At 36.6% G+C, this 115,343-nt stretch carries 99 protein-coding genes, 2 tRNA genes, 2 pseudogenes, 1 riboswitch and 1 other annotated feature (2 of these 105 only partly in view); of the genes and pseudogenes, 86 read left to right on the top strand and 17 right to left on the bottom strand.

From position 1 onward, the window contains the following. On the bottom strand, nt 1-379 hold the beginning of the coding sequence (locus BCR24_RS01575) for a DNA cytosine methyltransferase (RefSeq protein ID WP_069638795.1). It extends 1,166 nt beyond the left edge of the window; the window shows 379 of its 1,545 coding nt (coding positions 1-379); the start codon lies at nt 377-379; the stop codon falls past the left edge of the window. Nucleotides 380-641: 262 nt separating this feature from the next. Then, nucleotides 642-950 carry a hypothetical protein gene (locus BCR24_RS01565; RefSeq protein ID WP_069638793.1) on the bottom strand — a complete coding sequence of 103 codons (309 nt, stop codon included), beginning with the start codon at nt 948-950 and terminating at the stop codon, nt 642-644. A gap of 1,416 nt (nt 951-2,366) precedes the next feature. On the opposite strand from BCR24_RS01565, the pseudogene BCR24_RS01560 reads away from it, so the two are divergent. The 14 genes and pseudogenes from BCR24_RS01560 to BCR24_RS01500 all read left to right on the top strand — a co-directional run. Beyond that, nucleotides 2,367-8,861, top strand: a pseudogene (locus tag BCR24_RS01560) (isopeptide-forming domain-containing fimbrial protein); the annotation flags it as partial. A 592-nt stretch (nt 8,862-9,453) separates the two neighbouring features. Next, on the top strand, nt 9,454-10,317 hold the full coding sequence (locus BCR24_RS01555; RefSeq protein WP_069638792.1) for a helix-turn-helix domain-containing protein: 864 nt from the start codon (nt 9,454-9,456) through the stop codon (nt 10,315-10,317). Nucleotides 10,318-10,744: 427 nt separating this feature from the next. Beyond that, nucleotides 10,745-11,329, top strand: coding sequence for an ATP-binding cassette domain-containing protein (locus BCR24_RS01550; protein WP_157804612.1), 585 nt, complete (start codon nt 10,745-10,747; stop codon nt 11,327-11,329). A gap of 22 nt (nt 11,330-11,351) precedes the next feature. Beyond that, on the top strand, nt 11,352-12,608 hold the full coding sequence (locus BCR24_RS01545) for a hypothetical protein (protein ID WP_069638790.1): 1,257 nt from the start codon (nt 11,352-11,354) through the stop codon (nt 12,606-12,608). Beyond that, entirely contained in the window at nt 12,605-14,599 is a 1,995-nt protein-coding gene (locus BCR24_RS01540; RefSeq protein ID WP_069638789.1) for an ATP-binding cassette domain-containing protein, read from the top strand. Before BCR24_RS01545 ends, BCR24_RS01540 begins: the two co-directional genes overlap by 4 nt. Nucleotides 14,600-14,601: 2 nt before the next feature. After that, nucleotides 14,602-15,288 carry a hypothetical protein gene (locus BCR24_RS01535; protein WP_069638788.1) on the top strand — a complete coding sequence of 229 codons (687 nt, stop codon included), beginning with the start codon at nt 14,602-14,604 and terminating at the stop codon, nt 15,286-15,288. 230 nt (nt 15,289-15,518) lie between these two features. Then, a complete protein-coding gene (locus BCR24_RS01530; RefSeq protein ID WP_069638787.1) occupies nt 15,519-15,833 on the top strand; it encodes a TIGR04197 family type VII secretion effector in 315 nt (104 codons plus the stop codon). Next, nucleotides 15,830-16,204 carry a DUF3958 family protein gene (locus tag BCR24_RS01525; RefSeq protein ID WP_069638786.1) on the top strand — a complete coding sequence of 125 codons (375 nt, stop codon included), beginning with the start codon at nt 15,830-15,832 and terminating at the stop codon, nt 16,202-16,204. The genes BCR24_RS01530 and BCR24_RS01525 overlap by 4 nt, the downstream gene beginning before the upstream one ends. Next, complete coding sequence (locus BCR24_RS17000; protein ID WP_239574213.1) at nt 16,194-17,621, top strand: LXG domain-containing protein; 1,428 nt, start codon at nt 16,194-16,196, stop codon at nt 17,619-17,621. The genes BCR24_RS01525 and BCR24_RS17000 overlap by 11 nt, the downstream gene beginning before the upstream one ends. A 13-nt stretch (nt 17,622-17,634) precedes the next feature. After that, the gene (locus tag BCR24_RS01515; protein ID WP_083244272.1) at nt 17,635-18,060 is read left to right on the top strand and encodes a hypothetical protein; all 426 of its coding nucleotides are present in this window, start codon (nt 17,635-17,637) and stop codon (nt 18,058-18,060) included. Nucleotides 18,061-18,218: 158 nt separating this feature from the next. Next, on the top strand, nt 18,219-18,776 hold the full coding sequence (locus BCR24_RS01510; protein ID WP_069638785.1) for a hypothetical protein: 558 nt from the start codon (nt 18,219-18,221) through the stop codon (nt 18,774-18,776). Nucleotides 18,777-19,127: 351 nt separating this feature from the next. Then, nucleotides 19,128-19,277: a hypothetical protein gene (locus tag BCR24_RS16800; protein ID WP_157804614.1), complete on the top strand. Its 150-nt coding sequence runs from the start codon at nt 19,128-19,130 to the stop codon at nt 19,275-19,277. Between the two features lie 73 nt (nt 19,278-19,350). After that, complete coding sequence (locus BCR24_RS01505; RefSeq protein WP_141707023.1) at nt 19,351-19,776, top strand: hypothetical protein; 426 nt, start codon at nt 19,351-19,353, stop codon at nt 19,774-19,776. 417 nt (nt 19,777-20,193) lie between these two features. Continuing rightward, nucleotides 20,194-20,823 carry a hypothetical protein gene (locus tag BCR24_RS01500; RefSeq protein WP_141707022.1) on the top strand — a complete coding sequence of 210 codons (630 nt, stop codon included), beginning with the start codon at nt 20,194-20,196 and terminating at the stop codon, nt 20,821-20,823. Between the two features lie 224 nt (nt 20,824-21,047). Here BCR24_RS01500 and BCR24_RS01495 read toward each other — a convergent pair whose 3' ends face one another. Continuing rightward, the gene (locus BCR24_RS01495) at nt 21,048-22,076 is read right to left on the bottom strand and encodes a lactonase family protein (RefSeq protein WP_069638782.1); all 1,029 of its coding nucleotides are present in this window, start codon (nt 22,074-22,076) and stop codon (nt 21,048-21,050) included. A 189-nt stretch (nt 22,077-22,265) separates the two neighbouring features. Here BCR24_RS01495 and clpX point away from each other — a divergent pair, with 189 nt between their 5' ends. Both clpX and yihA read left to right on the top strand, forming a co-directional pair. Then, complete coding sequence (gene clpX / locus BCR24_RS01490; RefSeq protein ID WP_069638781.1) at nt 22,266-23,519, top strand: ATP-dependent Clp protease ATP-binding subunit ClpX; 1,254 nt, start codon at nt 22,266-22,268, stop codon at nt 23,517-23,519. A gap of 283 nt (nt 23,520-23,802) precedes the next feature. Beyond that, a complete protein-coding gene (gene yihA / locus BCR24_RS01485) occupies nt 23,803-24,384 on the top strand; it encodes a ribosome biogenesis GTP-binding protein YihA/YsxC (RefSeq protein WP_069638780.1) in 582 nt (193 codons plus the stop codon). 173 nt (nt 24,385-24,557) lie between these two features. On the opposite strand, the gene BCR24_RS16795 is transcribed toward yihA, so the two are convergent. Beyond that, nucleotides 24,558-24,707: an SPJ_0845 family protein gene (locus tag BCR24_RS16795; RefSeq protein ID WP_167351658.1), complete on the bottom strand. Its 150-nt coding sequence runs from the start codon at nt 24,705-24,707 to the stop codon at nt 24,558-24,560. A 207-nt stretch (nt 24,708-24,914) separates the two neighbouring features. On the opposite strand from BCR24_RS16795, the gene yidD reads away from it, so the two are divergent. The 17 genes from yidD (at nt 24,915) to BCR24_RS01400 (ending at nt 38,684) form a co-directional block, all read left to right on the top strand. Beyond that, nucleotides 24,915-25,205 carry a membrane protein insertion efficiency factor YidD gene (yidD, locus tag BCR24_RS01480; RefSeq protein ID WP_069638779.1) on the top strand — a complete coding sequence of 97 codons (291 nt, stop codon included), beginning with the start codon at nt 24,915-24,917 and terminating at the stop codon, nt 25,203-25,205. A gap of 19 nt (nt 25,206-25,224) precedes the next feature. After that, complete coding sequence (locus tag BCR24_RS01475) at nt 25,225-26,133, top strand: ROK family protein (RefSeq protein WP_069638778.1); 909 nt, start codon at nt 25,225-25,227, stop codon at nt 26,131-26,133. Between the two features lie 171 nt (nt 26,134-26,304). Beyond that, nucleotides 26,305-26,754: a DUF1307 domain-containing protein gene (locus BCR24_RS01470; RefSeq protein ID WP_069638777.1), complete on the top strand. Its 450-nt coding sequence runs from the start codon at nt 26,305-26,307 to the stop codon at nt 26,752-26,754. Nucleotides 26,755-26,769: 15 nt separating this feature from the next. Continuing rightward, nucleotides 26,770-29,604, top strand: a complete 2,835-nt coding sequence (locus BCR24_RS01465) for a BspA family leucine-rich repeat surface protein (protein WP_069638776.1) — start codon at nt 26,770-26,772, stop codon at nt 29,602-29,604. Between the two features lie 466 nt (nt 29,605-30,070). Beyond that, entirely contained in the window at nt 30,071-31,237 is a 1,167-nt protein-coding gene (locus tag BCR24_RS01460) for an ABC transporter substrate-binding protein (RefSeq protein ID WP_069638775.1), read from the top strand. A 117-nt stretch (nt 31,238-31,354) separates the two neighbouring features. Next, nucleotides 31,355-32,233 carry a branched-chain amino acid ABC transporter permease gene (locus BCR24_RS01455; protein WP_069638774.1) on the top strand — a complete coding sequence of 293 codons (879 nt, stop codon included), beginning with the start codon at nt 31,355-31,357 and terminating at the stop codon, nt 32,231-32,233. A gap of 9 nt (nt 32,234-32,242) precedes the next feature. Next, nucleotides 32,243-33,211 (top strand): branched-chain amino acid ABC transporter permease, encoded by a 969-nt coding sequence (locus BCR24_RS01450; protein ID WP_069638834.1) that lies wholly within the window; start codon nt 32,243-32,245, stop codon nt 33,209-33,211. Continuing rightward, nucleotides 33,192-33,968: an ABC transporter ATP-binding protein gene (locus tag BCR24_RS01445; protein WP_069638773.1), complete on the top strand. Its 777-nt coding sequence runs from the start codon at nt 33,192-33,194 to the stop codon at nt 33,966-33,968. The genes BCR24_RS01450 and BCR24_RS01445 overlap by 20 nt, the downstream gene beginning before the upstream one ends. Further along, nucleotides 33,968-34,669 carry an ABC transporter ATP-binding protein gene (locus BCR24_RS01440; protein WP_069638772.1) on the top strand — a complete coding sequence of 234 codons (702 nt, stop codon included), beginning with the start codon at nt 33,968-33,970 and terminating at the stop codon, nt 34,667-34,669. Before BCR24_RS01445 ends, BCR24_RS01440 begins: the two co-directional genes overlap by 1 nt. 4 nt (nt 34,670-34,673) lie before the next feature. Then, nucleotides 34,674-35,327, top strand: coding sequence for a CBS domain-containing protein (locus BCR24_RS01435; protein WP_069638771.1), 654 nt, complete (start codon nt 34,674-34,676; stop codon nt 35,325-35,327). 249 nt (nt 35,328-35,576) lie between these two features. Next, nucleotides 35,577-36,152 carry a hypothetical protein gene (locus BCR24_RS01430; protein WP_069638770.1) on the top strand — a complete coding sequence of 192 codons (576 nt, stop codon included), beginning with the start codon at nt 35,577-35,579 and terminating at the stop codon, nt 36,150-36,152. A 1-nt stretch (nt 36,153) separates the two neighbouring features. Next, nucleotides 36,154-36,912, top strand: a complete 759-nt coding sequence (locus BCR24_RS01425) for a class D sortase (protein ID WP_069638769.1) — start codon at nt 36,154-36,156, stop codon at nt 36,910-36,912. 18 nt (nt 36,913-36,930) lie between these two features. Beyond that, nucleotides 36,931-37,785, top strand: coding sequence for a hypothetical protein (locus BCR24_RS01420; protein WP_069638768.1), 855 nt, complete (start codon nt 36,931-36,933; stop codon nt 37,783-37,785). Between the two features lie 105 nt (nt 37,786-37,890). Next, nucleotides 37,891-38,124, top strand: coding sequence for a DUF2969 domain-containing protein (locus BCR24_RS01415; protein WP_069638767.1), 234 nt, complete (start codon nt 37,891-37,893; stop codon nt 38,122-38,124). A 90-nt stretch (nt 38,125-38,214) separates the two neighbouring features. After that, nucleotides 38,215-38,295: transfer RNA gene (locus BCR24_RS01410), tRNA-Tyr, on the top strand. A gap of 10 nt (nt 38,296-38,305) precedes the next feature. Beyond that, nucleotides 38,306-38,377: transfer RNA gene (locus BCR24_RS01405), tRNA-Gln, on the top strand. Between the two features lie 121 nt (nt 38,378-38,498). Beyond that, nucleotides 38,499-38,684 carry a hypothetical protein gene (locus BCR24_RS01400; protein WP_069638766.1) on the top strand — a complete coding sequence of 62 codons (186 nt, stop codon included), beginning with the start codon at nt 38,499-38,501 and terminating at the stop codon, nt 38,682-38,684. A 76-nt stretch (nt 38,685-38,760) separates the two neighbouring features. Here BCR24_RS01400 and BCR24_RS01395 read toward each other — a convergent pair whose 3' ends face one another. Further along, nucleotides 38,761-39,369, bottom strand: coding sequence for a TetR/AcrR family transcriptional regulator (locus BCR24_RS01395; protein WP_069638765.1), 609 nt, complete (start codon nt 39,367-39,369; stop codon nt 38,761-38,763). A 192-nt stretch (nt 39,370-39,561) separates the two neighbouring features. On the opposite strand from BCR24_RS01395, the gene BCR24_RS01390 reads away from it, so the two are divergent. Both BCR24_RS01390 and BCR24_RS01385 read left to right on the top strand, forming a co-directional pair. After that, nucleotides 39,562-43,809, top strand: a complete 4,248-nt coding sequence (locus BCR24_RS01390) for a 2-hydroxyacyl-CoA dehydratase (protein ID WP_069638764.1) — start codon at nt 39,562-39,564, stop codon at nt 43,807-43,809. 303 nt (nt 43,810-44,112) lie between these two features. Further along, complete coding sequence (locus tag BCR24_RS01385) at nt 44,113-44,820, top strand: GntR family transcriptional regulator (RefSeq protein WP_069638763.1); 708 nt, start codon at nt 44,113-44,115, stop codon at nt 44,818-44,820. 68 nt (nt 44,821-44,888) lie between these two features. Here BCR24_RS01385 and BCR24_RS01380 read toward each other — a convergent pair whose 3' ends face one another. From BCR24_RS01380 to BCR24_RS01365, 4 genes are all read right to left on the bottom strand, one after another. After that, nucleotides 44,889-45,395, bottom strand: a complete 507-nt coding sequence (locus tag BCR24_RS01380) for a QueT transporter family protein (RefSeq protein WP_069638762.1) — start codon at nt 45,393-45,395, stop codon at nt 44,889-44,891. Nucleotides 45,396-45,558: 163 nt separating this feature from the next. Further along, nucleotides 45,559-46,323, bottom strand: coding sequence for a 3-oxoacyl-ACP reductase (locus BCR24_RS01375; RefSeq protein ID WP_069638761.1), 765 nt, complete (start codon nt 46,321-46,323; stop codon nt 45,559-45,561). Between the two features lie 154 nt (nt 46,324-46,477). Next, nucleotides 46,478-46,714, bottom strand: coding sequence for a DUF2829 domain-containing protein (locus BCR24_RS01370; protein ID WP_069638760.1), 237 nt, complete (start codon nt 46,712-46,714; stop codon nt 46,478-46,480). After that, nucleotides 46,711-47,364, bottom strand: a complete 654-nt coding sequence (locus tag BCR24_RS01365) for a YigZ family protein (protein ID WP_069638759.1) — start codon at nt 47,362-47,364, stop codon at nt 46,711-46,713. Before BCR24_RS01365 ends, BCR24_RS01370 begins: the two co-directional genes overlap by 4 nt. A 170-nt stretch (nt 47,365-47,534) precedes the next feature. On the opposite strand from BCR24_RS01365, the gene BCR24_RS01360 reads away from it, so the two are divergent. From BCR24_RS01360 to BCR24_RS01235, 26 genes are all read left to right on the top strand, one after another. Beyond that, nucleotides 47,535-47,822, top strand: coding sequence for a DUF7662 domain-containing protein (locus BCR24_RS01360; RefSeq protein WP_069638758.1), 288 nt, complete (start codon nt 47,535-47,537; stop codon nt 47,820-47,822). A gap of 121 nt (nt 47,823-47,943) precedes the next feature. Beyond that, entirely contained in the window at nt 47,944-48,267 is a 324-nt protein-coding gene (locus tag BCR24_RS01355; protein WP_069638757.1) for a PTS sugar transporter subunit IIB, read from the top strand. A 117-nt stretch (nt 48,268-48,384) separates the two neighbouring features. Next, nucleotides 48,385-48,957: a hypothetical protein gene (locus BCR24_RS01350; protein WP_069638756.1), complete on the top strand. Its 573-nt coding sequence runs from the start codon at nt 48,385-48,387 to the stop codon at nt 48,955-48,957. An 8-nt stretch (nt 48,958-48,965) separates the two neighbouring features. Further along, nucleotides 48,966-49,799 carry a hypothetical protein gene (locus BCR24_RS01345; RefSeq protein ID WP_069638755.1) on the top strand — a complete coding sequence of 278 codons (834 nt, stop codon included), beginning with the start codon at nt 48,966-48,968 and terminating at the stop codon, nt 49,797-49,799. 136 nt (nt 49,800-49,935) lie between these two features. Continuing rightward, the gene (locus BCR24_RS01340; protein WP_069638754.1) at nt 49,936-51,264 is read left to right on the top strand and encodes an ATP-dependent helicase ComFA; all 1,329 of its coding nucleotides are present in this window, start codon (nt 49,936-49,938) and stop codon (nt 51,262-51,264) included. Next, nucleotides 51,254-51,943, top strand: coding sequence for a ComF family protein (locus BCR24_RS01335; RefSeq protein WP_069638753.1), 690 nt, complete (start codon nt 51,254-51,256; stop codon nt 51,941-51,943). The genes BCR24_RS01340 and BCR24_RS01335 overlap by 11 nt, the downstream gene beginning before the upstream one ends. Before the next feature lie 137 nt (nt 51,944-52,080). Beyond that, nucleotides 52,081-52,632, top strand: a complete 552-nt coding sequence (gene hpf / locus BCR24_RS01330) for a ribosome hibernation-promoting factor, HPF/YfiA family (protein ID WP_010760772.1) — start codon at nt 52,081-52,083, stop codon at nt 52,630-52,632. 329 nt (nt 52,633-52,961) lie between these two features. After that, nucleotides 52,962-55,493, top strand: a complete 2,532-nt coding sequence (gene secA, locus BCR24_RS01325) for a preprotein translocase subunit SecA (protein WP_069638752.1) — start codon at nt 52,962-52,964, stop codon at nt 55,491-55,493. Between the two features lie 80 nt (nt 55,494-55,573). After that, nucleotides 55,574-56,675 (top strand): peptide chain release factor 2 gene (prfB, locus tag BCR24_RS01320; RefSeq protein ID WP_100630335.1). Its coding sequence is split into 2 segments (ribosomal slippage): nt 55,574-55,645 and nt 55,647-56,675, totalling 1,101 coding nucleotides; the frame shifts between segments, so codons are not numbered across the junction. A 108-nt stretch (nt 56,676-56,783) separates the two neighbouring features. Further along, nucleotides 56,784-57,470 (top strand): cell division ATP-binding protein FtsE, encoded by a 687-nt coding sequence (gene ftsE, locus BCR24_RS01315; protein ID WP_069638750.1) that lies wholly within the window; start codon nt 56,784-56,786, stop codon nt 57,468-57,470. Next, the gene (gene ftsX / locus BCR24_RS01310; protein WP_069638749.1) at nt 57,463-58,347 is read left to right on the top strand and encodes a permease-like cell division protein FtsX; all 885 of its coding nucleotides are present in this window, start codon (nt 57,463-57,465) and stop codon (nt 58,345-58,347) included. The genes ftsE and ftsX overlap by 8 nt, the downstream gene beginning before the upstream one ends. A gap of 101 nt (nt 58,348-58,448) precedes the next feature. Then, entirely contained in the window at nt 58,449-59,897 is a 1,449-nt protein-coding gene (gene cls, locus BCR24_RS01305) for a cardiolipin synthase (protein WP_069638748.1), read from the top strand. A 172-nt stretch (nt 59,898-60,069) separates the two neighbouring features. Further along, the gene (locus BCR24_RS01300) at nt 60,070-60,924 is read left to right on the top strand and encodes a phosphate ABC transporter substrate-binding protein PstS (RefSeq protein WP_069638747.1); all 855 of its coding nucleotides are present in this window, start codon (nt 60,070-60,072) and stop codon (nt 60,922-60,924) included. A gap of 230 nt (nt 60,925-61,154) precedes the next feature. Further along, nucleotides 61,155-62,075: a phosphate ABC transporter permease subunit PstC gene (gene pstC, locus BCR24_RS01295; protein WP_069638746.1), complete on the top strand. Its 921-nt coding sequence runs from the start codon at nt 61,155-61,157 to the stop codon at nt 62,073-62,075. Next, on the top strand, nt 62,075-62,959 hold the full coding sequence (pstA, locus tag BCR24_RS01290; RefSeq protein WP_069638745.1) for a phosphate ABC transporter permease PstA: 885 nt from the start codon (nt 62,075-62,077) through the stop codon (nt 62,957-62,959). The genes pstC and pstA overlap by 1 nt, the downstream gene beginning before the upstream one ends. Before the next feature lie 16 nt (nt 62,960-62,975). Beyond that, complete coding sequence (gene pstB / locus BCR24_RS01285; protein WP_069638744.1) at nt 62,976-63,776, top strand: phosphate ABC transporter ATP-binding protein PstB; 801 nt, start codon at nt 62,976-62,978, stop codon at nt 63,774-63,776. 10 nt (nt 63,777-63,786) lie between these two features. Further along, complete coding sequence (gene pstB, locus BCR24_RS01280; protein ID WP_069638743.1) at nt 63,787-64,545, top strand: phosphate ABC transporter ATP-binding protein PstB; 759 nt, start codon at nt 63,787-63,789, stop codon at nt 64,543-64,545. A 20-nt stretch (nt 64,546-64,565) separates the two neighbouring features. Further along, nucleotides 64,566-65,237: a phosphate signaling complex protein PhoU gene (phoU, locus tag BCR24_RS01275; protein WP_069638742.1), complete on the top strand. Its 672-nt coding sequence runs from the start codon at nt 64,566-64,568 to the stop codon at nt 65,235-65,237. Nucleotides 65,238-65,447: 210 nt separating this feature from the next. Next, entirely contained in the window at nt 65,448-66,827 is a 1,380-nt protein-coding gene (gene uhpT / locus BCR24_RS01270; protein ID WP_069638741.1) for a hexose-6-phosphate:phosphate antiporter, read from the top strand. Nucleotides 66,828-66,842: 15 nt separating this feature from the next. Then, entirely contained in the window at nt 66,843-67,604 is a 762-nt protein-coding gene (locus BCR24_RS01265; protein WP_069638740.1) for a tyrosine-protein phosphatase, read from the top strand. Nucleotides 67,605-67,674: 70 nt separating this feature from the next. After that, nucleotides 67,675-68,613 carry a DNA-binding transcriptional repressor DeoR gene (locus BCR24_RS01260; RefSeq protein WP_069638833.1) on the top strand — a complete coding sequence of 313 codons (939 nt, stop codon included), beginning with the start codon at nt 67,675-67,677 and terminating at the stop codon, nt 68,611-68,613. 107 nt (nt 68,614-68,720) lie between these two features. Then, nucleotides 68,721-69,392, top strand: coding sequence for a deoxyribose-phosphate aldolase (gene deoC, locus BCR24_RS01255; RefSeq protein ID WP_069638739.1), 672 nt, complete (start codon nt 68,721-68,723; stop codon nt 69,390-69,392). 33 nt (nt 69,393-69,425) lie between these two features. Further along, on the top strand, nt 69,426-70,727 hold the full coding sequence (locus BCR24_RS01250) for a pyrimidine-nucleoside phosphorylase (protein ID WP_069638738.1): 1,302 nt from the start codon (nt 69,426-69,428) through the stop codon (nt 70,725-70,727). 319 nt (nt 70,728-71,046) lie between these two features. Continuing rightward, nucleotides 71,047-72,645 (top strand): daptomycin-sensing surface protein LiaX, encoded by a 1,599-nt coding sequence (gene liaX / locus BCR24_RS01245; RefSeq protein ID WP_069638737.1) that lies wholly within the window; start codon nt 71,047-71,049, stop codon nt 72,643-72,645. A 169-nt stretch (nt 72,646-72,814) separates the two neighbouring features. Beyond that, complete coding sequence (locus tag BCR24_RS01240; protein ID WP_069638736.1) at nt 72,815-73,135, top strand: PspC domain-containing protein; 321 nt, start codon at nt 72,815-72,817, stop codon at nt 73,133-73,135. Continuing rightward, on the top strand, nt 73,135-73,494 hold the full coding sequence (locus BCR24_RS01235) for a phage holin family protein (RefSeq protein ID WP_069638735.1): 360 nt from the start codon (nt 73,135-73,137) through the stop codon (nt 73,492-73,494). Before BCR24_RS01240 ends, BCR24_RS01235 begins: the two co-directional genes overlap by 1 nt. Nucleotides 73,495-73,530: 36 nt before the next feature. Here BCR24_RS01235 and BCR24_RS01230 read toward each other — a convergent pair whose 3' ends face one another. Further along, on the bottom strand, nt 73,531-74,505 hold the full coding sequence (locus tag BCR24_RS01230; RefSeq protein WP_069638734.1) for a GIY-YIG nuclease family protein: 975 nt from the start codon (nt 74,503-74,505) through the stop codon (nt 73,531-73,533). A 253-nt stretch (nt 74,506-74,758) separates the two neighbouring features. Here BCR24_RS01230 and hprK point away from each other — a divergent pair, with 253 nt between their 5' ends. The 6 genes from hprK to BCR24_RS01200 all read left to right on the top strand — a co-directional run bounded on the left by hprK (nt 74,759) and on the right by BCR24_RS01200 (nt 80,524). Next, a complete protein-coding gene (hprK, locus tag BCR24_RS01225; protein ID WP_069638733.1) occupies nt 74,759-75,697 on the top strand; it encodes an HPr(Ser) kinase/phosphatase in 939 nt (312 codons plus the stop codon). Between the two features lie 291 nt (nt 75,698-75,988). Then, the gene (gene lgt / locus BCR24_RS01220) at nt 75,989-76,819 is read left to right on the top strand and encodes a prolipoprotein diacylglyceryl transferase (protein WP_069638732.1); all 831 of its coding nucleotides are present in this window, start codon (nt 75,989-75,991) and stop codon (nt 76,817-76,819) included. A gap of 408 nt (nt 76,820-77,227) precedes the next feature. Beyond that, nucleotides 77,228-78,244: an NAD(P)H-dependent glycerol-3-phosphate dehydrogenase gene (locus BCR24_RS01215; protein WP_069638731.1), complete on the top strand. Its 1,017-nt coding sequence runs from the start codon at nt 77,228-77,230 to the stop codon at nt 78,242-78,244. Nucleotides 78,245-78,264: 20 nt separating this feature from the next. Further along, on the top strand, nt 78,265-79,161 hold the full coding sequence (gene galU / locus BCR24_RS01210) for a UTP--glucose-1-phosphate uridylyltransferase GalU (RefSeq protein WP_069638730.1): 897 nt from the start codon (nt 78,265-78,267) through the stop codon (nt 79,159-79,161). 305 nt (nt 79,162-79,466) lie between these two features. Next, nucleotides 79,467-79,910, top strand: a complete 444-nt coding sequence (locus BCR24_RS01205; RefSeq protein ID WP_069638729.1) for a DUF948 domain-containing protein — start codon at nt 79,467-79,469, stop codon at nt 79,908-79,910. A gap of 23 nt (nt 79,911-79,933) precedes the next feature. After that, nucleotides 79,934-80,524: a YtxH domain-containing protein gene (locus tag BCR24_RS01200; RefSeq protein WP_069638728.1), complete on the top strand. Its 591-nt coding sequence runs from the start codon at nt 79,934-79,936 to the stop codon at nt 80,522-80,524. Nucleotides 80,525-80,568: 44 nt separating this feature from the next. Here BCR24_RS01200 and BCR24_RS01195 read toward each other — a convergent pair whose 3' ends face one another. Further along, nucleotides 80,569-81,669: an aminopeptidase P family protein gene (locus BCR24_RS01195; RefSeq protein WP_069638727.1), complete on the bottom strand. Its 1,101-nt coding sequence runs from the start codon at nt 81,667-81,669 to the stop codon at nt 80,569-80,571. A 212-nt stretch (nt 81,670-81,881) separates the two neighbouring features. Between BCR24_RS01195 and ccpA the strand changes: the two genes are divergently transcribed. Further along, the gene (gene ccpA / locus BCR24_RS01190) at nt 81,882-82,883 is read left to right on the top strand and encodes a catabolite control protein A (RefSeq protein WP_069638726.1); all 1,002 of its coding nucleotides are present in this window, start codon (nt 81,882-81,884) and stop codon (nt 82,881-82,883) included. Between the two features lie 96 nt (nt 82,884-82,979). Here the strand turns inward: ccpA and BCR24_RS01185 are convergent, their stop codons facing one another. Continuing rightward, a complete protein-coding gene (locus BCR24_RS01185) occupies nt 82,980-85,457 on the bottom strand; it encodes a transglycosylase domain-containing protein (RefSeq protein WP_239574215.1) in 2,478 nt (825 codons plus the stop codon). A gap of 136 nt (nt 85,458-85,593) precedes the next feature. Beyond that, nucleotides 85,594-85,935: an iron chaperone gene (locus BCR24_RS01180; protein ID WP_069638724.1), complete on the bottom strand. Its 342-nt coding sequence runs from the start codon at nt 85,933-85,935 to the stop codon at nt 85,594-85,596. A 24-nt stretch (nt 85,936-85,959) separates the two neighbouring features. Between BCR24_RS01180 and BCR24_RS16325 the strand changes: the two genes are divergently transcribed. The 12 genes and pseudogenes from BCR24_RS16325 to lpdA all read left to right on the top strand — a co-directional run bounded on the left by BCR24_RS16325 (nt 85,960) and on the right by lpdA (nt 103,195). Then, nucleotides 85,960-86,196: a YdeI/OmpD-associated family protein gene (locus BCR24_RS16325; RefSeq protein WP_204638630.1), complete on the top strand. Its 237-nt coding sequence runs from the start codon at nt 85,960-85,962 to the stop codon at nt 86,194-86,196. A gap of 79 nt (nt 86,197-86,275) precedes the next feature. Further along, nucleotides 86,276-86,728: a DUF1801 domain-containing protein gene (locus tag BCR24_RS01175; protein ID WP_069638723.1), complete on the top strand. Its 453-nt coding sequence runs from the start codon at nt 86,276-86,278 to the stop codon at nt 86,726-86,728. A 402-nt stretch (nt 86,729-87,130) separates the two neighbouring features. Then, a complete protein-coding gene (locus BCR24_RS01170) occupies nt 87,131-88,024 on the top strand; it encodes a deoxyribonuclease IV (RefSeq protein ID WP_069638722.1) in 894 nt (297 codons plus the stop codon). Nucleotides 88,025-88,283: 259 nt separating this feature from the next. Further along, the gene (locus tag BCR24_RS01165) at nt 88,284-88,505 is read left to right on the top strand and encodes a YneF family protein (RefSeq protein ID WP_010764461.1); all 222 of its coding nucleotides are present in this window, start codon (nt 88,284-88,286) and stop codon (nt 88,503-88,505) included. Between the two features lie 163 nt (nt 88,506-88,668). Next, the gene (locus tag BCR24_RS01160) at nt 88,669-90,420 is read left to right on the top strand and encodes an ABC transporter ATP-binding protein (protein ID WP_069638721.1); all 1,752 of its coding nucleotides are present in this window, start codon (nt 88,669-88,671) and stop codon (nt 90,418-90,420) included. Continuing rightward, nucleotides 90,420-92,204: an ABC transporter ATP-binding protein gene (locus BCR24_RS01155; protein ID WP_069638720.1), complete on the top strand. Its 1,785-nt coding sequence runs from the start codon at nt 90,420-90,422 to the stop codon at nt 92,202-92,204. Before BCR24_RS01160 ends, BCR24_RS01155 begins: the two co-directional genes overlap by 1 nt. A gap of 214 nt (nt 92,205-92,418) precedes the next feature. Then, nucleotides 92,419-93,342, top strand: coding sequence for a thioredoxin-disulfide reductase (gene trxB, locus BCR24_RS01150; RefSeq protein WP_069638719.1), 924 nt, complete (start codon nt 92,419-92,421; stop codon nt 93,340-93,342). A gap of 460 nt (nt 93,343-93,802) precedes the next feature. Then, nucleotides 93,803-93,971: riboswitch (M-box (ykoK) riboswitch) on the top strand. A 745-nt stretch (nt 93,972-94,716) separates the two neighbouring features. Then, a pseudogene (gene mgtA / locus BCR24_RS01145) lies at nt 94,717-97,341 on the top strand (magnesium-translocating P-type ATPase); the annotation flags it as partial. 569 nt (nt 97,342-97,910) lie between these two features. After that, nucleotides 97,911-99,026 (top strand): pyruvate dehydrogenase (acetyl-transferring) E1 component subunit alpha, encoded by a 1,116-nt coding sequence (gene pdhA, locus BCR24_RS01140; protein WP_069638717.1) that lies wholly within the window; start codon nt 97,911-97,913, stop codon nt 99,024-99,026. Between the two features lie 2 nt (nt 99,027-99,028). Next, a complete protein-coding gene (locus BCR24_RS01135) occupies nt 99,029-100,006 on the top strand; it encodes an alpha-ketoacid dehydrogenase subunit beta (RefSeq protein WP_069638716.1) in 978 nt (325 codons plus the stop codon). A gap of 137 nt (nt 100,007-100,143) precedes the next feature. After that, nucleotides 100,144-101,781 carry a dihydrolipoyllysine-residue acetyltransferase gene (locus tag BCR24_RS01130; RefSeq protein ID WP_069638715.1) on the top strand — a complete coding sequence of 546 codons (1,638 nt, stop codon included), beginning with the start codon at nt 100,144-100,146 and terminating at the stop codon, nt 101,779-101,781. Between the two features lie 7 nt (nt 101,782-101,788). After that, complete coding sequence (gene lpdA, locus BCR24_RS01125) at nt 101,789-103,195, top strand: dihydrolipoyl dehydrogenase (RefSeq protein WP_069638714.1); 1,407 nt, start codon at nt 101,789-101,791, stop codon at nt 103,193-103,195. A gap of 146 nt (nt 103,196-103,341) precedes the next feature. Here the strand turns inward: lpdA and BCR24_RS01120 are convergent, their stop codons facing one another. Together BCR24_RS01120 and tyrS are read right to left on the bottom strand one after the other, a co-directional pair. Next, the gene (locus BCR24_RS01120) at nt 103,342-103,656 is read right to left on the bottom strand and encodes a YerC/YecD family TrpR-related protein (RefSeq protein ID WP_069638713.1); all 315 of its coding nucleotides are present in this window, start codon (nt 103,654-103,656) and stop codon (nt 103,342-103,344) included. Between the two features lie 546 nt (nt 103,657-104,202). After that, nucleotides 104,203-105,471, bottom strand: a complete 1,269-nt coding sequence (gene tyrS, locus BCR24_RS01115; protein WP_069638712.1) for a tyrosine--tRNA ligase — start codon at nt 105,469-105,471, stop codon at nt 104,203-104,205. 52 nt (nt 105,472-105,523) lie between these two features. Continuing rightward, nucleotides 105,524-105,726 (bottom strand) — a binding site (T-box leader). A 382-nt stretch (nt 105,727-106,108) separates the two neighbouring features. Between tyrS and tyrP the strand changes: the two genes are divergently transcribed. From tyrP to nhaC, 3 genes are all read left to right on the top strand, one after another. Further along, nucleotides 106,109-107,515, top strand: coding sequence for a tyrosine-tyramine antiporter (gene tyrP / locus BCR24_RS01110; protein WP_069638711.1), 1,407 nt, complete (start codon nt 106,109-106,111; stop codon nt 107,513-107,515). Nucleotides 107,516-107,566: 51 nt separating this feature from the next. Further along, complete coding sequence (gene tdc / locus BCR24_RS01105) at nt 107,567-109,420, top strand: tyrosine decarboxylase (protein WP_069638710.1); 1,854 nt, start codon at nt 107,567-107,569, stop codon at nt 109,418-109,420. A gap of 150 nt (nt 109,421-109,570) precedes the next feature. Next, nucleotides 109,571-110,944 (top strand): Na+/H+ antiporter NhaC, encoded by a 1,374-nt coding sequence (gene nhaC / locus BCR24_RS01100; protein WP_069638709.1) that lies wholly within the window; start codon nt 109,571-109,573, stop codon nt 110,942-110,944. Between the two features lie 60 nt (nt 110,945-111,004). On the opposite strand, the gene BCR24_RS01095 is transcribed toward nhaC, so the two are convergent. Beyond that, a complete protein-coding gene (locus BCR24_RS01095) occupies nt 111,005-111,433 on the bottom strand; it encodes a helix-turn-helix domain-containing protein (RefSeq protein ID WP_069638708.1) in 429 nt (142 codons plus the stop codon). Between the two features lie 130 nt (nt 111,434-111,563). On the opposite strand from BCR24_RS01095, the gene BCR24_RS01090 reads away from it, so the two are divergent. Further along, complete coding sequence (locus BCR24_RS01090) at nt 111,564-112,790, top strand: serine/threonine protein kinase (protein ID WP_069638707.1); 1,227 nt, start codon at nt 111,564-111,566, stop codon at nt 112,788-112,790. 150 nt (nt 112,791-112,940) lie between these two features. Beyond that, on the top strand, nt 112,941-113,456 hold the full coding sequence (locus BCR24_RS01085; protein ID WP_069638706.1) for a DUF5067 domain-containing protein: 516 nt from the start codon (nt 112,941-112,943) through the stop codon (nt 113,454-113,456). A 272-nt stretch (nt 113,457-113,728) separates the two neighbouring features. On the opposite strand, the gene BCR24_RS01080 is transcribed toward BCR24_RS01085, so the two are convergent. Further along, nucleotides 113,729-114,775 carry an AI-2E family transporter gene (locus BCR24_RS01080; RefSeq protein WP_069638705.1) on the bottom strand — a complete coding sequence of 349 codons (1,047 nt, stop codon included), beginning with the start codon at nt 114,773-114,775 and terminating at the stop codon, nt 113,729-113,731. A 196-nt stretch (nt 114,776-114,971) separates the two neighbouring features. Here BCR24_RS01080 and BCR24_RS01075 point away from each other — a divergent pair, with 196 nt between their 5' ends. Next, a protein-coding gene (locus tag BCR24_RS01075) for a Y-family DNA polymerase (RefSeq protein WP_069638704.1) crosses the window boundary here: on the top strand, nt 114,972-115,343 show its beginning. The gene runs 927 nt beyond the window's last position; 372 of the gene's 1,299 nt are visible here — the first part of the coding sequence; its start codon is at nt 114,972-114,974; its stop codon lies off the right edge, out of view.

Below are 115,343 nucleotides of genomic sequence, written 5' to 3'. Positions count from 1 at the left end.
CATCGTGAATAATTCTTAAGTACTCGTGAAATAGCATGTTTCTAGGATCACTAGAATCTCTTTTACCAGCTCTACTAAAACCTTGACATGGCGGACCTCCAAATGTTACATCAATATCACCACGTTTAAAGTTCATGTTTTTATATTTTTTCAGTTTGTTTATTTCTTTAAATATATTGTCACCAGTTAATTGTCTTATATCGGCTAACTCGAAATGAGTATTCTCACCTTCAATAAGACCAAGTTGTTGGTGTCGGTTTTTATATGTTGTCATGACTTCAGAACTTTTATCGCTAGAAAAAACAATATCAAAGCCAGCCTGAATGATTCCTTCGCTAAAACCCCCAGCACCACAAAATAAATCTATAACATACGGCATAATATCTCCCCTTATCATTTAAGTATTATAACTTATAATTATCAAAAAAGTAACTAGGTAGTCGGAATACGGAACGTACGTTCTAATTATAACTTTTTTCTTGTATAATTCAATAAATTTATTGTCAGCATTTTTAAAAGTATTATTCTTATGTATGGTTAGTAAGATGAAAGCTGTTCCATTAGAAACGTACAATTTCACAAAACAAAAATAACTTTTCAGAGGATGGATCATCTCCATCCTCTTTTATAACATACGCAATCTATTCCAAATCCATTTTCCTAATCTCAAACCCAGTCTCAACCTTCTCAGCCCTAACCATCTCCATCACCAATTCATCCCCCAACTCAATCAACCGATTATAATCCTCATAAAAAGCATGAAACATCTGCGCCCGCGCATAATACTCCTTCACAATCCGTTTCTTATTAATCGGCCCAGACCGAAACTGAAAAAAATGATCCAAAATCGCCAAAGGCTCCTGCCAAGAAGCCATCTTTTCCATAAAATCCCGCAACTCAATAATATCCTGATACGTAACCGCCTTTAAATTCTGTCCTTGTTTATCCATTCTCCTGATCTACTTCAAATAAGGCGGAGAAAAGCCGATAAGCGCCAAACGAAACCAAGCCCAAATCCAACTTCTCCCACCAATTTTTTCACTAAATTTCTGGATTCAGTGACCGTTCTATCTGCACATTGACGAGGCAAACCCATAACCCAGCGCTACAAACGACTTTCAAAGCCTTGCTGTATTCATAACGCCTTCTCCCAGAGTAAAACAAAAAACGATACCGAACCTGTCAATACCGTCATCAATCAGCCAAACCAACCCCACAATTCACTCCTAAACCACCCTTAATCCCAAGAAATTAACAAAACCAACTAGAATTTCAAAAGAAAATTAGGTACAATAAAGAAGCTAGTGCTTCGGTGCTAGCAAATTGGCAACTTGTATAGATTGGCTCTTAACTTTCTATGCAAGGCTTCATCGTTCGGTTGCCGCCAAACGGTGAAGTGCCTTTTTGTTTTATCCAGTTTTTCATCGATTCTTAAAACGTCCCTCCCTTCAAACGTACTCGTAGGACAGAAAAAAACGGCATTGAGCAGATGCCCAATACCGTCGACAATAGCCTAATTCCATATACACAACAACCAATCACACCCAGAAAAAGCAAAGATTCGCTAGAAATCTCACCCTATTTTAGGTACAATAAAGAAGCTAGTACATGTTGCTAGCACTATTGGCAACTTGTTTGGACTTGCTCTTAAAGTCTTAACAAGGCTTCGATCGTAAGGTTGCCGCCGAACGATTGAAGTGCCAATTTTTATTTATCTTTTTGAACAGAGGTTGGGGAGAAAACGTCTAGCTCCGAGAACCAAGTAGGTACTGTGCAACATCAACTTATTTTTCGTTGTGTTTTACAGCAATAAGAGGGAATTCACGAAAAATGTTCTTCAATTTTTTGTGAATTTCAGCTTATTTCCGAAGGAGCTGTTTTTGTACCACCGTTTATCCCAATCTCGATTCTTATTTCTATCCTACACATTTTATTATACCGAAAGACACCACCCACCGCAACGAAATTCGGCATTTCCACCCATTAAATAACACCAAAAACAGCGCCCTTATATATAAGATAAAATAACAAAAAAACTTTTTCCTCTTCAACCAATATTCACCCAAAAAAGCCCGAACTCCAGCTATGAGAAAAAACTAATGTTCCAACCCGATATCTTTGAATTATTTATTTAGCCATACTATAGTAAAAGTATAGGAGGTAAGATATAAATGAATAAAGTGTACAAAATTTCCCTGAATTATTTAGCCGTTTTGATGTTGGTAATTGCCAACTTGTTACCCGCCGCCATTGTGTTTGCCTAAGGACTGACCAAACCAGAAGAGAATATCTTCAACTCAGAATCCTTATATATCAAAGCTGACACCAAGAAAAATGAAACGAACAACAAATTAATCGACGTAAACTACGAAGTAACGAACAAAAGGGATCAACCAATCGATCACGTAGTTCTAAAACAAAAGAACCAAAAGGACACACCAGTAAAATTCGACGCAGCAACCTTAAAAAGCGAAGACAAACTGGTGGCGCCCGACGATCAATCGATCCAGTTTGACCAAAAAGAAAACCAAGATGAGGGGACAGAACTAACCATCACCACGATCCAACCTCATACCACGAAACATCTGACAATCAGTGCCGAGCAAACAGACGAATCAATCCAGCAGTTTGCTGTTGAAATAAATCAGGCAGATGAAAAAGTGGGAGTTATCACCCTAACACTGCCAGAAAGCGAACAAGAAACGAGCAGTACATCACTGCAAGAAAAAGAAGCTGACACAGAAGTAGCAGAATCTCAATCAGAAGAGCCAACAACTGCTGCACCAGAAGACTCAGCAGCAACGACCTCAAAAGAAAACAATCAAGCCGCACCGAGAGCCCAAGCAATCGGACCAAGAATTGCGCCAACGCCAGGCCGCGGCTTTGATAAACCAATTTATAAAAGCATCCACAAAGGAGAATTATTCTCTACAGGAAATACCAACTTAACCCCTGTAAACGAAGCGACAGCGAGCGCTTTTTTGAATACCAGAGCCCCAAGTAGTGGTCAAGCAATCAATAATTTTCAGTTGAAATTTGCGGATGTCGATGGCGATCCAACGACCTATAACTCAAGTAAAGCCTACATCGATTTAGATGGTGCCAAAGAAGTCGCATGGGCAGGCTTATTTTGGAGTGCATCCCGTTTTAAAGGCCCAGCTACAGCGACGAATATGACCGATGATGAAATCAGCGCCCCCGTTCAATTAACCACGCCAAATGGAACAGTAACCCGTGTTGCGCCACAAAAATATCATCGAATTGACCAAGACACTACCAATCCTGGGCAAGGTTTCGGGTTTAATAATACGGGCTTTTCTAACTTTGCAGATGTGACCTCGATTCTTCAAGGAGATAAAAGTGCGACTGGCGCGTACACATTAGCAGATATTCCGATGACCGATTTCCTACAAGGCAAATTTCAAAGTTTCAACTTCAGTGGTTGGAGTTTATTTATCGTGACCAAAGACCAAGCCAAACGATCCCGTGCCTTCAATGTCTATTATGGCGCTAGAGGGAACAAAGCTGGAACCAACAATGAATTTGTCATGAAAGACTTTTTAACCTCTAAACAAGGAAAATTAAACCCAATCGTGACGTGGTTTACCGTTCAAGGCGATAAATTTTTCACAGGTGACAATGCCCAAATCCAAAATAGTGCAGGAACTTGGGTCAATATCAGCAATACAATCAACCCAGTCGGTAATGTCATGAACGGAACCGTTTCAGATAACGATCAACACATGGTGGATAAATATCCGGGTCAATTTAATCCTGGCTTTCCAAACTTTTTAGATATCGATGTCGATCGTTTGACCTTACCAGAAGGGATTATCACTAACAGTCAGAAACAAATTAACTTTAAAACAACCAGTAGCGGTGATGATTATTCAACCAACGCGATCGGTTTTTCAATCAATGCGGAAACACCCGAACTTGAAGTCACCAAAGAAATTATAAATCCAAAAGAAACGTATAAAATCGGGGATACCGTAACCTATCGTGTCCATCTCAAAAATACCAAAGAAAACACAGAAGCGGTCAACAGTCTTTCTAAAGACCAATTAGATAGCCGTTTAGATTATGTACCCGACAGCTTATCCATCGTAAGTGGTCCAAATGCTGGCAATAAAACAGATGCCACAGGCGATGACCAAGGGGAATACACAGCAACCGATCGTGCAATCACGTTTCGTGTAGGAGAGGGCGCCAACGGCACACAAGGCGGTAGCTACAAAGGAACGATCGCGGAAACAGTCTACGAATTTCAAGCAAAAATCAATGATACAGCCAAAGGAGAAGAACTGATTCCAAATAGTGCCACATTCCAAGGGGTAGATTCTGCCACAAATACGATGATCGAGAACACATCCAATATCGTAGAGGTAAAAATCGCCCCAGAAGAACTGGTCGGCAAACTAGAAAGCTCAAAATCCGTCAACAATCAATCGCCAAAAATCGGCGACGAAATAGAATACACGATTCAATTCAAAAACACCGTACCAAAGGGTATTTTAAACCAAGTAACCGTGACCGATACCTTACCAAAAGGCTTAACGTATATTGAAGACAGCGTTACAAGTGCAGGGCCTGATCCAAAACCAACCACATTAACGGTTGTAAATGGTCAAGTAACCGCTGAATACCCAAAAATCGCCGATACCGAAACCCGTACCATTTCCTTTAAAGTTCGTGTCGATGAAGAAGCAGTAATCGAACAACCGATCATCAATAAAGCAACGATCGATGATCACACGAATCCGCCAGATGAACCAGAAGTCCCAGTGACACCAATAGAAACACCAGGAGAATTAGAAAGTACCAAATCCGTCAACAATCAATCGCCGAAAATTGGGGATGAAGTCGAATATCGTTTGTCTTTTCGTAATAAAATTTCGAATGGTGTCTTAAATCAAGTCACAGTGACGGATACTTTACCAAAAGGCATGACCTATGTAGAAGGCAGCTTAACCAGCGAAGGCGCTGACCCGAAACCGACAAGTCTAACCATGACTGACGGCAAAGTCGTTGCAGAGTACCCAAAAATTCAAGATACAACAGTACGAACCATTGTCTTTAAAGTCAAAGTCAATGAAGAAGCTATTGTTGGACAAAAAATCGTAAACAAGATAACTGTAGATGACCATGTCAATCCGCCCGATGAACCAGAAATTCCAGTAACACCTGTTGAAACACCTGGACGCTTAGATGTCACCAAATCCGTCAATGATCAAGCACCAAAAATTGGTGACGAAGTCGAATACCGTATCACATTCCGAAATAAAATCACGAACGGTGTTTTAAACCAAGTTACCGTAACGGATACTTTGCCAAAAGGCGTAACCTATGTAGAAGGTAGCTTGACCAGTGAAGGAGACGATCCAAAGCCAACAAGCTTAACCATGGAAAATGGTCAATTGACTGCTGAATACGGAAAGATCAGTGACACCAAAATTCGTTCGATCATTTTCAAAGTCAAGGTCAACGATGAAGCAAAAATTGGCGAAGCAATCGTCAATAAAGCCAAAATTGATGATCACACCAATCCGCCCGATGAACCCGAAGTGCCGATCGTGCCAGTCATCACACCAGGCGAATTGGAAAGTAGCAAATCAGTGAATAATCAAGCACCGAAAATCGGTGACGAAATCGAGTATCGCATCACGTTCCGTAATAAAATCACAAACGGTGTCCTAAACCAAGTCACCGTGACTGATACCTTACCAAAAGGCTTGACCTATGTAGACGGAAGTTTGACCAGTGAAGGCGCTGATCCACAACCTACAAGCTTAACGATGGAAAATGGCCAACTTGTCGCTGAATATCCTGAAATCAAGGATACAACCATACGAACGATTAGTTTCAAAGTCACCGTAAATGCGGAAGCGGTAGTCGGACAACCGATCGTCAATCAAGCGAAAATTGATGATCATACGAATCCGCCTGACGAACCAGAAGTGCCCGTCACACCCGTTGTCACACCGGGACAATTAGACGTAACGAAATCAGTCAATCATCAAGCACCAAAAATCGGAGATGAAATCGAATATCGTATTAGTTTCCGTAACAAAGTCACAAATGGTGTAATTGATCAAGTCACTGTGACCGACACCTTACCAAAAGGGTTGACCTATGTAGAAGGTAGCCTAACCAGTGAAGGCGCTGATCCGATGCCAACAAGCTTGATCATGGAAAATGGCAAAATGACCGCTGAATACCCAAAAATCGACGACAATACCGTCCGCTCTGTTGTGTTCAAAGTCCGCGTGAACGAAGAAGCGGTAGTCGGACAACCAATCGTCAATCAAGCGATCATCGATGATCACACCAATCCACCAGATGAACCAGAAGTGCCCGTCACACCAGTCGAAACGCCCGGTGAATTAGAAAGCACTAAATCGGTAAATAACCAATCACCGAAAATTGGGGACGAAGTGGAATATCGCTTGTCTTTCCGTAATAAAATCACCAATGGCGTCTTGAATCAAGTGACGGTTACAGATAATTTACCAAAAGGCATGACCTATGTAGAAGGCAGCTTAACCAGCGAAGGTGCTGATCCGCAGCCAACAAGTTTAACGATGGCGAATGGTAAAGTCATTGCGGAATACCCAAAAATCCAAGACACAACAGTACGTACGATTGTCTTTAAAGTCAAAGTCAACGAAGAAGCCATCGTCGGGCAAAAAATCGTGAATAAAATCACCGTAGATGATCATGTCAATCCGCCCGATGAGCCTGAAATCCCAGTTGTCCCAGTCGAAACACCTGGACAATTGGACGTGACAAAATCAGTAAACAATCAAGCACCAAAAATCGGTGATGAGATCGAATACCGCATTACCTTCCGCAACAACGTTACAAATGGTGTCATAAACCAAGTCACCGTGACCGACACGCTACCAAAAGGCGTAACGTACGTAGAAGGCAGTCTGACAAGCGAAGGCGATGAACCCAAACCGACAAGTTTAACGGTGGAAAATGGCAAACTAGTCGCTGAATACCCAAAAATCAGTGACAACAAAACCCGTTCGATAGTCTTTAAAGTCAAAGTAAACGAAGAAGCAAAAGTCGGTGAACCAATCGTAAACAAAGCCAAAATCGACGATCACACCAATCCACCGAACGAACCAGAAGTACCTGTAACACCAGTCGAAACACCAGGAGAACTAGAAAGTACGAAAACGGTGAATAATCAATCACCAAAAATCGGAGATGAAATCGAATATCGAATTCATTTCAACAATAAAATCCCTAATGGTGTTTTAAACCAAGTTACGGTCACAGATACTCTACCAAAAGGAGTAACATATGTAGAAGGCAGCTTGACCAGTGAAGGCGCTGATCCCAAACCAACAAGCTTAACCATAACAAATGGCCAGTTGGTCGCAGAATACCCGAAAATCACCGACACTAACATTCGTTCGATCGTATTCAAAGTGACGGTCAACGAAGAAGCCGTTATCGGACAGCCGATCATCAATAAAGCCAAAATCGATGACCACACAAATCCGCCAGATGAACCAGAAGTCCCAGTGACACCAGTAGAAACCCCTGGCGAATTAGAAAGTACGAAAACAGTTAATAACCAAGCACCGAAAATTGGGGAAGAAATCGAATATCGAATCAATTTCAATAACAAAATAGCGAAAGGTGTTTTAAACCAAGTCACCGTCACCGATGTGTTACCAAAAGGCTTAACGTATGTGGAAGGTAGTTTAACCAGTGAGGGCGATGAGCCAAAACCGACAAGCTTAACCATGACAAATGGCAAACTAGTCGCAGAATACCCAACAATCAGCGATACCAAAACACGTTCCATTGTGTTCAAAGTGACGGTCAACGAAGAAGCCGTAGTTGGACAACCAATCATCAACAAAGCGAAAATCGATGACCACACAAATCCACCCGATGAGCCAGAAGTTCCCGTGACACCAGCGGAAATACCAGGGGAATTAGAAAGTACGAAAACAGTCAATAACCAAGCACCAAAAATCGGTGAAGAAATCGAATACCGTATCACGTTCCGTAACAAAATCACTAATGGTATTTTAAACCAAGTCACCGTCACGGATGCCCTACCAAAAGGCGTGACCTATGTAGAAAACAGTGTGAAAAGTGAGGGCGATGAGCCAAAACCGACAAGCTTAACGGTAAAAGACGGCAAACTAACCGCTGAATACCCAACAATCAGTGATACAAAAACCCGTTCCATCGTGTTCAAAGTGACGGTCAACGAAGAAGCAGTAGTTGGCCAACCCATCATCAATAAAGCGAAAATCGATGATCACACGAACCCACCAGACGAACCCGAAGTACCCGTAACACCAGAACAACCGCTAGGGAAACTAGAAAGCGAGAAAACAGTCAATAAAAAGACCGTTAAAATCGATGAAGAGCTTGAATATCGCATCAGTTTCCGCAATACAGTAGAAAATAGCCTGTTGAATCAAGTCACAGTCACAGACAATCTACCAAAAGAATTGACCTATGTAGAAAATAGCATAAAAACGGAAGGCGACGATCCGAAACCAACAAATTTAACGGTAAAAGACGGCAAAGTAATCGCTGAATATCCAACAATCAGCGACACGAATACCCGTACAATTATCTTCAAAGTTAAAATCAATAAGGAAGCCATTGCAGGACAACAAATCAAGAATATAGCGGTAGTGGATGACCACATCAATCCGCCAGACAAACCAGAAGTTCCTGTGGTACCAGAAAAAGAAGTTCCGAAAAAACCAGATCTTCCAGAGGCGGGAGAAGTATTATCGAACGCCGCGGTATTTATTGGGTTGGCAATGTTAGCAACGGTAATCTTGGCAAATGTGGAGCAAAAAAAGAAGAATAAAAATTAACCATTATCATTAACTTGGTGAAAAAGAGCAAGGAAGAACTTACTTTTAAGTTTGTCCTTGTTTTTTTTAGTAAAAATGAAATAGCCTCTTTTAAAAGAGGTTACATGGAAATAAATTCATTCTTTTGCTACCTATTCAAATAAAAAGGAAAAAATAAATGGAGTTGGGAAGGGTGTATTCCATACATATCAGAGAGGAATCCTGTTGGGAATGTTCTTTATACTGCTAGTAGCATTGTGTTTTTAGATTGATTATGTTTAAAGATGTCGATTGATTTTACATAAATAGAGAAAGAGGTCACATAGTGTGATTCGTCTAAAAATGAAAACTGGTTCAATTTTTTGGAATTATTTTTGTACATATTGCATAAATAAAATTTTAGTGATAGGATTAAATGACAAAAAGTCTGAGCTATTTTTAATGGCTCAGACACGTAATCTGAATGTGTATACCAACACCAAACAATTACTTTCTAGAAAATAATTACGATCCAATTCATTATTTACTCTCCCTCCATTCTAATTTCTATCATACATAGGGGACTCAGATAAAGACGTGAGATGTTGTGTATACGAGACGAAAGGGGACACGAATGGATATAGGTAGTACGATCGAGTTGATCAGGCAAAAGAAAAATATTCCAATTAAATCTTTAATTGGAGGAATTGTGTCACGAGCACATTATTATCGAATTGCAAATGGTCAATCAGATATGACGGTAACAAATTTTTTTAAGATTTTAGAACATTTGAATGTTTCATTAGAAGAGTTTCTATTTATAAAAAATAACTTTAAAATAGAAAGATTCAAAGCACTATTTACCGAAGTCCATCAGAGTTTCATTAAACAAGACCTAGAAAAACTTTTGTCGTTAAAAGAAAAATCAACAATCATCTATAAAAAAACAAATTTAGAACGTTACCAACATATTGCCCTAGTGATTCAATTATTGATTGATCGTTTAAAGGAAGACGGATATGATTCATTTGCAAAAGAGTATTTACAGGACTATTTAATGAATTTAAACATGTTTACCCATTATGATTTAGTCCTATACTCGAATAGTTTCTTTGCATTTTCTAAAGAATTAAATGAAGCGATTAGCGTTAGAATTTTAGATAATATAAAAAAATATGAACAATTGAAAGCATTTGAGTCTGATACTGTGAAAGTACTATCTAACATGATTTTTTATGAAATTGAGTTGAATGATTTTAAAAAAGTGAAAGAATATATTGGCTATATGAAACAAGTAGAGTTGAGTGAGCATTTGATTCTCGAGAAGGTTCTAAAAAAATTTTTTATGGGAGTGGATTGTCTATTGACAAAGAATATCATGCAAGGAAAAAAGCAAATGAAGGAAAGTATGACAATATTGAACATACTAGATAATAATCACTACTTTTTTTTAGAAAAAATCGAGGACCATTTATTGAACTATTTTAAGTTGTATTAAAAAAACTAATGAACAATGTTGTCTCAAATAAGAGACCTTTTAACGATGAACCCTATTAACGCACTATACTCAGCCTTGTAAGTTTTAATCATGCATTATTTGTTAAGCATTGATTGGTAGAAAGGTGGGGTTGTTTATATGTGGAAGTGGATCTGGACGATTATTCGTTGGGTTTTGCAAAGAGCGATTTGGGGTTGGTTTAAAAAATGGTTGGGTTGGTAGACCTTACTTTTTATAAATAAACCAACAAAAGTTTGAGGAGTAAGGATGAGAAAGAGTTTAATGAAAATGATGAAAAAGTGTTGTTGAACAAATGAACTTAACAAATACGAATGAAACTTATATCTTTTTCTGATTTAGCATATCAACTTTTTCTATCCTTTCTATTTCTGGAGCATCTAATTAAAAATAGAGAGGACATGATTTGGTGAGAGTTGAAAACATCACATACTACATAAGTGCGCAGAAAAAAATTGAACAATTTACATATGATATGGCTTCACATTCACTGACACTGATTGTTGGTAATAATGGAGCAGGCAAGTCCACATTATTAAAACTAATGGCAGGTATTTTAACGCCAGAATGCGGACAAATTTTCCAAACTGAGAAGGTCTCTTATGTTCCAGATTCTTCTGAAAATTATTTTAAAGGCGTAACCCCTTTATTCTATTTTAATTTTTTAAGATCAGAATTTCGAATTGAAAAAAATTTCTTCAATAGTCGGTTAGTAGAGCTTATGAGAAATTTTAATTTCTCTGAAAGGCTGATGACAAGCGAAATGGGTTCTTTGTCTTTAGGAGAAAAGAAAAAAGTGATGTTGATTGGCGCTTTTCTAAATGATCCTCAACTGTATTTAATGGATGAACCAACTTCTGGATTAGACCAAGAGTCCTTGAGCAATCTACTGCAAGAAATAGAAAAAGAGCGGCAAAAAGACAAAAAATTTATCATCATTAGTCATGAACATGCGGAACTTTTTCAACAAGTGGATGAGATGATTCAGTTGTAAATGAAAAGGAGGGAGCATTTTAATGATGGAGCTAAAAGAAAATCGCATCTTTTTGGAGCTATTGACTGTATTTTTTATACGACAAGGAATCTGGGCAAAAGAAAAGACAATGAAACTTACTAATTTAGTGCAACTGACCTATAGCTATTTTTTTGGCTCTTTCTTGATTTTTTTAGGGATGGTTTTGTTCAAATATGACATGACATTATTTTTAAAAGAATCATCAGCATTTTCGTCGGTTCGGTATTATGATTTACTTGTAATTAGTTTAGTAGTGATTCTTTTGATAGGGATTAGCTATGAGAATTATTTCTTCATCAAAACAAATACGCATCAAACATTAGCTATTTTTTTTAGGATGAATAATAAAAAGATTTTTTTTATTAATGCACTCAAAACGATGATCATTGTTTTACCAGTCATCACTTTTTTGTGTTTTTACTATACTCTTTGGCCTCTACTATATAGTTTCGCTATCTATAGTTTTAGTTATTTTGTACTTGTTGTTTATAGCATCAAACAGCAAAGAAGCCGCTTGAAAAATCGTAAAATGATTGCAGAAAACTGGCTTGTTAATGGAATTGTAGTGAAGATAGTCTACATTTTCAGATTGTTCACGTTATCATTTTTCTTTAAGGCTTTATTTTTACCTATTATCTCAATTCTTCTATTTGCACTTCTATTAAGTTATGGTTTTAATATTGCGCAGATAGCAGGTAGTTTAGAGGCTTTTATTGTCAGTTTTTTCTTGAGCGCAATTATTTTTAATGATAAAGGACTGGTCTATGGCTTTTTGGCGCTAATGACGGATAGTCACTATCTGAAAGGATTTCAATATAGTAGTAAACGCTTTTTAATACGTGGTTCATTAGTACTATATCTTGTTCAAACCATCCCAGCACTTATCCTGTTCGTATGGGTGACAAAACAATGGTTGACCGATAATTGGAGTTGGTTATTTATGGCTGGACTGGGATTATTAACTGGAAGTATTTTGTTGACACTGATTCATGCGGTGAAAGGTTTAAAGTTAAATGGGAAGTTTGATTATTCTAGTCAGTTAGAAGGATACACCATTCCACTTAAAGAAAATTTATTCTACTTTATACAAACATTGCCATTACTTGCTAGTGTGGCTCTTTTCAAAATAGTAAACGAGATTAATGGGGGAGAAATTATATTTTTGATTCTCTTTCTAATGACTCTGATAATCTATGGAAGCTATCTTATTAAGCAAATTCAATTTATCTATTCAATAACTTTGGGGGAAAATCAATGAGTATTTTATCAGTAAAAAATATTAAAAAATCGTATTCAATCAACGAAAAAGAAGAAGAAAAAGTTTTAGATGGAATCAATTTAGACGTTCACGATGGTGAGTTTTTAGCATTACTTGGACCATCAGGTTGTGGGAAATCAACATTACTTAACATTATTAGTGGGTTAGATACTGATTACGAAGGAGAAGTTCTCTATAAGGGAATGTCTCTAAAATTTTTGAATGACCATGAACTGACAGATTTTCGTAAAAATAATATCGGCTTTGTATTTCAAAACTTCAATTTGATTTCGCATATGAGTGTTTTGGAAAATGTCATGATTCCGATGTATCTTAATGGGAAAAGTCATTCAGAAAATAAGACAAAAGCCTTAGAGCTTTTAGATTCCGTAGACTTAAAGAAATATGCTGATAAAAATGTCAAAAATTTATCCGGCGGTCAAAAGCAACGAGTAGCAATTGCTCGTGCTCTTACAAATAATCCAGAATTAATTATTGCAGATGAACCAACAGGATCACTAGATTCAAAGTCACAAAACCGCATATTAGAAATTTTAGAAGGATTGACCCAGCAAGGAAAAACAGTGATCGTAGTAACGCACAATGAAGAAATCACAGAGCGTGTGGATACGGTCGTTAAATTAAGAGATGGGAAAATTGTGGAAGTGGAACAAAAGAGTGACCGAAGTTTTACTGAACCGAAGATACCAAAAAAGATAAGAAAGAACAGATTTAACTTTATTAGCATGTTAAAAATTGCTTTTTCCAATTTTATGCAACGAAAATGGCGAAATGTTATGATTTCTATTGCAACATCAATTGGTTTAACAGGTATTTTATTGTCCTTAGGTTTAGGGAATGGAATTGTGAAAATTATTGAACAAGATATGGAGGGGGGGAAAATTCCGTCCCAAATTCAAATTTCCCTGAATAATCAACAAAGTAGCGGTATTATTAACAAAAATGATCTGACCTATATCAAAAATAAAGTAGGGCAAGAGAAGATTAAATACTTTGAGACGCCATTTGGTATGAGAATGATTGAAGTAGAAGTAGAAGATGTTGGCAACGCAGATTACACGGATACAACACCAAATTATTCTCAAGTTGTTAGCTTATATGATAATACATCAATCAAAGTTCCTTCTAACACAAAAGACTCTATTTTGGCTGGAAAAGAATACCAAGATCCTAAAGAAGAGGGCATTACTTTAACTGAAAGCTTTCTTAAAGATTTCAATAAAATGAACAAAAAGAATCTTACCGCTGAAAGTATTATTGGAAAAAAATTAAAAGGGGTCATTGTTGAAAGTACAAGCGAAGGCGAAAAGACTGGAACATTTTCAACAAAAATTATTCGGATCGTTAAAGATGAAACCGAAGAAGAGAACTCTTATATGGCACCAGTCGAGATGAATCAGATTATTACTCGAAATAAATTCGAAAAAAATATTCCTTATTTCATTTTAGAGTTAAAAGAACCTTCAGAAAACAAACAAGTGATGGAGCAAATCAATAGTAATAAAAAGTACGTGGCGATTTCTCAGACAGCTGTAGTCGATATTATTATTAATTTTATTAAGATTATTCAGGGACTTTTGATTTTCATGTCAACACAAGCAGTCATTGTTTCAATCGTAATGATCGGAATTGTAATGTATATCAATGTTATTGAACGAACAAGAGAAATTGGCGTCATGAAAGCAATTGGGTATCGAAATCGTGATATCAACATGATTTTCACCTCGGAATCGGCATTTATTACTTTACTATCGCTATTATTAGCCACATTATTTGCCTCATTCATCGGATTTGGTATCAATGAAATTGTAGCGATGAAGGCCAAAGAGATTTCTAGTGTTTTTATGCTAGATATCGTAGCAGTTGGTGGAACGGTCATATTAGCTATTGTTATGTCCTTGTTTTCAGCAAGTGTTCCAATCATGAAAGTAGGAAAATTAGATCCGGCGACTTCCTTAAGGTATGAATAGATATGAAAAAAAATCAAAGAAATAGTATTTTTTTACTAATCATTGTTTTGGTAGCTTCTTGTTTTTTATACCTCACGATAGTTAATACTTCCAAACATGAGAAAAAAGAAGTAGGTGATACGTTGGAAGAGCAATTTTTTAAAGAAGTGATTTATCTGGAAAAGAGCACGAATAAAAACGAGCATGAGCTTGATCTGAGTTCGATGAATTCGATGATGCTAAATGAAATTATTTTTGATGTGAAGCAAACAGTTGCTCAAGATACTGGATTAAGTCATGCTGATTTGGATATTCTATTCCAGAAATTTCATCAGAAACTTAAAGAAAAAACACATTATGATTCAGAGCTAATAAAAGAGAAAAATAAAATGAAAGAATACAAAATTCATGTTTATGGAATTGATTTAAGCATTCTTTTGAGACAGTTAAAACAGGAAATACAAAAAACAAAAGAAGTGGAACTAAAAGAAAAAACAAGTTACCTGAATCAATTGTTTTCTAGCCAAATTGATACAATTTCAGTAAAAAAAGATCCTGTTACATTAAGCCTAAAGTTCAAAAAAAAGAATTCGAAGTGGCAAATTGATTCAAGTCCTTTTGATGTGCTAAATATATATTTAGGTTTTTACGCAGGTGAGAATAATTTGCTAGCTTTAAAAGGAATGATGAATGATTTAGATTTTAAATAATTATATCAGTATCAATTTGGATTCCTTGAGACTGAGATATGACTCGCAGAGTTATATTTCAGTCTCTTTTTTTATCGTACCTCAGAAAAATATTAATTTTACATCCTAATTTTGCAAAACTTTTGCACCACAAAGAAAAAGTTGATAACTATAAGGCATGTAAATATGGCAAAATGAAAATTAAGGAGTTTGAACAAAGAAGCTTACAATCAGACAAAGGGGTCAGTAAAATGTCAGGAATCAAAAGCAGCCTTACTGTGGCAGGAAGCGTGTCAGAACAGTTCAGTCAAGCGGCTAGTGGCTTTTCATCCGTGAATGAAGCATCAAGTAAAGCAGAACGTACCACGGTCAGTGGAAATAATCATGCCAAAAATAGTTTAGCGAGTATGCATCGTCGCGGGCAGCGTCTGTCAAATGCGATTGCTCGTGATGGAAATAACATTCATTCAGTCGCAAAAGAATTTAGCATAATTGATCAGAAAATCAAAAAAAGTTTCGATTTACCATTACTTTCTCCAAGCTTTGGAGGTGGGAAGCGTTCATGAATGAAGAAAAAGAACTGAAAATCAACCAACAGATAAGACAAATAAATATAGAGCAAGAAGATAAACGACGTGAAATTCGAGAATTGGAAGATTTGGAAGCGAATTATTTTTCGATTCATCAACAAGAACAACACTATTACCAAGAGTTAATCGGCAATAATCAAGGCTCACGTTATACGAATCACTTTATGGAGTTAGATGACGAAGCCAATCGTTTACACCAATATGAACGCCAACGCTTAGAAGATATAGCAGAGCGCTTAGTAAGTGAAGAGGTGCAGTTGAGAGATAAAGAAGAGGCACTGTACACTGAGAGAGTACAGCTATTTTCTGATAGAGAGGAAGCGGAGGAGAACCGTTATGGCTATTGATTTTTATGTAGGTGAAGTCAAAGCGCAAAGCGCCGCTGCCAAACAAATGGCCAACGAATATATTCAGTTTTGCGGTACACTGAAAGATAGCGTGAATGCCTTTATGAATGCGCCACTTTCCAGTAAAACATACGACTCAGCGAAACTTTATTTCTCAGCGGTCTACCCAGCGTTGGCAAGTGGGTTTATACTAGCATGTGAAGCCTTAGTAGAAGCCCATAGTAAATTTCCCGAAGAATTTCAATCATCAGTAGATACCTGTGATGTAATCGAAGAACAAATAAAAGCAGAAATCACTCAAGGAAAAGCTTTACTCCAAAATATGGCACAGACAATGGACAAAGAAAAGGAACCAAACCAACGCATGGAACAGCGCTATATGGGTGTACAAAGCTCGATTCAAAAGAATGAGGAAAAGCTGCAGAATCTGTATGATTTTAATGCCAGTTCACCAAATTTATTTTCAGAATTTGAAGCACAATTGGCTAGTTTAGATGCAGGATTAGCCGAAGTAGAAAAAGGTGCAGCGTGGAATCCAACTTCGGGGACCTTTGATTTGTCTAGGATAAGTTTGGCTTGGACGAAGCCGATTGGTAAGGCTTGGGATCAGCGCCAGAAGAAGATTGATGCAAAAGTAGAAGCTTATCGTTTAGAAAATCAAGATATTACGTATACTTTTGATGAACATGGGAATGTAACGGGTGTTTATGTCGATGGTACGTTTGATTCTAAAATGACATTAATGGTGCAAGAAGCTATCGCGACAAATAACTGGAATGGGCTTAAAGCATTAGGAGTTGGTTTAGCTGATAAAATTTATGAAAATTTTGGTTTAGCAGGACTAATGGGTGAGAGAACGTTAGACCCAAATGCGGTTGGAACGAAACCCTATGCAGGAGGTCAATTTATTGGTGATCTAGCTTCAATAGTTGGTGGTGGAGCGGAATTTTTAGGTGGTTTCTCATGGCTCGTTGGGGGAAATGGCTTTTCATTTGCGGGAGCACCATTTACAGGTGGAGCGACTTTAGCATTGAGCCCAGCAGCAACAGCAAGTGGAACAGCAGCGATGGCTCATGGATCAGGAACGATTGTGAATGCTTTTGGCAGTTTGCTAGATGGGTATCATTTTGAGGATAGATCATATACTAATAAAAATGGAGAGTGGGGGAAAGGAAAGTTTGATAATGCCATGGATAATGTTCAAGAACATTTTGAAAAACATGGTGAAGAAGTAGGAGCTTTTTGCTTGGAACAATATATGCGAAAAGCTCAAGAATTTGCTAGAACTGTAAAGAAAGGAGTAAAACCTTCACCGGTACCAGGTATAACAACTGATGTTCTAAGATATCGAAAGAATGGTAAGTACATCGATTTGGCGCCAGATGGCTCTATAATTTCTTTTGGAAAAAATAATTGATAGGAGAATGTATATGGCGTTACAGCATGAATTTGAAATATTTAAAAACAGTGATGAGGTAATTTTTACTAAAGAATCTAGAAAGAAAATGGTAACAATAGATGATTTTTTAATTTTGTACATTATAGATTCTTTAGGATGGATTCCCTCCTATTCTAAAAACTTTGTTCATAAATCTATGGGACTTGATTATTATGGCAGGACGTATTTAGATGCAGAAGGAATTGCTACTTTGAACGGTATTCTTAATGGCTGGATTCAATTATTTGAACAAGCACCTTCTACAACTGAGTTAACAATGGATTATGATATAAATAAAGGGAGATTTAATAAGGAAAAAGTAGAAAAGGAAAATATCTTGAATCAATTACAGAAACTATCAGTACTTTGCAAAAAAGCTATAGAGAATGAATATATTTTGGTTCATTTTGGTATTTAATCAATAAAGATAATAATTTTTTAGAAGAACGAATTCTCGTTCTTCTATTTTTGGTACTATTAGCTAGTCGATAAATTTTATGGCGTAGCATTGAGCACTAAAATAATCGCTGTTTTCCATAAAGTTGGCCTAGTAAATAATAAGAAGAAAGGGATTAAATGATAACTTTACTAACTTTAAATTTAGCAGACAACAAATATTTACAAATCAATAGCAAAAATGATGGAAAAAAACTCTATTTTCATGATGAAATAATCATAAAATATTTAGATAACAATAGAGAGATTATTTTATTTAAGGACTCTTTAAGTGAGGGACTTGAATCCTTAAAAAATATGTTATTACTTGCGTTGAATAATGAATTACCAGTTTCAGAAAAAAATTTTTTAACAGGTGTCGGATATGAATGGACTATCTATTATCATAATTTAGATGTTTTTTCGGAAGAAGACCCAACTGAACTGTATAGTTTGTGGTCAGTGTCACCAGAAATTGGCAGTGCTTCATGGATATATAATAGAAATTCAAAAATTTTCTTTGAAATTAGTCCACAATATTTATGGGATTTTATAGATAGTAATGTAAATGAAAAGCAAATCACATTTGAAGAATTTATGGCTTCTTATACATTTGATGCACAATTTAGTATAGACAGAAAGGTTTGTATGGAAATGGTGCAAACTCTAAAAGAAATGTTGAAGATGATTGAATTATAGAGTCTAAATGTGACGTTATGGAAATTTCGCTGTTCAGGGTAAAACAGTTGACGAATTATTTCTTGATCATGTAAAAACGTTTAAAGTTATATTGAAAGCAGTCCGGAATATCGTAGGGATTATAATGATCTTGAGGAAGCGAAATGTATTGAATCTTTTGATTCTTTCATCGGAAAATACAATCGTTTAGAAAATATTGAGATAAAAAAAGAGAGTGAAAAAGTTTTAAAAATGATGTTCTGATTTTAGGTTATATATATATTCTTATGTATTTGGTGCAGAAACCAATCGTTGGGACAAGAAGCTCAAGTAGCCGATAAAATTCATTAAAAATTTGCCTTGGCTGGACTAATGGGTGAGAGAATTTTAGACCTAGATGCAGTTGGAACGAAGCTCTATATGGTCGCACACCTTATTGGTGATCTTACTTCAATAGTTGGTGGTAGAGCGGAATTTTTAGGTAGTTTCTCATGGCTTGTTGGTGGAAATGACTTTTTATGAATTTAGCACCAGATGGATCAATAGTTTCATTTGGGCTCAACAAAAAATAAATAGGAAGTTAGAGGTATTCAAAATGTTATTAGTGCATAAATTTAAAATAATAGAGGCGAATAAGCATATAACATATAGAGAAGTGACTAGTGAAGTAGCTGTCTTAATTGATGATTCCTTAATTCAATACATCGCTGACACTATCAAATGGGTAAATAGTCATTGGATTGATTTCTCGAATTTTAGTACTGGAATTAATTATTATGGTATTACCTTTTTTGAAGGGTCAGAAATAAGTGAACTTGAATTGATTTTGGAGAATTGGAAGAACATGTTTGAAGTAGCCCCAGATGAATTCCTGTTAAAAACTGATTATGATCTCGAAGAGATGATTTTTATAAGAGAAAATTTTTCGAAGATGAAAGTTCTCAAACAGTTAGAAGACGTTTTACAACTGTGTGTTAACGCACGAGATACAAGTAAAATACTTGTTCATTTTGGTATATAAAATTTGGTGATAGGGGTGAACGAAGGCTAATAGCAAAAAATGAAAATATAGAATTGAATCAGGGACTTTTTTAAATTATAAAACGGATATGCCTACTCCACCCAAGATTCAAAAAGGAGCCATAACAAAATTGAGTATGAGGCGTCTAATAATGAGTTGAGAGTAATTGATTATAGCGATAGTTTGCTAACTCAAGAAGAGCGGTATCTGATTGGGGAAACGTTTATAAGAAATTGAACAATAAAATTTCATAAATTTAGTGAAGAAAATGATTTTTATATTAATGAAAATGTTGAAGAATACGATGAACAGTTAGGCTATTTTATCTCTAACTAACAGAATAGACATATGGAGGCGATGACTCATAGAGCAGAATGCTTTTAAATGAGTCCAAAATTTCAAATTTAGGTGCGGAATATGAAACATGTTATAATAAAAAATGTTGGTACGATCAATAGTAATTTAAAAATAAAGGAGTCAAAAATGAACCTAACTTTCAATTTAACACTAACAGATTATTTAGCAATTGAGAAATTTGCTTTTTTCAGTGGAGAAAATAAGTCCTATCAAGCAATTAAAAAAAATTTTACACTATTATATTATCTACTTGGGATTTCACTATTTGTTTTATTATCTTATTTAGCATCAACTGTTCTTTTTATCGTAATGATTCCAATGATTCTCTTATTTGTTATTGGCTACAAAAAATTTCTGCCTAATTGGATTTGGGTACGTATTGAACCACAGCTAAAAAAACATATTTTAACGTATCAATTAAAAGAAAATCCAGAAGGAATGAATGCTTGCGAATTTAACTGTTCGGAAGAAGGATTCTCTTTTCTTATCAATGAAGAAAATCAACTTTTCAGACGCAACAGTCTAGTGGCCGTGGAAAACACAGAGGACTATTTTTTCCTTCATGATGATCGAGGTCGCGCGATGTGTATACCACAAATAAATCTAACCAGATCTGAGCAAGATTACCTAGCAAATTGGTTAACTCAAGAGTCTAAAGCAAATGGATTAAGTTCCTATAAAGCAAGATGAGCGGTCACTTTCTCGTCAATTAGTTTGGTTGAAGGGAAGAGTTTGGTCAACAATAATAGAGAAAAGTTGTTATAAAATAAAAAGAACGCTCTAACATCTAGTTGTTAGAGCGTTCTGGATCAAATTTGACTAACTATCGTTTTAGTAGGAGGTAGTCTTTTTTTCGCTTGTATTTTTCTAGAGCACTTCTACTCTCAGCATTTATTCGTAATCAGGGTGTGAGTTTATTTAAAATAAACACAGACACATTCTGGTGCATAAACATCTTTTTGGATCATTTCTAAAAGACCAGTTGCTTCGTCACGACGATATAGGGTTAAGTTATCTGTATTTTGATTCGCTGCAACCACAAATTTTCCAGAAGGATCCAAATCAAAATCTCTAGGGATTTCACCTTCAGTAGAAATTAATTGGATACGTTCTATGTTACTACCGTCTTTAGCAGTCGCATAAACCGCAATTGAATCATGTCCACGATTTGATGCATAAACAAATCGTCCATCAGCTGAAATTCGAATTGCTGCACCACCATTGAATTCGTTAAATCCATCAGGTAAAGTCGATACTTTTTGAACTTGTTCAAATGAACCATCTGCTGCATTGTAAGCTAAAACGGTTACGGTACTGTCTAATTCACCAAACAAATAAGCATATTGATTATTTGGATGGAAGACTAAGTGACGAGGACCTGTTCCAGGTTCTGCTACATATTGAGCAACTTCAGATAATTTGCCTTCTGCACTAACGTCATACGTATAAACACGATCTGTTCCAAGGTCACAGACAACTAAACGACGATCAGGCGTTAAGTCTGTATAGTGTACATGGGCATTATCTTGGTTTTCGTGAGGGCCAGTTGGCTCATCATGTATGATTTTATCCGTATGTTCTAACTGTCCATCAGCTAAAATACGATAAACATGAACGATTCCTTGGTGGTAATTGGCACCGAAAACTAGTTGTTTTTCTTCATCAAGCGCTACATAACATGGAGGAGCGCCAGCTTCAGTGACTTTATTTAATAGATCGAAGTGTCCATCATGGTGTTTATAAGCCGCCATGCCACCTTCACCATCAACAGAAGTGACGTTAAACAAGTCCCCTTCTTGATTTAGAGCTAAGTAGGTTGGGCTAGTTTCTTCTACTAATAACGTTGCGTCTGAAAGTGTTTCTTTTTCTGTATCCAGCGCTATCTGATAAATCCCTTTACTTTCTCTACGTGTATAAGTTCCTAATAACATTTGTTCCAGCATGAAATTCCCTCCATTTTTTACTGAATATTGATTAAAATCAGCAATTGATTTGACTCTTTTAGTATACCATAAGAATTCCTTTATTTAGTAAATCTTTACAAATCCAATGTTCGCATTTTCACTTGATTTATGCTATTATATCTTAAGACTGTAACGACAGTCATTTTTAATTTTAGAGGGGTGACACGCATGTACGATAATACAAATAGCAACAATGGTGCAGTTCGCTGTTCATTTTGTGGTAAAACACAAGAAGAAGTGAAAAAAATCGTTGCCGGACCGGGTGTCTATATTTGTAATGAATGTATCGACTTATGTAAAGAGATTATTGATGAAGAATTTTACGACGAAGCCGTACGTGAATTAACGGATGTCCCAAAACCTCAAGAAATATTGGATGTCTTAAACGAATATGTAATTGGACAAGATCAGGCAAAGCGCTCACTAGCGGTGGCTGTCTATAATCACTATAAACGTGTAAATCAATCAGAAAATTCAAGCTCTGAAGATGTAGAATTACAAAAGAGCAATATTTGTTTAATTGGCCCAACAGGTTCTGGGAAAACCTTTTTAGCCCAAACTTTGGCTAGAACATTGAATGTACCATTTGCCATTGCAGATGCGACTAGTTTAACTGAAGCAGGCTATGTGGGAGAAGATGTAGAGAATATTCTCTTAAAATTATTACAATCTGCTGATTTTAATGTGGAACGCGCTGAAAAAGGCATTATCTATATCGATGAAATCGACAAAATCGCTCGTAAAAGTGAAAATGTATCGATCACAAGAGATGTATCTGGTGAAGGCGTTCAGCAAGCTTTACTTAAAATCTTGGAAGGAACAGTTGCCAGCGTGCCACCGCAAGGCGGACGCAAACATCCTCATCAAGAATTTATCCAAATCGATACAACCAATGTATTATTTATCGTTGGTGGCGCATTCGATGGTATTGAAAACATGGTTAAAAATCGCCTAGGCGAAAAAACAATCGGTTTTGGTACCAAAAATAGCAAATTGAATGAAGACGAAAGTGTGATGCAGCAAATCATTCCGGAAGATCTATTGAAATTCGGTTTGATTCCTGAATTTATCGGACGCTTACCGGTAACAGCAGCACTAGAAAAGCTAACGACGGATGATTTAGTGCGAATTTTGACTGAACCAAAAAATGCGTTAGTGAAACAATATCAAAAATTATTGTCTTTAGATGATACTGAATTAGAGTTTGAAGATGAGGCACTTCGAGCTATTGCGAATAAAGCGATCGAACGCAATACAGGTGCTCGTGGACTTCGTTCAATCATTGAAGAAATCATGATGGACGTGATGTTCGATGTTCCATCAGACGACACGATCGAAAAAGTGATCATCACAGAAATGGCTGTTGAAGGCACAGGTAAACCAGCGATTGTGTACAATAAAAAAGATAAAAAAGCTGGGTAATTTCAAAAGATTAAAAAGTAGAGATTCGTCTCTACTTTTTTACTGATTTTTATGGAATAACCTTATCTAGCTTCACGAGCTCATTCAGCTTTTAAAATTATCTAGCTGTACAAGCCAGCTCTACGCTTTGCTTCGATTTCAACAATTCCTAAGAGCTAAAGCTCTAAAGATTGAAGGTCTTCGGAAAAAAGATAAAATAGAAATAAGGTAAAAAGCACCTTTGTCCTATTTTCCAGTCAGAGCTAAACAGCTTGTTCCGCTTTTAAACGAAGGAGGTTACATTATGAATGTTCATAATGCAGAGATCATCATTAGTGCAGTTTCGCCTAAACAATATCCAGAAACAGAGCTACCTGAAATTGCGTTAGCAGGCCGATCAAATGTTGGTAAATCATCATTTATCAATACATTGATCAATCGCAAAAATCTGGCTAGAACATCTGGTAAACCTGGAAAGACTCAAACCTTGAACTTTTATCTAATCGAAGATGCCTTGCATTTCGTCGATGTTCCAGGCTATGGTTATGCCAAAGTTTCTAAGACGGAGCGGGCAAAATGGGGCGAAATGATCGAAACTTATATGACGACAAGAGAACAATTAAAAGCGGTTGTTTCCTTAGTTGATTTGCGGCATGCACCAACACAAGAAGATATCCAGATGTATGAGTTTTTAAAATATTACGACATTCCTGTGATTGTTGTAGCAACAAAAAAAGATAAAATTCCTCGTGGCAAATGGAACAAACACGAAAGTATCATTAAAAAAGCGTTGAACTTCGATAAATCTGATGATTTTATCCTATTCTCTTCCCAAACCAAAGAAGGAAAAGAAGAAGCGTGGCAAGCAATTGAAAAATATCTTTAATAAAAATAGCGTAGACAAAACTCTTTGCGGTTTAGTACTATCACTGTGAAGCCGAATAAACGGTGTGAAAAAGTCAGACTCTACGGCAATGGATTAAAAACCACACAATGCGCTTTATGCATTGTGTGGTTTTTAATCCAATTGCTCAAGCCTAAACGACTTTTGTCACAACCTTATTTTTTACTGTTTTTTTTCTTTTCTTCTTCAGCTTTAAGAGCTTGCTTTTCCAGTTCTTCTTTTGGCATTTCAACTTTTTTAGGATCAACTGCAAAAGAATCAAATAATTTATCTAAGTCATTCGTACGTTCAAATTTTAAGCCCATAGTTCGTTTGCTCCGTTTCGTTTTAAAGTAAGTAAAAGTCATAGGATAACTTCTTTTCTCTAGTTTAGCATCCTTTCAGAATTTTGAATAGTTTTCTTTTTCAACTATTAAGATTTTCTATAAAAATACTTCTCGTTTCCGTTCGTAAACTTGCATTCAATTACAAAACAAGGTATAGTTTTTTCGGATAGAGAAAAGAGGGAAGAAATGGCAAAAAATATTTTTATAGGGACGGTCCGTTTTTACCAACGCTTTATTTCACCTGGGCTGCCAGCTAGTTGTCGTTATCATCCAACATGTTCTCAATATATGATCGATGCGATTCAAACACATGGTAGCCTCAAAGGAATCACCATGGGAACAGCCAGATTTCTACGCTGTCATCCGCTAACCAAGGGGGGAATCGATTATGTGCCCTTGAAGTTTAGTTTAAAAAGAAATCCGGATCAAGAATATCATGGTCCTTATAACTACAGAAGAAATAAACCTAAAAAATAGATGAAGGTAGGCAAATAGCATGGCAATCTTAGCATTTGATTTTGGCGGATCAGCAGTAAAACACGGAGTTTGGAACGGTCAAGAGATGATGGATAAAGGAAGTTTCAAAACACCGAAAACATGGGAAGAAATGAAAGCGTCATTATTGGCGGTGTTCAATGAAGCAGATAAAGAAATAGAAGGTGTAGCGTTGAGTGCACCGGGCGTTGTTGACGTGCAAAAACAAATGATCAACGGAATTTCAGCGATTCCGTATATTCATGGATTCAATATTTTCCACGAATTAGAAGAGCTATTTAAACGACCAATATCAATCGAAAACGATGCCAATTGTGCAGGGCTGGCAGAAATTTATGCAGGTGCTGCTAAAGGCAAACAAGAAGTTGCATTTGTTGTGATTGGAACAGGTATCGGCGGTGCCATTTTCCACAAAGGGGAAATTGTGAAAGGTGCTCATCTTTATGGCGGAGAATTTGGTTTGATGTATCTAAGTGGTGGAGAGACCTTTAGTAAACTCGGGACTGCTGTTCAAATGGCTTGGCGTTATTGCGAACGTAAAGGGGTGGAGAAGGATACTTTCTCTGGGGAAGAGGTGTTTGCTTTTGCAGAATCAGGTGATGAAGTGGCGATAGAAGAGGTCAATAATTTTTATGAGTATTTAACACAAGGATTATTCAGTATTCAATTTTCATTAGATCCAGAGATGATCGTTTTAGGTGGCGGTGTTTCGGCTAAAAAAGGCTTATTACCTGAAATCAATCGTCGCATGAAAGAAAAACTGACACATTTTGAATTGAATGATTTTATTCCGCAAATCGTAACCTGTCAATATGAAAATGATGCGAATTTAATTGGAGCGGCCGCTAATTTTTTAACGATTAAAAAAATGCATAAGGGTCGATTGAAACAGCCAGATGTTTTGCACTGAAATTAAAAATCGAACATTGCACTAAAATGAAACGAAGAAACTTTGAAATAGATCAAATGCAGTAAAACCAAATAGGTTTTACTGTTTTTTTATTTTTAATAGAATGATAATTTGTGACTTTTTATTATTAATTTGTTACAATATGTTTATTAAGGAGAAGGAGGTAAAAGAATGAAAAAAATTTTTTGGGGGATTGTCGGGGTGGTTGTGTTATTTTCCCTTTCCGCTTGTACAGTACAAGAACAAACGACAATCTTTGTTCTAAAACAAGAGGACGAACACGTAAAAGTTCAAAATATTCATAAGAAAGATGCGTTATTGAAGCAAAAGATTACAACAACGATTCAGTACAAAACAATGGGCATAACAACTAAAACAAAAGCAGAGAAGCTATTAGAGCCAAGTAAAAAATTGTACACCAATAAAAAGGGGATCCACTATACCATTGATTTTAATGAAAAAGCAGCCGTAGAAACCGTTGAAGTGGACTTGAAAAAAGTATCAACGAAAGATGCCAAGGAAATCTCGCTTATCTCGTTGCCAAATGAATCATTTGCTAGTGCAAGTGAAGAGGCAAATGAAGCGCAACTTATAAAGCTAGGGTTTAAAAAAGAAAAATAGAAAAGGAGAAGAAGAATGAAAAAATCAGTAGTTGTCAAAGGATTGATTGTAGGAGCTTTGGGATTAGTTAGCGTATCTGGAGCCATTGCTTTCGCGGAAGAAAGCAGCATAGAGGCTATTCCAGAACAAAAATTAAAAGTTACAGAAGACATCGAGCCGATAGCACTTGCCGTGAACACAGAAAAGAAAGAGCTAAAAGAAGGACAAACACAACAATTAACGACTGTATTCACGCCAGAAAATAGTACAGCTAACCTTACTTGGACATCCAGTGATGAGGCGTTAGCAACTGTTTCTGAAACAGGTGTGGTTACGGCTCTAAAAGCTGGAGCTGTAACGATCACAGCCAGAACAGAAAGTGGATTAAGTGGAGACGTGGCACTAACCATCAAAGCAAAAGTAGAAGGGACATTTGGTACAGTGCCTTGGGAATGGGATGCAGAGAGCCAGACACTTACCTTTGGAGGGGGAAAACTTCCAGATACTGCTTCCAGGTCTAATATTAAATTTAAAATAGAAGGCCTTAGTATTTTAAATGGGGCTAAAATCAAATGTATAAAATTCACTGAACCAGTTGTAGCTAGTTCTTCAACATATTATATGTTTGCAGAGTTATCTTTTTTAGAAGCAATAGAAGGGGCAACTTTTATTGACACAAGTAACGTGACGGATATGAGATACATGTTTTATTCTACTTCAAATCTGACAGATATAGATGTGAGTAAATGGGATACTATTAATGTGTGGAGTATGAACGGCATGTTTTATAATGCTGCTAGTCTATCAAAATTAGATTTAGACCAATGGAATACAAGTAAAGTGACGAATATGAGTAGCATGTTTTATAATACTTCAAATCTGACGGATATAGATGTAAGTGAATGGGATACGATTAATGTGACAGACATGTCTTCAATGTTTTATAATGCGCAAAGCTTAACGAGCTTAAATACAACTAATTGGAATACAAGTAAAGTGACGACTATGGAGTCCATGTTTTATAATAGTTCAAAACTGATAGATATAGATGTAAGCGGCTGGGATACAAGAAATGTGACGACAATGAGTTCAATGTTTTCAGGTGCGTCAAGCTTAACGGGGTTGGATATGTCAGAATGGGTCACAGAAAAAGTGACGAACATGTCTTCAATGTTTTCAGGTGCGTCAAGCTTAACAGAATTGGATATGTCAGAATTGGTTACAGGAAAAGTGACGAGCATGTCTTCAATGTTTTATAATGCTTCAAGCTTGAAAACGTTGGACATATCTGGTTGGAATACAGAAAATGTAACGAGTATGTCTTTTATGTTTTATGGGACTTCAAAGTTAACGGACTTAGATATCAGTAAGTGGAATGTAAGTAATGTTCGGTATATGTATAATATGTTTCAGTCAAGTGGTATATCAGGCTTAAATGTGATCAATTGGGACACAAGTAATGTACTAAACATGGGATACATGTTTAGTCAAGCAGCGAATTTGACCAAATTAGATTTGAGTACTTGGAATACGATCAAAACGACAACTATGACGAACATGTTTGCATACACACCTAACCTTTATGAGTTGAACATAAGTAATTGGGATACGAGTAATGTCACAGCAATAGATAGTATTTTTTATAGAGCAGATTCGTTAGATGTATTGATTCTAGGTCCAAATTTTAAACCTACAACCTCAACTAATTTACCAAGGAAAAAAGTAGAGCCATATACTGGAAGATGGCTCTTAGATTCTACTGAAGCTGAGAATAGTTATGAAAACAGTTCAAGATTTATGGCAAATTACGATGGAACGAAACCTGGAAAATACATCCGCGAAATGAAAACAGGTTTTGAGGTAACTGGAATCGAGTTAACACCTTCAGTTTTAAACCTAACCATTTCTGAAGAAAGTCAATTACAAGCAAAAGTCCTTCCAGAAAATGCAACGAATAAAAAAGTTACGTATTCTATTGTTGATGCTTCTATTGCTTCTGTCTCACAGGAAGGGGTTGTAACAGGATTAAAATCAGGCATAACAGAAATTACCGCACGAACAGAAGAAGGTAGCTTTAAAGCAACAACTACTGTAAATGTTACAGCAGATAGTTCATTGATTTTAGATCCCTTTTACCTTGGGCTAGATGACTTTATTACGGGGGAAATCGACCCAGCATTAAGTCCTAAAAATGTCCAACTATGGGTCAATGATCAGTTGATTTCCACGACAGAGATCTTTAGTGACGGAATTTTTGAACTAGATACAGAAGAAACAATTACAAAGACAACAGATAAAGTAAAAATTGTTATTTTGGATAGCAAAAATGCAGAAATCGATCGCGGCATGGTCAAGGTGGAAGAAATTACCTATGAGTTGACCGTGAATGACTATGTTTTATCAGAAGACACAGTCGTTTCAGGCAAGACTGATTATTTCCATACACATGTCGCATTGGTCATCAACGGAAAAGAAATTGAGCGAAAATTATTAACCTCTAATCGTCAATTTGCATTCGAGGTAGAAGGGCGAATTGAACAAGAGAGTGATAAAGTTGAAGTTGTAGGCTATCGTTACAGTACAGAAATCACACGTCAAAACGTCACAGTTCAACCTGCTAAGGTAGAAATGACAGTAGATACCTACAAGCTAGACACGCCGTACGTAACAGGAAAAGTGACTGGTAAACCAGCAAGTAGTGTTCGTTTGTATGTCAATCGAAGACGTCAAGAAACAGTAAAAATTGCAGAAGATGGCACATTCAAACTGTTAGGAGTTGGTATTCTCTCTCTAACAAATAAAGTAGAAGTAGCAGTTCTGAATGAACAGGGAGTTGAAATACTACGGTCTCTGGTTAGTATTATTCAATAGGAAACCATCAACGCATGTAACGAAAAGACAGTAAATGATTTTAAATCAAAAAATTAGATTTGCATCGTTTCTTCAAACAGAACGAAAATAAAAGGGATCAACCTGAAAGTCACTTCTATCAGTGTTAGTATGACAGAAAATGACAGGCCAGTTGATCCTTTATTCAGTTTCTTTTCCAAAGTAAAGAAAACTAAATACTATTGAGAGATCCCATAGTAAAATAGGTAAAAGTAAGTTCAATAATTTGAATTATAGAAATTTTCTGAAAATTCATTGACATTTCATTGGTTTTTGATTATATTTGTATACATACTTCTTTAATAATTATATATGCAAAGAGAATTTGCTTGCTTCAAAGTAAGCTTTTTAGAAAAATAACTCAAGTGTACAAACGCAAGTCATGTTCACCTATTTTTCTGTTAGAAGTAAACAAGACATTCAATATACAACTCAAGGAGGAAACAAGATGAAAAAATTTAGTTTTTTATTTGCTAGTCTATTTCTATTAGCAGCATGTGGTCCAACTGCTGGCGGAGGCGCAAGTGGTGGTGGGAATAAGGTTGAAGGTGACACAATCAAAATCGGGATGAACATGGAGCTTTCTGGGGATGTTTCAGCATATGGGAATGCTGAAAAAGAAGGAATCAAATTAGCCGTTGAAGAAATCAATGAAGCGGGTGGTGTTCTTGGTAAAAAATTAGAATTGATCGAAAAAGACAACAAATCTGAAAATGGTGAAGCAACTTCTGTTGCTGCCAATCTAACTGCGAAAGATAAAGTTGTTGCAGTCGTTGGACCAGCAACATCTGGTGCGACGAAAGCGACGATTCCAAATATGACAAAAGCAGCCGTTCCAGCCATTACACCTTCTGGAACAGATGACAGTATCACAGTTGTAAATGACAAAGTGCAAGAATACATTTTTAGAGCGTGCTTCCAAGATACGTTCCAAGGTGTTATCCTAGCAAACTTTGCACAAGATAATTTAAAAGCTAAAAATGTTGTGATCATTGGAGATAATTCTAGTGATTATGCGATCGGATTGACTAAATCCTTTAAAGAAACCTATAAAGGCAATATTGTGAAAGAAGAAACCTTCACAGCAGGCGATAAAGATTTCCAAGCGATTTTAACAAAAATCAAAGACCTTGATTACGATGCGATCTATATTCCAGGTTACTACGCAGAAGCAGGATTGATCATCAAACAAGCACGTGAAATGGGCATCGACAAACCAATCCTTGGAGCTGATGGATTCGGTGATGAAAAATTAGTTGAAATTGCTGGTGCTAAAAATGTTTCTGAAGTCTATTACACAGGTCACTTCTCAGAAAAAGCACCTGCTACAGATAAGGTTAAACCATTTGTAGAAGCATTTAAGAAAGAGTACAACAAACAGCCATCTGCCTTCAATGCATTAGGTTATGATTCTGTTTACATGCTAAAACAAGCAATAGAAGATAAAGATTCTGCCGATTCAAAAGACATCACAGAAGGCCTAGCCTCATTAAAGGACTTTGTTGGTGTAACTGGAAAAATGACGATGGATAAAGATCATAATCCTGAAAAATCAGCAGTTGTATTAGGCTTGACAGAAGGCAAAGAAACATCAGCCGATGCTGTAAATCCTTAACATCGATCATGAACAAGATGAAGCTTTAAAGAGGGGGAGACAAGTCTTTACGTTTTGTCCAACCTCTTTTTTCTTTAAAAAAACAGAAATTATTCTAAAATATTGGAAGTGATAAACATGGAAGTAGTGATCCAACAACTCGTAAATGGGCTTTTTCTAGGTAGTATCTACGCATTATTAGCGTTAGGCTATACCATGGTTTATGGAATTATTAAATTGATCAACTTTGCCCATGGAGAAATTTATATGTTAGGCGGATTTATGGGGTATTTCTTTATCAACAAATTAAATTTAGGCTTTTTCCCAGCACTGATTTTATCAATGGCAGGTGCTGCGGTGATTGGTGTGGTAATCGAATTTTTAGCTTATCGTCCATTAAGAAAATCGACTAGAATTGCAGCGTTGATTACAGCAATCGGTGTTTCGTTCTTATTACAAAATGGTATGATCTACTTGTTTGGGTCAGAAAAAAAATCTTTCCCACAAGCGATTGAATTCAAAAACTATCAACTAGGCTTTATTCAAATTTCAAATATTCAAGTACTTATTTTAGTTATTTCACTCATATTGATGATCGCACTGCAATTGATTGTTAAAAAGACCAAAATGGGAAAAGCAATGCGCGCTGTTTCAGTGGATGCAGATGCTGCTCAATTGATGGGGATCAATGTCAATCGGACGATTTCGTTTACCTTTGCTTTAGGTTCAGCTTTGGCTGCGGCTGCAGGGATGTTGATAGGACTTTACTATAACTCGATCGATCCGATGATGGGTGTGGTTCCTGGGTTGAAATCATTTGTTGCGGCAGTTTTAGGCGGTATTGGTATTATTCCAGGGGCTGCGTTAGGTGGCTTTGTAATTGGACTATTAGAAACAATCACGATAGCACTCGGTTTTTCAGATTATAAAGATGCGGTTGTGTATGCATTATTGATTATTATTTTATTGATTCGTCCTGCCGGAATTCTCGGCAAAAACATTAAAGAGAAAGTGTAGGTGCAAGGCATGAAAAAGAATTTAAAATATAATTTCGTTTGGCTTTTAATTGCTGCATTAGCTTATGCTTTTATTTATGTTTTGTATGTCACAGGTGTTATCACGCCGTTTACTGAATATACATTGATTACGATCGGCATCAATATTATGTTGGCATTAGGCTTAAATTTGATTATTGGTTTTTCTGGTCAATTTTCTTTAGGTCATGCAGGATTTATGGCGATTGGGGCGTATAGTGCGGCGATTATGTCTGTTAAATACCCGACGATGGGTGGCTTTTTCAGCGGGATTCTATTAGGGATCGTGTTATCTGGGATCGTTGCTTTATTAGTGGGGATTCCTACTTTGAGATTAAAAGGAGATTACTTAGCGATTGCAACTCTAGGGATTTCTGAGATAATTCGAATTATCATCATTAACATGGGTGATTTAACCAATGGACCAGCTGGGATTTTTGGTATTCCTCCAATGGTCAATTGGTCAATGGTTTTTGGCTTTGTTGTGATCGTGACGCTGATCATTGTTAATTTTATTCATAGTGGGCCAGGTCGTGCGACAATGGCGATCAGAGAAGATGAAATTGCGGCTGAATCTATGGGTGTGAATACAACTAAATATAAAGTGGCGGCATTCATTATCGGCGCCATTACAGCAAGTGTTGCTGGAGCAATTTATGCAAGCTATGTTCAAACAATTGCACCAAAAGATTTTGGCTTTATGAAATCAATCGATATTTTGATCATCGTTGTGTTCGGTGGTATCGGTAGTGTTACAGGAACCTTTATCTCCGCTATTGTACTGGGAATTTTAAATATGTTCTTGCAAGATGCTGGTGCGCTTAGAATGATCATCTATGCCTTAGCGTTGATCATTATCATGATCTTCAAACCAGGCGGCTTGTTAGGAACTTGGGAATTCTCTGTAAAAAAACTATTCAAGAAGAAGGAGGACAAATCGAATGCCTCTATTGAACGTTAGTAATTTAACCAAAAACTTTGGCGGACTGGCTGCAGTTTCCAATGTTAATCTATCTCTAGAAACAAACGAATTGATCGGCTTAATTGGTCCTAATGGGGCTGGGAAAACGACGTTGTTTAACCTTTTGACAGGCGTTTATGAACCTAGTGAAGGAACGGTTACATTGAATGTTTTAGGCAAAGAGCAGGAATTAAATGGAATGAAGCCGTATAAAATCGCAGATATGGGATTAAGTAGAACCTTTCAAAATATCCGACTGTTCAAAGACCTGACTGTTATGGACAATGTATTGATCGCAATGAATAGTAAAAATAAAGAAGGAATTATTTCTAGTATTTTACGTTTGCCGACTTTTTATAAAAAAGAAGAAGCAATGGAACAAAAAGTCTTAGAACTTCTAGCTATTTTCGGTTTAGAAGAGAAGGTTCAGACGTTAGCGAAGAATCTTCCATACGGGGAACAAAGACGTTTAGAAATCGTGCGGGCACTAGCGACACAACCAAAAGTCTTGTTTTTAGATGAACCGGCTGCTGGGATGAATCCACAAGAGACAGCTGATTTAACGGAGCTGATTAGAAAAATTCAAAAAGAATTCCAAATCACGATCGTTTTGATCGAGCATGATATGAGTTTGGTCATGGAGGTTTGTCAAAGAATTTATGTTTTAGAGTACGGCAGAATCATCGCAGAAGGTAAACCAGAAGCAATCAAGAATGATCCACGTGTGATTGAAGCTTATCTTGGAGGTGAGCTATAATGTTAACTATCGAAAATTTATCGGTTCACTATGGAGTGATCCAAGCAGTCCGTGACGTCAGCTTTAACGTTGAAAAAGGCGAAATCGTTTCTCTGATAGGAGCTAATGGGGCTGGGAAAACAACTATTTTAAGGACGATTTCCGGTTTGAATCGTCCATCGAATGGAACTATCACATTTGAAGGTCAACCAATTCATAAAATGCTCCCTCAAAAAATCGTGGCTTCTGGCTTGTGCCAAGTACCAGAAGGACGACATGTTTTTTCAGGATTGACTGTTCAAGAAAACTTAGAAATGGGGGCATTTTTACGTAAAGATAGCGAATTGAAAAAAGACTATGATATGATTTTTGATCGATTTCCTATATTGAAGGAACGTAAAAACCAAGATGCTTCCACGTTGTCTGGTGGAGAGCAGCAGATGTTAGCAATGGGGCGAGCCCTGATGTCTAAACCAAAATTACTATTATTAGATGAGCCGTCAATGGGACTTGCGCCAATCTTTATTCAAGAAATTTTCAATATTATCCAAGAAATCAATAAACAAGGAACAACGGTTTTATTGATCGAACAAAATGCAAAAATGGCTTTATCAATTGCAGATCGTGGTTATGTATTAGAAACCGGTGAAGTTGTGTTGAGTGGTCCAGGCAAAGAATTGTTGGAAAGCGAAGAAGTGAAAAAAGCATATCTAGGAGGTTAATAGCATGAGCGTTAGTGATTTTATGACAAGAAATTTAATCGTGGCCCAACCAGAAATGAAAATTTTCGATGCGGTAGATTTGATGAAAAAAAATAATATTCATCGTCTGCCTGTAGTTAAGGGAGAACAAGTAATCGGATTGATCACAGAAGGCACGATACAGTCTGCAATGCCATCAAAAGCGACAAGTTTAAGTGTTTATGAAGTTAATTATTTACTGAATAAAACGACAGTAGCAGATATTATGGTTAAAAAAGTTCAAACTATTCAACCAGAAGCTTCATTAGAAGATGGTATTTTCAAAATGCGTCAAAATAATATCGGTGTATTGCCAGTTATTGATGCAAATGAAATATTAGTCGGAATTATTACAAATAATGATATTTTTGATGCGTTTTTAAAAATTACTGGCTATAATGATGGCGGTACTAGGATTCAACTTCGAATTCCAGAAGACCATAAGGGGATTTTAGCAGATATCGCAAAACTGCTAGCCGACAATGATTTTAGTATCTTGACGGTCGTCGTGAACCGCAAAGAGTTGGAGACCATTATTGAATTACAGATTGAAAGCCGAGAAACGCACCAAATTGAGAAAAAATTAAAAGAAGCTGGTTATGATGTTTTTGAAGCAACGTTTATTTCAAAAAAAGTATAAAAAGATGAAGTATGGCAACGATTATCTAGTCCTTTTTTACTGAAAAAGAATTTGACTATTAAAGGAGCGTATGATAGTTTTATATAGTGACGTAAGAAATTCGTCGTTTAACCATTGTTCGAAAATTGAAGTGTTTATGCTCTTTGATATGATTTCGATTTATCTTCAAAACAATAGGGGTTATTGTTGGTATAATTTTTACAGATATTCTGTAATTGATTATAAATATTTAAGATGGGAGGAATACAAATGAAAAAAGTTATCGGATTCATTATTGCTTTTGTGGCAACGCTTAGCTTTGCGACAACTGCTTCAGCTGATGGCGCTATCTCAGCTGCAGAACAGTCTGTTCTTAACGAATTGAATGCTGGTATGACTATCGGCGGTAAAAAATTCAATTTCGAAGCGGCTGAAACAAATGCAGCTTCTAATCACTTGAAGCGTGTTGATTTAACACAAGCGCAAGTAGATGAAGCAGTTAAAAACATTCAAGCAGCACGTAGCTTAGTTGCAGGTGTATCTGTTGATACTTCAAGCGCTAATTCTCTTGCAAGTGCAATCAAATTATTGCCGGCTAATGTAATTGCTCAAGTTCAAAATTACGTAGTTGCTGCTGGGAATGCTGTTGGCGTGAAAATCACTTTTGGTAGCGGAAGCTACTCTGCAGTGACAATCACAGATGTGAATGGCGCTCCTGTATATAGTACTGGTACTCCAGTAAAAAATACAGGATCTAATTACGCATTAAGCGGAATTACTTTTGGCTCATTGATCGTGGCTGCAGCAGGTGCAGTATTCGTGAGCAGAAAGAACAAATTAGCATAACATGAAACAATTAAAGAGATTAGGGGCATTCGTTTATGTGCCTCTTTTCTTTATGTGTTTTGGTTATCTCATTATTTACATAATTGGTGCACCTGTCATTAATTTCGCTTCTTCAGCGGTTGAATTGATTTCACTGAATGATGCTCCGGTTTTCGATCAGCAAGGCACAAACCTTTTTGAAAAACGAAACCAGAAAAAAGAGCAACCCTCAGCAGATCAAACGACCGATAAAGCAGCTGATCAGACAACTGATGAAACAAATCAGTCAGCTGAAACTGAAATGGAAGTCTCCAACGAAGGAGAGTTAGCCTCTTCAAGTATGGTTTATCCAGTAGGAGGAGACCAGTTTGGCGAAGTCGTGATCGACAAAGTTAAAATTAATGAACCATTGTATTACGGGGATAGCGAAGAAATTTTGCGCTTAGGCGCAGGGCAATATATCGGTAGCATGATTCCAGGGGATTTAGGGACGACCTTGATCGGAGGGCACAACTTGCCTTCTTTTGGAAAAATTTATTACTTAGAACCAGGAGACCAAGTGAGTATCCGCACTCACTATGGTGATTATACGTATCAAGTGACAGAAGTAAACATTGCTGATTATAAAGATCCAACGATCAACACCAAACTAGCTGACCGTTCAAAACGATCACTGATCCTTTATACTTGTTATCCGCTAGATGCGATTGGTTTAACACCAGAACGTGTTTTTGTTTCGGCAGATTATGTTTCTGGACCAATCATCGACGAGAAATCATAAAGGAGGAGAATCACTGAGATGAAAAAACGCGGTCATTTAATGAAAGTAACTTCTCGCTTTTTTATTGCTTTTTTATCCTCTGTTTTTCTATTTGCATTTCTGATTTTATTAACATTAAGATTAACTCTCTTCAGTGAAAACTATATTGCAAAGCAAGCTGCTAAAGCAGATTATTATACGGAATTAACTGAAGAAATCAATCGGCAAATCGAAAATAGCTCCTTAGGAAGTAATATTCCAAAAGGTGTTTTAGATCAAGCAATCAGTAAAGAGGTAGTGAAGATAGACGTAGATAAATATTTTCAAGCAATGTATAATACAGGAACAAAATATGAGATATCTGATGAGAGTAAAATCCATGATGCTGTTTCTAAAGCAATCACAGATTACATGAAAGAAAAACAAATTCAAGTAACACCTGAATCAGAACTTGCTGTAACTGGTCTTTCAGATAATGCTGTAAAAATCTATAAAGGGTATATCGAGTTACCTTTTTTAGTGTCTTATGGAAGAAAAGTCATGAACTATAAATCTAAGCTCGTGCTATTTATGGTGATCTGTGGAGTTTTATGGGCGTTGCTAAGTTTTTCTCTATACTCTTCGTTAAGAGGATATGTGCATCGTTTATTAAGGTATTGGGCATATATATGGGTAGGAAGCGGCTTGATGATGGCTGTAGTTCCTGGAATTATTTTACTGCAAGGTTCTTTAAAAAAATTAGGAATTCAATCAAAGGCGATGTATGACTTTATTCAAACCTATTTATCGAGTTTTTTGTGGTTGTTTATTGTGATAGGGTTGATTTCGATCGCAGCAGGAATTATTTTCGGCGTACTTAGCGAAGTCAAAAGAAAGCAGCTATTTAGCACTTAAATAAAGGATGGATCAAAAGCCGTTACTCGATGTTCTTGGCTTTTGCTCCAGCCGCTTTCTTTTTTTTACGTTACGTGATACCATATAATTCTTGGAGGGATGAAGATGTCAAAGAAAAATAAAGATATAGAAGTAAAAATAGAAGAAACAGAAAAAAAAGTGAATGGTGCGACGATCACAGTAAACACCTTAACGATCGGTAAAAAAGAAATCGGTCAAGTCCTAGCACAAGACACTAAAAAATTTGCTGTAATGATCGATGGACGAAATGAAGCGACTGTGAAAACGCTTGATGAAGCGATCGAATACATTATCCGTCAATGGAATTTAAACGACTAAAATAAATAACAACTTTTTTTCGAAAAAGGCTTGCATTTCGTTCAAAAGTTTTGTATTATAACTAAGTCAGGTTTTTTACTAAAACCTTTTGGAGGAATAGCGAAGTGGCTAAACGCGACGGACTGTAAATCCGTTCCTTAGGGTTCAGTGGTTCGAATCCACTTTCCTCCATTTTAACCTTTGGGGTATAGCCAAGCGGTAAGGCAACAGGTTTTGATCCTGTCATGCGTTGGTTCGAATCCAGCTACCCCAGTATTTGTTTAGAACAACTCAGATAGAGTTGTTCTTTTTTTGACGAAAAAAAGAGGATAACTTTTGTTCTCTTTTTTCGAAATATATGATAAAGTGAATAAAAAGCATGAGGAGTGAACCGAATGAACATTAAAGAGAAAATAACTGAAACAGCTGAAAAAGTCTATGACTTAGCTCGTGACGGTAAATATGATGTCAAAGTAAATCTTTTTTCTAAAAAGAAAAGTAAAAACCAAGCAAAAGGCATCCAGGTAGTATCGTCAAGAGATACTGCACATACAAAAAAATGGCGTGCTAAAAACCGTTAAATCACTAGTAAAGCAAAATAGTCTGTAACATCCTCTAAAAAGAAGGTGTTGCAGACTATTTTGCTTTAAATGAGTCTTATTTATCGATTTCAAGCCCGAGGACAGTCAAGTGACCATTTCCTACTAGTTTAATAACAAGCCTAGCTAAATGGTTAGGAGACATGTCCGTGTCACTTGTGATCCACCAATGCAGGGTTCCAATAAAGATCGATGTCATATACTCAATAATGAAATCGATAGGAACTTCAATATCATTCTCTGTAATTTTTAATTTTGAAAAAATATCTGCATACTTTTCATAAATGATATCTGCCAGTTTTTTTCTTAATAATTCATTAGAGCTACCATCCATGATCGTTAAAAAGAAATTCTTATTTTTTTGAATATTAACATAGATATGCGTCAGTAAAAATTCAATTTGTTTCACTTTGATACGATTACTAACAATGATTTGTTCAGTATCGATAACAGAAGTAAAGGCATCGACTGCAAAATCAAAAATCTGTTCGTAAAGGTCTTGTTTGTCTTTGAAATGGGCATAGAAAGTCGCACGATTAATCATCGCTTCATCCGCAATGTCTTGAATTGTTATCGAGTCATAGCCTTTTTCTTCTACTAAAAGAAAGAAAGCTTCAATAATCATTTTGTGTGTCCGTTTTACCCGAAGGTCTGTTTTCTTTGACATAAAAAATTCCTTTCGAAATAATCAACAATTTTTGGGAGTTTGTTGCTTATCTCACAAATTTGGGTGTTTTGCTTGTTGCAATTACTTTAGAATCTTTCTAAAATATACATAAGTATTATATCAGACACCTTGTAGGATAATCAACAAAGTGTTGTGAAATAAAAGGATCTAGATTATAAGGAGCTAAAAAGTATGACAATCAGAGCAGGAATAGATGTTGGTTCGACAACTGTGAAATTAGTAATTATTGACGAAGAGAATCATACAAAGTTCGCAAAATACGAACGACATTATTCAGACGTAAAAGCTGCAACCGAAAAAGTTTTAAAGGAAGCAATGAATGAATTAGGTGAAACTACACCAATCACAATGACAATCACAGGATCAGGCGGTATGGGATTAGCGGACGTTTTGAACATTTCGTTTGTACAAGAAGTCATTGCATGTACAAAAACAGTAGAAGAAATCATACCAGAGACGGATGTAGCGATTGAATTAGGTGGCGAGGATGCAAAAATCACCTTCTTTGAAGGTGCTTTAGAGCAACGGATGAACGGTAGTTGTGCTGGTGGAACGGGTGCATTTATTGATCAAATGGCCGTTTTGTTAAAAACGGATGCCAATGGCGTTAATGAGCTAGCTAAAAACTATCAAACCATTTATCCAATTGCTTCGAGATGTGGTGTTTTTGCCAAGACTGATGTTCAACCTTTGATCAATGAAGGAGCTGCAAAAGAGGATATTTCGGCAAGTATATTTCAAGCAGTAGTGAACCAGACGATTGCAGGCTTAGCCGCCGGTCGCAAAATAAAAGGAAAAATCGCTTTTTTAGGCGGACCATTGTTTTTTATGTCCGAACTTAGAAAGAGATTCATCGAGACCTTAGACGTAAAACCAGAAGATGTGATTTTTCCAGAAAATCCACAACTATTTGTAGCGATGGGAGCGGCGATTTATTCTGAAGGTGCAACTCCAACGACTTTAGCAGATTTGATCCATCGTTTGACGAAAGGGGATCAAGAACAATTAAAACCAACAGATACATTAGAACCGTTATTTCAAGATGACGCCGAACTAAATACATTTAGAAAACGTCATGACCAAGCAAAAGCGCAAGAAAAAGCCTTAACGGATCATCATGGTGTGGCTTTTTTAGGGATCGATGCCGGCTCAACAACAACCAAAGTAACCTTGATCGATGAAGAGGGCAATTTACTCTTTTCATTTTATGGAAACAATCAAGGACAGCCACTAGAGACAACGATGAGTGTGTTGAAAGATTTGTACCAACAATTGCCAAAAGATGTCTTTATTGGAAAATCAGCTGTTACTGGATATGGAGAGCACTTGATCAAAAATGCCTTAAAAGTTGACATTGGTGAAGTTGAAACAATGGCTCATTACAAAGCGGCAGATCATTTTCAACCTGGCGTTGATTTTATTTTAGATATTGGCGGTCAAGATATGAAGGCAATGACGATCAAAGACGGTGTATTGTCTTCGATCCAATTAAATGAAGCTTGTTCATCAGGTTGCGGTTCTTTTATCGAAACGTTTGCGAGATCATTGAATTTTGATGTCAAAGATTTTGCAATCGAAGCGTTAAGCTCTAAGGCACCTGTGGATTTAGGCTCACGTTGTACCGTATTCATGAATTCTAAGGTCAAACAGGTTCAAAAAGAAGGGGCATCTGTCGGAGATATTTCTGCTGGATTGTCTTATTCTGTGATTAAAAATGCCATATATAAAGTAATCAAAGTTCGTCGTCCAGAAGAACTGGGCAAAAAAATCGTTTGCCAAGGTGGAACGTTTTATAACGAAGCAGTTTTACGTGCATTTGAAATGATTAGTGAACGAGAAGTCGTCCGTCCATCGATTGCAGGGTTGATGGGTGCGTATGGTGCTGCGTTGATTGCTCTAGAAAATTATGAGTTAGGACAGGAAACAACAATCCTTGGACTTGAAGAGCTGGATACATTTACTGCCGATAAAGAGTTTACGCATTGTGGTCTTTGTGAAAATAATTGTATGATGACCGTGACGATCTTTTCAGATGGGCGCCAATTTGTAACTGGTAATCGATGTGAGCGCGGTGCGAGAATCAAAGTGAAAAGAGAAGATCGTAGAGTCAATTTAGTTGATTATAAGTATCGTAAACTATTTAAATATCGTCCATTAAAAGAAAAAGATGCGCCCAATGGCAGAATCGGAATTCCAAGAGTGTTAAACATGTATGAAAATTATCCGCTATGGCACACATTTTTCACTGATCTAGGCTTTCGTGTGGAGTTATCCCCACGTTCGAATAAAGACTTATATGAACAAGGAATGGAAACTATTCCTAGTGATACAGCTTGTTATCCAGCCAAGATCACTCATGGGCATATTCAAGCGTTGATCGATGCAAAAGTACCAATGATTTTCTATCCTGGCGTTGTTTTTGAACGCCAAGAATCAGCAGAAGCAGATAATCATTTTAATTGTCCAATCGTGCAAAGCTATCCTGATGTTATCCGAAATAATGTAGATGATATTCGTGATGGGAAAGTTGATTATCGTAATCCGTATATCAATTTGGCCAACGAAGCTTCAGTAGCCAAAGTTTTGAGTGAGACATTCGCTGATTTAGGCATTTCTACTGAACAAATTACTCAAGCCTTGCATCATGGTTATGAAGAGCTAGATGCTTTTAAAGAAGATGTCCGTAATAAAGGGGAAGAAACGCTAGTAATGCTGAATCAAAAAGGCGAAAAGGGCATCGTGCTATCTGGGCGTCCCTATCATTTAGATCCTGAAATCAATCATGGGATTGCCGATGTGATCACGCAAGAAGGCTTTCATGTATTGACAGAAGATTGTGTTTCACATTTAAGTGATGTCGGTAATTTACGTGTTGTCAATCAATGGGTGTATCATTCACGCTTGTATGCAGCGGCTCGCGTCGTGGCGAAATCGAAAAATCTAGAGTTGGTTCAGCTAAATTCTTTTGGTTGCGGATTAGATGCAGTCACAACTGACCAAGTAGAAGAAATTATGGATCAATACGGCAAAATTTATACCGTTTTAAAAATTGATGAAGGATCAAACTTAGGGGCGATCAGGATTCGTCTACGTTCATTAAAAGCAGCAGTCGGTGAACGAGAAAAAATGAATTTTGAACCGAAATTGCAACATGAAGAACCAGAGAAGATCATTTTTACTAAAGAGATGAAAAAGACCCATACATTATTGTTACCAATGCTTAGCCCAATTCATCAGTCTGGTTTAGTTGATGTTGCATTGCAAGCTTCTGGCTATAATGTTGTTTGTTTGCCTGCTGATGATCGTGAAGCGGTGAATGTTGGGTTAAAATATGTGAATAATGATGCCTGTTATCCAGCAATCATTTCGATTGGACAATTAGTTGAAGCGCTAGAAAGTGGAGAATATGATTTAAATCACGTCAGTGTAATGATGACACAAACAGGCGGTGGCTGTCGTGCGACAAATTATATTCCGCTCCTTAGAAAAGCATTGAATGATGCTGGCTTCCCCCAAGTTCCTGTAGTCTCTGTTTCAATGGGAAATAAAGGCGTTGAATCTAATCCAGGGTTTAAGTTTACTTTACCAATGTTAAAACGTGTAGCAGTAGCCTTTTTATATGGTGATTTATTCGAACGGGTCGTCTATCGAACTCGTCCTTATGAAACGAAAGTTGGTATGATCGATGCCCTGCATGAAAAATGGTTAAAAAAAATCGAAAAAAATGTCCGGAATGGCTCATTGACTTTATTTAATCGGAATATGAAAAAAATCATCCAAGAATTTGATAATGTTCCATTGAATGAAGTCAAGAAGCCGAAAGTCGGAATCGTTGGAGAAATTTTAGTCAAATACTCACCAACAGCGAATAATGATATTGTCCGTTTATTAGAAGCAGAAGGCGCAGAAGCTGTTGTTCCAGATATTGTTGGATTTATGAACTATTCTTTATACAATCAAATTTGGAAATATGATAATATGGGCATGTCAAAACAAAGCAAAAATTTGGCTCAATTTGCAATTCGAATCATCGAATATGTTGAAAAACCGATGGATAAAGCTTTAAGAAATTCAAAACGCTTTGAAGGGTTAAGCTCGATTCATGAACTGGCAGAAGATGCTGGAAAAATTCTTTCGATCGGAAATCACACAGGTGAAGGGTGGTTTTTAACTGGAGAAATGATTGAACTGCTGAAATCTGATGTGAATAATATTGTCTGTATGCAGCCCTTTGGTTGCTTGCCGAATCATGTTGTTGGTAAAGGGGTCACTAAGGAATTACGACGCCAATATCCAAAAGCAAATATTGCGCCAATCGACTATGATCCAGGTGTCTCAATAGTGAATCAATTGAACCGAATCCGTTTGATGATGGCAACAGCAAACAAAATGTTGGATGAAGAAAAAGTCCAATCATAGAAGAAACATACTAAGATTAGAGGTAAACTCATCCGTCAACGAGTTTACCTTCTAATCTTAGTATGTTTTTGTTCGTAAAATGAAAAGACGTTAATTTTGTGAATTTGTCTTTCTTTTTGTTCAAGGTTCGTTATACAATAGATATAATAACTAAAAATCTCTTAGCTAGAAATCACTTGACAGTTTAGACTAAGCATACCAAAGTGATTTTGTTAACGCTTACTAATAGTTGTTTTAAAAGTTTTGATTGTTTATGAGGTATATACCAGTTATAATATAAGAGAATAAAAAGGAGGAAATAAGATGGTATCAAGTTTACCAGTTTATATTCAAATCCACGATAAAATTAAAGAAGACATCGAACATGGTGTTTGGAAGATCGGCGACAGGCTCCCATCAGAACGTGAGCTGGCGATCCAGTTTAATGTAAGCCGAATGACGTTGAGACAAGCTATTCAAACACTTGCGGATGAAGGGATTTTAGAACGTAAAATAGGTTCAGGAACGTATGTTGCTCGTAAGAAAGTTCAAGAAAAAATGACTGGAACAACTAGTTTTACTGATATTATGCTTTCTCAAAACCGAGTGCCTTCTAGTCGAACGGTTTCATATTACGTAGCCAAGCCGAGTTCCAGTGAAATGGAAAAACTAAATCTTAAAGAAAATGAACAAATCGTTCGGATGGAGCGGATTCGTTTTGCCGATGATTTGCCGATTTGTTTTGAAATAGCGAGTGTCCCTTATTCCTTGGTCGATCAATATAGTAAGACTGAAATCACGAATTCCTTTTATAAAACGCTTGAAACAAAAGGGGGTAATAAAATCGGTCATGCCAATCAAACGATTTCAGCGATGCTAGCCTCAGAACAGATTGCCGATTATTTAAAAATCAAACGTGGTGATGCGATTTTGCGTTTACGCCAAATTTCTTATTTTGAGAATGGAACGCCATTTGAATATGTAAGAACACAATATGTTGGGAATCGTTTTGAATTTTATTTAGAAAAATAAATGAGTAAAATAAATAAATGCTGTAAAGCCCATTCCATTTGGACATTCACAGCATTTATTTTCTTTTTTTATTTGGTTAAATCGATTTTTTCGTTGATCCAGTAGACCAAAATGCCACCAATTGACATAGATAACGCTTCACCAATGGCAACAGTTAACCATGTGTAGAAAAAAGGGAGCTGGTAAAAGTAAGTCAATTGTCCAGCGACTGTAAACATGGATACCGAACAAATAATCGTAGTTACAACCATTTTTTTGTTCAGACTTTTGAATTGTTTTGTTGCATAATAAGATATAATTAAGACAATAAACGTCGATGAACTACCGATAATAACATCAACTAAACCTAATGGTGACGCAAAATTTGCGATAGCGACACCTAAAGTAATAGCTACGATATAGCGTTTGTTAAAAAGCGGTAGAAAATTAAACAGTTCTGAAAACCTGAGTTGAATAGCACCAAAACTAAACGGAGCTAAAAAAAGAGTGACAACGATATAAAGCGCTGTGATCAAAGCCATTTTTGTCAAGGAAATGACAGACCAGGCTGTAGTCTGTGGGGGTAAATGATTCATTTGTGTTCTCCTTTGTAAAACAGATGCCTGTTTTAGTAATAACTATGACCAAAGGACGTGACAAAAACTGCCAACTAAAGTGCCATAGTGTGAATTGCTTCACTGGGATTTATGTTACCGAACATCCAGCGATTTGTAAAGTATAGAAAAATGGTTAAGGCTATTATTTTTCCAACCAACCACCATCGATCGTCATGACAGTTCCGTGAATATAGTCTGCAGATTGACTTGCTAAAAAAAGTGTTAGTGAAGCAACTTCTTCCGGTTTTGCCCAACGTCCAGCCGGCGCCTCATTGGCGACCCATTCAGCCATTTTCCCATCACCAGCAAAATCAGCTGCATTCATTGGTGTTTGAATCGCACCAGGAGCAATCGCGTTTGCGCGGATGCCTTGTTTAATATAGTCATGATCCAGTTGTTTTGTATATCCGATAATCGCATGTTTTGATGCAGTATAAGCAGCACCACCACCACCTGCTACTTTTCCAGCAATGGAAGCCATATTGACGACGACACCATGTTTTTGTTTTAACATTTGAGGTAGAATGTGATTGGTAACTAAAAAGGTTCCTTTAAGATTTACGGTTAAAATACGATCCCATAACGCTTCGGATGTTTCTAAAGTCGGCGTGTAGTTATCTAAAATACCAGCAGTATTCAATAAAATGTGAATCATCCCAAAGGTATTATTGCCTTTTTTGACTGCAGAAATAATATCCTCTTTTTTTGTGATATCCCCTGTATAAGCTAGAAATTTTCCTTTTGAATTGCTTGTTTTTTCTTTAGTGATGACTAAGCCCGCTGCATCAAGGTCCATCCCTAAAACATTGGCACCTTGATTGGTAAAAGCGATTGCTTGCGCTTGTCCAATGCCAGAAGCGGCTCCTGTTATAAAAACTGTTTTTCCGCTGTATTCTGCAAAATTCATAGTAAGTCCTCTTTTCATAATCTTATAAGAAAAAAGCGAGACAAAACTAAATAACCGAGTCTTGTTTCGCTTTTTAAATCTGAATAAACAGCGAGAAATGGCACCCTTTTTTTAATTCTCAGGGCAGCTGCTGTAGTCTCGTTCCCTATTAATACTAGTCTACGTGGACGATTTTCCAATCTTCCGCTAAAACATCACAAGGTGTTGGAGAAAACATGCTGTAGCCTTCATCAGAAGTTTTGATTAAAAAATAGGGAGTAACTTGTAGAAAAGTACCATCAGATGTGCCAATTTCATCTCTAAGTTCGATGTACAGTTCAAAACCGCCCCAACCACTTCTTACGGCTTTTGCACCTTTTTTAATGTGAGGTAATGCTTCTTCAAATGTCATTTACTTGCTCCTTTTTTTGTAATTGGTTGTTCATGATAAGAGCATTTACCCTTATCAAAATGAACTTGCCCATTTAATTGTTCAACGATTTCGGTCATAAATTGCTCAGTGTTTGGCTCGTCTACTAAACAAATAATAGTAACTTGTTCGCCATAAACGGTCTCTTTTATGGTATATAAATTATTTTCCATGAAATTTTGGACTTTGCTTACATTTGGATAACTGATGGTTAAACGGATTTCTTGCTGCAGTTTTCCTTCCACTAAGCCAATTTCTGTCAGGGCATGGGAAACAGCATGGCTATACGCCCGAATCAAACCACCGGAGCCTAATTTAGTACCACCAAAATAACGTGTAACCACAGCTACAACATTGATCAATTCTTGCTTTTTCAAAACTTCTAACATCGGAACCCCTGCTGTACCGCTAGGCTCGCCATCATCACTACTACGTTGGATAGCACTTTTTTCGCCGATTATGAAGGCACTGCAATTATGAGTCGCTTTCCAATGTTCTTTTTTCTTTTGAGCAATGAAGATTTTTGCTTCATCTTCAGAGTATACTCGTTTAAGAGAGCAAATAAAACGTGATTTTTTTATCTCAATTTCACTTTCTCCATCAGAGCGAATGGTAAAATAACTTTCAAGCATTTTCTCATTCCTTTTCTACATAATACGTTAAGTATAAAAAAAATCTGAATGAGAAGCAACCGTTGTAGGAAAAATAGAGAAGAGACCTTCATTTGCTTCTTTAAATTTTTATGAGATAATGATGAAAAGAGTGGCTAAATATCAGCTTAACAACAAAAGGAGTGAAGAATTTGGCAAAAGAACGTCAGAAAAAATATGATAGCGTTACCCATTATTTAACAACCAACGGTGGTTCACAAGTTACTCTAACGTTTACTCAATTCGATGAATTACTTTTCCCTCATTCAGGACTTCCAAGAACCGCTCGAACAGATGTTGATTGGTGGGCCAATGACCATAAACATCCAGAAAAGGGAGCGTACGGTTGGCTCAATGCGGGCTATCAAGTTGCACAAGTGAATATTGCAAAAGAATATGTGGTCTTTAATAAACTACTAAAATCGAACTGGCTTATTTAACGCCTAAAACGATATCTCTTAAAAGCAGGAAGCGTTGACAAAAATCAGGTTTTTACTATACTATGAATAAAGAGAAATTAAAAATATGTTATGTTATCAATAGAAAAGGAGAGGGATTAAGATGGCTAAAAAAACAATTATGCTTGTCTGTTCTGCAGGAATGAGTACAAGTTTATTAGTAACGAAAATGCAAAAAGCAGCAGACGCACAAGGTCTGGATGCTGATATTTTTGCAGTATCTGCCTCAGATGCGGACAACAATTTGGAGAGTAAACCAGTAGATGTTTTATTATTAGGCCCGCAAGTTCGCTTTATGAAAGGCGATTTTGAGAAACGTTTGGCACCAAAAGGAATTCCTTTAGAAGTAATCAACATGGCAGATTATGGCATGATGAACGGGGAGAAAGTTTTACAGCAAGCGTTAAATTTAATTGAAAATAAATAAAGAAACAGTGAGCCAAAATGCATAATGCGTTAAGGCTCACTATTTTTTTTGTCTCTTGAAAAAACTTCTCGGTTTGGTAGAATTTAAGAAAAAGGAAAATGTTGGGAGTAAAATAGAATGAAAAAAAGAATATGGGTTGTCGGGTTATTTTTTGGCATGATGATTATTTCAGGCTTTACTGCTGCGTACATTAAACGAAATTACGCAGTGAGCATTTATCAAGCACTAAAATTTGCTGGTGTTGCCTCTGAACAAATCATTCATCAGCAAGAAGAAAAGGATCATATCGATTTGTTTCTAGCAGATGGGGCTGATTTGACGCTTATGATCATAAAAGCCAAAGAGAAAAATGGCCGCAAGAACTATGAGATTATTCAAACGAGTAAGATGGAAGATTTCTTTTCTGAACAGAAATCTTTAATAAGTGACAAGGAAGCAATAAAAAATCAGTTGGACATGTTATCTTCAATCGAAGATGCACCTTTTTCTTTTGAGAACGAGATTCATCAATCCTTTGGGAAACGGCTATTTTTTATCAATACCTCACATCATAAAGAGAGTAAAAACGTGAGAATCAATGGTCAAAAACCGACTAATACTTTTACCTATAACTATCAAGGTAATCTGAATTACGTATATTATTATGAAGAATTAAAACTAGACCAAAAAGAAATCAAGGTTAGGATGTGAGGAATCAGATGGAAAAAAATCAAAAAACAGTTGAAGAATATGTTAAAGAGGTTAAACGTTTAAGAGGTTATTTACTTATCGTATGTGTGCTAGGTCTGATTTTATTTATTCCATTGATGACGCTCTATCTATTAAATTATCACATAGGATTATTAGGTCTTTTTGGCTTATTTATGTTAGTACTCTTTAGCACAATACGAGTAAGGAAAAAAGTTCTGCAAATTCGTACGATTTTAACGATGGAGTGTGATCCAAAAAAATATGTAGCAATAAATTTGCAATTGTTAAATAAACCTTTTTACAATAAAACAGGTATCAATAACTATCAAAAGTATTTTCAGGCATTGTCAGATTACTATGCTGGTGACTTAGTAGAGATGAAAAAAAACTTAGAGGACATCGATTTTGAAGCTGGAACGCTAGATATTACACTTCAATATTATAATTTACTTGGAAATTATTACAAAGAAAGTAACGATCTTGAGGGGCTGAAAGCAACGATCGATGTTATTCGATCGTTAAAAAGTCGAAGAAAGTTTCCAAGACAGATTCAGCAATTTTATGATTCTGTAGATACGATTTTTTACCGTCATTATTTGGTTTTAACAAATGATAAAAATGCTCTGACAAAATTATTTGATTTTCTTGCAACTGAAAAAGAAATGCTAAAAAAAGTAGGTCTTCATTTTGAAATTGGGAAACTCTATTTAAAAACGGCAACTTTTGATCAGGCAGCGACTCATTTTAACTATGTTCTAGAACATGGTGGAGAGACCTATTATACAGTTTATGCTCAAAAAATGATTCACCAAATGAACGAAGAAGAATGGACAAATTACTAAATCACGAATAACTCAACTGTGCTACTTTTCTAGTAGCACAGTTGAGTTTTATAATTTTCCCACAGTAATTATATAAGTTTCGAAAAAGAAAAAATCTCAAACAAAAAATGCGTAGTTTAATTATAGAGGGGGAAAAATGCAAGAATTATGGGGAAGAAAAGTTTTAGAACAAGAACTTAATGATAGCAGTATGATTGCAAAAAAATATCAAACATTTCCAACAATGCAAGAACTGAATGAAAATGAAATCCAGTGTTTACGTTGTGGACAGATTCATTTGAAAGCTATAGTACAGTTAGTGAATCACTCTTATTATTGTCCAGAGTGTATCCAATTAGGGAGGGTGGATACAGGACAACAATTTTATCACTTAGCAGAACCAAAACCAGTCAAAAGAAACGTTCATTTTTCTTGGGAAGGCAAACTGACTATAGGTCAGCAACAAGTATCTGATCAGTTGTTGACGACTGTAAAAAATGCTGAATCAAGAATGATTTGGGCGGTCACTGGTGCTGGAAAAACAGAAATGTTGTTTAAAACGATTCATCATGCATTAGAAGCTGGCTTTCGAGTAGGCATCGCTTCTCCAAGAGTAGATGTTTGTTTAGAACTGCTCCCGAGAATCCAAGCTGTTTTTCCTGATGAACCGCTAATCATTCTTCATGGAAAGATGGCAGAAACGTACTGTTATACTAAATTGCTTATTTGTACAACACATCAGCTATTACGTTTTTATCAGGCTTTTGATGTATTGATCATCGACGAAGTAGATGCGTTTCCATTTGTTGATAACTCATTACTACAATATGGAGTGAAGCAAGCGATTAAAGAGCACGGATCACTAATTTATCTAACGGCAACACCAACCAAGGAGCTAAATAAAAAGACAGAGCAAAATGAATTACAGACAAGTATTTTACCAGCACGTTATCATCGAAGAGTATTGCCGGTTCCTAAAATAAAATGGTGTCATCGTTGGCATGAGAAAATCAAGAAAGGTCATTGTCCTAAAGAATTAGTAGCAAAGATCCACAAATTAGTGGATAAAAATGATGTGTTGATTTTTTGCCCTAGTATTTCTTTGATGGAGCAATTAAAAGGCACTGTTGAAAAAAAATTTCTAGAAACATCACTAGCCTGTGTTCATTCGCAAGACCCAGAGCGCTTAGACAAGGTTTTAAAGATGAGAAACAAAGAATACCGTATTCTTCTAACTTCTACTATCTTAGAACGTGGTGTAACATTTGATGGTGTCTCTGTCATTGTTTTAGGAGCAAACCATCCTGTTTTTACAATGTCCGCCCTTGTTCAGATTGCTGGCAGAGTGGACCGAAGGCAAAAATACACTGCAGGTGAAGTTTGGTTTTTACATGATGGTTGTACCAATGCTATGAAAGGGGCGATTAAGCAAATTAAGAAAATGAACACAATAGGTAAAGCAAGGGGATTAATTGATGAATTGTAACTATTGCCATCAAACAATTAATAGAAATTTAACGCTCAAAGAAATTTTTTTACCCCAAAAAATCTTGTCAGAACAATTATGCTCAAGATGCATGAAAACATTTCAATTATTGGAAAAAAAAGATAGCTGTCAAGGATGTCAACGTCAGTCTACTCAAACAGCTTATTGTAAAGATTGCTTAAGATGGCAACAAATTTATCCAAACTACAATTTCCAACACGAAGCACTCTTTTCTTACAATCAGGCGATGCAAGAATGGTTTGAACTCTATAAATTTAAAGGGGATTACAGACTTAGGCATAGTTTTGTACCGTATTTACAATCCTATTTTAAACAAAAAAAATCTTTTTTAGCTATTCCGATGCCAATTTCAAAAGAAAGGATGGAAGTGCGAGGCTTTAATCAAGTTGAAGGTTTACTGGATGCAGCAGGCATTCCATATGAACCCCACCTTATCCGATTTGCTCATGGACTATCTCAAGTACAAAAAACGAGAAAGGAGCGATTAAGCTTAAAGCAACCCTTCAAACTAACACAAGAGGGGCAAAAAGCTGTCTTAAATAGAGATATTATTCTTGTCGACGATATCTATACGACTGGGCGTACGCTTTTTCATGGAGCACAAGTTATTTTAGCGAATCATCCAGCAAAACTGTATACGTTTTCTCTTGCAAGATAGACGATCAATTAAAATAAAAATTCAGCCGCAATTTTGTTGGCAAAAGCAGGATAATTCGTTATAATAGAATTAAGAAGAAGGATAACAGAGTGGTCCTTTTATTCCTTCTTTAGTGTCAGATGAAAGGGGTAATTGTTATGTTTAGATATAATGTGCGTGGAGAAAACATCGAAGTTACTGAAGCAATCCGAGACTATGTAGAGAAAAAAGTCGGCAAATTAGAACGTTATTTCAGTGATTCACCTGAAGCGACCGTTCATGTGAATTTGAAAGTATACACTGAAAAAACCGCTAAAGTCGAGGTTACGATTCCTCTACCTTATTTAGTTTTACGTGCGGAAGAAACATCACCTGACTTATATGCAAGTGTTGATTTGGTTGTAGACAAGCTAGAACGCCAAATCCGCAAATTTAAAACAAAAATTAATCGTAAATCTCGTGAAACAGGGATGAACACTGCGAAAGCAGCTATTTTCTTAAATGGTGAAGAAACACCAGATGAAACGCCAGAATTAGACATCGTTCGTACAAAACGTCTTTCTTTAAAACCTATGGATAGCGAAGAAGCTGTTTTACAAATGAACATGTTAGGACATAACTTTTTTATCTTTGAAGATTCAGAAACAAATGGAACAAGCATTGTTTATCGTCGTAAAGATGGCAAATATGGTTTAATCGAAACAGACTAAATTGAGCAGGTAACGAACATATCTTGATTCAGCGAAGAAGGTCTAAAAGTAAGCGAGGATCTAATCAATCCATAAATTTTAGAAAAATTGTTATCAGGGTCAATTTATTTTCCAGATATTCGATTTTAAGAGACTGAAGCAGGACGGCATACGTTTTGCCACAGTCTCTTTCCTTATTTTAAGCATGTATACATAAAAAACGACATAATATAGTATTAATATTAAGAGAAGTTATTTCCTTTCTTGGCAACTAATGATAAAATAGAAATGATGATTGTGCATTTAGTGCAAAAAATAAATAGAGTTTATTGAAAGGAACACATAAAAACATGGCGAATTTTCTAAAAAAGATGATTGAAAATGATAAAAAGGAATTAAAACGCTTGGATGGTATTGCCAATCAAGTAGAGACTCATGCTTCAGCTACTTCGGCGTTGAGCGATGAAGAATTAAAAGCAAAGACAGACGAGTTCAAAGCGCGTTACCAAAAAGGTGAAACACTAGATCAATTATTACCAGAAGCTTTTGCGGTCGTCCGCGAAGCTGCTAAACGTGTCCTAGGTTTATACCCATACCACGTTCAGTTAATGGGTGGGATCGTTTTACATGATGGCAATATCCCAGAAATGAGAACGGGTGAAGGTAAAACATTAACTGCAACAATGCCAGTTTATTTGAATGCACTAACAGGTGAAGGTGTTCATGTCGTAACGGTTAACGAATATTTAGCAACACGTGACTCAGATGAAATGGGTGAATTGTATAATTTCTTAGGCTTGACAGTTGGTCTGAACATCAATTCAAAAACATCAGAAGAAAAGCGTGATGCCTATAATTGTGACATCACTTATAGCACAAATAACGAGTTAGGATTTGACTATTTGCGTGATAACATGGTTGTTTATCGTAATCAAATGGTACAACGCCCATTGAACTACGCAATCGTGGATGAGGTCGATTCAATCTTGATTGATGAAGCTCGTACACCATTGATTATTTCAGGTCAGGCTGAAAAATCAACTGCACTTTACACCCGCACAGATAACTTTGTTAAACGTCTAAAAGAAGAAGAAGATTACAAAATTGATGTTCAATCTAAGACGATTAGTTTAACGGAAGCTGGAATTGAAAAGGCGGAAGAAAACTTTGGTTTAGAGAACCTTTATGATATTGAAAATACAGCTTTGACACATCATATGGATCAAGCGTTACGTGCAAACTTTATCATGCTTCGTGATATCGATTATGTTGTTCAAGATGACAAAGTCTTGATCGTTGACCAATTTACTGGTCGTATTATGGATGGTCGTCGGTACTCAGATGGCTTACACCAAGCAATCGAAGCCAAAGAAGGCGTAGAGATCGAAGACGAAACAAAAACAATGGCAACAATCACATTCCAAAACTATTTCCGTATGTATAAGAAATTAGCTGGGATGACGGGTACTGCTAAAACGGAAGAAGAAGAATTCCGTGAAATCTATAATATTCAAGTGTTCCAAATTCCAACAAACCGTCCGATCATTCGTGATGACCGTGCTGATTTACTTTACCCAACATTACAAAGTAAATTTAAAGCGGTTGTTCAGGATATTAAAGAACGCTACCATAACGGTCAACCAGTTTTAGTCGGTACAGTTGCTGTTGAAACTTCTGAGTTATTATCAGAATTATTAAATGCTGAAAAAGTACCGCATGAAGTATTGAATGCCAAAAATCACTTTAAAGAAGCAGAAATTATTATGAATGCCGGGCAAAAAGGTGCGGTAACGATTGCTACTAATATGGCTGGTCGTGGTACGGATATCAAGCTTGGTTTGGGTGTTATTGAGCTTGGCGGTTTAGCTGTAATTGGTACAGAACGTCACGAATCACGCCGTATTGATAATCAATTGCGTGGACGTGCGGGTCGTCAAGGAGATCCTGGGGTTTCACAATTCTATCTATCACTTGAAGATGACTTGATGAAACGTTTTGGTTCAGAAAGAATCAAAGCATTCTTGGATCGCATGAACATTGAAGAATCAGATGCAGTTATCCAAAGTAAAATGTTAAGTAAGCAAGTAGAATCAGCTCAAAAACGTGTTGAAGGGAACAACTACGATACACGTAAAAATGTCTTGCAATACGATGATGTAATGCGTGAACAGCGTGAAGTTATTTACGCGCAACGTCAAGAAGTGATAATGGAAGATAAAGAGTTGACTGAAACATTATTAAACATGGTAAAACGTACGATCACTCGTGTTGTAGATAGCCATACACAATTAGAAAAAGAAAACTGGAACCTTGATGGAATCGTTGATTTCGCCTCTTCAACATTGGTGCATGAAGACTCTATTTCTAAAGCTGATCTAGAAGGCAAATCACCAGAAGAAATCAAAGCGTATCTAGTAAAACGTGCTCAAGAAGTTTATGATATCAAAGTAGAACATTTGAATGGTCCAGAACAAATTCTGGAATTCCAAAAAGTTGTTATTTTACGTGTTGTAGATACAAAATGGACCGATCATATCGATGCAATGGATCAATTGCGTCAATCAGTTGGGTTACGTGCTTACGGACAAAACAATCCATTGGTTGAATATCAAACAGAAGGCTACAATATGTTTGAAGAAATGATTGGAGCAATTGAATACGAAGTTACTCGCTTATTCATGAAATCAGAAATTCGCCAAAATGTTCAACGGGAACAAGTAGCACAAGGTGAAGCTGTTCATCCAACAGATGATGAAGAACCCCAAAGTAACACAAGTGCTAAAAAGAAACCGATTCACGTAGATGAAAAAATAGGACGCAATGATCCATGTCCATGCGGCAGTGGAAAGAAATACAAAAACTGTCACGGCAAAGGTCAATAAGAAGCGATGAAGGTGAGGCGTTCGCCTCGCCTTCATTTGTTTGCAACACAAAGTATTGAAAATGGAAGGAAGAAAATATCATGGAAAATGCTGAAATCCGCACTATTTTAGATGAAATGAATCAATCAATCACAAGTTTCAGGGGGTCTCTTTGACTTAGATCAGTTAGAAGAGGACATCGCTGAAGCTGAAAATAGAATGGCAGAGCCAGGCTTTTGGGATAATTCACAAACAGCACAACAATTGATCAACGAAACGAATTCCTATAAAGAGAAGTATCAACAATTTCATCAATTTGCAGACGAATTAGAAGAATTGGAAATCATGAGTGAGATGCAACAAGAAGAATATGATCCTGATACGCAGACTGAACTAGAAGAACGCTTAGTCGCTTTGAAAGAAAAATTAAGTATTTATGAACTTTCGCTACTATTAAACGAGCCTTATGACAAAAATAATGTTATCATGGAACTTCATCCAGGAGCGGGTGGTACTGAATCACAAGATTGGGGTAGCATGTTGCTGCGAATGTATACACGTTGGGCCGAAAGTCATGGGTTTCAAGTAGAGACATTAGATTACCAATCAGGTGATGAAGCAGGTATTAAGAGTGTGACCCTTCTAATTAAAGGTTATAATGCTTATGGCTATTTGAAATCAGAAAAAGGGGTACATCGCTTAGTTCGAATTTCTCCATTTGATTCTGCCAAACGTCGCCACACTTCTTTTTGTTCTGTCGACATTATGCCTGAGCTAGATGAAAATGTAGAGATCGATATTAATACGGACGATTTAAAAGTCGATACGTATCGAGCAAGTGGTGCTGGTGGTCAGCATATCAATAAAACCGAATCGGCTGTTCGAATCACGCATATTCCAACAGGAACCGTTGTTGCTAGTCAAGCACAACGGTCACAATTAAAAAACCGAGAACAAGCGATGGGCATGCTGAAAGCAAAACTTTATCAATTAGAGTTGGATAAAAAAGCGCAGGAAGCTGCTTCATTACGTGGGGAACAATTAGAAATTGGTTGGGGCTCACAGATTCGTTCTTATGTTTTCCATCCTTATTCAATGGTGAAAGATCATCGAACAAATTATGAAACTGGAAATGTACAAGCCGTGATGGATGGGGATTTAGATGGATTTATTGATGCGTACTTAAAGCAGAAGCTAAATTGATCAATTTACAGAAATGAAATAAAATTGTAAACTGTTGAAAGAGCCTTGAAACAAAGTCATGTTATAATGATTGATAGTCTAGAAAAACAGAGATGGAGAGAATACGCCATGATTGAAATGAAAGATGTAATGAAGAAATATTCGAATGGTACAACGGCTATCCGAAATATTTCAATAGAAATAAAGCAAGGTGAATTCGTTTATGTTGTTGGTCCTTCCGGAGCCGGAAAATCAACATTTATTAAATTAATGTACCGTGAAGAAAAAGCCACTAAAGGTCGCTTGAAAGTTGCTAGTCATGATCTAATGAAAATAAAAAATTCTGAAGTTCCGTATCTTAGAAGAGAGATCGGTATCGTCTTTCAAGATTACAAATTATTGACGAAAAAAACAGTTTATGAGAACGTTGCTTATGCTATGCAAGTTGTTGGTCGTAAGCCAAGAGAAATCAAAAAAAGAGTGATGGAAGTACTTGATTTAGTTGGTTTGAAGCATAAAGTACGCGTCTTTCCAAGTGAATTATCTGGTGGGGAACAACAACGTGTTTCAATTGCTCGTGCAATCGTAAATACGCCCAAAGTTCTCATTGCAGATGAACCAACAGGGAATCTTGATCCAGAGAACTCATGGGAAATCATGAAACTTTTAGATCGGATCAATGCTCAAGGAACAACTGTTGTAATGGCAACGCATAATAGTACGATCGTAAATACGATTCGTCATCGCGTAATCGCCATCGAAAATGGTCGAATTATTCGAGACCAAGCGGAAGGAGAATATGGCTACGATGATTAGAACCTTCTTTTCTCATGTCTTAGAAAGTATCAAAAGTTTAAAACGTAATGGGTGGATGACAATAGCATCTGCAAGTGCAGTTACCATTACGTTAGTCCTTGTTGGGCTTTTTATGGCAGTAATTTTTAATGCAACAAAATTAGCAAAAGATATTGAAGAAAACGTAACTGTTTCTGTATTCGTTGATATTGGCACAACCCCAGACGAAATGCAGCAATTAGAAAAAGAATTGAATAAAATCGACAATGTCGAAACTATTTCATATTCAAATAAAGATAAACAATTAGAAAAAATTCAAAAACAAATGGGTGAAGCTTGGAACTTATTCGAAGGTGACAGCAATCCCTTGTACGATGTCTATTATGTAAGTGCAAAAGAACCATCAGATACGAAAAAAATATCGGAAAAGGCAGCAACATTAGCGAATGTCTTTAAAGCAGACTATGGCGGTGTTTCTTCCGATAAAATTTTCAGTATTGCAGGAAAAGTTCGAACTTGGGGCTTAGGTGCAGCAATTTTACTATTGTTTGTCGCTGTATTCTTGATTTCAAACACGATCCGTATTACGATTCTTTCTCGTCAAAGAGAAATCCAAATCATGCGTTTAGTTGGTGCTAAAAACGGCTATATTCGTTGGCCTTTCTTTATAGAAGGAGCATGGATTGGCTTAATTGGAGCGATCATTCCAATTTTAGTTTTAACATTTGGGTATCAAAAATTCTATACGTTATTCAACCCGCAATTGCTAAGTTCAAATTATTCATTATTAAAACCTGAATCATTTGTTTGGCAGATCGATCTACTGATGATCGTTATTGGGATGACAATCGGCTCGTTAGGTTCAATCATTTCGATGCGCCGCTTCTTAAAAATTTAATAGAATTAAAAGCAGACATTTTTTGTCTGCTTTTTCTTTACTTATTTTCAGAAGTTCGTTATGCTTTACTAGGGGATGAGTGAAGTGATTGGGGTGAATAAATGAAATTTTTATATGATAATTTCTTTGTTATTATTTTTATTGCTAATATGCTATTATCATTGATTATTGTTTTTCGAGAACGCAAACAAACTGCTCAAACATGGTCATGGTTGCTGGTATTAATGTTTATTCCAGTTTTAGGATTTATTCTTTATATTTTCTTGGGTCGAGGCATATCAAAAGATAAAATATTCGATATGAAGATGCAAGCTAAAATCGGGATGAACGCTGAAATACAAGCAGAAAAGCAATCATTGTTAAGAGGGTTATTTCCACATCCACCGACAGGAGAAGTGGAGTCAAAGCAGCTAATTTATATGTTGACTGTTTTTGAGAGCTCATTATATACAACGAATAATGAGGTTCTTTTATATACAGATGGAAGAGAAAAATTTGATGGATTGATTGCAGATATTCGGCAAGCTACGGATCATATTCATATGGAGTATTACATTTATCGTGGTGATACTTTAGGCAAGGAAATCCGTCAGGAACTGATCAATGCTGTCAAAAGAGGGGTAAAAGTACGTTTACTCTTAGACGCCTGGGGTTCAACCCAAGTTAATATGAAATTTTTTGAAGAACTAAAGAAGATTGGAGGAGAAATTGCCTTTTTCTTTCCTCTGTTTGTTCCATATTTAAATCCGCGAATTAACTATCGTAATCATCGAAAAATCGTAGTGATTGATGGGAAGATCGGCTATACAGGTGGATTTAACGTTGGTAATGAATATTTAGGTGAAGTCAAAAAGTTTGGGTACTGGCGTGACAATCATTTAAGAATCTCTGGTGAAGCTGTTTATAGTTTACAAAATCGTTTTTTGATGGACTGGAATTCTCAACATCGTAAAGAATTAAGCTATGATTCTGCTTATTTTCCTCCAATTGATTCAGCTGGGAAAAAAGCAGTTCAAGTAGTAACGAGTGGACCAGATTCAGAACATGAGCAAATCAAAATGACCTACCTAAAAATGATTTCAATCGCTAAAAAAGAAATACTGATTCAAACGCCGTATTATATACCAGATGCATCAATTCATGAAGCCTTAAAATTAGCATTACTTTCGGGTGTAAAAGTTCGTATGCAAATACCAAACAAACCAGATCATATGTTAGTTTATTGGGCAACTTATTCCTTTTCTGCAGAATTATTAAAGTATGGAGCGATTATTGAGACCTATGAACATGGCTTTATTCATGCTAAAACGATGATCATCGATGGTGGTGTTGTTTCTGTTGGATCAGCGAATATCGATGTTCGTTCATTCCGACTAGATTTTGAGGTGAATACAATTATTTACGATCAAGAATTTTCAGAAGAAGTTAGAGATGCTTTTTACGAAGATTCCAAAGTATCAGAGCTTTTAACAGAAGAAAAATACCGTAATCGAGGTGTTTTCATCAAACTAAAAGAAGGATTAGCTCGTCTGATTTCACCACTGTTGTAATTCCTATAAAAAGTGTAATCTTAGTAACGGATTGCACTTTTTATTTTGTTTATAATGTTTTTTTGTTATTTTATTACAAAAAAGTAAAAGCTGTAGCAACTTATAATTTTCAATGGAAACACTTAATGTTAAAATAAAGTGATTGAATTGAGTTTGGAGGATTATCAGATAAATGAAAAAGAAAATACTATTATTTGTTAGTTTAATTGGAATACTGACTTTATCCGGCTGTGCGAAGTGGATCGATCGAGGTGAATCGATCACAGCAGTTGGCTCATCAGCTCTTCAGCCGCTAGTGGAAACCGCGGCAGAAGAATTTCAAAATCAAAACCCAGGACGTTTTGTTAATGTTCAAGGTGGGGGAAGTGGAACAGGTTTAAGTCAAGTACAATCAGGGGCAGTAGACATTGGAAACTCTGACTTGTTTGCAGAAGAGAAAAAAGGGATCGATGCCACTAAACTGACAGATCATAAAGTTGCGGTAGTGGGGATCACGCCGATCGTCAATAAGAATATTGGATTGTCCGATATTTCGTTAGACAACCTGAGAAAGATTTTTCTAGGAGAAATTACCAATTGGAAAGAAATTGGTGGAAACGATATCCCGATTGTCCTGTTGAATCGTGCTGCTGGAAGTGGTACACGTGTGACTTTTGAACGCTGGGTATTAGATGGGAAAACGGCGATTCAAGCGCAAGAACAAGATTCAAGTGGAATGGTTCGCTCGATTGTTGCAGACACTCCAGGAGCAATCAGTTACACGGCTTTTTCCTATGTTAATGATGAGGTTAACACGCTAAGTATTGATGGGGTAAAACCGACTGATGAGAATGTTGTTACCAATAAATGGTTTATTTGGTCTTATGAACATATGTATACATTAGGAAAACCAAAACAATTAACTGATGAATTTTTGGCCTTTATGTTATCAGATGATGTGCAGGAAAAAATCATTGGTCAATTAGGCTATATTCCAGTTTCTAAGATGAAAGTAGAGCGGGATTGGCAAGGAAATCTTATTAAATAATCCGCCTTTACACAAAATTTACAAACTTAACATAAGATTTACATGTTATTAAACGCAAATTGATGTTTGAAAGTTAGACTGAATTTATTATGGAAAGTGTTGAACAAACGGGAGATTTATGTTTGGTTGGATAAAAGGTGAGTGAGGTAAAAAGCACCTCAATCATTTTTCCTATTTTCCAGTCGAAGCTGAACGAGCACGTTATGCTTTTAAAATAAGGAGGAATTTTCTTGGAAGATGTGCAGAAAACGTTATTAACAAAATCAAAGCGCGCTAGAATGGAACAGCGAGGGAAGTTTATTAGTTTTCTTTGCATCGCATTGATTGTTTTGGTTGTTTTATCGATTTTTTATTTTGTAGCTAGTAAAGGTTTAGCAACCTTTTTTACAAATAAAATCAAAGTTTCTGATTTCTTATTCGGTACTAATTGGAACCCAGGTGAAACTGGGACGGATGGGAAACCCATGGTAGGCGCTTTGCCGATGATAGCAGGTTCTTTTATTGTCACATTTTTATCTGCGATCATTGCAACACCCTTTGCAATTGGTGCAGCAGTATTTATGACAGAAATTTCACCGAAAAAAGGATCAAAAATTTTACAACCAGTTATTGAACTATTAGTTGGGATTCCATCCGTTGTTTATGGCTTTATTGGGCTGTCTGTAATCGTACCCTTTATTCGTTCAATTTTTGGCGGTACAGGTTTTGGGATTTTAGCTGGGACTTTTGTTTTGTTTGTTATGATTTTACCAACTGTTACAACGATGACGGTTGATGCACTAAAATCGGTTCCTCGGCATTATCGGGAAGCATCATTAGCCTTAGGTGCAACACGCTGGCAAACGATCTATAAAGTGGTCTTGCGTGCGGCGGTTCCAGGCTTATTGACAGCTGTTGTTTTCGGAATGGCACGTGCCTTTGGGGAGGCGTTAGCAATCCAAATGGTTATCGGAAATGCAGCAATTATGCCATCAAGTTTGACAACTCCAGCTTCAACTTTGACAAGTATTTTAACAATGGGCATTGGAAATACTATCATGGGAACAGTAGAAAATAATGTTCTTTGGTCACTTGCTTTGATCTTGTTGTTGATGTCCTTATTCTTTAATATCATTATTCGGATCATTGGTAAGAAAGGGGCCTTGAAATAATGAATGCAAAAAAAGCAGATAAAATTGCAACAGGTATTTTATATGCCATTTCAGGTGTGATTGTTTTAATTTTGGCAGCATTGCTACTTTATATTCTTGTCCGCGGTATTCCTCATATTTCTTGGGACTTTTTAACAAAACCTTCTAAAGCCTATCAAGCAGGTGGGGGGATCGGGATTCAATTATTCAATTCACTCTACTTACTATTGATTACGATGTTGATTAGCTTCCCTATTTCTTTAGGAGCTGGTATTTACCTTTCAGAGTATGCAAAGAAAAATTGGTTGACTGATGTGATCCGTACATCAATCGAAATTTTAAGTTCACTTCCTTCTGTTGTGGTTGGTTTGTTTGGTTTCTTGATTTTTGTAGTACAGATGGGTTATGGTTTTTCCATTATTTCAGGTGCTTTAGCACTGACATTTTTCAACTTACCTTTATTGACAAGAAACGTTGAAGAATCATTAAAAGCCGTTCATTACACACAGCGAGAAGCTGGGCTGTCATTGGGCTTATCCCGCTGGGAAACAGTCTTGAAAGTTGTTGTTCCAGAAGCCTTACCAGGAATATTAACGGGTGTGATCTTAAGTTCTGGGCGGATTTTTGGTGAAGCCGCCGCTTTGATTTACACTGCTGGCCAAAGTGCACCAGCCTTAGATTTCAGTAACTGGAACCCATTAAGCGTTTCAAGTCCGATTAGTATCTTCCGTCAAGCGGAAACGTTGGCTGTCCATATTTGGAAAATTAATACAGAGGGAACGATGCCAGATGGTGCAGCTGTTTCGGCAGGTGCTTCAGCTGTTCTGATTTTAGTCGTTTTACTATTTAACTTTGGTGCACGTTTTATCGGAAATAGATTATATAAAAGAATGACATCAGCCTAATGTTAGGGGAATCAGAATGAAAGAATACAATTTAAATGACACGAATATTATAAAATTGCCAGAGCCGATCGCTTTGCATACCGATGATTTACATGTCTGGTATGGAGATAACGAAGCAATCAAAGGTGTTGATCTAGAATTTGAAAAAAATAAGATCACCGCTTTAATTGGACCATCTGGCTGCGGTAAATCAACCTATTTACGTTCGCTTAATCGGATGAATGATGGGATCGCCAATACTAGAGTAACTGGTAAAATCATGTACAAAGAGGTGAATGTTAATACGAAAGAAGTAGATGTTTACGAAATGCGTAAACGGATCGGCATGGTATTTCAACGTCCCAATCCTTTTAGCAAATCAATCTATGAGAATATTACATTTGCTTTAAAACAGCATGGTGAAAAAGATAAGAAAAAGTTAGATGAAATTGTCGAAACGAGTTTAAAACAGGCGGCACTTTGGGATCAAGTCAAAGATAATTTAGACAAAAGTGCGTTAGCTTTATCTGGTGGGCAACAACAACGCTTATGTATTGCCAGAGCAATCGCCATGAAACCAGATATTTTACTTTTAGATGAACCAGCGAGTGCGCTAGACCCTATTTCGACTGGTAAAGTAGAGGAAACCTTAGTTAATTTGAAAGATGATTACACAATCATCATTGTGACACATAATATGCAACAAGCTGCTCGTATCAGTGATTACACAGCCTTTTTCTATCTAGGAAAAGTAATTGAATACGATGAAACAAGAAAAATCTTTACACGACCAAAAATTCAAGCGACAGAAGACTATGTTTCTGGACATTTTGGTTAGGAGGAGTACGATGACAAACGAAATTATCTCATCAAAAGATTTGCATTTATATTATGGAAAAAAAGAAGCACTTAAAGGGATTGATTTAAGCATCAATCAAGGAGAAATTACGGCAATGATCGGACCGTCTGGTTGTGGTAAGTCTACTTATTTACGTTCGTTGAACCGAATGAATGATTTAATTCCTGGGGTAACGATTACGGGAAGCGTTGTGTATAAAGGCAAAGATATCTACGGACCTAAGACAGATATTGTAGATTTACGAAAAGAAATCGGAATGGTCTTTCAACAACCGAATCCATTTCCTTTTTCTATCTATGAAAATGTGATTTATGGTTTGCGTTTAAAAGGTGAAAAGAATAAGCAAGTATTAGATGAAGCAGTCGAAAACAGTTTAAAAGCGGCATCAGTTTGGGATGACGTAAAAGATAAACTGCATAAAAGTGCTTTATCATTGTCAGGTGGGCAACAACAACGTGTGTGTATTGCTCGGGTTTTAGCAGTCGATCCTGAGATCATTTTACTGGACGAGCCGACAAGTGCCCTTGATCCGGTTTCAAGTGGTAAAATCGAAAACATGCTTTTAACATTGAAAGAGAAATATACGATGATCATGGTGACACACAACATGTCCCAAGCATCACGGATTTCTGATAAAACAGCGTTCTTTTTACAAGGGGAATTGATAGAATTTAATGATACAAAGAAAATATTTTTGAATCCTAAAGAAAAACAAACCGAAGACTATATTTCTGGAAAATTTGGTTAAACAATAAAGGAGGAAAACACATGTTGCGCAGCCAGTTTGAAGAAGAATTATTGAATTTGCATAATCAATTTTATGAGATGGGGATGATGGTAAGTAATGTTGTACATAAATCAGTCCGTGCTTATATTAACCATGATAAAAAAATTGCAAATGAAGTCATTGATTACGATGTACAAATCAATGATATGGAAGTCAAGCTTGAGAAGAAAAGTTTTGAAATGATTGCTTTACAACAACCCGTTACAACAGATTTAAGAATGATCATTACCGTGATGAAAGCTAGTTCAGATTTAGAGAGAATGGCAGATCATGCAGTTTCAATTGCAAAATCAACAATTCGTTTAAAAGGGGAAACAAGAATCCCAGAAATCGAAAAAGAAATTTCAGATATGTCAGACTATGTTAAAAAAATGGTTGATAACGTACTGATCGCTTATGTCAAAACAGATCAAAAAGATGCGCGGATGATCGCTAAAATGGATACTCGCGTAAATGAGTATTTTGATAGTATATATAGCCATTCCATCAAGGCGATGCAGGCGAATCCTGAGACGGTTGTCAGTGGAACAGATTATCTTCATGTAGCAACGTATTTAGAGCGCATTGGCGATTATGTCACAAATATCTGTGAATGGATCGTTTATCTAGCGACTGGAAAAATCACAGAGCTAAATAGCAATCACGACGAATAAATCAGTAAAACAATTTATTTGAGAGTAGATCAAAACAGTTTGTTTTGGTCTATTTTTTTGTTTTTAGTTCGTTTTTTTAATCTCATTAATGTAAAAAATAAATTTGAACATAATTTCAACAATATGTTTACATTTGTTCTTACCTCGTGTATTATACAAATATATTGGAAAGCGCTAACCATTATAATTAAAATTTTGGGGTGAGTTAATTTGGAAGAAACAAATGTTGTTGTTGGTAATGTGAAACGTCCATCCTTGATTGAACAGCGGAAACAATGGTTTAAGGAATTTATGAAACCGTTTTTGGTCGTTGTAGTCATCTACATCACGATGTATATGATTCGTAATAATTTTAAAGCCGCCCAGCCCTTATTAAAAAGTCAATTAGGTCTGACTACGACTGATCTTGGTTATATCGGATTTGTCTTTTCAATTGTTTATGGCTTTGGTAAATTTATAGTTGGGTATCTTGTAGACGGTAAAAATACGAAGAAAATTTTATCGATTTTGTTGTTACTCTCTTCGATCACTGTTTTATGTATGGGGATTTTGTTTACGATGAATAATGTCCCGATGGGCTGGATCGTTGTATTATGGTCACTGAATGGCTTGTTCCAATGTGTGGGCGGTCCTAGTTGTGCTTCAGTGATTACCCAGTGGACGACTAGAAGCAATCGTGGTCGGTATATTGGGTTATGGAATGCCTCTCACAATATTGGCGGAGGTTTTGCAGGGATTTTTGCTGTGTGGTGTGCAACGACTTTCTTCAAAGGACAAGTTGCCGGAATGTTTATTATTCCAGCAATTGTTGCGGCTATAGTTGCCATCATTACTTTTTTTATTGGGAAGAATCGACCAGAAGACCTTGGTTGGAATTCCAGTGAAGAAATCTTTGGTGAACCAGTAGAAGAAGCAAATATTGATGCTGAACACTTAACAAAGTGGGAGATCTTTAAAAAATATTTATTAACGAATCCTTATATTTGGGTATTATGCGTAGCGAATGTTTTTGTTTACATTGTGCGGATCGGTATCGATAATTGGGCTCCGTTATACGTAACAGAACATTTGAATTTTTCACAAGAAGCAGCGGCACAAACGATTTTTTACTTTGAGATGGGCGCATTGATAGGTTGTCTGGCTTGGGGCTATATCTCAGACTTATTAAAAGGGCGGCCAGCCTTAGTGGCTACAATCAGCACTATCTTATTACCAATCGGGATTATAGGGTACCAGCTTGGGACAACAGAATTTGTGATCAATGCCTCATTATTCATGTTGGGGATGATGGTCTTTGGTCCGCAACTATTGATCAATTTATCTATGCTAGGATTTGTTCCTAAAAAAGCGACAGTTGTCTCTGGTGGTTTATTAGGCGCTTTTGCTTATCTATTCGGGGACTCAATGGCAAAAATTCTTCTAGCAAAAATTTCTGATCCATCAAAAGAAGGCGTGAATTTCTTTGGTCACGTGTTACATGGTTGGAATGATACCTTTATCATTTTTTACATTTCAATCGTGATCATTGCTGTTCTTTTGGGAATCGTTGCTTTAGCAGAAGAAAGAAGAAGGAAAAAAGTAAAGGCATAAAGGTGGAATAAACAAATGAACAGACAAATTACAAACTTTAGAGATTTAGGTGGAATCAAGAACAAAGAAGGAAAAACAGTGAAGCAAAAAAAACTACTACGGTCGGGTCATCTAGTAAATTTAGACAAAGAAACCCAATCTGTTTTAGTTGAAACGTTTAATCTAACCAGAATCATTGATTTTAGGCGTGGCTTTGAAATCAGTGAGTCACCAGATACACCGATAGAAGAAGTGGAGTATATCAATTTAGATTTATTAGGAAAAATGAATGCCAAAAATTCAAGCTTAGCAGATTTTGCTAAATTAAAGTCAGTTGAAGCAGTCGATAAACATATGCTAGGTGTCTATGAAGATTTAATCTTGAATCCAGGGGCACAAGAAGGCTTTACTGAATTTATGGACTACATTTTAGCCAATAAAGACGGAGCGACAATTTTTCATTGTTTTGCTGGAAAAGACCGAACTGGCTATGCTTCAGCTTTGTTATTGTCACTATTAGACGTAGACAAAGAAGCAATCTATAAAGATTTCTTGATCACCAACACGGAAAGAAAATCCGCAAATGATAGCTTAGTACAACAATTCAGAGAACAAGGATTTAATGAAGAACAACTTGAATCCTTAGCAACAGCTCTTTATGTAAAAGAGGATTATCTGGATCATGCACTAAATTTAATTGAGAAAAATTTTGGTACTACCGAACAATATGCTGCGCAATGTTTGAACTTTGATCAACAAAAGCTAGCTGAGTTAAGAAGTATTTATTTGGCTAACTAAAAAAGTCAATTTGTCATCCTTGCTAGTTCTTGCTATAATGAGCGTAAATAATAAGGAACGGACAATGAGTATGGATAAAGAAAAACAACAGCTTAGTATTGAAGTGGCAAGACTCTATTATCAATCTTCGCTTAGTCAACAGGAAATTGCTGAAAAATTAAATGTTTCACGTCCAACAATTTCACGACTATTACAGTATGCAAAAGAAAAAGGGTATGTTCAAATCACGATTTTTGATCCTTTTTCTGATCTGTTTGAAATTGAAAAAAAGTTAAAAGAAAAATATGGCTTAGAAGAAGTCCATGTTGCTTTTTCACCTGATCCCAATTACAATTCAATTTCAGAATATTTGACATCATATGCTGCTGAATATCTTGAGGATACGATTAAAAGTGGAGATATTGTCGGTGTTAGCTGGGGCACAACGATGCATAAGACTGTTTCTAAGATGAGCCGTCTCGATGTTAAAGGTGTAGAAGTTGTTCAGTTAAAAGGTGGTATAGCGTACTTTGATGTGAATAATTATGCGTTTGAGACGATTACGCTGTTTGCTGAAATGTTAAATACAAAAGCTAGAACATTTCCTTTACCCGTTATTTTAGATAGTAAAAAAGCGAAGGACTTGGTTGTAGCTGATCGTCATATTAGTAAGGTTATCGAATTAGGAAGACAAGCAAATATAGCAGTTTTTACAGTTGGAACCGTACAAAGTGAGTCGTTGCATTTTCGCTTAGGTTATTTTACAGAATCAGAAGAAAAATCCCTTAAAGCGAATGCGGTAGGTGATATCTGTTCGAGATTCTTTAATGAAAAGGGACAAATCAGTGATGAGGAAATCAATGGTCGAACGATTGGTATTGAGCTTGAGGAACTGAAGACCAAAGAAAAAGCTATTTTGATTGCTGGAGGCGATCGTAAAATCAAAGCAATCCACGGTGCACTAGTTGGTGGTTATGCAAATGTTTTATTGATCGATAAGTTTACAGCAATGAAACTTTTAAATCACTAATTATATTGAAAAACAGGAGTAGAGAATATAGACTACTCTTTTATAACTATTTTATATGAACGAAATTTCAGTTTTTAAGAACGGAATTTCTGGAAGGAAGAGTGTTAATGAATATAAACAAAATGATCGATCACACATTATTAAAACCGGAAGCGGATGAGCAGGCCTTAATGCGCTTGATTGAAGAAGCAAAAAAATATGAATTTGCTTCTGTTTGCGTGAATCCTTACTGGGTAGCCAAAGCGAGTAAAGAGTTAGCTGGAACATCGGTAGAAGTTTGTACAGTTATTGGATTTCCTCTAGGAGCTAGTACAACGGCAACAAAAGCATTTGAAGCAGCAGATGCGATTAAAAATGGTGCAACAGAAGTTGATATGGTCATAAATGTTGGTGCGTTAAAATCGGGTGATGAGGAAACGGTTTTAAAAGATATTGAAGCAGTCGTCTTGGCGGCTAAAGGAAAAGCTCTAGTTAAAGTGATACTTGAAAACTGCATACTAACAGATAGAGAAATAGTAATAGCTTCAAAATTATCTGTTCAAGCTGGGGCCGACTTTGTTAAAACATCAACTGGCTTTTCAACAGGAGGAGCGACCATCAAAGATATCGCTTTGATGCGTAAAACAGTTGGTCCGAATATCGGTGTAAAAGCATCGGGTGGTGTTCGTAATGCAGAAGATGCTAAAGCGATGATCCATGCAGGGGCATCAAGAGTTGGTGCTAGTTCAAGTGTGGCAATCGTTGATGCGACAATCAACGATACGACAGGTGGATATTAAGTGTTAAACAATTGAGATTGTGAGGTACGAATGATGAGAATGGTTGATATTATTGAAAAAAAACGGAATGGTAATGAACTGAGTAAAGAAGAGATCGAGTTTTTTATCGCGGGTCTAACAAATGAAACAATCCCAGATTATCAAGTAAGTGCTTTTTTAATGGCTGTTTATTTCCAAGATATGTCAGATGAGGAAAGAGCAAATCTAACCTTAGCGATGGTCCATTCTGGTGATGTGATCGATTTATCGGCTATCGAAGGTATTAAAGTAGATAAACATTCAACAGGCGGTGTTGGGGATACAACAACATTAGTCTTAGCACCTCTTGTGGCCGCTCTTGATATTCCTTTTGCAAAAATGTCTGGTCGCGGTTTAGGTCACACAGGTGGTACAATCGACAAGCTAGAAGCCTTTGATGGGTTTCATGTAGAATTGACAGACGATCAATTTACTGAAATGGTCAACCGAGATAAAATTTCAGTAATCGGCCAATCAGGAAATCTAACTCCAGCAGATAAAAAACTTTACGCATTAAGAGACGTGACAGCAACGGTTAGTTCAATCCCATTGATTGCCAGTTCAATTATGAGTAAAAAAATTGCAGCGGGTGCAGATGCTATTGTTTTGGATGTTAAAACTGGTGCAGGTGCCTTTATGAAAACCGAAGAAGATGCAATCGAATTAGCATCAGCGATGGTTCGAATAGGTAACTTAGTTGGAAGAAATACAATGGCCATCATCTCTGATATGTCGCAACCGCTTGGTAATGCCATCGGAAACTCTTTAGAGGTAAAAGAAGCAATCGATACCTTGCATGGAAATGGGCCAGCCGATTTAACTGAATTAGTCTTGACTTTGGGGAGTCAAATGGTGGTCCTCGCTGGAAAAACAGATTCTCTAGAAGAAGCAAGGGAATTACTACAAGGTGTGATCAAAGATGGATCAGCTTTAGTGAAATTCAAACAGTTCATCAAAAACCAAGGAGGAGATCCTGACTGGATAGAGAATCCTACTTTATTACCGCAAGCCAGATTTGAAATAGAAGTTATCGCGGATTCAGACGGTTTTGTCACAGAAATTGTTGCTGATAATATTGGTGTCGCAGCAATGAAACTTGGGGCAGGACGTGAAACAAAAGAAGAGGATATCGACTTAGCAGTTGGGTTAATTTTAAGAAAAAAAGTCGGAGATCCAGTTAAAAAAGGTGACAGCTTAGTGACGATTTTTGCCAATCAAGAAGATGTTACAGCTGTACAAGAGATGATCAAAGACAATGTTCGCATTGGTTCAGATATACCTGAAAGTCAATTGATTTATCGTGAGATCCACAATTGACCTAAGGAGTTAAAAAAGTAAAAAGGGTATGTTTCATATATAAATAGCAGAGTGTGAGGCAAAACTAAAATACGTTTTGTTTCACACTCTCATTTTGGATCAGTGATGGGACAAAAGCGGCTGCTTTTTGATATAAAGATAGTGTTTCTTCTATTATAAGTACTTAAAATCAATGCTTAGTGAAAATAAATTAGTGCTTACCCTTGAGGACTACCGAAAATTCATTCTTAAGTCCTATGACAAATGATTAAAAAGAAGGCATAATAGGTACATAAGGAAAACACCCTCGGGTGAAAAATTTGCTAAGGAGGCAATTTCCATGAAAGAAAGAGAAAGAGTATTAGACTTAGTTAAAAAAGGTATCCTATCTTCAGAGGAAGCTTTAGTCTTATTAGAAAATATGGCGACAGAAAAAGATGAAAAACAAATCAAAAAAGCTGCCGACCAAGTAAATGTAACAAATCCAACTGTTGACACAAAAGAGAATGACAAAGTCGTAGATTTATTAAATAAGTTAGAGAACAAGGAAGAAGAAACAATCGAACCTGAGATTTCTGATGAAGAAATCAAAGCAAAAGAAGCTGAAGATCATGAGCGTTTAGAAAAAATTCTAGATGCGTTAGCAACGGAAGCGAACAGAGCTTCTGTAGAGCTAGATGAGATCAATGCTGAAATCGCTGGTGTTAAAGAAGAAATCAAAGAAGCACAAGAAAAATTAATGGAATTAAATACTAAAGAAGAATTAAGTGAATTAACACCTGAAGATTTAGATGAAAGAGCGTCATTGGAGGCTGAAATCAAAGCGTTAGAAGATTCTTTAGATGAAAGAATCCAAGAAAAAATTGCTCTAGAAGCTGAATTGAAAAATATTCGTAAAGAGCAATGGTCTGAAACGAAAGATCGTGTTGCTTCAAAATTTGATATTCCAGATGATTGGAAAGAGCAAGCGACAGACACGATCAATCAAGTCGGTGAAAAAATGAGTGAAGCAGGTTCTCAATTAGGATCATTCCTTAAAAAGACATTCAATTCATTTTCTGAGACAATGAATGATAACATGGAATGGAAAGATGTTAGTTTCAAAGTTCCTGGTGTTGCTACAACAAAATTTGAACATGAATTTAATTATCCAGCACCTTTAGCAAGCTTGATCGATGTCAAAGTAGCAAATGGAAACATTGTATTCAAGACGTGGGATCAACCAGATGTTAAAGTTGAAGGGAAAATCAAACTTTATGGTAAAATGGACGCTGAAACACCACTGGAAGCTTTCTTAGAAAGAAGCCAAATCGATGTGGATGACGAAGTGATTTCATTCCAAATTCCCAATAAACGTGTTCGTGCAGATCTAATCTTCTACTTACCAGAACGAACATTTGACCATGTTTCAATCAAATTGTTGAACGGCAATGTGACAATTGAATCACTGCAAGCAAAAGATGTTTATACTAAATCAACGAATGGTTCAATCACATTCAACAAAATCGATGCAACGATGCTTGAAATCGAAGGAGTGAATGGAGATATCAAAGTCTTAGATGGTGAGATCCTAGACAATATCATTGAAACAGTAAATGGCACCGTAACGATTGCTGCAACACCACAAACAATAGGGGTTTCATTGATCAATGGTGATGTCCGCATTACAGCCAAAGAAAAGACTTTACGTAAAGTAGAAGCAAGTTCTGTAAATGGCAATGTGAAAATTGCATTACCAATAGAATTAGGTGTTGAAGGAACAGTCAAAACAAGTTTAGGCAGCATCAATAGTCGTTTAAGTGACTACGATGTGATTCGTGAAAAGAAAGAAAGAACCAATCAATTACTACAATTTAGACGATTGAATGACGACGATATGGCGCAAATCAACGCTTCTACAACAACAGGAAACATTTATTTAAAAGACACAGATAAATAAATGTGTAGAACTTGATTGCTTGAAAAGAGTCAATTCTTTAAAAATAGTCAAGAGGATGAACATTAAAAACGTTCATGCCTCGTGACTATCAATAACAAGAAAAATAATAAAAAAAGGATGATTATTCATCCATTCTATTGTAAAATTTAAGAGATGAGAGGTGAAAAAAATGAGAAAACGATTGACAAAATCTCCCAATAATGTGGTATTTACCGGAACCCTAGCGGGAATTGCAGAATGGTTAGGCATCGATCCTACGATTGTCCGCGTGATGTACGTAGTGGCTAGCTTTATCTTTATCGGCAGTCCAATTGTTCTATACATTGTTTTAGCCGTATTGATTCCTTCTGGCAGAAATAGAGGGAATAACAACTATGGACATCAAAATCCGTACAACCGAAACACGCATAATCCAAACCCTTATGCAAATGGACAAAAACAAAGAAAACAAGCTGAAAAAGTAAATGACGATGACTGGAGTGACTTCTAATGACGTACTTTCAACGTTTGATTGTTAATACGTTGACATTTGTCTCACTTTCAGTGATTTTTCCAAATATGATTTATGTAAGAAGTATCTGGATGGCGATCATTGCAGCATTTGTTCTTTCTATACTGAATATGTTAGTAAAACCTGTGTTGACGATTTTATCACTTCCATTTACTTTGCTTACATTTGGCTTATTTAGCTTTATTGTAAATGCTGCGATTTTAAAGATGACCTCTGCTTTCGTTGGGGAACTAAATTTTGGTTTTTCCAGCTTCGGGGCGGCGATTCTAATGGCAGTGATCATGTCGTTGGTCAATACAATCGTCAGTGAGCGTAATTTAGATAAATATAATGAATAAGGATCAAACCCCAACGTGCTCGCTTGGGTTTGATCCTTATTTTTCTGCGTACGGTACAGTCAAATCAATCAGTAAAGCTTCTTTATGATGATTGATATAACTGTAGAGGATATTGATAAAATCGACTTGTTCTTTTGAAAATTGCTGGATGTTTTTCGGTTCCGTCTTAGGCAGCATTTTATTTGCTAATTCATCAAATGTGTATTTCGCGACAGTTTGTTTCGTAAACGTTCGGCTATTGATAACAAGACCTTGATAAATTAGATAAAACTTCATTTTTGAGTGGGTAGTCATTTGTAATAATTGCCAACTGGCTTGATTAGCGAGGACTAGTTTTTTGTTTTGCGCAAAAAAGCGAGTGAGAAGTTGCCAGTCTTCTCGTAATTTTAAGGCTTTTTCAAATGAATGATTTTCTGCGGCTAAAATCATTTTTGCTTCTAACCGTTTTTGCGGTAATTGATTATCAAAGGTAAAGGCACCTAGTAACTCTGTTTTAATCGTTGTATGTGTTAAAGGGAATGTATGATGTTTAGCAAAGGATTGATGCCAGTAATCACTTGGATTTAATTCGTATAAGCTTTCCAATATTTGCTTTAATTCCACAAGCTTTCTATTTGTTGAAAAAGGACCAAAACAGTTTTTTTGCGTGGGGACAGAAAGAATATTGATTGAGATTTCGTCGTTGTCAGTATTGATCTGAATGTAGTTGTATTTTTCAAAAGAATTCATTTGTCGATTATAAATGGGACGGAACTGTTGGATCAGGCGACATTCTAAAAGTAAGGCATCGAGCTCAGTCTCTACCTCAATCACGTCAAATTCAGCTAGCTGTTGGATTAGTCGCAACGTTTTGCTAGAATGCTGCTTATTTTTGACAAAGTAACTGAGGACTCGTTCCCGTAGCTTTTTAGCTTTACCAACATAAATAACATCTCCATGCCGATCTTTCATTAAGTAGACACCAGGATTCAGTGATAAATTTTTAGCTTGTTCTTTCAAAGGATTTTGCATAAAGACACATCCAGTAAGTTGTTTTTTGACTATTCATAGTGATACAACTAAGTATACAAATTAATTAATGATAGTCAATCAAGAGCGTTTAACACATTTTATTGGATCTGAATAGGGCGAAAAATAAGGACAAGGGCCCCCATATAACGGACACCAGCAACAAAACAAGGACAATCTCCCTAATAGCTAGAAACTTCCTACCTGAAATGATAAAATGGTACGAGTAGGGGACAGGAAGGAATGAATTAAGAATATGGAAGAAGTTGTAAAAATACATCAACTGGTAAAAAAGCTTTCTTTAGAAGTCGTGTATGGCGATGAAGAAAGTCTAAATAGAGAAATTACGACAGGGGATATTTCACGACCTGGATTGGAATTAACTGGCTATTTTAATTACTATCCTCATAATCGTTTACAATTGTTTGGCAGTAAAGAGATTACTTTTTCTGAACGGATGATACCAGAAGAACGTTTGATGGTCATGCGCCGTTTATGTGAAAAAGATACCCCAGCTTTTATTATTTCTAGAGGATTGGAAGCGCCTGAAGAAATGGTGCAGGCCGCTAAAGAAAAAGGGCTAGCTGTGTTGCGCTCCCCTATTTCAACCTCGAGATTACTAGGAGAGTTATCAAGTTATCTGGATAGTCGTTTAGCCGCAAGAACCAGCGTTCATGGTGTTTTAGTCGATGTTTATGGTTTAGGTGTCCTGATCCAAGGGGACAGTGGAATTGGGAAAAGTGAAACTGCTTTAGAATTGATTAAACGTGGGCATCGATTGATTGCAGATGACCGAGTAGATGTTTATCAGCAAGATGAATTGACTGTTGTTGGTGAGCCACCGAAGATTTTGCAACATTTGATCGAAATTCGTGGGATTGGAATCATTGATGTCATGAACTTATTCGGTGCAAGTGCAGTTCGAGGGTTCATGCAGGTTCAACTTGTTGTTTATTTAGAAGCTTGGGAAAAAGATAAGAAATATGACCGCTTAGGTTCTGATGATGCAATGGTAGAAATTGCCAGTGTTGATGTGCCACAAATTCGCATTCCTGTGAAAACTGGTCGGAATGTAGCAATCATTATTGAAGTTGCTGCTATGAATTTCCGTGCAAAAACGATGGGCTATGATGCGACTAAGTCATTTGAAGAACGTTTAACAAGATTGATTGAAGAAAATTCTGGTGTAGAATAGTATAACTAAAACGAAGTGGACCGTTTTTACGGATGTTTTATCTAGCTTCATGAAGCAACATCTTGGAAAAAGATAAACTCTAAATATGACAATGAGCGTCATTTTTAGATTTCCCTATTTTTCGTCGATGTCAAACGCTTCATTCAGCTTTTAGCGTTATCTAGCTTCATGAAGCAACATCTTGGAAAAAAGATAAAATCTAAATATGACAAAGAGCGTCATTTTTAGATTTTCCTATTTTCTGTCAGAGTTAAATGAGTCCGCTTCGCTTTTAAATTAGGAGGAAGCCAAATGTTAGGACAAGTAAATCCAGTAGCATTTAATCTTTTTGGGATATCTGTGTACTGGTATGCAATTATTATTGTTTCAGGAATCGTACTAGCGGTTTGGCTGAGCAGTCGTGAAGCAGTTCGTGTGGGATTAAAAGAAGATGATGTGATTGATTTTATGTTGTGGGGACTGCCAAGTGCCATTATTGGCGCACGTTTGTATTATGTAATTTTTCAATGGCAGGATTATGTAGATAACCCTATTGAAATTATTTTGACTAGAAATGGTGGTCTAGCAATTTATGGCGGCTTGATCGGTGGCGGTCTTGCATTATTTTTCTTTACAAGACATCGATTTATTTCAACGTGGACCTTTTTAGATATCGCTGCGCCTAGCGTGATTTTGGCGCAAGGGATCGGACGTTGGGGTAATTTTATGAACCACGAAGCATATGGTCCAGCAACCACTCGAGCATTTTTAGAAGGCTTGCATTTGCCCAAGTTTATTATTGATAATATGAATATTGATGGAACTTATCATCAGCCGACTTTTTTATATGAATCAATTTGGAATGTGCTAGGTTTTATTGTATTGGTCATTTTGAGGAAAAAGAAAGATTTCTTAAAAGAAGGAGAAGTTGTTTTAGGTTACGTTATTTGGTATTCTTTTGGTCGATTCTTTATTGAAGGAATGCGGACGGATAGTCTTTATGCCTTTGGTAGCATTCGCGTCTCTCAAGTGTTTTCTTTAATATTATTTTTTGGGGCGATCGTAGTATTGATTATACGTCGGAAAAAAGGCGCGGTCCCATTTTATAATCGTGAAAAAGGAACTGTAAAAAAGGCTGTTTAGAACTGCCTATTCTGACCCACCTATGTTAAAATGTTAGATGGGTATGGAAATTATAAAATGAGTAATTTGGTTTTATTTATTTAAAAGAACTAGCAACGGGAAAACATAAAGTATTCCTGTTAAAGACTATTTGAGTTATTTGATTCATTCAGTTTTACCGAATCAGTATTTTGGAGAATAGACAATCTGCTTATAGAATAAAAAATATTCTTAAATCAGCTGCCTATTTTTCTGTCAGAGCTAAACGATTCGTTCAGCTTTTCAATGATCTAGCATCACTGAATCAGCTCTTCGGAAAAAAGATAAAAACTAAATGAGTCAAAGAGCGACTCAGTTAGTTATTCCTATTTTTCTGTCAGAGCTAAACGATTCGTTCAGCTTTTCTATTTTGAAAGGAGTTTTTCACCAATGAAACAAAAAGTTGCTGTTTTAGGTCCCGGTTCTTGGGGAACTGCATTGGCTCAGGTTTTAGCAGAAAATGGTCATGAGGTTCGCATTTGGGGACATAATAAGGCACAAATTGATGAAATCAATACTCAGCATACGAATCATCATTATCTTCCTGATTTGGTCATTCCAGAATCAATTCAAGGGAAGGTATCGCTCGAAGAATGTATCGAAGAGGCAGATGCTGTCTTATTTGTTGTACCCACCAAAGCAATTCGAACGGTGGCACAAGAGTTCACAGAGAAATGTAAAAATCAGCCGTTGATTATTCATGCGAGTAAGGGCTTGGAACAAGGCAGTCATAAACGAATATCTGAAGTTTTGATGGAAGAGATTCCTACAGAAAAAAGAAGAGGCGTAGTTGTTTTATCTGGCCCGAGTCATGCTGAGGAAGTGGCTGTTCATGATATTACAACGATTACAGCGGCAAGTGAGAAAATAGCAGCGGCCAAATATGTTCAATCATTATTTATGAATGATTATTTTAGAATTTATACGAATGATGATGTGATCGGTGTTGAAACCGGCGCGGCTTTGAAAAATATCATCGCTTTAGGGGCTGGGGCAATTCATGGCTTAGGTTTTGGAGACGATGCAAAAGCTGCAATCATGACACGTGGTTTAGCTGAAATCAGCCGTTTAGGGGTAGCAATGGGCGCAAATCCTCTGACTTTCATCGGGTTAAGTGGAGTTGGTGATTTGATCGTTACGTGTACAAGTGTTCATTCACGGAATTGGCGAGCTGGTAATCTACTTGGAAAAGGTCATAGCTTAGATGAAGTCCTTGAGAATATGGGCATGATCGTTGAAGGCGTTTCAACAACGAAAGCAGCCTATGAGTTATCTCAACAGTTGAATGTGGATATGCCGATTACAGCAGCAATTTATAAGGTATTGTATGAGGGCAAAGATGTAAAACAAGCAGCGAAAGAAATCATGTTGCGTGATGGTAAAACGGAAAATGAATTTTCTATATAATTTTTAGGAGGCCTATTGGCATGAAAGTAAAAAAAGCGGTTATTCCAGCGGCTGGTCTGGGAACAAGATTTTTACCAGCGACAAAAGCGATGGCAAAGGAAATGTTGCCGATCGTAGATAAACCAACGATTCAATTTATTGTTGAAGAAGCACTGGCTTCTGGAATCGAAGATATTTTGATTGTTACAGGGAAAGCAAAACGTCCGATCGAAGATCATTTTGATGCAAATTTTGAATTGGAAAGCAATCTTCGAGAGAAAAATAAAACTGATTTATTAAAATTGGTCGAAGAAACGACAGATGTCAATCTTCATTTTATTCGTCAATCACATCCTAAAGGCTTAGGTCATGCTGTGCTGCAAGCGAAAGCCTTTGTAGGCAATGAACCGTTTGTCGTAATGCTAGGTGATGATATTATGGAAGATAAGATTCCGTTGTCTAAACAACTGATGAATGATTATGATGAAACACATGCCTCAACGATTGCAGTAATGAAAGTACCACATGAAGAAACATCGAAATATGGCATCATTAATCCAGAGGCTGAAGTTTCTAAAGGATTGTTCAATGTGAATAGTTTTGTAGAAAAGCCAACACCTGAGGAAGCCCCAAGTGATCTAGCGATTATTGGTCGTTATTTATTGACACCTGAAATTTTCCATGTATTAGAATCACAAGAGCCAGGTGCAGGTGGTGAGATTCAATTAACGGATGCTATTGATACCTTGAACAAAACACAACGTGTATTTGCTAGAGAATTTACTGGTAAACGTTATGATGTTGGGGATAAATTTGGTTTTATGAAAACTAGTATTGAATATGGATTAGTCCACCCAGAAGTTAAAGACAATTTACGTGATTACATTATTGAATTAGGGGCACAACTTGCTAAAAAAGACACACATGAAAAGAAATAGAAATGAACTGTAGTATTATTTTTCTTTTAGAGATGAGGTTGGAACAGGAGTGTTTATTTCTGAAGAGATTGCTTCTACTCCCGCCGTTTATATGAATTCCATGTGATTGGGATATGACTCAAAGAGTTATGTTCCAATCACGTATTTTTTTACCCAAAAAATCATCAAGTTTATTGCTATTTTTGGTGGAGAGTTATGCGATGAATTGTTATAATTAGGGGAACAAAGTTAATTGAATAATTTGTGAAAAAGACCAGTTGGTGTTATTCTAAGAACATGAAATAATTGATGAAAGGAGCAAGGATATGACAGGTGGAGAGGTTGCAGCGATTATTGCTGCAGTAGCGTTTGCTGTATTAGTAGTATTTATTGTTTTAGTCTTGATGAAAATCGGGAAAACGGTAGAACGAGTGACGACTACAGTTGATGAAGCAAATAAAACAATCGAGGTTGTTACAAAAGATGTAGATATCTTATCTAGACAAGTAGAAGGGCTTTTAGTAAAAAGTAATGTGTTGCTAGATGATGTGAATAAAAAAGTAGCGACGATTGATCCATTATTTGAAGCAGTAGCTGAGTTAAGTGAGAGTGTTTCCGAACTGAATTATTCAAGTAAAAATCTACTTGGAAAAGTTGGAGCAGTTGGTAAGACAACAGCAAAAGCTGGTGTGGTTAGTAAAGTCGGTGGCGCAGCATTTAGAGCATTTCGTCCCAAAAAATCATCAAAAGTTAGTGAAACAACAAAATAATAATAGATAATGGAGGAATTAACATGGCGAAAAAAGGCGGATTTTTCTTAGGAGCAATTATTGGTGGAACAGCAGCAGCTGTAGCAGCTCTTTTATTAGCACCTAAATCAGGGAAAGAATTACGTGAAGATTTAGCAAACCAAGCTGATGACTTTAAGGACAAAGCAACAGATTATACGGACTACGCGGTGCAAAAAGGTTCTGAGTTATCATCGATTGCAAAAGACAAAGCAAGTGTATTAGGTGAACAAGCTGGGGATTTGGCAGGTAATGTGAAAGACAAGACGAAAGATTCTTTAGATAAAGCACAAGGCGTCTCAGATACAGTGCTAGAATCATTCAAAAAACAAACAGGTGATTTATCGGATCGTTTCAAGAAATCAGCTAAAGATGTTAATGATCAAGTGGATGAATTAGGTGATATTGCTGAAGAGGCATCAGACGATATTTTTATTGATGTGAAACACTCTGCTAAAAAAGCCAAAGAAACTGTTTCTGAAGGTGTAGCTGAAGCAAAAGTAGCAACGAAAGATGTACCAGAAAAAGCAGAAGAAGCAAAGGCAGAGACTAAAAATGCTGCTAAAGAAGCAGTAGACGAGCTTAAAGGCAAATAAAAAAGAGGGCTTGCATTCTAAACAGAGTGCAAGCTTTCTTTTTATCAGTTAAGAATGATTAGTTCTTTTGGTGTTTTCGTGAAAGCTTCGCATCCAGTTTTAGTTACGTGCAAGCAATCTTCAATGCGGACACCAACTTTTTCAGGAATATAGATACCTGGTTCGATTGAAAAACACATACCTTCTTCAATGATCAAATCGTTGCCAGTAACTAGTGAAGGATATTCATGAACAGTTGTCCCAATACCATGTCCTAATCGATGATTGAAATAATCTCCATAACCATAACTACTGATGACACCACGCGCCACTTCATCCAATTCTCCTGCAGTAACACCAGGTTTGACTGCATCCATAGCTTTCAATTGCGCTTCTAACACAATTGCATAAATTTCTTTTTGAAAATCTGTAGGTTCTTTATAAGCAACTGTTCGAGTAACGTCACTACAATAGCCATTGTATACAACACCTAAATCAAATAAAACGAGATCTTGTTTCGTAACTGCTGTATTTCCTGGATTGCCATGAGGGCTTGCCGCATTTTTACCAGCAAGAACTAATGTATCAAAACTCATCGAACGAATCCCCTGACGTTTTAATTGATATTCGATTTCAGCTAATATTTCTTGTTCTTTAGCGCCCTCTTTGATCGCTTTAAACCCAATTTCCAAGGCAACATCCGCCCAATTACCAGCTTCCATCAGTTTAGCAACTTCGTCTGATGTTTTGAGTAGTTGCAGTTTTTCGATGACAGGTGTGACACTTACTGTAAAATCACTAGTAGGAAAATAATGAGTCAAAATATCAAAACGAGCAACAGTCAACGCTTCTTTTTCAGTCGCAATTTTTGTTGGGGTTTCATTATTTTTAATGAGTTGAGCAATTTTTTCCCACGGATTTTCGCTATCAAGATAACCATGAACAGGGTAGCTCCATGAACTTTTTTCAGCATCTTCAACTTCCAAAGCTGGTGTAAATAAAAAAGGGTCATGATTTAATGAGATAAATAAAGCTAAAACCCGTTCGTGGGGATCACTTTTATAGCCAGAAAAATAAGCAATATGTCCAGGATCACTAATATAAGTGAGGTCGATATTCTCGCTGGCCATCCATTTTTTTAGATCATTGATTTTTTCGTGATTCATAAATATCCTTCTTTCTTTTGAACGATTCGTTGTAAAACTTATCTTTATCATACCACGAAAAGGCCTAAAGCGCTTTTTGAAATATGTAGTAAATTTTCATGAAAATGGGATAAAACGGTTGCAAAAATAAAAAAACTCTGCTATTCTTAGTGAGAAATGTAAACAGCGTTTTCAGAAAATGAAAAAAACTATAAATATTTAGGAGAATTAACATGGAAAAACAAACAATTACGATTTATGATGTTGCTCGTGAAGCAAATGTATCCATGGCGACAGTCTCTCGTGTAGTGAATGGCAATCCAAACGTAAAGCCTGCTACTCGGAAAAAAGTGTTAGAAGTAATTGATCGCTTAGATTATCGCCCCAATGCTGTAGCGCGTGGCTTAGCAAGTAAAAAAACGACAACTGTGGGTGTGATCATCCCCGATGTCAGCAATATCTTTTTTGCCTCTTTAGCTCGAGGAATCGATGATGTCGCTACAATGTATAAATACAATATTATTCTAGCAAATTCTGACAGCAACGATCAAAAAGAAGTGAATGTATTAAATAATCTTTTAGCTAAACAAGTTGATGGGATCATTTTTATGGGACATCATATCACCGATGAAATTCGTGGTGAATTTTCTCGTTCTAAAACACCTGTTGTTTTAGCTGGTTCGATCGATCCTGACCAACAAGTTGGCAGTGTGAATATTGATTATACTGAAGCTACGAAAGATGCGACCAATATATTAGCTAAAAATGGCAATAAAAAAATCGCTTTTGTCAGTGGTGCGCTGATCGATCCAATCAATGGCCAAAATCGTATCAAAGGATACAAAGCAGCTTTAGCTGATAATGGTTTATCTTATAATGAAGGCTTGATTTTTGAGTCTGAGTATAAGTTTAAGGCGGGTATCTCATTAGCAGAACGTATCCGTAATAGTGGCGCAACAGCAGCCTATGTAACGGATGATGAACTAGCAATTGGTTTATTGGATGGCATGATCGATGCTGGTGTGAAAGTGCCAGAAGAATTTGAAATTATTACAAGTAATAACTCGTTATTAACAGAAGTTGCTCGTCCACGTCTTTCAAGCGTGACTCAACCATTATATGATATTGGTGCGGTTTCAATGCGTTTATTGACAAAATTAATGAATAAAGAAGAAATTGAAGACAAGACAGTAATCTTACCATATGGTTTGGATCAAAAAGGATCAACAAAATAAGAAATAATAGGAACCTCACGCAAATTGTTTTGCGTGAGGTTCCTTTACTACTCCATAAAAAAACAGACAACTTGAAATTAGCTGTCTGTTTTTTTATTAGTTACTACTTCCACTAGAGCTGGGCGTAGTATTTTCTTTTTTCTCATCCTCTTTTTTGGTCTCTTCTTTTTTCTCAGAAGAAGAGGGTGTTGTTGAACCTGAGTTATTATTTGAAGAGGATGGGCTTGACGTTGCATAACGGCCCCAATAGGCGCTATAATTTGCATCTGACCCGCCAAAGCCAAATTTATATTTACTTTTAGGTGCGCCATCTTTTGCATACAATGACACAACATTTGGTCCCGGTGCAGTATAAGTACCACCATTATAAGTAAATGTTCCAGGTTTTTCTCCTGTGAAATTAGAAACAGTTGATTTGATCACATCATTTGAAAGTGTGAATTTTTCCCCATTACCAAATAAATCTGGTCTGACAGAATAGACTGCATTCGCCAAGTTAGCAAGATAGGTACTATTTTGATCTCCGCTATTAGGACTCATAGCGGTTGGATTATCGTAGCCTGTCCATGAGCCTAGCGTGATTGTTGGTGTAGAAACGACTAACCAAGCATCTACATAAGAATCTGTGGTCCCAGTTTTACCGATCCAGTCAAGGCTTCCTAAAGCAGGATTTAAGCCGCTGACTAAATTTTTGAAAGGTGTTGTTATTTTTGAATCTAAAACAGAACGCATCATATCGTTCATGATAGAAGCTGTTGCTTGTGAATATACTTGGACAGGTGCCTCTTTGTGTTCATAAATCACGTTCCCATTCGTGTCCGTGATTTTGTCGATCATATAGCCTTGTTGATATTGTCCTTTATTAGCTAGAGCTTGAAAGCCATTTGTTTGTGTTAAAACCGTTGCTTCTACAGAACCCAAAGGCGCTGATTCATAAGCCCAAGCCTCACTAGCAGGATAGTTCATTTTACTTAAATAATTATTATAAGAGAAATTATCGTCACCCATTTGTTTTTTCATCGCTTCATTTAGATGGTATACAGGAATATTATATGACCACTCTAATGAATGGCGAACGGTATCAAAGGTATTGGTACCAGAATTTGTTGCATTCGTCAATTCACCACCAAGATTATAAGTAGTAGGATAGTTCGCTAGGCGACTTTCTGAACCAATCATACCTTGATCGATCGCAGGTCCATAAACAGAGATAGGTTTGATCGTAGAACCAACTTGACGAACTGTATCTAGGGCATGATTACTTTGACTGACATTATAATCACGACCGGCAACAAAACCAATTATGCGACCTGTTTTATTATCCATTAAGACATTACCCGTTTCGACAAGACCCGCACCATAACCATCGTCTAGCATATAGCCAAAATTTGCGACTGCATTTTGCATCGTGTCATAAACTTGTTGGTCAATCGTTGATTGAATGGTATAGCCACGGCTTTGAATTTCTTTTCTTGCTTGATCTTCATACTGATCAAGCGCTAAAGCATCTAGTGTATCTTTTTTGACTCCAGCTTTTTCTATATTGAGATCCATTACAACTTTTACAGCCTGATTCAAGACAGCGTGGTATAGATAATCTTCGGTATCTTGATTGGCCGCTTGTTGGGGTTGGAAATCTTGTTTTAAGTCATAGCTTTTCGCTGCTTCATACTCTTCTTTGGTAATTGCTTTTTCTCGATACATACTGAACAAGACAAAATCTTTTCGCTTCATCCCATAAGCTAGGTTTTCATCATCCTTCAACGCACCTGTGTTGCTATAAGGTGTGTAAATGATAGGACTTTGGGGGAGTCCTGCAATGAAGGCGGCTTGAGGAAGAGTTAAGTCATTTGCATTTTTACCAAAAAGTCCTTTTGCTGCTTCTTCAACGCCTGCGATATTTTCACCTTTATTATTCCGACCAAAGGGAGAAACATTTAAATAAGTCGTAACAATCTCATCTTTTGAAAAATATTTTTCGATACGATAAGCGAGAAGTATTTCATTAGCTTTCCGTTTAAACGTCGTTTCATCTGTTAAGATTTGTTGTTTGACTAATTGTTGTGTCAGCGTTGAGCCACCGGATGAACCGCCCATACCCGTTGCATCTGAAACTAAAGCACGAATCACGGCTTTTGGAACAACGCCTTTATGTTCTTCAAAGTATTCGTCCTCAGTAGAAATAATCGCTTTTTTGAGTAGTGGAGAGATATGTTCTCCATCAACTCGTGTTCTGACAAGGTCAGATTTGATGGTAGCGATAGTTGTACCATCAGCATAGGTCATATGAGAAACTTCAGTAATATCACTGATTTCAGTTTGAAGTTCCTCTTTTGTCGGTGGCTGAGTATCTTCGACTAGAAAAGCAAAATACCCCATACCGATCCCCATGCCTAAAGCACCGCCTAAAAGTAGCATAACGACTGCAAAGACAAATAACGACTGCAGCACACGAATCACTACATTTATAATCAAAAAAATCTTTTTCTTTTCTGGTCCTTTATTAGAATGTTGTTCCGTCTTACGGGAATTATCCTGATTTTCCAAAAGCTTCACCTCAATAAAATGATACATTCCGTGATATTATAGCAAAAAAAAACTATAATGAACAGTTGTTCAGGTATTTATAAGAACTTAATCAAAAAAACTTAATATTAACTACGGGAAAAATAGAAAATAGGACGCCCTTTTTTATTATCTCCGTCTATGCTTATTCGCTGGCATTCTCTGCTAGTCTGAATAATACGATTTTTTGGATCAATTCTATAGGTAGTTCTTTATCTAAAGGGAATTGGATCGCTCCTTTACTGGTTTTAAATCCAGCTAATTCTTCTTTGAAAGTATCAATAGCAGCAGGAGCAGGATAAAACCCAATATCATTTTTCATATTGGCAAAATGGACTAAATTACCCTTTAAATAAAAGGTTGGCATGCCATAGGCCATTTTTTCTGTTGCTTTGGGTGCAAGATTTTTGATCAGAGTATAGAGTTGGGTCAATTTTTCCTGTCGATCTGCTGGTGTGGTTAAAATATATTCTTCAATGATGCTCATGTTCAATCCCTACTTTCAGATTAAATGATACTTTCAGTATACCATGTGTTGTTTTTTTTGCGTCAAAAGAAGATAGACAGTGAAAGTTCAAAAGGTTATATGGTACACTATCAGTGCGCTGTAGAACATGGTGAGAGGCTGAATGAAGATGAAGAGGCAAACGCACTATTTAAGAAACTCACACCAGACTATAACAAAGAGTGGGCAAGATATATTTATAGGGCCAAGCAAGTAGCAACACAAGAAAAAAGAAAAAAATAAATGATCGATATCCTTGAAAAAGGCTTTAAATCAAAAGAATTGTATCGTCAATATTTGGCAAAATAAAGGAGAAGTGGCGATGGATAATGTAGAAGAATATAGCGTAACGATCGAAACAAAATGGCAAGAAGCCTATCAATCTTTAGCTAAAGTTATTGCTGAAAATATACCTGAAGGGTTTATCTTACAGATGCAGTATGGAATGCCGACCTATGTCGTTCCCTTGAGTGTTTTTCCAGCTGGTTATCTAGGTCGAAAAAACGAACCATTGCCGTTTATTAGTCTAGCTGCTCAGAAGAGACATTTATCATTGTATCATATGGGAATCATGGGTGATAAAGAGTTATTGTCATGGTTTCAAGCGGAATATCAAAAAGTTGTTCCAACAAAGCTGAATATGGGGAAAAGTTGTATTCGATTTAGTAATCCGAAATATACTCCATATGAGTTGATTGGAGAATTGGTTCGTAAAATTTCGATGGATGATTGGATTGCCAGTTATACTCATTTTACAGAAAAAAATAGCAAGTAGAAGCTGAGTAGTTAAAGAAGCAAAAAGATTGTTTTTTCAGTTTGTTTCACGTACTCTTTTAAAGGATGCAGAATTCAGAATGTTTAGAGGCAAATTAGTTGGGAAGCGGTATAGTGATTCTTTGATTACATCAATTTCTCAGGAGCTAAAGCTCTAAAGGTTGAAAGGTTCGGAAAAAAGATAAAAAAAGAATGAGACAGAAATCATCTCAGTCATTTTTTCCTATTTTTCAGTCGAGGCCAAATGAGCTCGTTCAGCTTTTAATCATGTCTAGCTTCACGAGCTAGCCTCTCGGAAAAAAGATAAAAAAAGAATGAGACAGAAATCATCTCAGTCATTTTTTCCTATTTTTCAATCGAGGCCAAATGAGCTCGTTCAGCTTTTAAAATTAGGAGGTTTATTATGTTATTAGGTTCACATGTTAGTATGAGTGGGAAAAAAATGTTATTAGGTTCTGCTGAAGAGGCAGCTAGTTATGAGGCAACAACATTTATGATCTACACTGGTGCGCCGCAGAATACTCGTCGCAAACCGGTAGAAGAGATGAATATTGAATCAGGTCATGAGTATATGGCGGCACACAATTTGAGTAATATCGTTGTGCATGCACCATATATTATTAATCTAGGAAATACGATCAAATTAGAAAACTTCGGTTTTGCTACCGCTTTTTTACGTCAAGAAATTGAGCGCGTTCATGCCTTAGGTGCAACGCAAATCACGTTACATCCAGGAGCTCACGTTGGAGCAGGCGTTGATGCTGGGCTGAAACAAATCATCAAAGGACTTGACGAAGTGTTATGGAAAGAGCAAGTGCCGCAAATTGCTTTGGAAACGATGGCAGGTAAGGGTACGGAACTTGGTCGGACTTTTGAAGAGCTGGCAACGATCATTGAAGGGGTCAAATTGAATGAGAAGCTGTCTGTAACGATGGACACTTGTCATATCAATGATGCAGGCTATAATGTAAAAGATGACTTCGATGGTGTTTTGGAAGAATTCGATAAAATCATTGGGTTGGATCGCTTGAAAGTTGTGCATGTCAACGATTCTAAAAATCCAATGGGTTCACATAAAGATCGTCATGCTAATATCGGTTTTGGCACAATTGGCTTTGATGCACTGAATAAAGTAGTTCACCATGAAAAATTACAAAAACTACCTAAAATTTTAGAAACACCTTATGTGGGCGAGGATAAAAAAACAAGTAAAGCGCCTTATGGGTATGAGATTGCCATGTTAAAAGCTCAAAAATTCGACCCAGAACTATTGGAAAAAATCGAAGGACAAAAGTAATCGTTCATCTAGATAGCTTGATATAAAGAAATAGATTAAGAAGAATTGCTCTGTCGTAAATTTCTTGTGAGGAATATGACAAAAGAGCTTTTCTTTTCGACCTCTTTCTAGTAAAATGGGTTCTTGAGAGCAATTTATTCAAAATAGGGATAGAAATCCCGTTAAAATTTAGAAAGATCCGCTTTGTAAGAGTAATGACTGCATAATAGAATCAGCAGAAGTTCTTACTTAGCATTTCTAGCAGAAAGGAGAGATTTATATGTCAACAGGTTTAGTAGTATTGATCGCGATTATCGCTTTATTAGCAGGTGCAGCAGGTGGATTTTTCCTTGCGCGCAAATATATGCAAGACTATTTCAAAAAGAATCCTCCCGTTAATGAGGATATGTTACGAATGATGATGATGTCTATGGGACAAAAACCTTCTGAGAAGAAGATTCGTCAGATGATGCAGCAAATGAAGAACCAAGGAGACAAATAGGTTCTTTAAAGCGATTCAGAATTCAAGGACACAACGGGCTGATTTTTTCAGTCCGTTTTTTTGTATTTATTTTTAAACAAATGAAAGGAGTTGGAATGAAATGAGAAAACAACAAATGAATGATGTGAGTGCACAGTAGTTAGTTTAAAAAAGGAGAATGTACATGTCTATATTTAAGAAATTAGGGTGGTTTTTTAAAAAAGAGAAAAAAAGTTATATGATTGGGATTTTTTCATTGGTGATGGTTGCACTTGTACAATTAGTTCCACCGAAAGTGATTGGGATCGTTGTCGATGAAATTGCTGCAAAAAATCTGACGATCAAACCGATTTTATTTTGGATCGGTATTTTACTCGCAGCGGCTGTTGCTCAGTATATTTTTCGTTATATATGGCGGATACATATTTGGGGGAGTGCAGCACGACTTGAAAAGGATTTAAGAAGGCAATTATTTCAGCATTTTACGAAAATGGACAATGTTTTTTATCAGAAATATCGAACAGGTGACTTGATGGCGCATGCAACGAATGATTTAAATGCGATTCAAAACGTTGCTGGTGCAGGGATCTTAACGTTTGCTGATTCAATGATCACAGGAGGGGCTACGATCATTGCCATGGTTTTATTTGTTGATTGGCGTTTAACCTTGATTGCTTTGATTCCATTGCCATTATTAGCCGTAACATCAAGAGTATTAGGATCGAAATTACATGATGCTTTTCGTGATTCACAGGCAGCATTTTCGACGATCAATGATAAAACACAAGAAAGTATTACAGGGATGAAAGTCATTAAGACGTTTGGTCAAGAAAAAGAAGACATCCAAGATTTTACGGAAAAAATCGAAGATGCTATCGTTAAAAATAAACGTGTAAACTTTCTAGATGCTTTATTTGATCCATTTATTACCTTGATCATCGGAATTTCTTATGTTTTAACAATCATCATGGGTGGACGATTTATTATGGAAGGAACGATCACGATCGGTCAGTTGATTTCATTTATCAGCTATATTGGAATGCTCGTGTGGCCGATGTTTGCCATTGGTCGCTTGTTTAATGTACTGGAGCGGGGAAATGCGAGTTATGATCGTGTCAATGAGTTATTACATGAGAATACCCATATCATTGAAAAGAAAGACGCACTGAGCACACCAGCTAAAGGACGGTTATCAATAGAAGTTGCTGAGTTCACCTATCCAAATGATGAACAAGCAACATTAGAGCAAATCAAATTCACGCTAGGCGCCGGAGAAACGCTAGGAATCGTTGGAAAGACTGGTGCTGGAAAAACGACTATATTAAAATTATTGATGCGTGAATATGATCATTATCAAGGTCGTGTGACGTTTGGAGAACGGGATATTAAAGATTATTCATTAGATGCGCTAATGAATTCAATAGGTTATGTTCCTCAAGACCATTTTCTGTTTTCAATGACAGTCAGAGACAACATTCGGTTTGCTGATCCTGATTTTACCGAAGAAAAAGTCGAAGAAGCAGCCGAAATGGCCTTTATCAATAATGAAATCAAAGCGTTCCCTAAAGGCTATGATACCTTGGTCGGCGAACGTGGCGTGTCACTATCGGGTGGTCAAAAGCAACGGATTTCAATTGCTAGGGCTTTGATTGTAGAGCCAGAATTATTGATTTTAGACGATGCTTTATCAGCTGTTGATGCCAAAACAGAAGAAGCAATTCTTTCAAACCTAAAAGAAGCAAGGAAAGAAAAAACAACGATTATTGCGGCACACCGATTAAGTAGTGTGATGCATGCTAAAGAGATCATCGTATTAGATGAGGGGAGAATTGTTGAACGCGGTACGCATCAAGAGTTATTAAGATTGGCTGGTTGGTATAAGCGGATGTGGGATAAACAACAATTAGAAGCAAAAATTGAAGGGAGTGAAGCATAATGGAAGAACAATATGAATCTGAATGGACGAAATCAGTACCATTAAAAGAACAAGTTTCAATCGTTAAACGCTTGCTTAAATTTGCTCGACCGTTTCGTCGGACTTTTTTTACGGCAATTTTGTTTGCCTTGATTCTTTCGATTATCAATATTATTTTGCCGCGAATCATTCAAACCTTCATGGATGATTATTTAACACCAAAAACGGCTACCAATCAAGTCATTCTCTTTTTTGCCGGTCTGTATTTATTTGGTGTGATTGTTAAAAGTATTGTCTGGTTTTTCCAGTGGTTCTTATATTCAACGGCTTCACTGAAAACCTATCAATATATTCGTGTAAAGTTATTTGAAAAGCTACAAACGTTAGGAATGCGTTATTTTGACCAAACACCAGCTGGTTCGATTGTTTCTCGTGTGACGAATGATACGGAGACGTTATTTGAATTTTGGTATGTCTTTTTAATGGTTTTAACAGGGATTTTTGCGGTAAGTTCTTCGTTTATTGCGATGTTCCAAATTAATGGCAAAATTGCGCTGTACAATTTAATTTTCTTACCGATTTTATTGGTTGTGATTTGGTATTACCAAAAATTCAGTTCTAGAATTTATCGAAGTATGCGGGAAAAATTAAGTCAGTTGAATACAAAGCTTAATGAATATATTTCTGGGATGCAAATCATTCAACAATTTCGTCAAGAGCAGCGTTTGGAAAAAGAATTTGAGGAAACAAATAACGAGTATTTGCGAACACGTTATTCAATGATCAAAACCAATTCATTATTGTTAGGTCCGATTATTAACTTTCTTTATACCTTAGCAATTGCCTTGACCCTAACCTTATTTGGTTATGATGCATTACATTCTCCAGTAGAAGTCGGCTTGATTTATGCTTTTGTGACCTATGTTCAAGCTTTCTTTAATCCGATGACACAAATGATGGATTTTTTAAGTGTTTTTACGGATGGGCTGGTTGCGGGCAGTCGTATTTTGAAGATTTTTGTTAATGAAGAATTGACACCACAACAAAATGTTGGGGCAAATGCAGAAATTATTCGTGGGAAAATTGAATTTCGTAATGTGAGCTTTTCTTATGATGGGGAAAATAACGTGTTAACTAATATCAGCTTTATTGCGAATCCTGGTGAAACCGTTGCACTGATTGGACATACTGGGAGTGGTAAAAGTTCGATCATCAATGTATTGATGCGTTTTTATGAGTTTTATGAGGGAGAAATTTTGATTGATGATCGTGATATTCGCGATTATCCTTTACCTGAGTTGAGAATGAAATTGGGGTTAGTTTTACAAGATGCATTTATGTTTTATGGAGATATTGCAGGCAATATTCGTATGCTAAATCCAGAAATCACGGATGAACAAATCAAAGAAGCGGCCGAATTTGTTCAAGCTGATAAGTTTATCGAAACGTTACCCAAAAAATATCATGCAAAAGTAATCGAACGTGGGGCAAGTTATTCAAGCGGTCAAAGGCAATTGATTTCATTTGCTCGAACAATCGTAACGAATCCTAAAATTCTTGTATTGGATGAAGCAACAGCGAATATCGATACTGAGACAGAAGGATTGATCCAGGAAGGGTTGGCAAATATGCGCCAAGGAAGAACAACGATTGCAATCGCTCATCGTTTGTCGACCATTCGCGATGCGGATCTTATTTTAGTGTTGGATAAAGGTAGAATTGTGGAACGCGGTGACCATGACCATTTATTAGCTCAAAATGGTCTATATGCAGACATGTATCAACTACAAAATAGCGAAGGGTAGAGTCTAAAAGAATTGTAAAAGCAGGGACTATGGAAAGTTCTTGCTTTTTTATTTTACTAATAAAAAGTAAGCTTAAAGGTGATGCGATAGTGGAAAAAGCATGCTATAATAAATAACTGTAAAATAGTCATTGATATTGATTGGGCAGAAATATAGACAAGTAACTATTTAAGATGTAAAGTAAATGTACTTGAAAAATTCGGAGGGAAAATTGATGTATGATTTAATTATAATTGGAGCCGGACCTGCTGGTATGACCGCAGCATTATATGCGTCACGTTCTAATCTTTCAGTCTTAATGATTGAACGCGGTGCTCCAGGTGGGCAAATGAATAATACTGCTGAGGTTGAAAACTATCCAGGCTTTGACTCGATCATGGGACCAGAGCTAGCTTATAAGATGTATGAAAATGTTGAAAAATTCGGTACTGAAAATGCGTATGGCATTGTGATGGATATTAAAGATCAAGGCTCTTATAAAGAAGTAATTTGTGATGATAAAACCTATCAAGCAAAAACAGTGATTATCGCGACAGGTTGTGAGCATCGTAAGTTAGGTGTTAAGGGAGAAGAAGAATTTGCTGGTCGTGGTGTATCGTATTGTGCCGTTTGTGATGGCGCATTCTTCCGTAATAGACGCTTATTAGTGATCGGTGGCGGTGATTCAGCAGTTGAAGAGGCGATTTATTTAACACAGTTTGCTTCAGAAGTTGTGATCGTACATCGTCGTGATGAACTACGTGCTCAAAAAATCATTCAAGATCGTGCCTTTGCCAATGAAAAAATTTCTTTTGAATGGAATACCGTATTAGAAGAAATTGTTGGAAATGACATGGTTGTAACGGGTGGCAAATTAAGAAATGTCTTGACGGATGAAGTCAAAGAAATTCCAGCAGATGGCGTCTTTATCTATGTTGGTCTAGATCCGTTGACTGAACCATTTAAAAAATCTGGTTTGACAAATGCCGAAGGCTGGATTGAAACAGATCAAGATATGAAGACAAGTATGCCTGGTGTTTTTGCTATTGGAGATGTTCGTGAAAAAACATTACGTCAAATCACAACAGCTGTTGGTGAAGGTGGGATCGCTGGCCAACAAGTATATAAATATATTGAAGATATGACAGAAGTTGAATAATCGAAAACAACTATCATTTGATTGCTACTTTATTCTAATTTTTACTGACTAGGATCTAGGTCAAAGCTGTAGTGTTTAACCCTTTAAAAAAGTGTCAGACGTTCAAGTCATGCCAATTCTTGTAGTGACAGATGAAGGAACTGGAGAAAACTACTCGGTACCGACATAAAGCTATCTATCAGAGCTGATTTTGACATTAAAAGTGAATGAAGCTGAGAATATATTATTTTCAGAGTCCAAATAGATGGTAGATGCTCAGTTTCTTGAGCTTGGTAACGGGTTTATGATCTTGTTGAAAATCTATCCGATGAAGAATTAAAATTAGCAAATTTCTCAAGAATAGAAATCTCTCAAGGAAGAGGAGAGCTTGGCTAGTTAGTAAAAGTGATGTCTTTTTATTTTATGTCTTTTTCTTTTGACAATTGTAACAAGATAAACTATGATAGATAAGGATTCAGAACTGAATAATTGTTAGGTGAGGCTCCTATTTGGACACATGCTGCTGCCGCGAAAGAATCGAGAGACTCTTAGTTGGTTGAACAGGAATGATCGTGAAGGTTATTCATAACGTAGCTGATAAGAAATTATCTACGCCCTTTAGTGCTAAAGCTCAACGATAGAGAAACTTTTATTTAAGTTGCTATTTTACGCACACTCTATTGTTGAGTGTGCGTTTTTGCTGTGAATCACAGCGACTGGCTTCGCCAGAGCTGATGATGAACAGTACTTGGCGACCAAAGGGAGCGAAGTTCCGCAAAAAGAAACAAGCAGGTAGAAGGAAAACAGAAGCTAGTAAGCAAAAAGTCTAAGAATAGAAAAACGTACTGGCTTCGCCAGAGCTGATGATGAACAGTACTTGGCGACCAAAGGGAGCGAAGTTCCGCAAAAAGAAACAAGCAGGTAGAAGGAAAACAGAAGCTAGTAAGCAAAAAGTCTAAGAATAGAAAAACGTACTGGCTTCGCCAGAGCTGATGATGAACAGTACTTGGCGACCAAAGGGAGCGAAGTTCCGCAAAAAGAAACAAGCAGGTAGAAGGAAAACAGAAGCTAGTAAGCAAAAAGTCTAAGAACAGGAAAACGTACTGGCTCTGCCAGAGTTGATGATGAACAGTACTTGGCGACCAAAGGGAGCGAAGTTCCGCAAAAAGAAACAAGCAGATTGAAAGAAGACAGATGTTAAACAGTACCAAGAGCAGAACTCAAGAGAACAAGATTCCCACCTAACAAAAAATCTATCGTTCCAAATAAACCAAAAGAGAGGAAGAGACTCATGGAAGACCCCAGTCAGACCAAAAACAAACGAAATGTAGCCTTCATCTTAGAAACGATGGAAATGAAATGATTTTTTTCTCTCCTCGATAAGATGAAGCAAAGGAGGAAAAGAAAATGATGAATAAAAAAATGACCGAAATGAAGAAAACAACAAAAGACCAAGAATTAAGAAAATTAGCAATGCTTTCTGAACGTGAATTGATGATGGAACTTCGTACATCAGAAAAAGGGTTATCAGAAGAAGATGCCAAAAATCGTTTAGAAGAATATGGACCAAATGAAGTGTCCGCACAAAAACCAACACCCGCAATTATTATGTTTTTAGAAGCATTCAAAGACCCATTTGTTTATGTCTTAGCTTTATTAATGGTCGTTTCAGCTGTAACCAAAGATTTTGAAGCAGCACTTGTGATGGGAATCATGATTTTAGCTAGTGTTATTATTGCCTTTATTCAAGAGTATCGTTCCCAAAAAGCAAGTCTGAATCTAAAAGAACTCATCGAAAATACAACAGCTGTAACGCGTGCGGGTCAAACAAAAGAAATTCCGATGGACGAAGTTGTACCTGGAGACATTGTAACACTTGCAACAGGTGATATGATTCCAGCGGATGCCGTACTAATATGGACAAAGGATCTCTTTATCAATCAATCTTCTTTGACTGGTGAATCAATGCCAGTCGAAAAATTTGTGGATGCAGGTATTGATAAGAATTCAGAATCAGTTTCTGCTTTAGATATGCAGGATTTGATTTTTATGGGAACGGATGTATTGAGTGGACAAGGTAAAGCAATCATTTTGAAGACTGGACAAAATACATTCTTCGGTGATATTGCTAAAAATGCGACAACACAACGTGGAAAAACATCATTTGATATTGGCTTGACAAAAGTTAGTAAATTTTTACTAAGAATGGTGATGATTCTGTTTCCAATCGTCTTTTTGATCAATGGCATTACAAAAGGTGAATGGGGCGAAGCGTTTTTCTTCGCAATTGCAGTCGCTGTTGGATTAACACCTGAAATGTTGCCAATGATCGTAACGAGTAACCTAGCAAAAGGGGCATTAAGCTTATCCAAACATAAAGTCATTGTGAAAGAGTTGCCTTCTATTCAAAATCTAGGGAGTATGGATATTCTTTGTACGGACAAAACCGGAACGATTACAGAAGACAAAGTTGTTTTGGTTCAACATTTAGATCCGCTAGGACAACTTAATGATCAAGTTCTAGATATGGCTTTTCTAAATTCTCATTATCAAACGGGTTGGAAAAACTTGATGGACATCGCTGTAATCAACTTTTATGAGGAAAATAAGAATCAAAGTCCGTATCATTCCGTGACAAAACTAGATGAAATTCCGTTTGACTTTTCTCGTCGTCGTTTAACGGTGGTGGTCAATGCAGATGGTCATCAATTTATGATCACTAAAGGTGCGGTAGAAGAGATGGAAGCTGTTTGTACACATGCTGAAATCAACGGGGAGATCGTACCGTTAACACCTGAATTACAAAAAAGAATGCGTGAAGTCAATATTCGTATGAATGAACAAGGTATGCGCGCTTTAGCCGTAGCGGTGAAAAAAGACGTGCATAGTGAAGCCATTTATAGTGTGGAAGATGAGCAAGGAATGACGCTGATCGGTTTTATGGGCTTTTTGGACCCAGCGAAAAAATCAGCGATCACGGCAATCAAGTCCTTACACGAGCATGGTGTGAATGTAAAAGTTTTAACAGGCGATAATGATATCGTTGCTAAGAAAGTTTGTAGCGATGTAGGAATCGAAGTGTCTCATGTCGTACTTGGTTCTGATATTGATAATATGTCGGATGAACAAATGAAAGACGAAGTCGAAAAAACTAATTTATTTGCTAAATTAAACCCGATGCAAAAGTCTCGAATTATTGAAACACTGCAAGGAAATGGTCACACAGTCGGTTTCATGGGAGATGGAATTAATGATGCACCAGCACTTCGTAAAGCAGATGTAGGAATCTCAGTTGATACAGCAGCTGATATTACGAAAGATGCTAGTTCAATTATTCTGTTGGAAAAAAGTTTGAATGTTTTAGAAGACGGTGTGATTGAGGGACGTAAAGTTTTTAGTAATATGATGAAATATATTAAAATTACAATCAGTTCTAACTTTGGGAATGTTTTCTCGATATTGATTGCAAGTGCTTTTTTACCATTTCTACCAATGCTTTCCATTCAATTGTTGATTCAAAATTTGATTTATGATATCGCGCAATTGGCCATTCCTTGGGATAATGTTGATGAAGAAGATTTATTAAAACCTGTCCGCTGGGAAACAAACGGCTTGATGAAATTTACCTTATGCATTGGACCTGTAAGTAGTATTTTTGATATTATGACCTATCTTGTGATGTGGTTTGTTTTCAGTGCGAATACGATTGGTAGCCAACATTTGTTCCAAACAGGTTGGTTTGTGGTCGGATTAGTTAGTCAAACATTGGTTGTTCAAATGGTTCGGACAAGAAAATTACCATTTATTCAAAGTATTGCTTCACCTGCTGTGATTCTTTCCAGTATAGGAGCGGTAGGGTTAGGCTTATTGATTGTCTTGACACCAATTCGGGAAGTTTTCGACTTTGTGAAACTTCCAGCTAATTATTGGGGCTGGTTCATTTTGATCATTGTACTATATTTGATCACAGTCGAAGTTGCCAAACGGATCTATATCCATCTTACAAAAGAGTGGATTTGATTTAGAAAAAAATAGATTTCGTTTTTTTTATGAGTGATTTTGATGAAATCAAGATTTTGATTCGTTCATTTAAAGCAAAATGCTTATCTAGAAATACCGAAAAATTTCTCTGCGATCAAAGCTGTCATTCGTAATGAATGAAGAAAAATTATTTTTTAATTACTAATATTCGTTTTTTATAGAACAAAGACAAAATAACTAAATTTTTGTCTTTGTTCTATTTTTTTTGTTTTGGAAATGTTTGTTCATTTTTTAGCAAATAATTTCTAACTTGTAAATTTGCTGTAGCATAACAACGGACAAGATGACTATAACAGCCTGTTGTCAAAGGATATGATTAGGAAGGTGATTTGTAAAACGGTTTCTTGTTTGTGATTTTAATCACTAACCTTTGATACGAAAGGTTTCAAGTATTTTAATCAAATTTAAAGAAATGCTCACTTTTTACTTGCTCTTTTACCTGTTTAGTGATAATTTGTAAGTGTAGTCGATAAAAAGTAATACAGTTTTTAACGCTGTTTTACTTTTTACGAAAAAAAGAAACGTAACAGAGAGGATTGTGTGACAAAATGGCAAAGGCAAAGAAACAAAAACCTATTGACTTTAAGGCACTTATGGAAAAAGTCGACGCTGATTTCCCAACATTTCAAATTTTAGATAAAGATGGGAAAATCGTAAACGAAGATGCTGTACCGGATTTATCAGATGACGAATTAGTAGAATTAATGACTCGTATGGTTTGGTCACGTGTATTAGACCAACGCTCAACTGCGTTGAACCGTCAAGGTCGTCTAGGATTCTTCGCCCCAACTGCTGGGCAAGAAGCAAGTCAGCTAGCAAGTCAATTTGCGATGGAAAAAGAAGATTACCTATTACCAGGTTACCGTGATGTACCTCAATTAGTTCAACACGGCTTACCTTTAACAGAAGCATTTTTATGGTCTCGTGGACATGTAGCAGGTAACCACTATGCACCAGAATTAAATGCTCTACCACCACAAATCATCATTGGTGCGCAATACATCCAAGCAGCAGGAGTTGCTTTAGGAATGAAAAAACGCGGCAAGAAAAACGTTGTCTTCACTTATACAGGTGATGGCGGTTCTTCACAAGGTGATTTCTATGAAGCAATCAACTTTGCAGGAGCATATCATGCAAACGGCGTGTTCATCATCCAAAACAATGGTTTTGCGATTTCAACACCTCGTGAAAAACAAACAGCAGCTAAAACATTAGCTCAAAAGGCAGTAGCCGCAGGAATTCCAGGGATCGTCGTTGACGGAATGGATCCATTAGCAGTTTATGCAATCGCAAAAGAAGCACGTGAATGGTCTGCAAATGGCAATGGTCCTGTTTTAATCGAAACACTAACTTACCGTTATGGTCCACATACATTATCCGGTGATGATCCAACTCGTTACCGTTCGAAAGATATGGATGACGAATGGGTACAAAAAGATCCACTAGTTCGTTTCCGCAAATATCTAGAAGAGAAAGGCTTATGGTCTGAAGAAAAAGAAAACGAAGTAATCGAAAAAACTAAAGAAGAAATCAAAGTAGCAATTGCAGAAGCAGATAAAGTTCCAAAACAAAAAGTATCTGATTTCTTGAAAAATATGTTTGAAGTTCAACCACAAAACATTAAAGAACAAATTGCATTCTACGAAGCGAAGGAGTCGAAATAATCATGGCACAAAAAACAATGATCCAAGCAATTACAGATGCCTTAGCTCTTGAAATAGAGAAAGACGAAAACGTCTTGGTCTTTGGTGAAGACGTTGGTAAAAACGGCGGAGTTTTCCGTGCAACTGAAGGGTTACAAGAAAAATTTGGTGAAGACCGTGTCTTCGATACTCCTTTAGCAGAATCTGGAATCGGTGGTTTAGCTTTTGGTTTATCATTAGAAGGATACCGTCCAGTTCCTGAAATCCAATTCTTTGGATTCGTATTTGAAGTATTTGACGAAATCGTTGGTCAAATGGCTCGTACTCGTTACCGTATGGGTGGAACACGTAACATGCCTATTACTGTTCGTGCGCCATTTGGTGGTGGTGTGCATACACCAGAACTTCACTCAGATAATTTAGAAGGATTGATTGCTCAATCTCCTGGTATCCGTGTGGTTATTCCATCAAATCCATATGATGCAAAAGGACTATTGATTTCTGCAATCAGAAGCAATGACCCTGTTGTTTACTTAGAGCATATGAAATTATACCGTTCATTCCGTGAGGAAGTGCCGGATGAAGCATATGAAGTGCCATTAGATAAAGCAGCTGTGACTCGTGAGGGTACTGATATTTCTATCATTACTTACGGTGCAATGGTTCGTGAAGCAATCAAAGCCGCTGACAACTTAGCAAAAGACAATATTTCTGTTGAAATCATTGACTTACGTACTGTCGCTCCTTTAGATGTTGAAACAATCATCAAATCAGTTGAAAAAACTGGTCGTGTAGTCGTAGTTCAAGAAGCACAAAAACAAGCTGGCGTTGGCGCTATGGTTGTTTCTGAAATTTCTGAACGTGCGGTTTTATCACTAGAAGCGCCAATTGGCCGTGTATCTGCTCCAGATACAATCTTCCCATTTGGACAAGCAGAAAACATTTGGTTGCCAAATGCTAAAGATATCGAAGCGAAAGCTAGAGAAATCGCAGAATTTTAATTAGAGACTAAACAAATCTTACTTTAAAAACGTGCCTTGATTTTCACGTGATAGCTTATCACGTGGAAATTTAGCGCTGTTATTTTCAGTAAATGACTAGTTAGACAGATACGATAAAGGAAGGGAAGGCTTAAAAAATGGCTTATCAATTTAAATTACCAGATATTGGTGAAGGGATTGCAGAAGGCGAAATCGTAAAATGGTTCGTTAAAGCAGGAGACACCATCAATGAAGATGATACATTATTAGAAGTTCAAAATGATAAATCTGTAGAAGAGATTCCATCTCCCGTTACAGGAACAGTTAAATCTATCGTAGTACCAGAAGGTACTGTAGCAAATGTTGGAGATGTATTGATTGAAATCGATGCACCTGGACATCCTGAAAATGACGCTGCACCAGCAGCTCCAGCTCAAGAACAAACACCTGCACAACCAGCAGCTGTTCCAGAAGCACCTGCAACAGACAGTAATGGGGGTGTGTTCCAATTTAAATTACCAGATATCGGTGAGGGTATTGCAGAAGGCGAAATCGTAAAATGGTTCGTTAAATCTGGCGATACAATCAACGAAGATGATACTTTATTGGAAGTTCAAAATGACAAATCTGTTGAAGAAATTCCTTCACCCGTTACAGGAACAGTTAAAAACATCGTAGTACCAGAAGGTACGGTAGCAAATGTTGGGGATGTATTGATCGAAATCGATGCACCAGGACATAATTCTGCATCAAGTTCAGCAGCGCCAGCAGCAAGTGCGCCTGCTCAAACTGAACAAGCAGCACCAGCTCCAGCAGCATCAACAGGTGTTGTAGCAGCGGCTGATCCAAACAAACGTGTGTTGGCGATGCCATCAGTACGTCAATTTGCTCGTGAAAAAGATGTAGATATCACACAAGTTGCACCAACTGGAAAAGGCGGACGTGTGACAAAAGCGGATATCGAAAGCTTTATTTCAGGTGGCGGACAAGCAGCAGCGCCAGCTGAACAAACTACAGCAGCACCACAAGCAACAACTACAACTGAAGCAGCACCAAAAGCACCAGCTAAACCATTCGTTTCTGACTTAGGTGAAGCTGAAACACGCGAAAAAATGACACCAACTCGTAAAGCAATTGCGAAAGCAATGGTGAACAGTAAACATACTGCTCCACATGTTACGTTACATGATGAAGTTGAAGTGTCTAAATTATGGGATCACCGTAAGAAATTTAAAGATGTTGCAGCAGCAAACGGTACGAAATTAACATTCTTACCTTACGTTGTGAAAGCATTGACAGCAACGGTTCAAAAATTCCCAATCTTGAATGCATCAATTGATGACGCAGCACAAGAAATTGTTTATAAAAACTACTATAACATTGGTATTGCAACAGATACTGATCATGGTTTATATGTACCAAACGTTAAAAATGCGAATACTAAGAGCATGTTTGCGATCGCTGATGAAATCAACGAAAAAGCAGCTCTAGCAATCGAAGGCAAATTAACTGGTGCGGATATGCGTGATGGTTCTATCACAATCAGTAATATCGGTTCAGTTGGTGGTGGCTGGTTCACACCAGTTATCAACTACCCTGAAGTTGCGATTTTAGGTGTTGGTACAATCGCTACTCAACCAGTTGTAAATGCAGATGGTGAAATCGTCGTTGGACGTGTCATGAAACTTTCAATGAGTTTTGACCACCGTATCGTTGATGGCGCAACTGCTCAAAAAGCAATGAACAACATCAAGCGTTTATTAGCTGATCCAGAATTATTATTAATGGAAGGATGATTATCACATGGTAGTAGGAGATTTCGCCATTGAATTAGATACAGTCGTAATTGGTTCAGGCCCTGGAGGATACGTTGCAGCGATTCGTGCTGCTGAAATGGGTCAAAAAGTTGCGATCATTGAACGTGAGTTTATCGGCGGTGTATGTTTAAACGTTGGATGTATTCCTTCTAAAGCATTGATCGCAGCTGGACATCACTATCAAGAATCATTAGATTCAACTATGTTTGGTGTAACAGCTAAAGAGGTTGAGTTAGACTTTACAAAAACACAAGAATGGAAAGACAACAAAGTTGTTAATACGTTGACAAGCGGTGTTGGTTTCCTTCTTAAAAAACATAAAATCGAAATTATTGAAGGAGAAGCGTTTTTCGTTGATGAAAACACATTACGTGTGATTCATCCAGATTCAGCGCAAACATACTCATTCAATAATGCAATCGTAGCGACAGGTTCTCGCCCAATCGAAATCCCAGGATTTAAATTTGGCGGCCGTGTCTTAGATTCTACAGGTGGTTTGAACTTGAAAGAAGTGCCTAAGAAATTTGTGATCATCGGTGGCGGTGTTATCGGTGCAGAATTAGGTGGCGCATATGCGAACCTTGGTTCTGAAGTAACGATTTTAGAAGGTAGTCCTTCAATTTTACCAACATATGAAAAAGATATGGTTAAATTAGTTACAGATGATTTCAAGAAGAAAAATGTAACAGTTGTAACCAAAGCGATGGCTAAAGAAGCAATCGACAACGGCGACAGCGTAACGGTTAAATATGAAGTAGACGGCAAAGAAGAATCAGTAACTGCTGACTACGTAATGGTAACAGTTGGACGTCGTCCAAACACAGATGATCTTGGTTTAGAACAAGCTGGTGTTGAAGTTGGCGAACGTGGTTTAGTTCAAGTGGACAAACAAGGTAGAACAAACGTATCAAACATCTTCGCTATTGGGGATATCGTACCAGGCGCTGCTCTTGCTCATAAAGCAAGCTACGAAGCAAAAATTGCCGCTGAAGCAATTTCTGGTAAAAAAGTAGAAGTAGACTACAAAGCAATGCCTGCTGTAGCCTTTACTGATCCTGAATTAGCAAGTGTTGGTATGACAATCGCTGAAGCCAAAGAAGCGGGATTAGAAGCAACAGCTTACAAATTCCCATTCGCTGGTAACGGCCGTGCTATTTCTTTAGGTAAAACTGAAGGATTCGTACGTTTGGTAACAACAAACGAAGACAATGTCATTATCGGAGCACAAATCGGTGGAGTTGGCGCAAGTGATATGATTTCTGAATTATCATTAGCGGTTGAATCTGGCATGAATGCTGAAGATATTGCATTAACAATCCATCCACACCCATCTTTAGGGGAAATTACTATGGATGCTTCTGAATTGGCTTTAGGTTTGCCAATTCATATTTAAATAGCATATTTGTCACACAAAGAAAGACCGAGCTGGCCAGGCTCGGTCTTTTGTTTTAGTTTTAATTGAAAAGACTGTTAAAACTTAGTAAGATTTAACAACTTTTAACCGTCTTTTTTGTTATTCGGTATCACTAAGGCTATGTTTCAGCGATGAAGCTCTCTATCATCTTGCTCATCGATTCTATGGACCATTTCAAGCAATCCACCGTTTCCCTCATCTATGATTCTTTTCACTCTAGAAATCGTTGTAGTGCTGCTGCCAGTGGCTTCAGCGATATCACTATACGTTTTATTTAGTAACAGTAACTTTGCGACTTCAAAGCGCTGAATCATAGAATCCAGCTCTTTTAATGTCATTAAGTCATCGAAATAATTGTAGCAATCCTCCAAGGTTTCTAAAGCCAATAGAGAACGGAAAAACTCATCACCGTGGCCGTCTTGTATCTTGTCGATTTTCATAAGTCCCTCCTAATTTAAAAGCTGAGCGAGCTTGTCCAGCCTCGACTGGAAAATAGGAAAAACTGACTGAGACACTTTTTGTCTTATTCAGTTTTTATCTTTTTCTCGAGAGGCTAGCTCGTGAAGCTAGATAGTTTTAAAAGCTGAGCGAGCTTGTCCAGCCTCGACTGGAAAATAAGAAAAACTGACTGAGACGCTTTTTGTCTCATTCAGTTTTTATCTTTTTCTCGAGAGGCTAGCTCGTGAAGCTAGATAAAACAAAGTGCGGCAGATGATCCAGTTCTAACAGAAAAATAGGAAAATAAGAGGGTGATACTTTTTGCCACAATCCTATTTTATCTTTTTCCGAAGAGTTAGCCCGTAAAGCTAGATAACTTATTCTACCGATACGTCAAAATACACTGTAAACTTTTCAGTAAGCATTTTTTATTATAAAACTTTTTTTTATTTTGTCCAGTGAATTGAGTGAATTAATGCAAAAAATGAAACAAAAGGGAAGCATACTAATTTTAGTTTGCTTCCCTTTTAAAATAGCCTATTTAGTTTTTACTTAGAAATCAATTTCACTAAAGTGTATTGTTTTTTACCTTTACGAACAATAATGAATTTGCCATCAAAGCTGTGCTCTGCTGTAACGACAAAGTCCAACTCTTTAATACGGTCACCATTGATTGAAATTGCACCATTTGTGATATCTTCTCTCGCTTGGCGTTTAGAAGGTTCAATGCCAAGTTCAATCAACCAATCGACAAGAGTTTGACCAAGTATTTCTGTTTCAATAGTAGGCATGTTTTTAAAGCCTTCTTCAATTTGTTTTGAGGTTAGATTTTTTACGTTACCAGAAAATAGGGCTTCTGAAATTGCTAATGCATCATTTAGATCAGCTTCACTATGCACAAATTTTGTCATTTCTGCGGCTAACACACGTTGTGCTTCACGTAAATGTGGTTCGGTTTCTACTTTAACTTCTAATGCATCGATCTCGTCTTTTGTTAAGAAGGTAAAGAATTTCAAGTATTTAATTACGTCACGATCGTCTTGGTTGACCCAGAATTGGTAGAATTCGTAAGGGGTTGTTTTTTCTGGATCCAACCAAACAGCACCACCAGCTGTTTTACCGAATTTTGTTCCATCTGCTTTTAGCATCAATGGAATGGTTAATCCAAAGGCTTTTGCATCTGCGCCTTCCTTTTTACGAATCAAATCTAGGCCTGCGGTAATATTGCCCCATTGATCGGCTCCACCGATTTGCATACGAACGTTATTGTGTTGGAATAAGTGTAAAAAGTCCATTGATTGAAGAATTTGGTACGTAAACTCTGTAAATGAAATACCTGTTTCTAAACGACTTGCTACGATATCTTTGGCAAGCATGGTATTGATATTGAAGAATTTACCGTAATCTCTCAAGAAATCCAATAAAGTCAGGTTGTGCGTCCAATCGTAGTTGTTGACCAAAGTTAATGTGTTATCTGTATCCACCGCAAATAATTTTTCCATTTGTCTGGTTAAAGAATCAACATTGTGTTGAACAGTCTCCATTGTTTGCAATTGACGTTCGGTTGTTCGCCCACTTGGATCTCCGATCGTTCCAGTTGCGCCACCGATCAAAATAAATGGATGGTGTCCAAACGCTTGGAATCTTTTTAGCATCATAAAAGGAATCAAATGCCCAATATGCATACTATCTCCTGTAGGATCAACACCGCAATATAGTGAAATGCTCTCGGTTTCAACGTATTCACGTAGACCTTCGCTATCTGTTTGTTGGTTGATGGCGCCACGCCATTCTAATTCATCAATAATGTTTGTCATGTCTTTTCTTCCTTTCCTAAATAAAATAAAAAACGTCCCATAGGCTATTAGCCTATGGGACGAACTTCGCCGTGTTACCACCCAAATTGTATATGAAACATCATACACCTCTCAAATCTGTATCGTAGATAGACGCCTACTTACGGTAGGAAACTAAAAGTGTAATTCACAAAAAATGTATATGCCAACTCTCACTAAATGTTGACTCTCTGAAATAGGGACATCCTTGCTACTGTGCTTTATTAAAGTTTGATATGTGATTTTGTAGCAATTCTACGACAAATAAGCCAACTTGTCAAATACTTCTTTTTTTCTTTTATTATTTTTAAATGTGGGAATTCTCATATAAATAGTTCCCTCTTTAATCTAGGTTTTTTGAAAGCAGAAAAAGACCAGTATAATTTCTAACAATTATGAACGAGCTTTTTACAATTAGCTGTTTTATGTTATTTTTTCACACAAATGCTTTAATACAGTGGAGCGTTGACGCGCTATATAGAGTAGGGAAATGTTAAATAACGGGTTATTTTTTTAATTCTATTCTTTTTGACTTGGGTGTAAAACGTACCTATACTTTGGGAGTGATTTCACATGTGAGAAACAAAAATTAAATTAAATCAGGAGGTCAAATTTAAACATGAATAAGAAATTATCATTATTTGGACTAATTGGAATTACCATGGCCTTTTTCGGAACGGTTCGTAGTGTTCCAACCTTAGCATCTACCGGGTGGGCACAAATTTTTTATATGCTAATTGCAGCATGTTGCTTTGCTTTACCAATTGCTTTGATTTCAGCCGAATTATCAACTGGTTGGCCGGAAGAAGGCGGTCCACAAGTTTGGGTACGTAATGCTTTTGGTGAAAAATGGGGTTTTGTTACGTCATGGTTATTATGGGTACAAATGTTTTTCGGAATGGTCATGGTTGCTTCAACTGTAGGTGTATTACTAGGTTACGTGATCGACCGTCCAGATTTAGGGCATAATAATTTATTTATTTTTATTATGATATTGATTTCTTATTGGGGTATTACGTTACTTAATTTGAAATTTGACATGGTAAAAATTGCTGGTGACTGGGGCGCTGTGATCGGTGTCTATATACCTTTTGTTGCTTTAGTCGTTTTAGGGATGATGTATATGGCAAAACACGGAATCAACCAAGAAAGCTACTTAGGTCATTTTGAAGCAAGTAAATTATTACCAGATTTTAGTGATTTAGGAAGCTTGCCAACGTTGACAGGGATCATCTTCATTTTTGCTGGGGTAGAAATTTCATCTGTTCACGCAAATAACATTGATAATCCAAAACGAAATTATCCAATCGCAGTTATTGCATCTGTTTTACTATTAGTTGTGTTTAACTTAGCTGCTGGTTTAAGTGTAGCAGATAGTGTACCAGCTGGAAAAATGGAACTTGCTAACATCACGCAACCATTTGTGATCATGACACAAGATCTTGGGATTCCTGCGATTTTCAATAATATTATTTCCTTGATGATTTTAATCGGTGTTTTAGTTCAATTGAGCGCTTGGGTCCTAGGTCCAAGTAAATCAATGATCAAAGTTGCAGAAGAAGGAAACTTACCACCATTCTTCCAAAAACGGAATGCAAAAGGAATTCCAATTGTTTTTGTCATGATCCAAGCGATTGTTATTTCACTTGTGTCATTCTTATATGTTGTAGTTCCAGATATTAGTGCCGCATTTTTGATTATCACAATCACAACCACAATTCTTTATTGCGTGGTCTATCTATTGATTTCACTTTCAGCAATTAAATTACGTTACAGCATGCCGACTGTGAAACGTCCATTTAGATTAGGAAGTAAAGGCAATGGTTTGATGTGGTTTGTCTCTACTTTAGCAATTGTTAGTGTGGTTGTGACGATTCTAGTCAGCTTGATTCCGCCAACCTCTGTTCCGCAAAGTGGACATGTTGCTTATGTTATTTATCAAGTTGCAGCGACGGTCATTATGATCGGTATTGCTTTGATCATTTATAAGAGAAAGAAACCAGAATGGAAGAAAATAGATAAATAAGAAACAACATTTTCAGCATGATCAATTATGAAACTATCGGAGGAAAATATCATGAAAAATTTCAACACAGACGATACAAATTTAAAAGCATTATTTATAGGTGATAAAGGTGAAAACGTTGATTTATTCAAAGAACTGCTAAATAAAATGATCGATGAACATGTTGGCTGGAGACAAAACTACATGCCACAAGATTTACCAGTTATTTCACCACAAGATAGAAGTTCTAAAAGTTTCCAAGAAACAGCGGATAATATGAGAAATGTCTTCAATGTATTATCTTCACGTTTACGTACAGAATCACTTCCATGGCACTCAGCAGGTCGTTTTTGGGGTCATATGAACGCCGAAACATTAATGCCATCAATTATTGCCTATACAACTGCAATGCTTTGGAATGGTAATAATGTGGCGTATGAATCATCACCCGCAACATCACAAATGGAAGAAGAAGTTGGGTTAGAATTTGCTACATTGATGGGCTACAAAGAGGGGTGGGGTCATATCGCAGCTGATGGCTCAATCGCTAACTTAGAAGGTTTATGGTACGCCCGCAATATGAAATCTTTACCATTCGCCATCAAAGCCGTTGTGCCAGAAATGGTTGCAGGTAAAACAGACTGGGAATTATTGAACATGTCAACAACGGAAGTCTTAGATATTTTAGATCAGGTACAAGATAACTTTGACGAAATCAAAGCACAATCAGCTCGTAGTGGTAAAAACTTGGATAAATTAGGTAAATGGATCGTACCACAAACAAAACACTATTCATGGTTAAAAGCCGCTGACATTATCGGTATTGGTTTAGATCAAGTCATTGCTGGTGAAGTAAATAGTGAATACCGCATGGATATTGACAAACTAGAAGCCCAAATTCGTGATTTAGCAGCTCAAGGTATTCCAACGCTTGGTGTTGTAGGCGTGGTTGGTTCAACTGAAGAAGGACAAGTTGACCGTATCGACCAAATCATTGCTTTGCGTGATAAATTAGCCAAAGAAGGGATTTACTTCTATGTACACGTCGATGCAGCGTATGGTGGGTATGGTCGTTCAATCTTCTTAGATGAAAAGGATCAATTTATTGAATGGGACAAAATCGAGGACGTTTATGCTAAACATAACATCTTCCAAGAAAAAAATGATTGGCTAACAAGAGAAGTTTATGATTCTTTTAAAGCAATCGAACAAGCTGAATCTGTAACGATCGATCCACACAAAATGGGCTATATTCCTTATTCAGCTGGTGGTGTTGTAATCAAAGATATCCGCATGCGTGACGTGATTTCTTACTTTGCGACCTATGTTTTTGAAAAAGGGGCGGATATTCCAGCATTATTAGGTGCTTATATTCTTGAAGGATCTAAAGCAGGAGCAACAGCAGCGGCTGTTTGGACAGCTCACAAAGTCTTGCCATTAAACGTAACAGGTTACGGTAAATTGATGGGTGCAAGTATTGAAGGGGCTTATCATTTCTATCATTTTATTGATGGTTTAGAGTTTAAAGTGGGCGATAAAACGATCGAGATCCATGCATTGACAAAACCAGACTTTAACATGGTGGATTATGTATTTAACGAAAAAGGAAATACAGATCTTGTGAAAATGAACAAATTGAATCATGATTTTTATGACTATGCATCTTATGCAAAAGGTGGATTATATAACAACGAATTCATTACATCACATACCGATTTTGCAATTGAAGAATATGGTCACAGTCCGTTTGAATTTGTAAACAGTTTAGGTTTTTCACGTGCTGAATGGGAACGCGCAGACAAAGTAACGATTTTACGTGCTGCTGGAATGTCTCCGTATATGAACGACAAAGAAGTCTTTGATGACTATGCTGAAAAAATCAAAGAAGCAATTCAAGAAAAATTAGAAGCAATCTACGCTGAGTAATAGCATTGAATAACTGTAGGTGCGGTAAGGCGATAATACAGCTTTACCGCAGCTGCAGCTTTTCTATATAAAAATAAATAAGAGGGAATGGTGAAATAGTGAGGGAGAAGTCTCTTGAGCCAACTCTCTATAAAAATGTGAGGAAGCTATATGAAAAAATATAAGGTGAATTTAAACGAAGCAGTTTTCTTATTAATAACATTATTATTGATGATTGGCATAAGTATTATTGGTTTTAGTATTCCTGCTCATGTCGCTATATTGCTTGCAATTGGCTATTTATTGTTATTTGCGGTGTATAAAAAATTTTCTTGGGATTTCATCCATAATGCGTTGATTGAAGGTGTTACTTCAGGCATTATTCCAATGCTGATTTTTATTTTGATTGGTGCGTTGATCAGTGTTTGGATCGCAGTAGGAACGATTCCCACGATCATGGTTTTAGGTTTTTCTTTCTTATCAGTCAAATTTTTTATTCCAACAGTTTTTATTGTTTGTGGTATTGTCGGTGGTGCTGTTGGTAGTTCTTTTACCACAATCTCAACGATTGGGATTGCCTTTTTAGGAATGGGTAGTTTAATTGGAATCGATCCTGCATTGACAACAGGTGCAATTGTTTCAGGAGCTTTTTTAGGCAATTCAATTTCACCGCTTTCTGATACAGTAAATTTAGCAGCAGCCATTTCAGAAGTCGATTTATTTGAACATTTGAAAAATACATATAAAACAGCAATTCCAGCTGCTGTACTTTCGTTCGGTTATTTTCTAATTATGGGATTACGCTATGAGGGTACTTTAGATAGTACAAGTATTCATGGCATTGTAAATACATTAAATAATAATTTTACGATTTCCTTTGTCGAGATGATTCCTTTGGCGATCTTGTTCGTTTGTGCATGGAAAAAAATTCCTGCAATACCTACATTACTCTTAAGTATTTGCGTATCACTCATTTTGATGTTCTTCACAAGTACACACTTTTCATTTGTAGAAACAGCGGATATGATTCAAAATGGTTTTGTTTCTCATACCGGCAATATGCAAGTAGATGAGCTTCTTTCTAGAGGTGGGATTCAAAGTATGATGTGGTCTGTATCATTGATCATTTTGGCGTTAGCCTTAGGTGGATTATTAGTGGAAATGGAAATTATCGACTGTTTGCTTCAACGATTTGAAGCAGTGATTGATTCTCGGTATAAATTGATTTTCATTACAATGATGAGTTCGATCGGAATCAATGGACTGATTGGAGAACAGTATCTTTCAATCATTTTACCTGGGAAATCTTTTATCAATAAATTCAAAGAAAAACAAGTTCCATTGACTCAGCTATCTAGAGGCTTGAATGATGCAGGCTCTGTTGTAAATCCGTTGATTCCGTGGGGAGTGAGCGGAGTATTTATTTCAGGAACTTTAGGGATCACCACAATCAATTATCTACCTTATGCAGTTTTTTGCTATATTCTCCCGGTGCTGTCATTTTTAGTGACGTTGAGTAGCAAAAAAAAATCAAAAAGAAGCTAAAAAATACAACAGGATTCTTTTGCGGGAATCCTGTTGTATTTTTTTGATTCTAGGTGTAAACTACTCACCGAATGTTTTCAGTCCTTCACTATATAAGTAATCATCGATCTCTGAAATAGTCAAACTGTGAGTGATACCATAAATCACTACAGCATCCCAAGGATGTTTAGGGTAGAGTTGAGCATAGCCAGTTTTTTTCATTAATTCATTGGACTCTTCCAAGGTTAAGCCTAGACCAATCATTAAAGCAATGACTTTTTCTCTAGAAGGATTTCGTTTGCCATCAAAGTATTGATAGCCAGTTGCTTCTGCAATACCTGCTTTTTTAAGTACAGCACTTTTTGAAACGTGCTTCTCACTCAACCAATACGCTAGATAGGTTTTCAGTGTTTGATCAATGGTATATTGACGTGTTTCAGAAAAAATAGTATGAAAATCTTCGGCTTTTTTCAGTGAGTGTACTAGTTTATCTGTATCTTTCTCGTGCATATTTTTAATCCCCTAAAGTCAAACTAAATTGTGTTATATTCATTATACATCGATTTTAACAAAGATCGATCCTATTACAATGAATTTTTTGCTATAATTAAAAAGTAAATTGAAGCAATGGAGTGTAATCATGGAAAATAGCAATAATGAGTTAGCTCTTCGTTATAGAGAAATCGAACCTCTAACGGATAAATTAAATGGACCAGTTCTTGTTCGGAAAAATGATACCAACGAATTTTTTGTAAAAAAATGTTATCCGTTATATTTAGAAGAGCATTTAGATGCACTTCAAAAAATCGAACATCGTTATTTACCTAAAATTCAAGAAGTTGTGGTTCAAGACGGAAAGCTTTGGCTTTATGAAGAATTTGTCCAGGGAAAAACCTTGACCGATGTAATCCAGTCCTCTGAAACAATAGAAACAGACCAGATTTTAACGATAACGATGGCTGTTTTAGAAGCTTTAGGCGCCTTGCACAATAAAGGCTTAGTTCATCGAGATGTAAAACCTGGGAATATTATGATGACCAGTGAAGGAACTATTAAGCTAATCGATTTTGATGCTGTTCGGGCTGTTGATGGTGAAAAAGAAAGTGACACGGTCCAATTAGGAACTATGGGATTTGCCGCACCAGAACAATTTGGTTTTGCCGAGTCAGATGAACGGAGTGACCTGTATTCACTAGGGATTGTGATGAATATTTGCTCTGTAAAGGAGTATCCTAAAAAACAGCTGACGCAAGATCCCATGTTAAGAGGAGTCATTCGTAAAGCAACAAAACTAGAACCAGCAGAACGTTATCAGTCAGCTTTAGAAATGCATCAGGCACTTAGACAACAACGCTTGCGGCAAATAGCTGCCGCTAAACGAGCAAAGTCTCGTGCTGCTACTTTAGAAAAAGGCCCAATAAGAACGTACACCAATACTAAACCCAATACAAACAAATGGGATACGAACAACTATGTGAAACAGGTTATCAGTATCATTAGTCGTTGGTATGAAGTTATCGCAAGTTTTTTTAGAAAATATATTCCAGGCTTTCGAACAGAAGTAATGTGGAAGCGTGTAATTGCAATAGTTTGGTATGTATTTTTAATTATTGGGACGATAGGGAATGTATTGGAGCAACCGACAACAGGTTTGCGAATCCAATTATTTGTGGACTATCTTTTTATGTTTATCTTACCGATTATCTTGTTCACCAATTTTTTAGATTATCAAAGAAAACTGCCTCTATTTTCATCTTGTAATCGAGTTTACCGTTATATCGGTTATGGTTTGATCTTTTTATTTTGGCTTGTGCTCACAAAAGTTGGTTTAGAGCTTAATTCATTTATCTACAAACATTTCAATTAATATAAACTTATTCTGTCACGGATTTCTATGAGTCAAAAGACAGAATAAGTTTTTTTGTTCTCTGACTATGCAAAATGCATAAGATTATTCTGTGCTGATTGGGTATTATCAAGGTGTACCAACGGACTAAATAACAAAGGAGACAAAAAAATGAACGTGAAGAAAATTGTTTTGATCGGAGTCGGTATTTTAGTAGTAGGTGGTGTTCTAGTAAATATGGGATCTGATTCTAAAGAAGAAACAACGTCTAAAAAAGAAACAACAACAAGTACAGTTGTAAAAAAACAAGAATCAGAAGCACCTGCTCAAACGGATGCTGGTGATCTGGGGGATTATCACATTGCCATCAAAGAGCTGTCGTTTGCAAAAGATTATAATGGGGAAGATGTAGGTGTGATCGAGTATGAATTTACGAACAACAGTGATAAAAATGCGATGTTTTTAACATCGATCACAACGAAAGCTTTTCAAAATGGGATAGCATTACAATTAGCAATTATGTCAGAATCAGGCTATGTCGATTCGATGACTGAAATCCAGCCAGGAGCAACATTGAATTTAAAAGTACCTTACAAATTAGCTGACATGACAACACCAATAGCTGTTGAAGCAACGAAACTATTTAGTGATAAAGTGAAGGTGACAAAAGAGTTTATCTTGGAATAAATGAAAAGAGTAAAAAGGGTTGAAAAAGGTGGTTCAGCTAGCTTTTCTTTAAGTAGAAAAGTATTAGTTTTTAGCTTCAAAGGGAGCAAAGGAATTGAGTACTATTCCTTATATATGGCCGTGTATTAGGTTGATTGGATCAGTTGCTGTTAAGATGTAGTTATTTGGTCCGAAATCAATTAGTCTTTGCTGCCTGACTGATTTGCCAAATACGAAAACAGCCAAAACCACAAAAAGTGAACGCTTGGAGTAAATCCAAACGTTCACTTTTTTTATTCTTCTGTTAGTGAATCAGGATGTTTTTCAGTAACCGAATGAATCGGTTTGACCTTTAAAATATCCAAAAAGAAGGTAAAAATTGGAATCCCAACAATCAGTCCCCAAACTCCAAATAAGCGTTCACTGATCAGTAAAATAACAAATGTATAAAAAATCGGTAGATCAGTTTTGCTAGACATAAATTTAGGATTCAATACATAAGACTCGAATAAGTGCACAACAATGATCACAATCAAAATATAAATCACATCATTGATGCCACCTTCAGAGTATGCAATGAAACTGAGTGGAATACAAGAAATGATCACACCTGCAACGGGAATCAGACTTAAAATAAAAATCATGATCGCTAAACTTGGTAATTGATGAAAGCCGATCAAGGCCAAACAAATAGTGGTAATTCCAGTATTGACAAGTGCAATAAAAAATTGGGCTTCCATCACGACACCAAATGTATTGACGAACTTATCAGCAAAAAAGTAAATATCTTTGAAAAACCAGTCGAAGTCACTTTTTAGAAACAACTTAGAAAACTCAGCCATTTGTTTTTTCTCGATCATAAAAAAGAAACTGAGGATAAACGAAAGGACAAAGGAAAGACCGATTGATCCAACATCTTGAACATAACGCAAAAGAATACTCGCACCATTTTGGATTTGAGACATTAGATTCGATTTTTCTAGATAGTTATCGATAATCACTAAAAATTGATTATGGTCATCCGTTGGTGTTTGATAAAAATGGATGACGGAATTGTACATTTGAACCGATTGATGAATCAAAACGGGAACGTATTTTGTGATAGCTAGATAAACTAAAAAAACAATCAAAAAATAAGTAGCTAAAACGATTATGATAGAGGGAATCTTTAAATATTGCTGCACAAATTTCACAAAATGAAGGGCCAAAAACGTAAAAATAAACGTTAATAGAATCATCGTGATCATACTTCTAGCTAAAAATAAAATAAAAATAATAACAGCCAAAACAAAAAAACGTCGTAACCGTTCATTTTGGATAAACTTTTCATAAATAGACATAGGCTTCGCTCCTTTAATACTTTACTTATTATCTTGTAAGATAACTATAATGCTTTTTCATAATTTAAGATAGCAGTTTTATCTATAATTCTAAAAAAATTATTTTTAATTCAAAAACTTAAAAAATTGTTCCCCTTTACAAAAAGAACTTATGTTCGTATAATTGGTTGTGAAGTAGAATAAGGAGAGGATAGCGATGATTTTTGATTATGAAAAAGAACCTAAAAGAGTGCTTTTTTGTATTGATGTAAAATCCTTTTATGCCTCAGTCGAATGTGTGGCTAGAGGCTATGATCCACTTGAAAAAATGTTAGTTGTGATGAGTCATGCTGAAAACACCGGCGGTCTTGTTCTGGCCTCTTCTCCAAAAGCAAAAGAAGTGCTAGGGATCACCAATGTAACAAGAAAATACGATGTACCCAATCATCCAGAATTAATGATCGTACCGCCACGAATGAATGAATATATCAAAGAAAATATGAAAATCAATGAGCTCTACAAAGAGTATGTTTCAAAAGAAGATTTACATATTTATTCGATTGATGAATCTTTTTTAGATGTAAGTGCT

Source organism: Enterococcus ureilyticus (assembly GCF_001730315.1).
In the GTDB taxonomy this organism is placed as follows: domain Bacteria; phylum Bacillota; class Bacilli; order Lactobacillales; family Enterococcaceae; genus Enterococcus_L; species Enterococcus_L ureilyticus.
The sequence above is the reverse complement of the archived record's forward strand: the minus strand, read 5'-3'. Positions and strand labels throughout refer to the sequence as shown.

Coding starts and splice junctions, on each gene's coding strand:
- BCR24_RS01565 (WP_069638793.1), bottom strand. CDS start 950: ATGGATAAACAAGGACAGAATTTAAAGGCGGTTACGTATCAGGATATT.
- BCR24_RS01555 (WP_069638792.1), top strand. CDS start 9,454: ATGGATATAGGTAGTACGATCGAGTTGATCAGGCAAAAGAAAAATATT.
- BCR24_RS01545 (WP_069638790.1), top strand. CDS start 11,352: ATGATGGAGCTAAAAGAAAATCGCATCTTTTTGGAGCTATTGACTGTA.
- BCR24_RS01540 (WP_069638789.1), top strand. CDS start 12,605: ATGAGTATTTTATCAGTAAAAAATATTAAAAAATCGTATTCAATCAAC.
- BCR24_RS01535 (WP_069638788.1), top strand. CDS start 14,602: ATGAAAAAAAATCAAAGAAATAGTATTTTTTTACTAATCATTGTTTTG.
- BCR24_RS01530 (WP_069638787.1), top strand. CDS start 15,519: ATGTCAGGAATCAAAAGCAGCCTTACTGTGGCAGGAAGCGTGTCAGAA.
- BCR24_RS01525 (WP_069638786.1), top strand. CDS start 15,830: ATGAATGAAGAAAAAGAACTGAAAATCAACCAACAGATAAGACAAATA.
- BCR24_RS17000 (WP_239574213.1), top strand. CDS start 16,194: ATGGCTATTGATTTTTATGTAGGTGAAGTCAAAGCGCAAAGCGCCGCT.
- BCR24_RS01515 (WP_083244272.1), top strand. CDS start 17,635: ATGGCGTTACAGCATGAATTTGAAATATTTAAAAACAGTGATGAGGTA.
- BCR24_RS01510 (WP_069638785.1), top strand. CDS start 18,219: ATGATAACTTTACTAACTTTAAATTTAGCAGACAACAAATATTTACAA.
- BCR24_RS16800 (WP_157804614.1), top strand. CDS start 19,128: ATGGGTGAGAGAATTTTAGACCTAGATGCAGTTGGAACGAAGCTCTAT.
- BCR24_RS01505 (WP_141707023.1), top strand. CDS start 19,351: ATGTTATTAGTGCATAAATTTAAAATAATAGAGGCGAATAAGCATATA.
- BCR24_RS01500 (WP_141707022.1), top strand. CDS start 20,194: ATGAAACATGTTATAATAAAAAATGTTGGTACGATCAATAGTAATTTA.
- BCR24_RS01495 (WP_069638782.1), bottom strand. CDS start 22,076: ATGCTGGAACAAATGTTATTAGGAACTTATACACGTAGAGAAAGTAAA.
- clpX (WP_069638781.1), top strand. CDS start 22,266: ATGTACGATAATACAAATAGCAACAATGGTGCAGTTCGCTGTTCATTT.
- yihA (WP_069638780.1), top strand. CDS start 23,803: ATGAATGTTCATAATGCAGAGATCATCATTAGTGCAGTTTCGCCTAAA.
- BCR24_RS16795 (WP_167351658.1), bottom strand. CDS start 24,707: ATGGGCTTAAAATTTGAACGTACGAATGACTTAGATAAATTATTTGAT.
- yidD (WP_069638779.1), top strand. CDS start 24,915: ATGGCAAAAAATATTTTTATAGGGACGGTCCGTTTTTACCAACGCTTT.
- BCR24_RS01475 (WP_069638778.1), top strand. CDS start 25,225: ATGGCAATCTTAGCATTTGATTTTGGCGGATCAGCAGTAAAACACGGA.
- BCR24_RS01470 (WP_069638777.1), top strand. CDS start 26,305: ATGAAAAAAATTTTTTGGGGGATTGTCGGGGTGGTTGTGTTATTTTCC.
- BCR24_RS01465 (WP_069638776.1), top strand. CDS start 26,770: ATGAAAAAATCAGTAGTTGTCAAAGGATTGATTGTAGGAGCTTTGGGA.
- BCR24_RS01460 (WP_069638775.1), top strand. CDS start 30,071: ATGAAAAAATTTAGTTTTTTATTTGCTAGTCTATTTCTATTAGCAGCA.
- BCR24_RS01455 (WP_069638774.1), top strand. CDS start 31,355: ATGGAAGTAGTGATCCAACAACTCGTAAATGGGCTTTTTCTAGGTAGT.
- BCR24_RS01450 (WP_069638834.1), top strand. CDS start 32,243: ATGAAAAAGAATTTAAAATATAATTTCGTTTGGCTTTTAATTGCTGCA.
- BCR24_RS01445 (WP_069638773.1), top strand. CDS start 33,192: ATGCCTCTATTGAACGTTAGTAATTTAACCAAAAACTTTGGCGGACTG.
- BCR24_RS01440 (WP_069638772.1), top strand. CDS start 33,968: ATGTTAACTATCGAAAATTTATCGGTTCACTATGGAGTGATCCAAGCA.
- BCR24_RS01435 (WP_069638771.1), top strand. CDS start 34,674: ATGAGCGTTAGTGATTTTATGACAAGAAATTTAATCGTGGCCCAACCA.
- BCR24_RS01430 (WP_069638770.1), top strand. CDS start 35,577: ATGAAAAAAGTTATCGGATTCATTATTGCTTTTGTGGCAACGCTTAGC.
- BCR24_RS01425 (WP_069638769.1), top strand. CDS start 36,154: ATGAAACAATTAAAGAGATTAGGGGCATTCGTTTATGTGCCTCTTTTC.
- BCR24_RS01420 (WP_069638768.1), top strand. CDS start 36,931: ATGAAAAAACGCGGTCATTTAATGAAAGTAACTTCTCGCTTTTTTATT.
- BCR24_RS01415 (WP_069638767.1), top strand. CDS start 37,891: ATGTCAAAGAAAAATAAAGATATAGAAGTAAAAATAGAAGAAACAGAA.
- BCR24_RS01400 (WP_069638766.1), top strand. CDS start 38,499: ATGAACATTAAAGAGAAAATAACTGAAACAGCTGAAAAAGTCTATGAC.
- BCR24_RS01395 (WP_069638765.1), bottom strand. CDS start 39,369: ATGTCAAAGAAAACAGACCTTCGGGTAAAACGGACACACAAAATGATT.
- BCR24_RS01390 (WP_069638764.1), top strand. CDS start 39,562: ATGACAATCAGAGCAGGAATAGATGTTGGTTCGACAACTGTGAAATTA.
- BCR24_RS01385 (WP_069638763.1), top strand. CDS start 44,113: ATGGTATCAAGTTTACCAGTTTATATTCAAATCCACGATAAAATTAAA.
- BCR24_RS01380 (WP_069638762.1), bottom strand. CDS start 45,395: ATGAATCATTTACCCCCACAGACTACAGCCTGGTCTGTCATTTCCTTG.
- BCR24_RS01375 (WP_069638761.1), bottom strand. CDS start 46,323: ATGAATTTTGCAGAATACAGCGGAAAAACAGTTTTTATAACAGGAGCC.
- BCR24_RS01370 (WP_069638760.1), bottom strand. CDS start 46,714: ATGACATTTGAAGAAGCATTACCTCACATTAAAAAAGGTGCAAAAGCC.
- BCR24_RS01365 (WP_069638759.1), bottom strand. CDS start 47,364: ATGCTTGAAAGTTATTTTACCATTCGCTCTGATGGAGAAAGTGAAATT.
- BCR24_RS01355 (WP_069638757.1), top strand. CDS start 47,944: ATGGCTAAAAAAACAATTATGCTTGTCTGTTCTGCAGGAATGAGTACA.
- BCR24_RS01350 (WP_069638756.1), top strand. CDS start 48,385: ATGAAAAAAAGAATATGGGTTGTCGGGTTATTTTTTGGCATGATGATT.
- BCR24_RS01345 (WP_069638755.1), top strand. CDS start 48,966: ATGGAAAAAAATCAAAAAACAGTTGAAGAATATGTTAAAGAGGTTAAA.
- BCR24_RS01340 (WP_069638754.1), top strand. CDS start 49,936: ATGCAAGAATTATGGGGAAGAAAAGTTTTAGAACAAGAACTTAATGAT.
- BCR24_RS01335 (WP_069638753.1), top strand. CDS start 51,254: ATGAATTGTAACTATTGCCATCAAACAATTAATAGAAATTTAACGCTC.
- hpf (WP_010760772.1), top strand. CDS start 52,081: ATGTTTAGATATAATGTGCGTGGAGAAAACATCGAAGTTACTGAAGCA.
- secA (WP_069638752.1), top strand. CDS start 52,962: ATGGCGAATTTTCTAAAAAAGATGATTGAAAATGATAAAAAGGAATTA.
- ftsE (WP_069638750.1), top strand. CDS start 56,784: ATGATTGAAATGAAAGATGTAATGAAGAAATATTCGAATGGTACAACG.
- ftsX (WP_069638749.1), top strand. CDS start 57,463: ATGATTAGAACCTTCTTTTCTCATGTCTTAGAAAGTATCAAAAGTTTA.
- cls (WP_069638748.1), top strand. CDS start 58,449: ATGAAATTTTTATATGATAATTTCTTTGTTATTATTTTTATTGCTAAT.
- BCR24_RS01300 (WP_069638747.1), top strand. CDS start 60,070: ATGAAAAAGAAAATACTATTATTTGTTAGTTTAATTGGAATACTGACT.
- pstA (WP_069638745.1), top strand. CDS start 62,075: ATGAATGCAAAAAAAGCAGATAAAATTGCAACAGGTATTTTATATGCC.
- pstB (WP_069638744.1), top strand. CDS start 62,976: ATGAAAGAATACAATTTAAATGACACGAATATTATAAAATTGCCAGAG.
- pstB (WP_069638743.1), top strand. CDS start 63,787: ATGACAAACGAAATTATCTCATCAAAAGATTTGCATTTATATTATGGA.
- phoU (WP_069638742.1), top strand. CDS start 64,566: ATGTTGCGCAGCCAGTTTGAAGAAGAATTATTGAATTTGCATAATCAA.
- BCR24_RS01265 (WP_069638740.1), top strand. CDS start 66,843: ATGAACAGACAAATTACAAACTTTAGAGATTTAGGTGGAATCAAGAAC.
- BCR24_RS01260 (WP_069638833.1), top strand. CDS start 67,675: ATGGATAAAGAAAAACAACAGCTTAGTATTGAAGTGGCAAGACTCTAT.
- deoC (WP_069638739.1), top strand. CDS start 68,721: ATGAATATAAACAAAATGATCGATCACACATTATTAAAACCGGAAGCG.
- BCR24_RS01250 (WP_069638738.1), top strand. CDS start 69,426: ATGAGAATGGTTGATATTATTGAAAAAAAACGGAATGGTAATGAACTG.
- liaX (WP_069638737.1), top strand. CDS start 71,047: ATGAAAGAAAGAGAAAGAGTATTAGACTTAGTTAAAAAAGGTATCCTA.
- BCR24_RS01240 (WP_069638736.1), top strand. CDS start 72,815: ATGAGAAAACGATTGACAAAATCTCCCAATAATGTGGTATTTACCGGA.
- BCR24_RS01235 (WP_069638735.1), top strand. CDS start 73,135: ATGACGTACTTTCAACGTTTGATTGTTAATACGTTGACATTTGTCTCA.
- BCR24_RS01230 (WP_069638734.1), bottom strand. CDS start 74,505: ATGCAAAATCCTTTGAAAGAACAAGCTAAAAATTTATCACTGAATCCT.
- hprK (WP_069638733.1), top strand. CDS start 74,759: ATGGAAGAAGTTGTAAAAATACATCAACTGGTAAAAAAGCTTTCTTTA.
- lgt (WP_069638732.1), top strand. CDS start 75,989: ATGTTAGGACAAGTAAATCCAGTAGCATTTAATCTTTTTGGGATATCT.
- BCR24_RS01215 (WP_069638731.1), top strand. CDS start 77,228: ATGAAACAAAAAGTTGCTGTTTTAGGTCCCGGTTCTTGGGGAACTGCA.
- galU (WP_069638730.1), top strand. CDS start 78,265: ATGAAAGTAAAAAAAGCGGTTATTCCAGCGGCTGGTCTGGGAACAAGA.
- BCR24_RS01205 (WP_069638729.1), top strand. CDS start 79,467: ATGACAGGTGGAGAGGTTGCAGCGATTATTGCTGCAGTAGCGTTTGCT.
- BCR24_RS01200 (WP_069638728.1), top strand. CDS start 79,934: ATGGCGAAAAAAGGCGGATTTTTCTTAGGAGCAATTATTGGTGGAACA.
- BCR24_RS01195 (WP_069638727.1), bottom strand. CDS start 81,669: ATGAATCACGAAAAAATCAATGATCTAAAAAAATGGATGGCCAGCGAG.
- ccpA (WP_069638726.1), top strand. CDS start 81,882: ATGGAAAAACAAACAATTACGATTTATGATGTTGCTCGTGAAGCAAAT.
- BCR24_RS01185 (WP_239574215.1), bottom strand. CDS start 85,457: ATGTATCATTTTATTGAGGTGAAGCTTTTGGAAAATCAGGATAATTCC.
- BCR24_RS01180 (WP_069638724.1), bottom strand. CDS start 85,935: ATGAGCATCATTGAAGAATATATTTTAACCACACCAGCAGATCGACAG.
- BCR24_RS16325 (WP_204638630.1), top strand. CDS start 85,960: ATGATACTTTCAGTATACCATGTGTTGTTTTTTTTGCGTCAAAAGAAG.
- BCR24_RS01175 (WP_069638723.1), top strand. CDS start 86,276: ATGGATAATGTAGAAGAATATAGCGTAACGATCGAAACAAAATGGCAA.
- BCR24_RS01170 (WP_069638722.1), top strand. CDS start 87,131: ATGTTATTAGGTTCACATGTTAGTATGAGTGGGAAAAAAATGTTATTA.
- BCR24_RS01165 (WP_010764461.1), top strand. CDS start 88,284: ATGTCAACAGGTTTAGTAGTATTGATCGCGATTATCGCTTTATTAGCA.
- BCR24_RS01160 (WP_069638721.1), top strand. CDS start 88,669: ATGTCTATATTTAAGAAATTAGGGTGGTTTTTTAAAAAAGAGAAAAAA.
- BCR24_RS01155 (WP_069638720.1), top strand. CDS start 90,420: ATGGAAGAACAATATGAATCTGAATGGACGAAATCAGTACCATTAAAA.
- trxB (WP_069638719.1), top strand. CDS start 92,419: ATGTATGATTTAATTATAATTGGAGCCGGACCTGCTGGTATGACCGCA.
- pdhA (WP_069638717.1), top strand. CDS start 97,911: ATGGCAAAGGCAAAGAAACAAAAACCTATTGACTTTAAGGCACTTATG.
- BCR24_RS01135 (WP_069638716.1), top strand. CDS start 99,029: ATGGCACAAAAAACAATGATCCAAGCAATTACAGATGCCTTAGCTCTT.
- BCR24_RS01130 (WP_069638715.1), top strand. CDS start 100,144: ATGGCTTATCAATTTAAATTACCAGATATTGGTGAAGGGATTGCAGAA.
- lpdA (WP_069638714.1), top strand. CDS start 101,789: ATGGTAGTAGGAGATTTCGCCATTGAATTAGATACAGTCGTAATTGGT.
- BCR24_RS01120 (WP_069638713.1), bottom strand. CDS start 103,656: ATGAAAATCGACAAGATACAAGACGGCCACGGTGATGAGTTTTTCCGT.
- tyrS (WP_069638712.1), bottom strand. CDS start 105,471: ATGACAAACATTATTGATGAATTAGAATGGCGTGGCGCCATCAACCAA.
- tyrP (WP_069638711.1), top strand. CDS start 106,109: ATGAATAAGAAATTATCATTATTTGGACTAATTGGAATTACCATGGCC.
- tdc (WP_069638710.1), top strand. CDS start 107,567: ATGAAAAATTTCAACACAGACGATACAAATTTAAAAGCATTATTTATA.
- nhaC (WP_069638709.1), top strand. CDS start 109,571: ATGAAAAAATATAAGGTGAATTTAAACGAAGCAGTTTTCTTATTAATA.
- BCR24_RS01095 (WP_069638708.1), bottom strand. CDS start 111,433: ATGCACGAGAAAGATACAGATAAACTAGTACACTCACTGAAAAAAGCC.
- BCR24_RS01090 (WP_069638707.1), top strand. CDS start 111,564: ATGGAAAATAGCAATAATGAGTTAGCTCTTCGTTATAGAGAAATCGAA.
- BCR24_RS01085 (WP_069638706.1), top strand. CDS start 112,941: ATGAACGTGAAGAAAATTGTTTTGATCGGAGTCGGTATTTTAGTAGTA.
- BCR24_RS01080 (WP_069638705.1), bottom strand. CDS start 114,775: ATGTCTATTTATGAAAAGTTTATCCAAAATGAACGGTTACGACGTTTT.